General features: G+C 70.8%; 98 protein-coding genes and 1 tRNA gene (2 of these 99 cut by a window edge). 28 read left to right on the forward strand and 71 right to left on the reverse strand.

Annotated elements, in window-relative coordinates; all coding sequences use genetic code 11:
* Both EEY80_RS06045 and EEY80_RS06050 read right to left on the reverse strand, forming a co-directional pair.
* Window positions 1-825: the 5' portion of a methionyl-tRNA formyltransferase gene (locus EEY80_RS06045; protein WP_126975683.1), read on the reverse strand. The gene continues 114 nt to the left of window position 1, outside the view; 825 of the gene's 939 nt are visible here — the first part of the coding sequence; it begins with the start codon at window positions 823-825; its stop codon lies off the left edge, out of view.
* The gene (locus tag EEY80_RS06050; RefSeq protein WP_126975684.1) at window positions 822-1,439 is read right to left on the reverse strand and encodes a sugar transferase; all 618 of its coding nucleotides are present in this window, start codon (window positions 1,437-1,439) and stop codon (window positions 822-824) included. Before EEY80_RS06050 ends, EEY80_RS06045 begins: the two co-directional genes overlap by 4 nt.
* A gap of 358 nt (window positions 1,440-1,797) precedes the next feature.
* Between EEY80_RS06050 and EEY80_RS06055 the strand changes: the two genes are divergently transcribed.
* Window positions 1,798-3,795, forward strand: a complete 1,998-nt coding sequence (locus EEY80_RS06055; RefSeq protein WP_164738163.1) for a polysaccharide biosynthesis tyrosine autokinase — start codon at window positions 1,798-1,800, stop codon at window positions 3,793-3,795.
* A gap of 33 nt (window positions 3,796-3,828) precedes the next feature.
* On the opposite strand, the gene EEY80_RS06060 is transcribed toward EEY80_RS06055, so the two are convergent.
* Window positions 3,829-5,166, reverse strand: a complete 1,338-nt coding sequence (locus tag EEY80_RS06060; protein WP_235829728.1) for an MFS transporter — start codon at window positions 5,164-5,166, stop codon at window positions 3,829-3,831.
* A 246-nt stretch (window positions 5,167-5,412) separates the two neighbouring features.
* Between EEY80_RS06060 and cyoA the strand changes: the two genes are divergently transcribed.
* From cyoA to EEY80_RS06085, 5 genes are read left to right on the forward strand one after another with little or no spacing between them, the layout of a single operon-like run.
* Window positions 5,413-6,663, forward strand: a complete 1,251-nt coding sequence (gene cyoA, locus EEY80_RS06065; protein ID WP_205749039.1) for a ubiquinol oxidase subunit II — start codon at window positions 5,413-5,415, stop codon at window positions 6,661-6,663.
* Between the two features lie 11 nt (window positions 6,664-6,674).
* On the forward strand, window positions 6,675-8,678 hold the full coding sequence (cyoB, locus tag EEY80_RS06070; RefSeq protein WP_126975686.1) for a cytochrome o ubiquinol oxidase subunit I: 2,004 nt from the start codon (window positions 6,675-6,677) through the stop codon (window positions 8,676-8,678).
* Window position 8,679: 1 nt separating this feature from the next.
* Complete coding sequence (gene cyoC, locus EEY80_RS06075) at window positions 8,680-9,297, forward strand: cytochrome o ubiquinol oxidase subunit III (protein WP_126975687.1); 618 nt, start codon at window positions 8,680-8,682, stop codon at window positions 9,295-9,297.
* Window positions 9,297-9,722, forward strand: coding sequence for a cytochrome o ubiquinol oxidase subunit IV (cyoD, locus tag EEY80_RS06080; RefSeq protein WP_126975688.1), 426 nt, complete (start codon window positions 9,297-9,299; stop codon window positions 9,720-9,722). Before cyoC ends, cyoD begins: the two co-directional genes overlap by 1 nt.
* A gap of 11 nt (window positions 9,723-9,733) precedes the next feature.
* Window positions 9,734-10,504 (forward strand): SURF1 family protein, encoded by a 771-nt coding sequence (locus tag EEY80_RS06085; RefSeq protein WP_126975689.1) that lies wholly within the window; start codon window positions 9,734-9,736, stop codon window positions 10,502-10,504.
* A 57-nt stretch (window positions 10,505-10,561) separates the two neighbouring features.
* On the opposite strand, the gene EEY80_RS06090 is transcribed toward EEY80_RS06085, so the two are convergent.
* From EEY80_RS06090 to EEY80_RS06100, 3 genes are all read right to left on the reverse strand, one after another.
* Window positions 10,562-10,637, reverse strand: a tRNA-Thr gene (locus EEY80_RS06090).
* Window positions 10,638-10,696: 59 nt separating this feature from the next.
* Window positions 10,697-11,203 carry a gluconokinase gene (locus tag EEY80_RS06095; protein WP_126975690.1) on the reverse strand — a complete coding sequence of 169 codons (507 nt, stop codon included), beginning with the start codon at window positions 11,201-11,203 and terminating at the stop codon, window positions 10,697-10,699.
* Window positions 11,200-12,879, reverse strand: coding sequence for an ABC transporter permease (locus EEY80_RS06100; RefSeq protein WP_126975691.1), 1,680 nt, complete (start codon window positions 12,877-12,879; stop codon window positions 11,200-11,202). Before EEY80_RS06100 ends, EEY80_RS06095 begins: the two co-directional genes overlap by 4 nt.
* Before the next feature lie 262 nt (window positions 12,880-13,141).
* Between EEY80_RS06100 and EEY80_RS06105 the strand changes: the two genes are divergently transcribed.
* The gene (locus EEY80_RS06105) at window positions 13,142-14,017 is read left to right on the forward strand and encodes a type 1 periplasmic-binding domain-containing protein (protein ID WP_126975692.1); all 876 of its coding nucleotides are present in this window, start codon (window positions 13,142-13,144) and stop codon (window positions 14,015-14,017) included.
* Window positions 14,018-14,107: 90 nt separating this feature from the next.
* Here the strand turns inward: EEY80_RS06105 and EEY80_RS06110 are convergent, their stop codons facing one another.
* From EEY80_RS06110 to EEY80_RS06140, 7 genes are all read right to left on the reverse strand, one after another.
* Window positions 14,108-15,136, reverse strand: a complete 1,029-nt coding sequence (locus EEY80_RS06110) for a molybdopterin-binding protein (RefSeq protein WP_126975693.1) — start codon at window positions 15,134-15,136, stop codon at window positions 14,108-14,110.
* Entirely contained in the window at window positions 15,136-16,158 is a 1,023-nt protein-coding gene (locus EEY80_RS06115; protein WP_126975694.1) for an XdhC family protein, read from the reverse strand. Before EEY80_RS06115 ends, EEY80_RS06110 begins: the two co-directional genes overlap by 1 nt.
* A 169-nt stretch (window positions 16,159-16,327) precedes the next feature.
* Window positions 16,328-16,849, reverse strand: coding sequence for a DUF1203 domain-containing protein (locus tag EEY80_RS06120; protein ID WP_126975695.1), 522 nt, complete (start codon window positions 16,847-16,849; stop codon window positions 16,328-16,330).
* Between the two features lie 90 nt (window positions 16,850-16,939).
* Complete coding sequence (locus tag EEY80_RS06125; protein ID WP_126975696.1) at window positions 16,940-19,171, reverse strand: OmpA family protein; 2,232 nt, start codon at window positions 19,169-19,171, stop codon at window positions 16,940-16,942.
* Window positions 19,172-19,280: 109 nt separating this feature from the next.
* Entirely contained in the window at window positions 19,281-20,579 is a 1,299-nt protein-coding gene (locus EEY80_RS06130) for a vWA domain-containing protein (protein ID WP_126975697.1), read from the reverse strand.
* A gap of 117 nt (window positions 20,580-20,696) precedes the next feature.
* Entirely contained in the window at window positions 20,697-21,608 is a 912-nt protein-coding gene (locus EEY80_RS06135; RefSeq protein ID WP_126975698.1) for an AAA family ATPase, read from the reverse strand.
* Window positions 21,609-21,660: 52 nt separating this feature from the next.
* Window positions 21,661-22,608, reverse strand: coding sequence for a LysR substrate-binding domain-containing protein (locus EEY80_RS06140; RefSeq protein WP_126975699.1), 948 nt, complete (start codon window positions 22,606-22,608; stop codon window positions 21,661-21,663).
* Between the two features lie 115 nt (window positions 22,609-22,723).
* On the opposite strand from EEY80_RS06140, the gene EEY80_RS06145 reads away from it, so the two are divergent.
* Window positions 22,724-23,950: an acyl-CoA dehydrogenase gene (locus EEY80_RS06145; RefSeq protein ID WP_205749047.1), complete on the forward strand. Its 1,227-nt coding sequence runs from the start codon at window positions 22,724-22,726 to the stop codon at window positions 23,948-23,950.
* Between the two features lie 4 nt (window positions 23,951-23,954).
* Here EEY80_RS06145 and EEY80_RS06150 read toward each other — a convergent pair whose 3' ends face one another.
* From EEY80_RS06150 to EEY80_RS06185, 8 genes are all read right to left on the reverse strand, one after another.
* A complete protein-coding gene (locus tag EEY80_RS06150; protein ID WP_126975701.1) occupies window positions 23,955-24,653 on the reverse strand; it encodes a class I SAM-dependent methyltransferase in 699 nt (232 codons plus the stop codon).
* Window positions 24,654-24,657: 4 nt separating this feature from the next.
* Window positions 24,658-25,341 carry an FkbM family methyltransferase gene (locus tag EEY80_RS06155; RefSeq protein WP_126975702.1) on the reverse strand — a complete coding sequence of 228 codons (684 nt, stop codon included), beginning with the start codon at window positions 25,339-25,341 and terminating at the stop codon, window positions 24,658-24,660.
* On the reverse strand, window positions 25,341-26,153 hold the full coding sequence (locus EEY80_RS06160; protein WP_126975703.1) for a glycosyltransferase family 32 protein: 813 nt from the start codon (window positions 26,151-26,153) through the stop codon (window positions 25,341-25,343). Before EEY80_RS06160 ends, EEY80_RS06155 begins: the two co-directional genes overlap by 1 nt.
* 53 nt (window positions 26,154-26,206) lie before the next feature.
* The gene (locus EEY80_RS06165) at window positions 26,207-27,091 is read right to left on the reverse strand and encodes a GSCFA domain-containing protein (protein WP_126975704.1); all 885 of its coding nucleotides are present in this window, start codon (window positions 27,089-27,091) and stop codon (window positions 26,207-26,209) included.
* A 10-nt stretch (window positions 27,092-27,101) separates the two neighbouring features.
* Entirely contained in the window at window positions 27,102-28,061 is a 960-nt protein-coding gene (locus EEY80_RS06170) for a hypothetical protein (RefSeq protein ID WP_126975705.1), read from the reverse strand.
* Between the two features lie 132 nt (window positions 28,062-28,193).
* Window positions 28,194-30,065 carry a glycosyltransferase family 2 protein gene (locus tag EEY80_RS06175; RefSeq protein ID WP_235829729.1) on the reverse strand — a complete coding sequence of 624 codons (1,872 nt, stop codon included), beginning with the start codon at window positions 30,063-30,065 and terminating at the stop codon, window positions 28,194-28,196.
* Window positions 30,066-30,147: 82 nt separating this feature from the next.
* On the reverse strand, window positions 30,148-31,044 hold the full coding sequence (locus EEY80_RS06180; protein WP_126975706.1) for a hypothetical protein: 897 nt from the start codon (window positions 31,042-31,044) through the stop codon (window positions 30,148-30,150).
* Window positions 31,041-33,194 (reverse strand): glycosyltransferase family 61 protein, encoded by a 2,154-nt coding sequence (locus EEY80_RS06185; RefSeq protein ID WP_164738164.1) that lies wholly within the window; start codon window positions 33,192-33,194, stop codon window positions 31,041-31,043. The genes EEY80_RS06180 and EEY80_RS06185 overlap by 4 nt, the downstream gene beginning before the upstream one ends.
* Before the next feature lie 163 nt (window positions 33,195-33,357).
* On the opposite strand from EEY80_RS06185, the gene EEY80_RS06190 reads away from it, so the two are divergent.
* Together EEY80_RS06190 and EEY80_RS20575 are read left to right on the forward strand one after the other, a co-directional pair.
* The gene (locus tag EEY80_RS06190) at window positions 33,358-34,416 is read left to right on the forward strand and encodes a glycosyltransferase family 2 protein (RefSeq protein WP_126975708.1); all 1,059 of its coding nucleotides are present in this window, start codon (window positions 33,358-33,360) and stop codon (window positions 34,414-34,416) included.
* A 122-nt stretch (window positions 34,417-34,538) separates the two neighbouring features.
* A complete protein-coding gene (locus tag EEY80_RS20575) occupies window positions 34,539-35,552 on the forward strand; it encodes a phosphoadenosine phosphosulfate reductase (RefSeq protein WP_126975709.1) in 1,014 nt (337 codons plus the stop codon).
* Between the two features lie 29 nt (window positions 35,553-35,581).
* On the opposite strand, the gene EEY80_RS06200 is transcribed toward EEY80_RS20575, so the two are convergent.
* A complete protein-coding gene (locus EEY80_RS06200) occupies window positions 35,582-37,225 on the reverse strand; it encodes an alpha-amylase family glycosyl hydrolase (protein ID WP_126975710.1) in 1,644 nt (547 codons plus the stop codon).
* 301 nt (window positions 37,226-37,526) lie between these two features.
* Here EEY80_RS06200 and EEY80_RS06205 point away from each other — a divergent pair, with 301 nt between their 5' ends.
* From EEY80_RS06205 to EEY80_RS06240, 8 genes are all read left to right on the forward strand, one after another.
* A complete protein-coding gene (locus tag EEY80_RS06205) occupies window positions 37,527-38,513 on the forward strand; it encodes a glucokinase (RefSeq protein WP_126975711.1) in 987 nt (328 codons plus the stop codon).
* 130 nt (window positions 38,514-38,643) lie between these two features.
* Window positions 38,644-39,036: an STAS domain-containing protein gene (locus EEY80_RS06210; protein ID WP_164738165.1), complete on the forward strand. Its 393-nt coding sequence runs from the start codon at window positions 38,644-38,646 to the stop codon at window positions 39,034-39,036.
* Entirely contained in the window at window positions 39,033-39,398 is a 366-nt protein-coding gene (locus EEY80_RS06215) for a response regulator (protein WP_126975713.1), read from the forward strand. Before EEY80_RS06210 ends, EEY80_RS06215 begins: the two co-directional genes overlap by 4 nt.
* Before the next feature lie 8 nt (window positions 39,399-39,406).
* On the forward strand, window positions 39,407-41,734 hold the full coding sequence (locus EEY80_RS20580) for a chemotaxis protein CheA (protein ID WP_126975714.1): 2,328 nt from the start codon (window positions 39,407-39,409) through the stop codon (window positions 41,732-41,734).
* A 13-nt stretch (window positions 41,735-41,747) separates the two neighbouring features.
* Window positions 41,748-42,209, forward strand: a complete 462-nt coding sequence (locus EEY80_RS06225) for a chemotaxis protein CheW (RefSeq protein WP_126975715.1) — start codon at window positions 41,748-41,750, stop codon at window positions 42,207-42,209.
* On the forward strand, window positions 42,206-43,063 hold the full coding sequence (locus tag EEY80_RS06230; RefSeq protein WP_126975716.1) for a CheR family methyltransferase: 858 nt from the start codon (window positions 42,206-42,208) through the stop codon (window positions 43,061-43,063). Before EEY80_RS06225 ends, EEY80_RS06230 begins: the two co-directional genes overlap by 4 nt.
* Window positions 43,054-43,440, forward strand: coding sequence for a response regulator (locus tag EEY80_RS06235; RefSeq protein ID WP_126975717.1), 387 nt, complete (start codon window positions 43,054-43,056; stop codon window positions 43,438-43,440). Before EEY80_RS06230 ends, EEY80_RS06235 begins: the two co-directional genes overlap by 10 nt.
* 37 nt (window positions 43,441-43,477) lie before the next feature.
* Window positions 43,478-43,822 (forward strand): hypothetical protein, encoded by a 345-nt coding sequence (locus EEY80_RS06240; protein ID WP_126975718.1) that lies wholly within the window; start codon window positions 43,478-43,480, stop codon window positions 43,820-43,822.
* 853 nt (window positions 43,823-44,675) lie between these two features.
* On the opposite strand, the gene EEY80_RS06245 is transcribed toward EEY80_RS06240, so the two are convergent.
* The 3 genes from EEY80_RS06245 to EEY80_RS20655 are packed head-to-tail and all read right to left on the reverse strand — an operon-like array spanning window position 44,676 to window position 49,182.
* Complete coding sequence (locus EEY80_RS06245; protein ID WP_126975719.1) at window positions 44,676-45,197, reverse strand: chemotaxis protein CheD; 522 nt, start codon at window positions 45,195-45,197, stop codon at window positions 44,676-44,678.
* Window positions 45,197-46,309 carry a protein-glutamate methylesterase/protein-glutamine glutaminase gene (locus EEY80_RS06250; RefSeq protein WP_126975720.1) on the reverse strand — a complete coding sequence of 371 codons (1,113 nt, stop codon included), beginning with the start codon at window positions 46,307-46,309 and terminating at the stop codon, window positions 45,197-45,199. The genes EEY80_RS06245 and EEY80_RS06250 overlap by 1 nt, the downstream gene beginning before the upstream one ends.
* Before the next feature lie 8 nt (window positions 46,310-46,317).
* Window positions 46,318-49,182: a methyl-accepting chemotaxis protein gene (locus tag EEY80_RS20655; RefSeq protein ID WP_164738166.1), complete on the reverse strand. Its 2,865-nt coding sequence runs from the start codon at window positions 49,180-49,182 to the stop codon at window positions 46,318-46,320.
* Between the two features lie 271 nt (window positions 49,183-49,453).
* Here EEY80_RS20655 and EEY80_RS06260 point away from each other — a divergent pair, with 271 nt between their 5' ends.
* Together EEY80_RS06260 and EEY80_RS06265 are read left to right on the forward strand one after the other, a co-directional pair.
* A complete protein-coding gene (locus EEY80_RS06260; protein ID WP_164738167.1) occupies window positions 49,454-50,437 on the forward strand; it encodes a response regulator in 984 nt (327 codons plus the stop codon).
* Window positions 50,438-50,459: 22 nt separating this feature from the next.
* Entirely contained in the window at window positions 50,460-50,858 is a 399-nt protein-coding gene (locus tag EEY80_RS06265; RefSeq protein WP_164738168.1) for an Hpt domain-containing protein, read from the forward strand.
* 19 nt (window positions 50,859-50,877) lie between these two features.
* Here the strand turns inward: EEY80_RS06265 and EEY80_RS06270 are convergent, their stop codons facing one another.
* The 12 genes from EEY80_RS06270 to EEY80_RS06325 form a co-directional block, all read right to left on the reverse strand.
* Entirely contained in the window at window positions 50,878-51,264 is a 387-nt protein-coding gene (locus tag EEY80_RS06270; protein ID WP_126975724.1) for a response regulator, read from the reverse strand.
* Window positions 51,265-51,316: 52 nt separating this feature from the next.
* Entirely contained in the window at window positions 51,317-53,014 is a 1,698-nt protein-coding gene (locus tag EEY80_RS06275) for a sensor histidine kinase (protein WP_164738169.1), read from the reverse strand.
* 126 nt (window positions 53,015-53,140) lie between these two features.
* A complete protein-coding gene (locus EEY80_RS06280; protein WP_126975726.1) occupies window positions 53,141-57,055 on the reverse strand; it encodes a CHASE domain-containing protein in 3,915 nt (1,304 codons plus the stop codon).
* Between the two features lie 192 nt (window positions 57,056-57,247).
* On the reverse strand, window positions 57,248-57,937 hold the full coding sequence (gene phoB, locus EEY80_RS06285) for a phosphate regulon transcriptional regulator PhoB (RefSeq protein ID WP_126975727.1): 690 nt from the start codon (window positions 57,935-57,937) through the stop codon (window positions 57,248-57,250).
* A gap of 4 nt (window positions 57,938-57,941) precedes the next feature.
* Window positions 57,942-58,658, reverse strand: coding sequence for a phosphate signaling complex protein PhoU (gene phoU, locus EEY80_RS06290; protein WP_126975728.1), 717 nt, complete (start codon window positions 58,656-58,658; stop codon window positions 57,942-57,944).
* 15 nt (window positions 58,659-58,673) lie between these two features.
* Window positions 58,674-59,471, reverse strand: coding sequence for a phosphate ABC transporter ATP-binding protein PstB (gene pstB, locus EEY80_RS06295; protein WP_126975729.1), 798 nt, complete (start codon window positions 59,469-59,471; stop codon window positions 58,674-58,676).
* 15 nt (window positions 59,472-59,486) lie between these two features.
* Complete coding sequence (gene pstA, locus EEY80_RS06300) at window positions 59,487-60,851, reverse strand: phosphate ABC transporter permease PstA (protein WP_126975730.1); 1,365 nt, start codon at window positions 60,849-60,851, stop codon at window positions 59,487-59,489.
* Window positions 60,848-62,308: a phosphate ABC transporter permease subunit PstC gene (pstC, locus tag EEY80_RS06305; RefSeq protein ID WP_126975731.1), complete on the reverse strand. Its 1,461-nt coding sequence runs from the start codon at window positions 62,306-62,308 to the stop codon at window positions 60,848-60,850. The genes pstA and pstC overlap by 4 nt, the downstream gene beginning before the upstream one ends.
* Before the next feature lie 81 nt (window positions 62,309-62,389).
* Window positions 62,390-63,430 (reverse strand): PstS family phosphate ABC transporter substrate-binding protein, encoded by a 1,041-nt coding sequence (locus EEY80_RS06310; protein ID WP_126975732.1) that lies wholly within the window; start codon window positions 63,428-63,430, stop codon window positions 62,390-62,392.
* Between the two features lie 244 nt (window positions 63,431-63,674).
* Window positions 63,675-65,639: a response regulator gene (locus EEY80_RS06315; RefSeq protein WP_126975733.1), complete on the reverse strand. Its 1,965-nt coding sequence runs from the start codon at window positions 65,637-65,639 to the stop codon at window positions 63,675-63,677.
* Window positions 65,629-66,501: a CheR family methyltransferase gene (locus EEY80_RS06320; RefSeq protein WP_126975734.1), complete on the reverse strand. Its 873-nt coding sequence runs from the start codon at window positions 66,499-66,501 to the stop codon at window positions 65,629-65,631. Before EEY80_RS06320 ends, EEY80_RS06315 begins: the two co-directional genes overlap by 11 nt.
* Complete coding sequence (locus EEY80_RS06325) at window positions 66,498-69,644, reverse strand: response regulator (RefSeq protein ID WP_235829730.1); 3,147 nt, start codon at window positions 69,642-69,644, stop codon at window positions 66,498-66,500. Before EEY80_RS06325 ends, EEY80_RS06320 begins: the two co-directional genes overlap by 4 nt.
* Before the next feature lie 561 nt (window positions 69,645-70,205).
* Here EEY80_RS06325 and deoC point away from each other — a divergent pair.
* Both deoC and EEY80_RS06335 read left to right on the forward strand, forming a co-directional pair.
* Window positions 70,206-71,111 (forward strand): deoxyribose-phosphate aldolase, encoded by a 906-nt coding sequence (deoC, locus tag EEY80_RS06330; RefSeq protein WP_235829735.1) that lies wholly within the window; start codon window positions 70,206-70,208, stop codon window positions 71,109-71,111.
* A gap of 10 nt (window positions 71,112-71,121) precedes the next feature.
* On the forward strand, window positions 71,122-73,500 hold the full coding sequence (locus tag EEY80_RS06335) for an aldehyde dehydrogenase family protein (protein ID WP_126975736.1): 2,379 nt from the start codon (window positions 71,122-71,124) through the stop codon (window positions 73,498-73,500).
* A gap of 125 nt (window positions 73,501-73,625) precedes the next feature.
* Here EEY80_RS06335 and EEY80_RS06340 read toward each other — a convergent pair whose 3' ends face one another.
* The 3 genes from EEY80_RS06340 to EEY80_RS06350 form a co-directional block, all read right to left on the reverse strand.
* Window positions 73,626-74,723, reverse strand: coding sequence for an ABC transporter ATP-binding protein (locus EEY80_RS06340; RefSeq protein WP_205749040.1), 1,098 nt, complete (start codon window positions 74,721-74,723; stop codon window positions 73,626-73,628).
* A 112-nt stretch (window positions 74,724-74,835) separates the two neighbouring features.
* Window positions 74,836-75,408: a histidine phosphatase family protein gene (locus EEY80_RS06345; RefSeq protein ID WP_126975738.1), complete on the reverse strand. Its 573-nt coding sequence runs from the start codon at window positions 75,406-75,408 to the stop codon at window positions 74,836-74,838.
* Window positions 75,409-75,411: 3 nt separating this feature from the next.
* Window positions 75,412-76,188 (reverse strand): SDR family NAD(P)-dependent oxidoreductase, encoded by a 777-nt coding sequence (locus EEY80_RS06350; protein WP_126975739.1) that lies wholly within the window; start codon window positions 76,186-76,188, stop codon window positions 75,412-75,414.
* Window positions 76,189-76,389: 201 nt separating this feature from the next.
* Here EEY80_RS06350 and EEY80_RS06355 point away from each other — a divergent pair, with 201 nt between their 5' ends.
* From EEY80_RS06355 to EEY80_RS06365, 3 genes are all read left to right on the forward strand, one after another.
* Window positions 76,390-77,379 carry a Hint domain-containing protein gene (locus EEY80_RS06355; protein WP_126975740.1) on the forward strand — a complete coding sequence of 330 codons (990 nt, stop codon included), beginning with the start codon at window positions 76,390-76,392 and terminating at the stop codon, window positions 77,377-77,379.
* A gap of 59 nt (window positions 77,380-77,438) precedes the next feature.
* The gene (locus tag EEY80_RS06360; RefSeq protein WP_126975867.1) at window positions 77,439-79,037 is read left to right on the forward strand and encodes a peptide chain release factor 3; all 1,599 of its coding nucleotides are present in this window, start codon (window positions 77,439-77,441) and stop codon (window positions 79,035-79,037) included.
* Window positions 79,038-79,123: 86 nt separating this feature from the next.
* The gene (locus tag EEY80_RS06365) at window positions 79,124-79,750 is read left to right on the forward strand and encodes an exopolysaccharide biosynthesis protein (protein WP_164738171.1); all 627 of its coding nucleotides are present in this window, start codon (window positions 79,124-79,126) and stop codon (window positions 79,748-79,750) included.
* Window positions 79,751-79,793: 43 nt separating this feature from the next.
* On the opposite strand, the gene EEY80_RS06370 is transcribed toward EEY80_RS06365, so the two are convergent.
* Both EEY80_RS06370 and EEY80_RS06375 read right to left on the reverse strand, forming a co-directional pair.
* Window positions 79,794-80,219, reverse strand: a complete 426-nt coding sequence (locus EEY80_RS06370) for an OsmC family protein (protein WP_205749041.1) — start codon at window positions 80,217-80,219, stop codon at window positions 79,794-79,796.
* Between the two features lie 82 nt (window positions 80,220-80,301).
* Window positions 80,302-81,690 (reverse strand): esterase-like activity of phytase family protein, encoded by a 1,389-nt coding sequence (locus tag EEY80_RS06375; protein WP_126975742.1) that lies wholly within the window; start codon window positions 81,688-81,690, stop codon window positions 80,302-80,304.
* A gap of 296 nt (window positions 81,691-81,986) precedes the next feature.
* Here EEY80_RS06375 and EEY80_RS06380 point away from each other — a divergent pair, with 296 nt between their 5' ends.
* Window positions 81,987-83,543, forward strand: coding sequence for a DEAD/DEAH box helicase (locus EEY80_RS06380; protein WP_126975743.1), 1,557 nt, complete (start codon window positions 81,987-81,989; stop codon window positions 83,541-83,543).
* A gap of 135 nt (window positions 83,544-83,678) precedes the next feature.
* Here EEY80_RS06380 and EEY80_RS06385 read toward each other — a convergent pair whose 3' ends face one another.
* The 28 genes from EEY80_RS06385 to EEY80_RS06520 form a co-directional block, all read right to left on the reverse strand.
* Entirely contained in the window at window positions 83,679-85,352 is a 1,674-nt protein-coding gene (locus EEY80_RS06385; protein ID WP_126975744.1) for a ribonuclease J, read from the reverse strand.
* Window positions 85,349-86,134: a type III pantothenate kinase gene (locus tag EEY80_RS06390; protein ID WP_126975745.1), complete on the reverse strand. Its 786-nt coding sequence runs from the start codon at window positions 86,132-86,134 to the stop codon at window positions 85,349-85,351. The genes EEY80_RS06385 and EEY80_RS06390 overlap by 4 nt, the downstream gene beginning before the upstream one ends.
* Window positions 86,135-86,147: 13 nt before the next feature.
* Window positions 86,148-86,921 carry a biotin--[acetyl-CoA-carboxylase] ligase gene (locus tag EEY80_RS06395; protein WP_126975746.1) on the reverse strand — a complete coding sequence of 258 codons (774 nt, stop codon included), beginning with the start codon at window positions 86,919-86,921 and terminating at the stop codon, window positions 86,148-86,150.
* Window positions 86,911-88,353: an NADH-quinone oxidoreductase subunit NuoN gene (nuoN, locus tag EEY80_RS06400; protein ID WP_126975747.1), complete on the reverse strand. Its 1,443-nt coding sequence runs from the start codon at window positions 88,351-88,353 to the stop codon at window positions 86,911-86,913. Before nuoN ends, EEY80_RS06395 begins: the two co-directional genes overlap by 11 nt.
* A 10-nt stretch (window positions 88,354-88,363) precedes the next feature.
* Window positions 88,364-89,911, reverse strand: a complete 1,548-nt coding sequence (locus EEY80_RS06405) for an NADH-quinone oxidoreductase subunit M (RefSeq protein WP_126975748.1) — start codon at window positions 89,909-89,911, stop codon at window positions 88,364-88,366.
* Window positions 89,912-89,926: 15 nt separating this feature from the next.
* Entirely contained in the window at window positions 89,927-92,176 is a 2,250-nt protein-coding gene (nuoL, locus tag EEY80_RS06410) for an NADH-quinone oxidoreductase subunit L (protein ID WP_126975749.1), read from the reverse strand.
* 6 nt (window positions 92,177-92,182) lie between these two features.
* A complete protein-coding gene (nuoK, locus tag EEY80_RS06415) occupies window positions 92,183-92,488 on the reverse strand; it encodes an NADH-quinone oxidoreductase subunit NuoK (RefSeq protein ID WP_126975750.1) in 306 nt (101 codons plus the stop codon).
* Window positions 92,489-92,561: 73 nt separating this feature from the next.
* Window positions 92,562-93,170 (reverse strand): NADH-quinone oxidoreductase subunit J, encoded by a 609-nt coding sequence (locus tag EEY80_RS06420; RefSeq protein ID WP_126975751.1) that lies wholly within the window; start codon window positions 93,168-93,170, stop codon window positions 92,562-92,564.
* 7 nt (window positions 93,171-93,177) lie between these two features.
* Complete coding sequence (locus EEY80_RS06425; protein ID WP_126975752.1) at window positions 93,178-93,588, reverse strand: carboxymuconolactone decarboxylase family protein; 411 nt, start codon at window positions 93,586-93,588, stop codon at window positions 93,178-93,180.
* A complete protein-coding gene (gene nuoI, locus EEY80_RS06430) occupies window positions 93,585-94,079 on the reverse strand; it encodes an NADH-quinone oxidoreductase subunit NuoI (protein WP_126975753.1) in 495 nt (164 codons plus the stop codon). The genes EEY80_RS06425 and nuoI overlap by 4 nt, the downstream gene beginning before the upstream one ends.
* Before the next feature lie 3 nt (window positions 94,080-94,082).
* On the reverse strand, window positions 94,083-95,120 hold the full coding sequence (gene nuoH, locus EEY80_RS06435; protein ID WP_126975754.1) for an NADH-quinone oxidoreductase subunit NuoH: 1,038 nt from the start codon (window positions 95,118-95,120) through the stop codon (window positions 94,083-94,085).
* Between the two features lie 15 nt (window positions 95,121-95,135).
* Window positions 95,136-95,543 carry a hypothetical protein gene (locus EEY80_RS06440; protein WP_126975755.1) on the reverse strand — a complete coding sequence of 136 codons (408 nt, stop codon included), beginning with the start codon at window positions 95,541-95,543 and terminating at the stop codon, window positions 95,136-95,138.
* A gap of 4 nt (window positions 95,544-95,547) precedes the next feature.
* A complete protein-coding gene (gene nuoG / locus EEY80_RS06445; protein WP_126975756.1) occupies window positions 95,548-97,569 on the reverse strand; it encodes an NADH-quinone oxidoreductase subunit NuoG in 2,022 nt (673 codons plus the stop codon).
* Between the two features lie 4 nt (window positions 97,570-97,573).
* A complete protein-coding gene (locus EEY80_RS06450; RefSeq protein WP_126975757.1) occupies window positions 97,574-98,068 on the reverse strand; it encodes a DUF3291 domain-containing protein in 495 nt (164 codons plus the stop codon).
* Window positions 98,065-98,439: a hypothetical protein gene (locus EEY80_RS06455; protein ID WP_126975758.1), complete on the reverse strand. Its 375-nt coding sequence runs from the start codon at window positions 98,437-98,439 to the stop codon at window positions 98,065-98,067. The genes EEY80_RS06450 and EEY80_RS06455 overlap by 4 nt, the downstream gene beginning before the upstream one ends.
* A gap of 4 nt (window positions 98,440-98,443) precedes the next feature.
* Window positions 98,444-99,739: an NADH-quinone oxidoreductase subunit NuoF gene (gene nuoF / locus EEY80_RS06460; protein WP_126975759.1), complete on the reverse strand. Its 1,296-nt coding sequence runs from the start codon at window positions 99,737-99,739 to the stop codon at window positions 98,444-98,446.
* Window positions 99,740-99,767: 28 nt separating this feature from the next.
* On the reverse strand, window positions 99,768-99,995 hold the full coding sequence (locus EEY80_RS06465; protein WP_126975760.1) for a DUF5337 domain-containing protein: 228 nt from the start codon (window positions 99,993-99,995) through the stop codon (window positions 99,768-99,770).
* A gap of 8 nt (window positions 99,996-100,003) precedes the next feature.
* Window positions 100,004-101,401, reverse strand: coding sequence for an NADH-quinone oxidoreductase subunit NuoE (gene nuoE, locus EEY80_RS06470; RefSeq protein WP_126975761.1), 1,398 nt, complete (start codon window positions 101,399-101,401; stop codon window positions 100,004-100,006).
* The gene (locus EEY80_RS06475) at window positions 101,401-102,609 is read right to left on the reverse strand and encodes an NADH-quinone oxidoreductase subunit D (protein ID WP_205749049.1); all 1,209 of its coding nucleotides are present in this window, start codon (window positions 102,607-102,609) and stop codon (window positions 101,401-101,403) included. Before EEY80_RS06475 ends, nuoE begins: the two co-directional genes overlap by 1 nt.
* Before the next feature lie 16 nt (window positions 102,610-102,625).
* Window positions 102,626-103,537: a sulfotransferase gene (locus tag EEY80_RS06480; RefSeq protein ID WP_126975763.1), complete on the reverse strand. Its 912-nt coding sequence runs from the start codon at window positions 103,535-103,537 to the stop codon at window positions 102,626-102,628.
* Complete coding sequence (locus tag EEY80_RS06485; protein WP_126975764.1) at window positions 103,538-104,179, reverse strand: NADH-quinone oxidoreductase subunit C; 642 nt, start codon at window positions 104,177-104,179, stop codon at window positions 103,538-103,540.
* 10 nt (window positions 104,180-104,189) lie between these two features.
* Window positions 104,190-104,723, reverse strand: a complete 534-nt coding sequence (locus EEY80_RS06490; RefSeq protein ID WP_126975765.1) for a NuoB/complex I 20 kDa subunit family protein — start codon at window positions 104,721-104,723, stop codon at window positions 104,190-104,192.
* Window positions 104,714-105,079, reverse strand: coding sequence for an NADH-quinone oxidoreductase subunit A (locus EEY80_RS06495; RefSeq protein ID WP_126975766.1), 366 nt, complete (start codon window positions 105,077-105,079; stop codon window positions 104,714-104,716). The genes EEY80_RS06490 and EEY80_RS06495 overlap by 10 nt, the downstream gene beginning before the upstream one ends.
* A gap of 191 nt (window positions 105,080-105,270) precedes the next feature.
* Window positions 105,271-106,062 carry a crotonase/enoyl-CoA hydratase family protein gene (locus EEY80_RS06500; RefSeq protein ID WP_126975767.1) on the reverse strand — a complete coding sequence of 264 codons (792 nt, stop codon included), beginning with the start codon at window positions 106,060-106,062 and terminating at the stop codon, window positions 105,271-105,273.
* Entirely contained in the window at window positions 106,055-106,918 is an 864-nt protein-coding gene (locus EEY80_RS06505; RefSeq protein WP_126975768.1) for a hydroxymethylglutaryl-CoA lyase, read from the reverse strand. Before EEY80_RS06505 ends, EEY80_RS06500 begins: the two co-directional genes overlap by 8 nt.
* The gene (locus tag EEY80_RS06510) at window positions 106,915-107,565 is read right to left on the reverse strand and encodes a glutathione S-transferase family protein (protein WP_126975769.1); all 651 of its coding nucleotides are present in this window, start codon (window positions 107,563-107,565) and stop codon (window positions 106,915-106,917) included. Before EEY80_RS06510 ends, EEY80_RS06505 begins: the two co-directional genes overlap by 4 nt.
* Complete coding sequence (locus tag EEY80_RS06515) at window positions 107,562-109,517, reverse strand: acetyl/propionyl/methylcrotonyl-CoA carboxylase subunit alpha (RefSeq protein WP_126975770.1); 1,956 nt, start codon at window positions 109,515-109,517, stop codon at window positions 107,562-107,564. The genes EEY80_RS06510 and EEY80_RS06515 overlap by 4 nt, the downstream gene beginning before the upstream one ends.
* Before the next feature lie 124 nt (window positions 109,518-109,641).
* Complete coding sequence (locus EEY80_RS06520; RefSeq protein ID WP_126975771.1) at window positions 109,642-111,246, reverse strand: carboxyl transferase domain-containing protein; 1,605 nt, start codon at window positions 111,244-111,246, stop codon at window positions 109,642-109,644.
* Between the two features lie 140 nt (window positions 111,247-111,386).
* Here EEY80_RS06520 and EEY80_RS06525 point away from each other — a divergent pair, with 140 nt between their 5' ends.
* The gene (locus EEY80_RS06525) at window positions 111,387-112,013 is read left to right on the forward strand and encodes an OmpW/AlkL family protein (RefSeq protein ID WP_126975772.1); all 627 of its coding nucleotides are present in this window, start codon (window positions 111,387-111,389) and stop codon (window positions 112,011-112,013) included.
* A 50-nt stretch (window positions 112,014-112,063) separates the two neighbouring features.
* Here EEY80_RS06525 and EEY80_RS06530 read toward each other — a convergent pair whose 3' ends face one another.
* Entirely contained in the window at window positions 112,064-113,227 is a 1,164-nt protein-coding gene (locus EEY80_RS06530) for an isovaleryl-CoA dehydrogenase (protein WP_126975773.1), read from the reverse strand.
* A gap of 167 nt (window positions 113,228-113,394) precedes the next feature.
* Between EEY80_RS06530 and EEY80_RS06535 the strand changes: the two genes are divergently transcribed.
* Window positions 113,395-113,882, forward strand: the 5' portion of a protein-coding gene (locus EEY80_RS06535) for a hypothetical protein (RefSeq protein WP_126975774.1). The gene runs 388 nt beyond the window's last position; the window shows 488 of its 876 coding nt (coding positions 1-488); the start codon lies at window positions 113,395-113,397; the stop codon falls past the right edge of the window.

A 113,882-nucleotide genomic window follows, 5' to 3' on the forward strand; every position in this document is an offset into this window, starting at 1 on the left:
GGCCACGGTGAAGCCCCGCCCCTCCAGCGCCTGCACCTGCCCGGGGATGCCGATGTAATAGCCGCCGCGCGGGGTCAGCCGCGCCCCGGTCAGCACGATCCGCGCCCCCCCCGGCAGATGGGTGAAGGCGCCGGGATAGGGCGGCCCTGCGGCCCGGATCAGCCGCGCGACCGCGTCCGCCGGGGAATGCCAGTCGATGCGCCCGTCCTCGGGCCCCCGCCGGGCGCAGAGCGTGGCGCGGCTGTCGTCCTGCGGCCGGCGCGGCAATTCGCCCGACGCCAGCCGGGACACGAGGTCGGGCAGCATCGCCGCCAACGCCCCCACCGCCTTGTCATAGAGGCTGCGCGCGGTTTCCGCCGCGGGGTCGAGCGGGAACAGCCGCTGCGCCGCGATGTCGCCGGTATCCGCGCCCTCGCCCAGCCAGAACAGCGTCGCGCCGCCATCGGTCTCGCCCCGCAGGATCGTCCAGGGGATCACCGCCCGGCCCCGCAGCCGCGGCAGCGCCGAGGGGTGGAAGCCGATGCAGCCGAGCCGGGGGATCGCGCGGAAGCGCGGGCCGCAGAGCTGCGACCAGCCGATGACCAGCACCAGGTCGGGCGCCAGCGCGGCAATGGCCTCGCAGGTCTCGTCGGCGTCGCTGCGCCGGGTCAGGTGCAGCGGGATGCCGTGCCGCGCGGCCAGCGGCGCGAGATCGGCATAGTCGGAGTGCCGGTGCGCGAGGTCGGGCGGCAGCGTCACCACCAGCGCCGGCGGCAGCCCCGCCGCGCAGAGCGCGTCCAGCCCCACGCGCGAGCCCTCCACCGCGCCGACGAAGACCGTCCTCATGCCAGCCCCGCCGCGACGGGTGGGCCGCTGCATTCGGCCCACCGCGCCGCCGCCGCGATCCGGTCCGCCCGCCGCCGTTCGCCGAAGGCCGCGACGGCGATGGTCTCGCCGAGGATCCGCAGGTCCAGAGCCAGCGACCGGTGCGCGACATACCACAGGTCGAGGTCCAGCTTTTCCGCATCGGTCAGCGCGGTGTTGCCGCTGACCTGCGCCCAGCCGGTCAGGCCGGGGCGGACGCTGCCGCGCAGCCGGCCCCTGGCCCCGAACCCCTCCACCGTCTGCGGCAGCAGCGGGCGCGGCCCCACCAGCGCCATGTCGCCGCGCAGGATGGCGAAGAGCTGCGGCAATTCGTCCAGCCGCAGTGCCCGCATCGCCCGCCCCGCCCGGGTCAGGCGCAGCGCGTCGGGCAGCAGCCGGCCCCCGGCATCGCGGGCATCGGTCATGCTGCGGAACTTGACGATGCGGAAGGGCCGCCCGCCCCGGCCCGCCCGGACCTGGCCGAAGAAGACCGGAGTCCCCAGCAGCGCCCGCGTCGCCAGCCAGACGACCGGCAGCAGCGCCAGCCAGACCGGCGCCGCGATCAGCACCACAAAGATTTCAAGAAGACGGTTCATGGGCAATTCGGGGGCGGTTCATCGGGTAATTCGGGGGCGGCCATGTCGGAATTCCACCCGGATCGTGAAAACGGCGAATTGAGGGACTCGCCGGTCGGTCCGGCCGGCGAAAGGCAAGGCGCAAAACGGACGAATGGACGGTAGCCCCTGAACGGAAGGGCCGATGGCGAATGGAAGCGTTGACGAATTGTTAATGGCAGCTTGCCCCAAAAACCAATTCAATTCAACATTCATACTCGCGACATGGTGGCGGGCCCGAGTCGGACCGGAGCGCGGAGTCCGGCGGCCGCAGGCGCCGCGGCGATTGGACGAGAGTGATTTCAACCCCTGTTTGCGGGTGGTATTGTCGATGAATGCGATGGATGACGCGGTCCAGCCGGGCAGGCGCGACATGCGGGCCCATGGGCTGGATTACGCGATGACCGGTCTGGCCGAACCGCCCCGGGGCGATCTCGCCCGGCTGGTGCGCTTCCTGCGCGACAACCTGCTGCTGATCGCGGCGATGGTCGTGCTGTCGGTCGCCATCGCCCATGTCGTGGTCAGTCGGCTGCCCAAGAGCTATGCCGCCCGCGCGACCATCGTGCTCGACTATGTCGACACGCGCATCGACCCGGCCAGCGGCGACATCGTCACCACGCCGCTGTCGCCGATGCAGGTCGAGACCGAGATGGACGTCGCCCGCTCGCGCGGCTTCGCCCGCAGCGTGGTGGACCGGCTGGACCTCGGGCAGGATGCCTACCTGAACCCCTTCCTCGCCGATGACGACCCGGCGACGCCCTCGGCCGAGGAGCAGCTGGAGGCGGTGGTGACCCGGCTGCTGCAGAACTACCAGATGTCCCGCCGGGGCGAGAGCCTCGCGCTCGACATCGTGGCGACCCATGCCGACCGCGACCAGGCGGCGCACATCGCCAATGCCGTCGCCGACATCTACATCGAGCGCAAGCTGGAGGAGCGGCGCGAGGATGTCAGCCGCTCGCTGGTCTACCTGCAGGAGCGGGTGCAGGAACTGGCCGCCGCGCTGGTCGACAGCGAAAGCAGCGTCGCGGCCTTCATCCGCGACAACGAGCTGGACCGCAGCGGCTATTCCGAACAGCTGCGCACCGAGATCGAGCGCGCGCGCTCGCTGCTGGCACTGGCGGGGGCCGGGACGGCGGCGGCGACCCCGGCCCCGGCCGAGGGGCAGGCGGGGTCCGTCCTGTCGCCCGAGGCACAGGCGCAGACCGAGGCACAGGCGCAGACCGCCGACCTGGCCGCCGAAGCGGCCGCGCTGGAGACGCAGCTGCGCGAACGCACCCGCAACGAACTGACGCTGGTCAACATGCAGCGCGCGCTGGACGCGGAGACGCTGCGATATCAGGCCTTCGTCGAGCGGCGCAACAGTCTGGAAACGCAGGTGGACATCATCGCGCCGGGGGTGCGGCAGATCACCACCGCCGAACCGCCCCTGGCCCCCTACCGCCCCGACCGCCGGCTGGGGCTGGCGGCGGGGCTGGTGCTGGGACTGGTGGCGGGGCTGCTCGTGGCCTTCCTGCGCGACATGTCCGCCAGCCGCGTCACCGAACCCGGCGAGGCCGAGATCGCCGCCGGCATGCCGATGCTGGCCGGGATTCCGGTGCTGCGGCGGCGCAAGACGGACGGGCCGCGCGGGCTGGTCCGGCATCTGTCGGACAATTCCCGCACACCCTATCACGAGGCGCTGCGGGTGCTGCTGACCGGCATCCTGAACCGGGTGGACGGCGTCGCGCCCGCGCCGGGCAGTTCTGCCCCCGCGCCGATCATCGCCGTGACCTCGGCCCAGTCGGGCGACGGCAAGTCGACGCTGGCGCTGTCGCTGGGAATCGTCGCCGCGCAGGAACATCAGCGCGTGCTGCTGATCGATTTCGACCTGCAGCGGCAGGGGCTGGCGGCGCTGGCCGGAGCCAAGCCCAGCGAGCAGATCCCCGAGATCGTGCTGCGCAACCCGGCGGACCTGACCCGGCATGTGGCGCGGAACTTCGTGGCGCCGGGGGTGGACCTGCTGACCTTCCGCCGGGGCGCGCTGGTGCCGCGCAACATCCGCACCCTGCCGCAATATGTCGAGAGCTTCCAGACGCTGCGCCAGGCCTATGACCTCGTGATCCTCGACACGCCGCCCCTGCTGGCGGCGGACGAGGCGAGCCGGCTGGCGGCGCTGGCGGATGTGGCAGTGCTGGTCGCGCGGTGGCGGCGGACCACCGGCCATGCCCTGCGCGGGGCGGCGACGATCCTGATGGCCAGCAAGGCGAATGTCGCGGGCTGCGTGCTGAACGGGGTCGATCCGGCGCGCGACCGGTCGATGGCGGGACAGGGCTACTACGCCTATTCGGGCGGGGCCTGACGCCCGGCCCCCGCCCGGCCGTTCGGACCTCGTTCAGACTTCCTCGCGCATGCCCTGGCCCTGCCCCCGCACCAGCAGCAGCGCCACCAGCGTCGCCACCGCGCCCGACAGCAGGTACAGGCCCGCCGCCCACAGGCCCAGCCAGTTCGACAGGAACAGCGCCGTCACCGGGGCAAAGCCCGCGCCGAACATCCAGGACAGGGACGATACCAGCGCCGAGGCGGTGTAGCGGTTGCGCTGCGCGAAGATGTCGGCCACCGCCCCCGAGGACACGGCCAGCCCGAAGCCGAGGATGGCGAAGCCCACAAGCATATAGACCAGCTCGCCCTCGCGCCCCGCCGCCAGCAGCACCGGCGCGAGGATGGCGAAGAGCGCGATTGCCGCCGCGCTGATGCCGAGGATGCGCTTGCGGCCCATCCGGTCCGCCAACAGCCCCCCCGCCACCATCGTCGCCAGCAGCAGGACCGAGCCCGCCGCCTCGTTGACCAGGAAGTCTTCCAGCGTCCGGTCGGTATAGAGGAAGACCCAGGACAGCGGGAAGATCGTCACCATGTGGAACATCGCGAAGGTTCCGAGCGGCACGAAAACCGCCAGCACGATCTTGCGCCCGTCCTCGGCCAGCGTCTGCCGCAGGCCCGAGGGCGCGAGTTCGTTGCGGTCGAGCAGTTCGGCGATCTCGGGCGCGGCGACGATGCGCAGCCGCGCGAACAGCGCCACCACGTTCAGCGAGAAGGCGACGAAGAACGGATACCGCCAGCCCCAGTCGAGGAAATCCGCCTCCGAGACATGGGCGAGCAGATAGGCGAAGACCAGCGTGGCGATGGCAAGGCCGATGGGCGCGCCAAGCTGCGGCACCATCGCGTAGAAGCCGCGGCGACGCCGGCCGGCGCTGACCGACAGGAGCGGCGCCAGCCCGTCCCAGGCCCCGCCGACCGCGAGGCCCTGACCGATGCGCAGGACGGCGATCGCCGCCACCGCCCACCAGCCCGCGCTGTCGAATCCGGGCACCAGACCCATGCCGACGGTGCTGACCCCCAGCAGGAACAGCGCCAGCGTCAGCTTCGGCAGCCGGCCGAGGCGGCGGTCCAGCAGGGTGAAGGCGACGGTGCCGAGCGGGCGCACGACGAAGGCCAGCGCCAGCAGCCCGAACGAGGCCAGCACCCCTTCCAGCGGCGAGAGGAAGGGAAACAGCCGCGCCGGGAACACGATCACCGCCGCGATGGCGAAGACGAAGAAATCGAAGAACTCCGACGTGCGACCGATGATCACACCGACGGCGATGTCGGAGGGCGATACCTCGTGGCCCGGCGCCTCCAGCGCATCGCGGCTGGCGGTCGCTTCCGGGCTTTTCTCGTCAAGGCTGCGTTCCATCTGGGCGGGTCCGGCTGTTGTGGGAATGATGCTTTAGTGACGCGACAGATGCATCAACTCCCGCCTCGCATGGCGGGCGGCGCAGCGGACAGAAGACAAGTTGCCGCATGTTTGTCGCGGCGCGGCGGCCTTAACCGGAGTTCCAGACTCGGATTATCGCGGTGGAATCGCGCCCTGGCCCCCCTGGCTGCCCTGGCCGACCCGCCGCGTTCACGACAGCTCGGTGTTCAAGACAGGTTGGTCACGATGCAAGACAAGACCCCCGGTTCCGGCCCGCTGCGCCGCATCCTCTGGCTGCTGCCGGCGATGGCGCTGGCCGGCTGCAAGTTCGAAGTGCTGGCCCCCACCGGCGACGTGGCGGCGCAGCAGCGCGACCTGCTGGTGCAGGCGACGGTGCTGATGTCGCTGATCATCGTGCCGGTGCTGCTGCTGACGGGGTTCTTCGCCTGGCGCTACCGGGCGTCGAACACCAGGGCGACCTACAGCCCGGAATGGGCACATTCCACCAAGCTGGAGCTGGCGATCTGGGCCTTCCCGGTGCTGATCGTCGTGGCGCTCGGCACGCTGACCTGGGTGGGCACCCACCTGACCGATCCCTACCGCCCGCTGGACCGCATCGCGAAGGATACGCCGCTGGAGGCCGACCATACGCCCTTCGAGGTGCAGGTGGTGGCGCTCGACTGGAAATGGCTGTTCATCTATCCCGAACAGGGCGTCGCCTCGGTCAACGAGCTGGCGGTGCCGGTGGACCGGCCGATCCGGTTCCGCCTGACCGCCTCGTCGGTGATGAACGCCTTCTACATCCCCTCGATGGCCGGGATGATCTATGCCATGCCGGGGATGGAGACGACGCTGAACGGCGTCTTCAACGAGGAGGGCGAGTTCCGGGGCCTTGCCTCGCACTATTCCGGCTGGGGTTTTTCGGGGATGAAGTTCACCGCCCACGCGCTGGCCCCCGATGCCTTCGACGACTGGGTGGCGGCGGCGCGCGAGGGCGAGGGCCGGCTGGACCGCGCGGCCTACCTGGACCTCGAGGAGCCGACCGAGAACGTGCCGCCGATGACCTATGCCGCGGTGGAACCGGAACTGTTCGACCGCGCGGTGAACATGTGCGTCGAAGAGGGCAAGATGTGCATGGCCGAGATGATGGCGCTCGACGCAGGGGGCGGCACCGGGCTCAACGGCACGATCAACATGGCGGCGCTGACCCGGGACGAGGCCGCGAAACGCGGGGCCCGCGCACCGGTGCTGGGATGGGAACCGTTCCAGGTCGCGGGCTACTGCACGCCCGAAGAGGAAAGCCGCATGTTCGGCCAGCGCCCGGCCTGGGCCGCGGCGCCCCCCCGTGACGCCTCTCCGCTGCGCGGCGCGGGCCTGCCCCGGCCCGGGACGGCCCCCGGTCTGACATCGCCCGGCTTCTGGTCGCGCCCCGGCCTCGATCTTGCCGCGCTGCTGCCCCCCGCGGGCGACGCCGCCGCCGCTGCCCCCAACCTCTGACGGAACCGGACATGGCCGAATTCGACAACAGCACGACGCTGCTTCTGGGGCGTCTCAACCTCAGCGCCGTTCCGAAGGAACCGATCGTCCTCGTCACCGCGGTGGTGGTGGCCATCGGCGGCCTCGGCCTGCTGGCGCTGCTGACCCGCCGCCGGCTGTGGGGCTATCTCTGGTCCGAGTGGTTCACCAGCGTCGATCACAAGAAGATCGGGATCATGTACATGATCCTCGGCTTCGTCATGCTGCTGCGCGGCTTTGCCGATGCGCTGATGATGCGGCTGCAGCAGGTCTGGGCCTTCGGCGGCAGCGAGGGCTATCTGAATGCCCACCACTATGACCAGATCTTCACCGCCCATGGCGTGATCATGATCTTCTTCGTGGCGATGCCCTTCATCACCGGGCTGATGAACTACGTGGTGCCGCTGCAGATCGGGGCGCGGGACGTGTCCTTCCCCTTCCTGAACAACTTCTCGTTCTGGATGACGACGGGCGGTGCGGTGCTGATCATGGCCTCGCTGTTCGTGGGGGAATTCGCGCAGACGGGATGGCTGGCCTTCCCGCCGCTGTCGGGCGCGGGGTTCAGCCCCTGGGTCGGCGTCGACTATTACATCTGGGGCCTGCAGATCGCCGGCGTCGGCACCACGCTGTCGGGGATCAACCTGCTGGTGACCATCGTCAAGATGCGCGCCCCGGGCATGACGCTGATGCGGATGCCGATCTTCACCTGGACCTCGCTCTGCGCCAACATCCTGATCGTGGCCTCCTTCCCGATCCTGACGATGACGCTGATCCTGCTGACGCTGGACCGCTATGTCGGCACCAACTTCTTCACCAGCGAGCTCGGCGGCAATGCCATGCTCTATGTCAACCTGATCTGGATCTGGGGCCATCCCGAGGTCTATATCCTGATCCTGCCGCTGTTCGGAGTGTTCTCCGAGGTCACCGCCACCTTCTCGGGCAAGCGGCTGTTCGGCTATTCCTCGATGGTCTATGCGACCGTCTGCATCACCATCCTCAGCTATATCGTCTGGCTGCACCACTTCTTCACGATGGGCTCGGGCGCCTCGGTCAACGCCTTCTTCGGCATCACCACGATGATCATCTCGGTCCCGACCGGGGCGAAGATCTTCAACTGGCTCTTCACCATCTATCAGGGCCGGGTGCGCTATGAACTGCCGATGATGTGGACGGTGGCCTTCATGATCACCTTCACGGTCGGGGGCATGACCGGCGTGCTGCTGGCGGTGCCGCCGGCGGATTTCGTGCTGCACAACTCGCTGTTCCTGGTCGCGCATTTCCACAACGTCATCATCGGCGGCGTGGTCTTCGGCACCTTCGCGGGCATCGCCTACTGGTGGCCCAAGGCCTTCGGCTTCACGCTGGACGTGTTCTGGGGCAAGGTCAGCTTCTGGTGCTGGCTCGCCGGCTACTGGCTGGCCTTCACGCCGCTCTACGTGCTGGGGCTGATGGGGGTGACGCGGCGCACGCGGGTCTTCGACGACCCCGACCTGCGGATCTGGTTCGTGCTGGCGGCGCTCGGCGCGGTGCTGGTCGCCCTCGGCATCGCCGCGATGATCGTCCAGTTCGCCGTGTCGATCCGCAACCGGCATCGCAACCGCGACCTGACCGGCGACCCCTGGGACGGGCGGACGCTGGAATGGGCGACCTCCTCGCCCCCCGCGCCCTACAACTTCGCCTTCACGCCGCTGGTGCACGGGCTCGACGCCTGGTCCAGCATGAAGCTGGCCGACCAGCAGCGACCGGACGCGCCCTTCCTGCCGATCCACATGCCGCGGCCGACCGGATCGGGCGTGATCCTCTCGGCCCTCGCCACCCTCTGCGGCTTTGCGATGGTCTGGTGGATCTGGTGGCTGGCGGCGCTGTCCTTCGCGGCGCTGGTGGGCTACGCGATCCGGCACACCTTCGACTATGACCGCGACCATCACATCCCGGTCGAGGAGGTCGCCCGCTGCGAGGCCGCGCGCGACCGGCAACTGGCACTGGCGGAGGCCTGAGATGACCACGGCAACCGAAACCGCCGACCTGCCCCACTGGCAGACCGAGCCGCATCACCACGAAGAGGGCGCCTCGACGACGCTCGGCTTCTGGATCTACCTGATGAGCGACTGCCTGATGTTCGCGGTGCTCTTCGCCTGCTTCGGCGTGCTCGGCGGCAGCTATGCCGCGGGGCCGGGGCCGCAGGATCTGTTCGATCTGGAACTGGTGGCGCTGAACACGGGCTTCCTGCTGCTGTCCTCGATCACCTTCGGCTTCGCCATGCTGTCGGCGCAGGCGGGCCGCAAGGGGCCGGCGCTTGGCTGGCTGGCGGTGACGCTGGCCTTCGGGCTCGCCTTCCTCGCGGTCGAGCTCTACGAGTTCCACCACCTGATCCATCTGGGCGCGGGGCCGCAGCGGTCGGCCTTCCTGTCGTCGTTCTTCGCGCTGGTGGGCACGCACGGGCTGCATGTCGCCTTCGGCTCGATCTGGCTGGTGACGCTGATGGTGCAGATCCGCCAGCACGGGCTCGGCCCCGCCAACCTGCGCCGGATGACCTGCCTCAGCATGTTCTGGCACTTCCTCGACGTCATCTGGATCGGCGTCTTCACCCTCGTCTATCTGCTGGGGACCGTCTGATGAGCGCCTCGCACCACCCCCACCCTCACCCCCGCCCCGGCGATCTCGACCGCGAGCCCGGCCCGGCCGGCGCCCATGCCGGCGGCCATGACCATGGCAGCTATCGCAGCTATGCCACGGGCTTCGGCCTGTCGGTGATCCTGACCGCCATCCCCTTCTGGCTGGTGATGGGCGAGGTGCTGGAGGGCCGCGGCCTGACCATCGCCCTCGTGCTGGCCTGCGCGCTGGCGCAGGTTCTGGTGCACATGGTCTATTTCCTGCATCTCAACACCCGGTCGGACGAGGGCTGGAACTTCGTCGCCACGATCTTCACCATCATCGTGGTGGTGATCATGATGGCGGGCTCGCTGTGGGTCATGCACAACATGAACGCCAACATGATGCCACAGATGGATCACGAGGCCGTCACCGGCTTCGGATCCTGAAAGGCAGGCGGATGACCGCAGCGGAAGGTCCGCGCCGGCCAGGACCGGTGTTCATGGCCGCGGGGGCGCTGGCGGTGCTGGCGCTGGTCGCGCTCGGCATCTGGCAGGTGCAGCGGCTGGCCTGGAAGACCGCGCTGATCGCGCGGGGGGAGGCGGGGCTGGTCGCGCCCCCCGCCGCCGCGCCGGGACCGCAGGACTGGGCCGCGCTGACCGCCGCCGACGAGTACCGGCGGCTGAGCGTCACCGGCCGCTATCTGCCCGGACCGCAGCCTCTGGTCCGGGCGGTCACCCGCCTCGGGTCGGGCTATTGGGTGATGACCCCCCTGCGCGAGGCCGGCGGCTGGACGGTGCTGGTCAATCGCGGCTTCGTGCCCGAGGCGATGCGCGATGCCGTCCCCGCCCCGCCCGAGGGGCCGGTGACGGTGGAGGGGCTGCTGCGCCACAGCCAGCCGGGCGGCGGCTTCCTGCGCGCCAACGACCCCGCGGCGGACCGCTGGTTTTCGCGCGACGCGGCGGCGCTGGCGGCGGCGCTGGACCTGCCCCCGCCGGTCGCACCGTGGTTCCTCGACGCCGGGACGCCGGGGGCTGCGACACAGGGTCCGGGGGCCGAGGTCCCGGCGGGCGAGGTCCGTGCGGGCGACCCCGTGCCCGGGCTGACGGTGGTGCGCTTCGCCAACAGCCACCTGTCCTATGCGCTGACCTGGTTCACGCTGGCGGCGGGCCTGGCAGGGATGCTGGTCTGGCTGCGCCTGCGCCGGCCGCAGGGGGCCGATCCGCGCTGACGCCGGCCTGACCTGTGGTGTCTGGTCTGTGGTGTTTGGCCTGTGGTGTCTGGCCTGTGGTGCCCCCAGACGGACTCGAACCGCCGACCCCCTGATTACAAATCAGACGCTCTACCAGCTGAGCTATGGAGGCATGGGTCCGGGCATAGCTTTCGGGCGGCGGCCATGCAAGCCCCCGCGGCCCGCGGCGCCCTACCCCGCCAGCAGGTCCAGCGCCCGGGCCAGAACCTGCGCCGGGCCGGGGCTGCCGTCGAGAAGATGGCAATCCGCCTCGTCCGGCGCCGGGGGTTCCCAGGTCGCCAGTTGGCTCGCCAGCAGCGCGGGCGGCATGAAATGGCCGCGGCGGGCAGCGATGCGGCGGCGCAGTTCGGCCTCGGGCACCGCGAGGCAGAGGAAGGCCAGCGGCCCCGCCGCCAGCCGCAGCCGGTCGCGATAGCCGCGCTTCAGCGCCGAACAGGCCAGCACCGCATCTGCCCCCGCCTGCCGGTCCCGCGCCAGTTCCGCCCCGAGCGCCGCGAGCCACCCCGCCCGCATCGCATCGTCGAGCGGCCGGCCCGCCGCCATCGCCGCGCGGTTCTCCGGCGGGTGGAAATCGTCGCCCTCGACGAAGCGGGCGCCCAGCCTGTCGGCCAGCGCCCGGCCCAGCAGGGTCTTGCCGCTGGCCGAGACCCCGGCGACCACGATCCGCCGCCCGCTCATGCCCGCGTCTCGCGCAGGTTGGTCCGGGCGAGCAGCGCCACCGCCGCCAGCCCCACCGCGATCACCAGCAGCGCCGCGGGCGAGGCGTCGCCGAGATTCTCGAGGCTCGCCTTCTCATGCGCGCGGGTGGCGAGCGTTTCGTAGTTGAAGGGGCGCAGCAGCATCGTCGCCGGCAGTTCCTTGACGCAATCGACGAAGACCAGCAGCAGCGCGGACCCGACCGTCCCCCGCATCAGCGGCAGATGCACCGCGCGCAGGGCACCCGCCGCGGTCCGGCCCAGCGACCGGGCGGCCATCGGCAGCGAGGGCGGCACCCGGTCGAAGCCCGCATCCGCCGCCCCCTGGCCGATGGCGAAGAAGCGCACCACATAGGCGAGGATCACCGCGAAGGCGGTGCCGGTCAGCATCAGCCCCGGGTCGTCGCCCGTCACCGCCAGCCACAGGTCGGCCAGCCGGTGGTCCAGCGCGGCGAGCGGGATCAGCAGCCCCACCGCCAGCACCGCCCCCGGCGCGGCATAGCCGATCCCGGTCAGCGGCAGCAGCCGGCGCAGCCCGGCATGGCCGCCGATCCGCAGCCCGTAGACCAGCATCAGCGCGGCGCCGACCGTGGCCAGCGCCGCGAGCCCGCCCGTGGTCAGCGTATGCGCCAGCGCCCGGGCCAGACCGGGCGACAGCCAGGCCTCGGGATTGGCCAGCGCCTGCGCCGCCATCACCCCCACCGGCAGCGCGAAACCGGCGAGGAAGGGGATCAGGCACAGCGCCGTCGCGGCCCAGCCCCGCGCCCCGGTCAGCCGCGCCCGCCGCCAGGGCCGCGACTGCCGGGCCGACTGGTGAAAGCGCAGCCGCCGCCGGGCATGGCGTTCCAGCGCCAGCAGCGCCAGCACCATGCCGAGGATCAGGCAGGCGATCTGCGCCGCGCCGCCGGCATTGCCCATCTCCAGCCAGGTGGTGAAGATGCCGGTGGTCAGCGTCTGCACCGCGAAGAAGCTGACGACGCCGTAGTCGGCGACCGTCTCCATCATCACGATGGCGGTGCCGACCGCGATGGCGGGCCGGGCCAGGGGCAGGCCCACGCGCAGGAACAGCGCGACGGGACCGGTGCCGAGCGCGCGCGCCACCTCATAGGCGCCGCCCGGCTGTTCGCGAAACGCCGCCCGCGCCAGCAGGTAGACATAGGGGTACAGCGCCGCCGCCAGCACCACCGCCGCCCCGCCCCGGGTCTTGATCGCCGGGAACCAGTAGTCGCGGGCGCCGGTCCAGCCGAAGGCCTCGCGCAGCGCGCCCTGCACCGGCCCCGAGTATTCGAGGAAATCGACCAGCGCATAGGCCCCGACATAGGCCGGCACCGCCAGCGGCAGCAGCAGCAGCCATTCGATGACGGCAGCGCCCGGAAAGCGGTACATCGCCACCAGCCAGGCCGCGCCCGTCCCTGCCGCCGCGGCCAGCGCCCCGGTGCCGAGCGCGAGGATCGCGGTATTGGCCAGATAGCGGGGCAGCGTGGTGGCCAGCAGATGCGGCCAGATGTTCTCGGTCGGGTTCAGCGCCAGCCAGACCACCGACAGCACCGGCAGCGCCACCAGCGCGGCGACGGCCAGCGCCGCCGCGGACCAGAGCGCCCCGCCCGGCACCCGCGCCTCCTGCCGCCTGAGCGGTGCCGCCCCAGCCCCTGCCCGCATGCGCCCCCCCGCGTTCGCGACCGCTCCGCGCCGGCTTCCGCCTCCGGTCGCGTCCCCGCGCCCCGACCCGTTCCGGGCCCGTTTTGGGGCCCGGTCCGGGACCCGGTCTGGGACCCGGTCTGGGCGCCGCGATACAGGATTGCCGTTTCGCTGTCCATAAATCGCCGTATATAGCCGTCACTGCCCGGGGACGCGGGCGGCCAAAGCGGGCGGCATGGCCTTCCCCGCGGGCAGGACAGGATAACGAGGACCGGAGACTGCGATGCAGGTCGTGTTCCATCTGGGGGCGCATTCCACCGACGAGGAAAGGCTGATCCGCGGCCTCTTGCGCGCGCGCGACGACCTGACGCCGCGCGGCATCATCGTCCCCGGCCCCGGCCGCTATCGCCCCGTCCTGCGCGAGACGCTGGTCAAGCTGCGCGGCCAGCCCGCCAGCCGCGAGGTGCAGGAGGTGATCCTCGACGCGGTGATGGACGAGGACCGGGCCGAGCGGCTGATCTTCGGCCATGAATTCTTCCTCTGCATCCCGCACAAGGTGGTCAGCGACGGCGGCTTCTACCCGATGGCCGGGCGCAAGGCCGCGGCGCTGGCCGGCATCTTCCCCGAGGCGGGGACCGAGTTCTTTCTGGCGCTGCGCGATCCGGCGACGCTGGTCCCCGCGCTGCTGTCGCGGGTCGACGGGCTGGGCTATGACGGCTTCATGGGCGGGGTCGATCCGCGCGCGCTGCGATGGGCGCCGGTCGTGCGCCAGATCCGCGAGGCGGCGCCGGACTGCCCGCTGACCGTCTGGTGCAACGAGGACACGCCGCTGATCTGGCCCGAGGTGCTGCGCGCGGTCGCGGGCGTCGGGCCGGAGGTGGCCCTCGACGCCGATACCGACGTGCTGGCGACGATCATGACCGAGGACGGGATGAACCGGCTGGCCGCCTATCTGGCAAGCCATCCCCCCGCGACCGTGGCGCTGCGGCGCAAGATCGTCTCGGCCTTCCTCGACAAGTTCGCGAGGCCCGAAGAGCTGGAGATGGAGGTGGCTCTGCCCGGCTGGACCGCCGAGCTGGTGGCGGAGATCTCGGCCGGTTACGATGCCGACGTGGCCGAGATCGCGGCGATGCCGGGGGTGCGGTTCCTGTCGCCCTGATCCCGGCGCGGGATGGCGAGCCCCGGGGCGCTGCCCCGGACCCCGGGATATTTGGGTCAGCTGCAGGGGGCGGCGTCAGGGTGCCGGGGGTCAGGGTGCCGGAGGTCGCGGCGCGCGCCGGCCCTCGCGCGGCTGCGGGCGGGCGGGGCTTTCCTTCAGCAGCCCGCCCACGCCCATGGCGGCGATGTCGGCCCCCGTCACCTCCAGCCCGCAGGCCAGCCGTTCCAGCACCCAGTCGGCGCCGTTCAGCGCCGGGCTGCGGGCGCAGCCGGGCAGGCCCAGCACCGGGCGCCCGCCGAGATCGCCGAGAAACAGCAGGTTCCCCGGATCGACCGGCATGCCGAAGCGGGTGACGCGGCCCCCTGCCTGACGCACCGCGCGGGGCGCGTCATCCTCGATATCCGAAGTCGCCGAGCCGGTGAGGATCAACAGCATCTCGCCCGGCAGGCGCGCCAGCGCGGCGGCGATGGCCGGGGCGTCATGCGCGACGGTCTCGCAGCCCGCCAGCCCCATGCCGAGCGCGGCCAGCCGCGCCTCGACCGTGCGGCGGCCCTTGGCATTGAGCTTCGGGTTCTGGCCCGGCACCTCGGTCAGCAGCAGCCCGGCCGAGCCGCGCCGCACCGGCACCAGCCGCGGCCGGGCCCGCCGCGCCAGCGCCTCGGCCGCGGCGACGGCGGTTTCGGGCACGGCATAGGGCATGATCTTCATCGTCGCGACCAGCCCGCCCGCCGCCACCCGGGCGAAGGGCGCCAGCGTCGCGAGCCCGATGCCGGGATCGACCGCGTTCAGCGCATGGACGGCCTCTGCGTCGAGGGTAAACAGACCCGGCCCCGCGGCCTTCAGGTTCACCCGCCCGGTATGGGCCGGGGTGGCGGTCAGCCCCGCCGCGGCGGCATCGGGCAGCAGCGCCGCCGCCAGCCGGGCCGCCGCCGCATCCTCTGCCACATCGCCGGGATCGAGCCGCGCCACCGTCACCGCGGTTTCGCCCGCCCGGGCCAGCGCCGCCAGATCGGCCTCGGTCAGCACATGACCCTTGTCCAGCCGCAGCCCGGGCAGCGCCACCGAATGCGCCAGCACCGCGCCCTGTGCCCGGTCGAGCGGCACCGGACCGAAGCGCATCAGCCCTGCCTCAGCCGCTGCGTCACCTGCGCGAGGATCGACAGCGCGATTTCGGCCGGGGTCTTGGCGCCGATGTCGAGCCCCACCGGCCCATGGATGCGGGCGATCTGCGCCTCGGTCACGCCGGCGAGCGCGAGCCGTTCCACGCGTTTCGCATGGGTGCGGCTGGAGCCGAGGCAGCCGATATAGAAGGCGGCGGTGTCGAGCGCGGCCCGGATCGCCGGATCGTCGAGCTTCGGGTCATGGGTCAGCGTCACCACGGCGGAGCGCGCATCGGGGCGCAGCGCTGTCAGCGCCTCGTCGGGCCAGTCCTCGAGCACGGTCTCGCCCGGGAATCGCTCGGCCGAGGCGAAGGCGCCGCGCGGGTCGATCAGCACCGGGTCCCAGCCCGCCAGCCGCGCCATCGGCAACAGCGCCTGCGCGATATGCACCGCCCCCACCACCATCATCCGCAAGGGCGGGTTCTGCAGCGCGGTGAAGACCTCTGCCCCCGGTTCGCCATCGGTGCCCGAACGGTCGGCGCGAAAGCGGTCGGCGAGCGGGCCGGTCGCGCCCTCGGCCGTGACCAGCCGGGGGGTCAGCGTGTCGAAGGGCACCTGCATCGCCACCGCCCGCCGGGCGGCGCGCGCCTCGGACAGCTGCGCCAGCAGGTCGACGGGCAGGCCGCCGCGGCCCATGCCGCCCACCGGCTGCACCAGCACCCGGATCGTGCCGCCGCAGGCCAGCCCCACCGCGAAGGCATCGTCATCCGAAACGCCATAGGTCAGAAGCCGCGCCGCGCCGTCCTGCAGCGCGGCCATCGCCTCTTCGATCACCGCGCCCTCGACGCAGCCGCCCGAGACGGAGCCCATCATCGCGCCGTCGCCCGCCACCACCAGCCGGCTGCCCGCCTGCCGCGGGGCGGAACCCCAGGTCTCGACCACGGTGGCGAGCGCCGCGCCGCGCCCGGCACGGTGCCAGTCGAGCGCGAGGTCGGGAAGGTCGGCATCTGCGGGGATGGTATCGGGGGAAAGATCGGTCATGGCGGACTCCTCCGCCGCAATATGGGGTGCATGCCGCGCGGGCACAACGGGGGGATCGGGCGGCCGTCAGGACCGCGCCGCGGATGCGCCCGCGGCGCGGTCTGTGCCACGGGGAGACGTGGCCTTGCCCGGGCGAAACGGGAGGAAGCGCCCGGATGTCCCCGCTCTATCAGACAGGGTGGCGCGGGCCTTGACCCAGATCAAGCGCCGCCGCCTCGCCCGGGCGGCAGAGGCGCAGCTGATAGCAATTGTTCCGGGCAGAGCGCACATCGACGAAGGCGATGGCGGGATCTGACAACAGCGTGGCGGCCCGCGCCCGGACCTCTGCCGCCGGCACCACCCCGCCCGTGCCATAGGCGATGCGCCAGTCGGCGCGATAGCCCTTCAGCAGGTAGTCGGGGCTGGCGGTCAGGATCGGCGGCAGGCCCCTGCCCGACCATGGCGCGCAGTCATCGGCACAAAGAAAGATCGGCCCGGTCTCGGCATAGGGTTGCGGCGCGGGAAAGGGCCGCAGCGCGCAGACCAGCATCGGCGCCCCCTCGGGCACGAAGCCGAGGCAGTGGCGGCAGGGATTGCCCGGCCCGTCCGAGACATGGCGTTCGGCGGGCTGGCCGTGGGCATCGGGCCCGCCCGCGCGCAGGGCGCGGACGAGGCCGGTGGGCAGGGGCAGGATGGTAAGGGTTTCGGTCATGGCGGTCCTTCCGGCTGTCGCCCTGACGATGGGCCGCCCGCGCGTGGCGGGCGACCCGGAAGCTGCGCAAGCGGCAGCCATCGGTCCGGTTCAGTTCGAGGCGGTTTCCAGCAGGTCGGTCACCCGCCGCACGCTGACGCGGCGGTTGCGTTCCTCGGCCCCCGAGGTGTCGACGGCCAGATAGGACTCGCCATAGCCCTGCACGATCATGTTTTCCGGCGGCACGTCGAAATACTCCGTCAGCGCCAGCGCCACCGATTCCGCCCGCCGGTCCGACAGGGCGAGGTTCGACGCGGCCGAGCCCACGGCATCGGTGTGCCCCTCGATCAGGAAGATCTCGCTGGGATTCTCGTCCACATAGTCCTGGATCAGCTGGCCCAGCGAGGCCAGCGACTCGGCCTGTTCGGGCCGGATCGCGGCCGATCCGGTCTGGAAGGTGATCGCGTTCACGTCGATCACCGGCACCAGCGAGCGCACCTCGGCGATGTTGCGGACCTGGGCGAGGCTGAAGGTCCGGTTGATATCGGCCGACCGCGACAGGGCATCGCGCAGCGCCTGCTCGTCCTCGGTCAGGGACAGCCGGTCATAGCGCGGCCGCGGCAGCTGCGACACGTCCACCGGCTCGTAGCGACGGGTATCGTCGATCAGCAGGTATTCCGTGCCGTCCGGCCGGATCACGCTGCGGCGCACCACCCGCTGTTCCGGGTCGTAGACGGTGACGATGCGCGCCCCGTCCTCGCGGGTGACGATGGTCCGGGTCGAGCCGTCGCGGAAGGTTTCCGTCCGCACGTCCGAGCCGGGCTGGCGCAGCAGCACGTCGTCATCCTTGATCAGCTGATAGCTGCCATCCGGGCGCTGCACCACGACGCGGTCGCCGGAGTTCAGCTCGACCTGACGGTCGTTCGACAGCATCGAGCCGACGGCGAGCGCGCCCAGACCGAACAGCAGCACCTTCTCGCGATCCGACAGCTCTTCCTCGAAGAAGCCGTCATCATCGTCGTCGTCATCGTCGTCGTTGCTGGCGCGGTTGTTGCGGTCGCGGTTGTCGTTGCGATCCCGGTCGCGGTCCCGATCCCTGTCGCGGTCACGATCGCGGTCGCCGCGCCCGCGCTCGTTCACCGAGTTGCGGAATTCCTCGGACGAGGAGCGGGCCTGACGCTCGGTCACCTCCTCCTCGAAGACGCGCACGCCATCCGGCGCGTCGCCGTCGCCCGCGGCAAGGGCGTTCAGCGCCTCGGCCACCGGCGGTTCGCCGCTTTGCGCGTCGGGCTGGTCGGGCAGGTTCTCGGCCGCCTCGCGCAGCCGTTCCCGGGCATCCTCATCCTGCGCGAGGTCCTGCGCCCGCTCGCGCAGCGTGCCGTCGCCATCGGCGGCCTGATCGTCCTGGCGGTCCTGCAGGGCATCCCGCAGCCGGTCGCGGGCCTGACCCTCGCCGTCGCCGGCATTGTCCTCCTGCGCATCGCCCTGGCGGTTGCGGTCGCCGTCCTGCTGGTCGCCGTCCTGTTGGTCGCCGTCCTGGCGCTGGCGCAGCCGCTCTTCCAGCGTGGCGGCGTCGGGGCGCTCGCGGTCCTCGGCATCCCGCGCTTCGGCGTCCTGCGACTGCTCTGGCGCCGCATCGTCCTGTGCGGCACCGGGCGCGGCGCGGCGCTGCGCGTCATCCCGGTTGTCATCCTGTTCATCGGTCCCGCCCTGCTGTTCGGGCTGGGGGTCCTGGCGTTCGGCCTCGTCCGCCGGCGCCTCGCCGCTGTCGTCGCCGCCCTCCTGACGCTCGCGCAGCGCCTCTTCCAGCGCCGAGGCGTCGGGGCTGGTCTCTGCCGACCCGCCATCGTCCCCGCGCCCTTCGGCGCGGGGCTGGTCGTCCTGGGCCGGCTGGTCCTGCTGCGGCAGTTCCTCGGGCGCCGGGGGCGGCGTCTCGTCCGGGGCGGGCTGGTTCTCGGGCACCGGATCGGGACGGATCTCGGGCTCGGGCGCGGGAGGCGCCTCCTCGGGGGCGGGCTGCGGCGGGATCTCGGGCTCGGCCTCCTGCTGCCGCTCCTGCGGCTGCTCGGCCTGCTCCTCCTCAGCCTGCTCCTGCTGGGCCTCCTCCTGCGCACGGTTCTCGCGGCGCTGCTGCCGGCGTTCCTGCCGGGTCTGGCCCTCGCCCTGCTCTTCGGCGGCCGGCCCGCCATTGCCGCAGGGCGGGCTCGACCCGTCGGCGCAGGTTTCGCGGTTTTCCCCGTCCTGTTCCTGCGCCAAGGCGGGCAGCGGCGCCGCCAGCGTCAGGCTGGCGACGAGTGCGAGCCCGCGGGCCGAGGTGGTGGTGGTCAGTTTGCGGCGGCTCATGTGGCCTCTCCTCCAGCATCATCCATGCGGAAAGAACCGGCCCGCCGCCCCGGCTGTTCCGTCACCGGCCTGAAACATTCCGTAACATGCAGGTCAGGCGGGCAGGCCGTCAGCCCCCTGGCCGCCCCCCTGCCCGCCCCGCCGCCAGCAGCGCGGCCATCCGCGGCTTTTCCCCCGCATCGCCCGCCTCGGTCAGCGCCTGCGCCAGAGCCTGCAGCGAGGCGACGCTGTGCCCGGCGCGGAAGCTGTCGACATGCGGCAGCATCGCCGCGATCCCCGCCGCGCGGGGCGCGAAGCCATCCCATCGCAACAGCGGGTTCACCCAGACCACCCGCCGCGCCGACAGGTGCAGCCGCGTCATCGCCGCCGCCAGCCGCGCCGGGTCGCCCCGGTCCAGCCCGTCGGTGACGATCAGCACCACGGCGCCCCGCGACAGCACCCGCCGCGACCAGTCGCGGTTGAAGGCGGCCAGGCAGTCGCCGATCCGGGTGCCGCCCTGCCAGTCCTGCGCCTCGGCCCCGGCGGCGGCCAGCGCCCGGTCGACATCGCGCGCGGCCAGATGCCGGCCGATGCTGGTCAGCCGCGTGCCGAAGGTGAAGGCATGGACCCGGCCCCAGCCGGTGCCCCCCGACCCGCCGCGATGGCGGGCATTGGCGGCGGCATGCAGGAAATGCAGCACCATCCGGCTGTAGCCCGCCATCGACCCCGAGATGTCGCAGAGCGCCACCAGATCCGGCCGCCGCCGCGTCCGCGACCGCATCTTCAGCACCACCGGGTCGCCGCCGCTGCGCAGCCCGGCCCGCAGCGTGCCGCGCCAGTCCGGCACCCGGCCCGGCCCCGCCACCAGCCGCCGCGCCGGCAGCGGCCGCACCGGCATCGCCATCCGGGCAATGGCACGGCGGGCGATCTCGGCCTCGGCGGCGGACATCTGTTCGAAATCCAGGTGCCGCAGCCGTTCCTCGGCGGAAAAGCTCGCCTCGGCCTCGATCTCGATCCGCTGGCCCTCGTCCGTCTCGGGCAGGTCTGGCGCGTCCCGCGCGGCGCCGTCCACCAGCGCCTCGGCGGCGCGGCGGGCGGCGGCCTCGGCCGCGCGCTCCTCCTGTGTGCCGCGGATCTGCGGCAGCATCAGCGCCATCATCCGTTCCAGATAGCGCGGATCGCGCCAGAACAGCCGGAACACCTGATCGAAGACCGCACGTTCCTCGGGGCGCGAGACGAAGACCGCCTGCAGCGTCCAGTAGAAATCCTCGCGTTCGCCAAAGCCCGCCGCCGCCACCGCCCGCACCGCCTCGATCACCCGGCCGGGGCCGACGGGCAGCCCGGCCTTGCGCAGCGCCCGGCCGAAATGGGCGATGTTCTCGGCCAGCCGGCCCTGTTCGGGGATCGAGAGCGCGGCGAGGTCAGCCATGCCGCTGCCCCTTCTTGTCGGGACAAATATCCTCGGGGGGAGGCGCGGCACGCGCCGCGGGGGGCAGACGGCCCCCCGTCCGGCCCCCCGTCCCCGGCCGGCCGCCCGCACCCCGCATCAGGCGGGGGCGAGGCCCGCGCGGACCTCGTCCAGCAGCTTCTTGGCCGGCGCGCCCTCGATCCGGGCGATGTCGTCCTGATATTTCAGGATCGCCCCCAGCGTGTCGGCGATCACCTCGGGGCTCAGCGCCACCACATCCAGCGCCAGCAGGCATTTCGCCCAGTCGATGGTCTCGGCCACGCCCGGCTTCTTGAACAGATCCTCGCCGCGCAGCCGCTGCACGAAGGCCACCACCTCGCGGCTCAGCGCCTCGGCCGCCTCGGGGACGCGGGCGCGCAGGATCGCCATCTCGCGCGCCGCGTCGGGATAGTCCACCCAGTGATACAGGCAGCGCCGCTTCAGCGCGTCATGCACCTCGCGCGTGCGGTTCGAGGTCAGCACCACCACCGGCGGTTCCGGCGCGCGGATCGTGCCCAGTTCCGGGATCGTCACCTGAAAATCCGACAGCGCCTCCAGCAGGAAGGCCTCGAAGGGTTCGTCGGTGCGGTCGATCTCGTCGATCAGCAGCACCGGCGCGCCGCCCGGCTGCGGCCGCATCGCCTGCAGGAGCGGCCGTTCGATCAGATAGGCTTCGGAAAACAGCTCCGACCGCAGCGCCTCGCGCGAGGTGTCGCCCGCCGCCTCCGCGGTGCGGATCGCGATCATCTGCGCGGCGAAGTTCCATTCCGCCACCGCCTGCGCGGCATCCAGCCCCTCGTAGCATTGCAGCCGGATCAGCCGGCGGCCCAGCCCGGCGGCCAGCGCCTTGGCGATCTCGGTCTTGCCGGTGCCGGCCTCGCCCTCCAGAAACAGCGGCCGGCCGAGACGCAGGCCGAGGAAGGCCACCGTCGCCAGTGACCGGCCGCAGACATAGTCCTGCGCCGCCAGCATCTCCTGCACCGCGCCGATGGATGCCGGCATCCCGGTCATGGCAGCCCCCTCCTGTCCGTCCGGCGATGCTGCGCGTCTTGCAGCGCCGCGGTCAAGAGGCGTCGGCGGCCTTGCCATCGACCTCTGCGGCGGCGGATCCCGGTGCCGCGACCTCGACCATCAGCCAGTCGCGAAAGCGGCGGACGCTGTCGCGCGCGGCGCTGCGCGCCGGCCAGACCAGGGCGTAAGGCAGGGGCCCGGCCATCGTGCGGTCCGAGGCGCGCCGCAGCGCCCCGCGGCGCAGGTCGCCGGCGGCGAGGATGTCGGGCACCAGCGCCACCCCCAGACCTGCGCGCGCCGCCGCCAGCACCATCCCGAACTGCTCGAACCGCGGGCCGCGCAGCGTGGCGATCGGGTCGATTCCCGCATCCCGGAACCAGTGCAGCCACAGGTCCGGGCGGGTCGCCTGCTGCAGCAGCGGCAGCGCCACCAGCGCCGCATCCGCCAGCGGCCTGCCCCCCGGCAGCAGCGCCGGCGCCGCGACCGCGACCAGCCGTTCCTCGCAAAGCCGCAGGCTGCCGCCATCGCCCGCCGCACCCGCGGGCACGTCCGCCCGCAGGATCGCAAGATCGAGCGGCAGCGCGCCAAAATCGACCGCGTCGAGCGTCGCGGACAGGTCCACCGCCACATCCGGGGCGGCAGCGGCAAAGCGCGGCAGGCGCGGCACCAGCCATTCGGTGGCAAAGGTGGGCAGCGCCGCGATGCGCAGCACTTCGGGCCGCCCGCCGAAGGCCATCACCGTCATCGCGGCGGCGTCGAGCCCCGCCAGAATGCGCTGCGCCTCGGGCAGCAGCGCGCGGCCCGCATCCGACAGCAGGAGCCGCTGGCGCACCCGCAGGAACAGCCGCGCGCCAAGGCGTGCCTCGAGCCCCGCCAGCGCCCGGCTGACCGCACTTTGGGTCAGGCCCAGCCGGGTCGCGGCGCGGGTGGCCGATCCGGTTTCGGCGCAGGCGGCGAAGGCCTGCAATTCGGGCAGGGTCGGGGTCCAGGAGCGGCGCATTTCGGCCAAGACTATGCGCGGAAGTCATCAACTGGGGAAGGCTAATCATTTGAACGACGGGGCGCCAGGCCGTAGAACGGACCGGAACCGCAAGCGGAGACCCCAGATGACCCAGATGCAGACAGCCGCGCGCCCGGTACTCAAACCCAAGGACGCGCCCGACCTCGGCCGGTTCGACTGGGCCGATCCGCTGCGGCTGGAGGGCCAGCTGACCGAGGAAGAGCGGATGCTGCGCGACGGCGCCCGGGCCTTTGCGCAGGCGAGCCTCGCCCCCCGCGTCATCGCCGCCTATCGCGACGAGATCACCGATCCCGCGATCTTCGCCGAGATGGGCGAGGCGGGCCTGCTGGGGGTGACGATCCCCGAGGAATATGGCGGGCTCGGCGCGGGCTATGTCTCCTACGGTCTGGTCGCGCGCGAGGTGGAGCGGGTCGATTCCGGCTATCGCAGCATGATGTCGGTGCAGTCGAGCCTCGTCATGTATCCGATCTATGCCTACGGTTCCGAGGCGCAGCGGCGGAAATACCTGCCGAAACTGGCCTCGGGCGAATGGATCGGCTGTTTCGGCCTGACCGAGCCCGATGCCGGGTCGGACCCCGGCGGGATGAAGACCGTCGCGAGGAAGACCGAGGGCGGCTATGTGCTGTCCGGGTCGAAGATGTGGATCTCGAACGCGCCCATCGCCGATGTCTTCGTGGTCTGGGCGAAGTCCGAGGCGCATGGCGGCAAGATCCGCGGCTTCGTGCTGGAAAAGGGCATGAAGGGCCTCAGCGCGCCGAAGATCGGCGGCAAGCTGTCCCTGCGCGCCTCGATCACCGGCGAGGTCGTGATGGATTCGGTCGAGCTGGGCGAAGAGGCGCTGTTGCCGCATGTCGAGGGGCTGAAGGGCCCGTTCGGCTGCCTCAACCGGGCGCGCTATGGCATTTCCTGGGGCGTGCTGGGGGCCGCCGAGTTCTGCCTGCACGCCGCGCGGCAATACGGGCTGGACCGGCGGCAGTTCGGCCGGCCCTTGGCGCAGACGCAGCTCTACCAGAAGAAGCTGGCCGACATGACCACTGAGATCGCGCTCGGCCTGCAGGCCAGCCTGCAGGTGGGCCGGCTGATGGATGCGGCCGAGGCCGCGCCCGAGATGATCAGCCTGGTGAAGCGCAACAACTGCGGCAAGGCACTGGACATCGCCCGGATGGCGCGGGACATGCATGGCGGCAACGGCATTTCCGAGGAATTCCAGGTGATGCGCCACGCCGCCAATCTGGAAACGGTGAACACCTACGAGGGCACGCATGACGTCCATGCGCTGATCCTCGGCCGGGCGGTGACGGGGCTGCAGGCGTTTTTCTGAGGCCCTAGCCCGCGCCCCGCAGCGGGCGTGCCGCGAACGCCACCTGCCCCCGCGGCAGCATCCGGTCGAGCCGGGTCAGGCCCCAGCCGGTCGCGGCGGCGAGGTCGTGCACCTGCGCCGCCGTCAGGTGATAGGGCGGGCGCGCGGGATGCGTCACCACCCCGTCCGGCTGCCGGACCGGGCCGGCCGCCGCCGCCTCGGGCGCGAGGAAGACGGTGAAGAGCAGGCTTTCCAGCGCCGGAAAGCGGGTCAGTCCGGTCAGCGCGCGGGCCAGATGCGCCGCCGGCAGATGCGGGAAGACGGCGAAGGCGATGGCATGGGTGATCCGGTCCGGGATGCCGGGAAAGGCGAAGTCGGCATCCTCGACCAGTTGCGCGGGGTTCAGCCGCGCCGGATCGGCCAGTTCCGCCGCATGGCCCGCCAGCATCAGGCCCCGGTCGGCATCGGTCGCCCAGTAATGCCCGGGGTCGAGATAGGGCACCGCCTTGCAGCCGAGCCTGAGCGCCCCCGCCCCGATATCGAGCAGGTGGTGATGCGGCCGCAGTCCCGCCTCAACCAGCAGGTCCATCTGCGCGCGCCCCGTCTCGTCCCACCGGCCGCCGACGATGGCGCGGTGGCGGCCGCCGGCAATGGCGCTGTCATAGAAGCCGGGGGCGAGATAGGGCGAGGTCAGCCCCTGCCCCCTGGTGGGCCGGTCGGGCATCGGCTCAGATCCAGTCCAGCCGGTGCCGGGCCGCATCGGGCCCCGCGGCGAAACGCGCCTTCAGCGCCGCATAGCGCGGGCGCAGGTGGCGGAACTTGCGCTCATGCGTCTCAGCCACCAGGCAGCGGACCCGCGCGAGGCCGCCCTGCGCCTCCAGCGCCTCCAGCAGGTCCAGTTCCGCGCCCTCGATATCCATCTTGACGAAGGCCACCTCGCCGCGCGCCGCCACCTGCCGGGCCAGCCAGTCGGGGAAGTCCACCACCCGCACCTCGACCGCGTTCGCGACGTCGATCTGCCGCCCGCCCTCGAGGATCGTGCTCTTGACCGAGGCGCCGCCGGGCCGGGCGTCGAACCCGTCCGCCCGCATCAGCCGCGCGGTCCCGGCACCGGTTCCCACCGCCGCCTCGACCAGCGTCACGTTGGGCCGGCCGGCAAAGCGCGCGGCCAGCCGGACGAAGGTCTGCGGGTCGGGTTCGAAGGCCACCACATCGGCGCCGGTCGCGGCCAGCACCGCCGTCACCTCGCCTACATTGGCGCCGCAATCGACCGCCAGATCGCCCGGCCGCAGCATCGCCGCCACCCCGGCCAGAAAGCCCTCGGCCCGCGCCTTGCGCAGGTTGCGGGCATGGCGGCGCAGGATCTTGGCCGCGCGCCGCTCGTCCGGGCTGTCCGCGGCGGCGGCGTCCATCACTCCTCCAGCGCCGCCGCCGGGTCGATCCCCACCTGTTCGCACATCCGCGCCGCATAGCTGCCGGGCAGCGGCGGGTTCTTGCGCCAGTAGGGCTTGGTCCCGTTAGTATAGAGGTGGACCGACAGGGTGCGGTCGGTGAAATGCCCCTCGACCCGGCCATGCGGGTCGTAGAACACGTCGTTCAGCTGGAAGGGCACCGGATACAGCACCTCGCGCGGGCTCGCCTGATCGAAGACGCCCACCTTCTTGGCGAAATGGGTGAAGGCCTGCGGGCCGAAGGCCGTGCGCTCGACCTCGTAGATGCGGACGGCGCGGGGGATGGCGGGGTCCAGCGCGTCCATCTTCTTGCGGAACCGCTTGGGCCACCATTCGGGATAATCCGGCAGGTTGTCGTAATAGTCGAGCAGCGCCTCCATCAGCGCGCAGTCCTGCGGCATGCCGACGACGCCGCAATTCAGCGCGCCCGCCATCCCGTGTTCGCCGAAGACATAGTCCATCTCCTCGGGGAAGGGCCGGTGGCAGAAGGCGTCGCAATCGATCCAGATCGCGCCGGTCTTGCGGATCATCCTGTAGCGGAAGACGTTGGACAGGAACGAGGCCGAGGTGGTCTTCACCACGGCCATGTCGATATCCATGATCTCCGATGCAGGCCGTATTTCAACGCCTTCCGGGGCGTTCTTCACCTGATCCGTGACATAGAGCGTCGTGGGGTGCCCCTGATCCAGATGCGATTTCAGGCAGAGCTGGTTGAGGTAATGCAGCCTCTCGCCGATCCAGAGCGAGGCGACGGGGCGTCGGGTCAGGGTCATCGGGGTCTCCGGGGTCTCGGTCAAGGTCTCGGGCAGGATGTCGGGCGGGCGTCTCAGGCGGCGGGGCGCGCGGCCTCCTCGGCGGCGAAGAACCGGCCCATCACCTCTGCCACGCCTTCGGGCCGGACGGAACGGGCATTCGGCGCGTAGAAGCGTCCGGCGGCGGCGGGATCTGTCACGATCTCCCATGCCGGGAAATAGTCGGTGGCGGGATCGGCCGCGACGATCTCGGCCGCGGCGGCGCGCAGGATCGCCTTCGACCGGCCGGTGGCGACGAGGACATGGTCGCCGCTGGCCGTCGCGGTCAGCGGCACCGGGCTGACGGTCAGCAGCCAGCGCAGCCCGGGGTTGACCTGCCGCGACAGGGCGATCGCCCGGCGCAGAGCCGCCGCCACCTGCGCCGCGTCTTGGTTGACGAAGCGATGCCGGCGCGGGCGGAAACGGCCGGCGAGCGTACCGGGGCAGACGGCATATTCGATGCCGCTGTCGCGGAACTGCCAGCTTTCGGTCAGGCCCAGGGTGAAGACCAGCACATCCGCCGATGCCAGCCCGTCGCGCATCCGCGCCAGCAGCCCGGCCCGGGCGGCCAGCATCGAGGCGCAGTCCGGAAAGGCGCCCACGGCGGGGCGGAACGGATCGACCCAGCCCGCCGCCTCCTCCCAGGCGAAATCCGGGGGCCGGCTGTCGCCCGTGGCCCAGGACAACCACTGCGCCAGCAGGTTGGCGGTGTAGATATTGCCGGTGCGGAAGCTGAAGCTGCCGTAGTGGCCGGCGGCGCGGGCGGCGTCGTCCAGCCCGGGCGGGGCGGGATCGGTCTCCACCCAGCCCCAGCCCCGCGCGGACAGGGCCCGGCCGATATGCTGGGCAAAGCAGGAGCCCGCCGTCAGCACGCGATCCTCGGGCCCGATCGGCCAGCGGGGCTGCCAGTCGGACTGCATCGTCAGGCGGTCATTCGGCGGCCAGACCCTGCGGCGCCCCGGCGCGGTGCCCCCGCGCCGCCGCCGCCTCGGTCAGCGCCCGCCGCCAGGCCCGCACCTCGCGCCGCCGCCGCATCGCCCGACGGAAGCCGGGGCCGAGCCGCCCGGTCTCGGCGAAGGTGGCCAGCGTCTGTTCCAGCGCCCCGGCGCGGGCGATCAGCAGCACCGACTGATGCCCGGCATGGCCCAGCCGTTCCAGCGCCAGCGGCCCGCCCGCCAGCCGTTCGGCATGGCGGCGATCCTCGGGCACGAAGGGATCGTAGACCACCGCACCGCCGGCGATCCGGGGCAGCGCCCCGGCCGCGTCGCGCAGCGGTCCCCGCCCCCAGTCCTGCCCGGCCCGCGCCTCGGCGAAGCGGCCGTCCCAGGGCACCAGCGCCGGGTCCATCGTGCTTTGCGGGCTGAAGGCCAGCACCCGCGCCCCCGGGATCAGCGGGGCGAGCGCGACGGCGGCGAACCCGCCCATCGACACGCCGGTCAGCACCACCCGGTCGAAGCCCGCGAAGAAGCCCGCGGCGGCGAGGTCGGACAGAAGCCCCGGCACCGTGTCCTGCCGATACCAGTCGCGCGCGAAACTTTGCGCCCCCAGCATCGAATAGCCGAGCGCGGCCAGCGGCCGCTGCAGCCAGGGCGCGCGCGGCCAGGGCTGGTCGAGCGACGAGAGATTGTCGAAGGTGACGAACAGCGTGGGTGCGCGGCGTTCGAACCACAGCGCCCCCTGCGCCCCTGACATCAGGAACCGGTCGGCCGTCAGCGCGCGGGTCAGCGGCAGCACCGGCGGCAGGTCGGGCATGCCCCGCGCGGCGACCGGGGCCGGGGCGCGCGCGGGCGTGGCGGGCAGCATCAGCGCCCGTCCCACCGCCGCGCCCTGCCCTTCCCGCGCCGGGAAGCGACCGGTTCCGGCCAAGCCCTCGTTCACGCCCGTTGCCATCAGGCCCCTACCAGTTCCCGCGCCTCCGCATCGGGAATCGGGTCCGGCATGCTGCCGCACCCGTGCCGGAACCCAGCATAGACGCTGAGCCCCATCAGGCCAACAATTGAACGCCGCACCGCCGCATCGGCCTCAATCGGCCGGGGTAACCGGCGACAATTCCACCCCGATGGCGATATTGGCGTCGAATCCGAAACCGGGCGCATAGCCCCGCGCCGCCAGCGCCGCGAGGGCCGGGGCCAGCGCCTCGCCCCCCTGTTCCAGCACCCGCCCCCACAGGAAGACGATGCGCGGCAGCGGCGCGGGCAGCCGCGCCACCAGCGCCGCAATGTCCGCCCCCGTCAGCCGCGGATCGGCCAGCGCGAGGATGTCGGGCCGCTGGTCCGCCACCAGCCCCGCCAAGCGGTCGGGCGTGGCCTCCTCCAGCGGGTCCAGCAGGCGCAGATCCGCCCGCCCGGTCAGGCCGTTGCGCGCCAGCACCCGGCCGATGGTCGTCCGCAGCGCGGGCTCGTCCTCGGCCAGCGCGATCTGCAGCCCGCCCCGCGCCCGCATCAGATGCGCGGCCAGAAAGCCGCTGGCGGCGCCGATCTCCAGCATCCGGCCCTCGCGCGGCAGGATCGCCGGCAGCCGCCGCGCCAGCGCCCGCTCGAACCGGCCCGCCTCGACCAGCGCCAGACCCGGGGGGGTGAAGATCCGCGGATCGGCGGGCAGATCGACGGTATGGTTGGCGATCCAGCGGTCGGGTTCGACATCGACCGGCGGCAGCGGCGCGGCGGCGATCAGCCCGGTCGGCACGATCGGCGCGGCGGCCTCTTTCGGGGCGGCCTTGCGCTCGGCCCTGGACTTGGCGTTGCGGCGGCTTTCGACCTCGGACATCAGCGCCGCGATCTTGTCCTTGTCGCGGGGCTGCGGCGGCTTGGCGGTGATCTGGCTGATCGGGATCTCGCTCGCCGCCGCCAGCTTCTCGCGCAGTTCGCGATAGGCGTCGGTGCGGCGGATCTCCTCCAGCCGCGCCTCGACCCGGTCCAGCGCCGCGTGATGCAGCCGGTGCAGCACCGGGTCCGACAGCAGCGCGGCGATCACCGCATCGCGGCGGGCAGAATAGCGCAGCATCGTGTCGTCGCGCACCTCGTTGCGATCCTGCAGCGCCCAGTAATCGGAATTGTACTTGTCGGCCTTGTTGTTGACATTGCCGCGCAGCCGGCGGATCGCGTAGCTTTCCACCGATTTCACCGCATAGTGGTTCAGCTGCACCCAGTCATAGCCGACGGTGCGGTTGATCGACCGCCAGCCGCGGAACTTGAAATAGTCCTCCATCTCCTTCCCCGAGCCGTTCAGCCAGTGCACCCGGTCGGGAAAGTCGGTGTCGATCACCTTGTTCTTCATCTTCGGGCGGTGGATGCCCAGCTTCCAGCAGTCGGGGTCGAAGCGGAACAGGGTCTTCACGCCCCAGCCCTTGTTCCAGCTTTGCGGCGCGGCCATCAGGTACTGTTCGGTGACCGGCGCGCGCGACCAGTCGATGACCCCGCCCGAACCGAAGATGCGCCATGTCACCACGATGCCGTTGGCGCCGCGATCCTCGGCCGCCGCGATCAGCCCGTCCAGCGTGCCGTCGCCATGGCGGATCGACAGGAATTCGTCGGCGTCGAAGACCATCACCCAGTCGGACTGGCCGACGACCGGTTCCTCCTGCGCGTAGTTCAGCGCCGAGGGCTGGGGGCGCAGGCCCTGGGGGATGCGGTTTTCGCGGTGATGGCAGAGGCCCAGCTCCTCGAGCCGGATCAGCATGTCATCGGTGCCGTCGGAACAGTCGTTGGTGTAGACCACGAGGTCGGTGAAGCCGATGGCAAGGTGATGGGCTACCCATTCGATGACGAAGGGACCTTCGTCCTTCATCATCGACACCGCCGTCACCTGCCCGTGCGGGCTCTGGTGGCGCTTGAACGCGAAGGGGACGCTGCCCCAGCGGGGGCCGGCGCCGCGCGGGGGGGTGGGGGTGGTCACGGACGCGGCCCCCGGCTGGCGCAGAGCATCCGACAGAGGACCGCGCCCGACCGGGGCGGGTGCGGGAAGGGCATCGTGATCCTCACGCCCCCACCCCCGCGCCGCGCTTCGACATCTGCGAGATGCGCCTGACCCCCGCCTGCCGTTCCAGCATGTCCTTGGCCGCGCGCGACAGCCCGGTTTCGCGCAGGATGTCCCATTGCCGGTAGTGGACGGTGAAGATCTCGCGCCCCTCGGGCAGGTCCTCGCCGCGCATCCGGCCGCCGAGGATGTAATGCTGCTCCTCGGGCAGCAGGTGCCAGTCGAGCCCGGCCTTGCGGATCGCCAGCGGCAGGCTGATCTGGTCCAGATAGGGGCGCTTCTTCGGCACCTCGGGATCGGCGTCGATCTTCTGCGCGAGGTCCATCCAGACCTGCGGGAAGCTCTGCCCTTCGGCCGTGCGATGCCGTTCGGGAAAGCAGAACAGGCCGGAGCTGAAATAGGGCAGCTGCGGCCGGCCCTTGCGCTGGCGCATCAGCATCAGCCGCTGGTCGGGCTTCTCCATCCCGCAGGTGGAATAGACCCGGTCCCACATCGCCTGCGGTGCCCAGTTGAGCGAGGCGGCGGGCGTCAGCGCCACGGCGCCGGGGGCGATCAGGTTTTCCACCCGGTTCGGGCGCAGGCACAGCACGTCCGAATCCATGAAGCAGGAATAGTCGGTGTCACGCGGCTCCAGCGTCGCCAGCAGCTTGTTGCCATGCGGATAGGCCGGGTCGAAGCGGCCCTCGGTCGCGAAGGGCCGGATGTCGCAGCCGAGCCGATCCAGCACCGCCCGGCAATCGGTATCCACCTCACCGATCTTGCCCGCCGGGCAATAGCCGACCAGCGCCACCGCCGACCCGAACTGTTCGCGCAGCGAGGCGGCGAGGTAGCAGGCGAGCTTCTGGTATTCCGGCGGCTCGACGATGAAGAAGACCGTCAGGCGGGGGATGTCGGTCATGGGTCCTCGTCCAGATGGCGTTCGCCGGGCTTCAGCGCCCGCATCGGCTGGCCCCGGCGCTCGCCGAACTCGGCCAGCATCTCGGCGATGGCGGCGGCCTCCGGCAGGTCGGGCACGAAGCCGGGCGGCAGATGGCCGAGCGCCGCCAGCCGGTCGAAGAGGCGGACGAAATCCACCTCGCCCACCGAGCGGAAATCGACGCGGGTCGCCTCCTCCGCCACCCAGTCCCGGCGGATCGCGTCGATCACCCGGGGCGTCACCCCGGCGAAGCTGCGGAACTGCAGGTCGTAATCGGCGACATTGGCCTTCGACCGGCGCAGGATCATCGTCACCTGCGCCTCCGGCGCCAGCACATAGGCGGCAAGGTGGAAGGCCGACCCGTCCAGCCCCACGATCTGCCGCGCCGCCTTGTAGCGGGCGATCTGGGTGGCCAGCGGATGCCGTTCGGGGTGGAAGATCTCGAAGCCGGCGCGCGCGAGGTTCTCCTCGATCACCGTCTCGCCGAGGATGCCGCCCCGCTGCGCGTTCAGCCGCGCGCGCGAGATGTAAAGCCGCTCGCCTCCTTCCGCCGGCACCGCCGCCGACAGCCGCTCGCGGAAGACGGCGCGATAGGCGGGCGAGCCGGCATAGCGCTCCTTCCAGCCGAAGCCCAGCTCCGGCACGAACAGCCGTTCCACCCGCAGCGCCCCGGCATGGGTGCGGACGGGCATGTCGATGCCCATCAGCCGGAAGAACTCCTGATGCCCCTCGATCGCGCGTTCGATGGCCCGCGCGTCGCCGCGATAGGGCAGGTAGAGGATGCTGTCGGGCCGCACCGGCAGATGCGGCAGCGCCCACAGGCGGGCGGTCGATTCCACCAGGAAATGCCCGAAATGCCCGCGGAAATGCCCGGCGAACAGATGCGTGCCCGGCAGGTCGGTCACCGGCTCGCCCGGCGAAAGCCGCGGCGCGGGCGTGGATTTCGCGGCGCGGATCCAGGCCTCGGACAGGGCGCACCATTGCCCGTCGGCCTGCAGCACGCCCGAGGCCAGCTTTTCGTCATGGTCGCGTTCCGGCACCACCAGCGCGCCCGGAAGGTCGAGGATCAGCCCGGCGAAGGGCGGCTGCGGGTCGCCGGCCGTCACCCGGATCTCGCCGCCCTGCCCCGGCGCAGCCGCGGCGCGTTCGGCCAGGCGGCGGCTGGCGCGGCGCAGGAAGGGGCTGTCGCCCTCGCGCGCCCGCAGCGCGGCGATGGCCCCGGGCAGCAACCCGGCATGGCCCCGCCGTTCCGCCTCGGCAAAGGCCGCGCGGCGCCAGGACAGGTCGGCGCGGCGGGCATCGCGGAAGGCGCGGGCGAAGGCCGCGGGATCGAACCGCCCCGCCGCCACATCCTCGATCAGCGGGTCGAGCAGGCCCAGACCCTTCAGGTTGCGGATCGCGCGGTGACCCAGATGCGGCACCCGGATCTCGGTCAGGCCCGGCCCCGCCATCCGCCGCAGATGCGCATGATCCTCGGGCACGAAGGGATCGAAGACCACCGTCGCCCGCAGGCCGCCCGCCATCGCCTCGGCCGCGTCGAGGAAGTCCGGGCTGTCCCAGTCCCAGGTCTTCTGCGCATAGCGATAGCGCTTGTCGAACCGCGCCCGCTTCTTCGCCAACGTCGATTGCGGGCTGAAGGCCAGCGCCTCGGCCCCCGGCACCAGCGGCGCATGGACCAGCGCCGCGAAACCGCCCATCGAGGCGCCGATGAAGGTGATCCGCCGGAAGCCCGCGAAGAGGCCCGCGTCGCGCAGCGCCCCGATCAGCCGGGGCGTGTCGGCATTGCGGTACCAGTCCTTGCGGCTGGCGATCAGCCCGAGGATCGACACCCCCGCCTTCGCCGCCCGCGCCTGCAGCCAGGGCTGCGGCGGATCGTAGGCGCCGACCGAGCCGAGATTGTCGAAGGTCACCCACAGCGCGTCGGACCGGCGGTGGAACTGCGCCTCGACCAGCCCCAAGGGCAGCCGGAAATCGCCCTGCGCCACGGCGGCCGTGGCATCGGCGGCCAGGGGCGGCGGCAGGGGCAGCCGTCGTTCCGCCGCCGCGCCGCGGCCATCGGCGGGGGCACGAAGGGCAAGGCGCGCTGCGGCGATGGATCGCTGATGCAACACGTCGAACACCCCTGAGAACACCCTGACCGTCCCGTCCCCGCGGCCCGGCGCGGGCCTGGCCGAACCCTATACCGCAGCCCGGCCCAAGGAAAGGCCGCGCGCGGCGGCGGCCGGGGCTACCACGGCCGCTTTCACCCGGCGCGGCCCGGCCCTAGGATGGCCCACAGCACGAGCGGGGGACGGAATGGACAGGCTGGCGATCCTGACGGTGAAGGACGAGGGCGCCTTCCTGCTGGAATGGGTGGCCTTTCACCGCAGCGCGGGCTTCACGGCGATTCTCGGCTTTTCCAACGATTGCAGCGACGGCACCGATGCGATGCTGGACCGGCTGGCGGAGATGGGGCTGGCGATCCATGAACGGCAGGCCGGACCCTTCGCCAAGGGGCCGCAATGGACGGCGCTGAACGCCGCCGAACGGCACCCGGCGCTGGCTGCGGCGGATTGGGCGATGCCGATCGACATCGACGAGTTCCTGAACATCCATGCGGGGGACGGCACGCTCGACGCGCTCTTCGCCGCCGATCCGCGGGCCACGGCCTTCGCCCTGCCCTGGCGGCTGTTCGGCAATGGCGGGGTGACGGGGTTCGAGGACCGGCCGGTGACGGCGCAGTTCCTGCGCGCCGCGCCGCCCGGCATGGCCTGGCCCTGGCGGGCGGCGATGGTCAAGACCCTGTTCCGCAACGATGGCAGCTATGCCCGGCTCGGCGTCCACCGCCCCCGCCAGCCCCGCCCCGATGCCCTGCCCCGCCAGCGCTGGATCGCGGGCTCCGGCCGGACCCTGCCGCCGCGCTTCGCGCAGACCGGCCTCTTCGTGCCGCCCGCGCCCGACATGTACGGGCTCGCGCAGATCAACCACTACGCGCTCGGCGCGATGGAAAGCTATGTGGTCAAGGCCGCGCGGGGCCGCGCCAACCGCGAGGCGGCCGCCCATGACATGTCCTACTGGGTGGAGCGGAATTTCGATACCGAGGAGGATCGCAGCATCCTGCCCGCCGCCGCCCGGGCCGCGCCGCTGCTGGACGAGCTGCTGGCAGACCGGGTGCTGGGGCCGCTGCACCGGGCGGCGGTGGCCTGGCGGCGCCAGCGCTTTGCCGCGCTGATGGCCGAGGAGCCGTGGCGGGCGCTGTTCGGCCGGCTGCTGCTGGCCCCGGCCAGCCGGCCGCTGCCGCCCGAGCGGATGGCGCTGCTGCTGGCCCATGCACGCCGCGCTGCGGAAACAGTGGCCCCCGATGCCGCGGATTAGCCGGTTCCGCCCCACCCACTCCTTGCAAATGACATGATTTTGCCCGGATCGGCCCCTTGATCCGCCGCGTTGGTGAGGCGAACGTGAACCCGGGCGGCGGCCCGCAGCAGAAGGAGCCCGGGATGGCCGAGAACCACGCCCTCGATGTGGTGGATCAGGACGATCTCGACACGCTGGAGGCGCTCGAGGCGCTTGGCGAAGAGCAGGGCTATTTCGAATCGCTGGGGCCGCGCCATGCCGCCGTCTTCGCCGAGGACGGCCCGGTGCTGATCGTCACCTTCGAAAGCCTCGCCGCCATCCGCGCCCGGCCCGGGCACCGGCCGCTGGGGCTCGACATCGCCGAGGCGAAGGGCTGGTCCTGCCTGTGCCTGATCGCCGTGCGCGAGGGCTGGTATCGCGATCCGGCGGTCTATGGCTTCTTCGACCGGCAGGCGGACGACGCCTTCTTCGAGGATTTCGACCGGGTGGTGTTCTGGGGCGCGGGCCGGGGCGGCTATGCGGCGGGCGCCTTCTCCGTCACCGCGCCGGGGGCGACGGTGGTGATGGCCGCGCCGCAGGCGACGCTCGACCCGCGGGTGGCCGGCTGGGACGAGCGGTTCCGCGGCGAGCGGCGGCAGGCCTTTACCGACCGCTATGGCTTTGCCCCCGAAATGGTCGAGGGCGCGGGGCCGGTCTTCGTGCTGTACGACCCGCGCGAGCGCGAGGATGCGATGCATGCGGCGCTGTTCGCCCGCAACTTCACCACGCTCCTGCCCTGCCGCGGGATCGGCCCCGACCCGGCCGCCGCACTGGCCGAGATGGAGGTTCTGGGGCCGGTGCTGGTGGCCGCGGGCGAAGGGCGGCTGACCCCGGCGCTGTTCTGGCGGCTTTACCGGGCGCGGCGGCGCTACATGCCCTATCTGCGCCGTCTGGGGCAGCGGCTGGAGACCGACAGGCGGATGCGGCTGGTCGGGCTGCTCTACCGCGCGGCGTTCCGCACCACCGGGTCGCGCCGGTTCCGCCGCTGGTCGCAGCAGATCGCCGAGGATCTGGCCGATCGCGGCCAGCCGCTGCCCGATGTGCCGGACTCGGTGACGGCAAGCGATGCGGCAGCGGACGCGGCCGAGGATGCGGGCACCGCGCGGCAGGCCGGCTGACGCACGGCCCCCCGCGCGCCCCGCCCGCCTCAGCCGGCGCGGGGATGGGCGCGGTCGTTCAGCAGGATGCTGGGCTGCCAGGGCCCGAGGTTCAGCTGGAAATCCGGGGCCGGCCGGGTCGAGCCCAGTTCCCCCGCGATGGTCACCCAGTTGCCGTCGGGGACGGTCACATGGGCCGGTTCCTCGGAGAGGTTGAAGAAGCACAGGATCTCTTCCGTGTCGGTCCAGCGGCGGAAGCGGATCACATCGCCCTCGACATGCACGTCGCCCATATGGCCCGCGCGCAGCGCCCGGTGCCCGCGCCGGAAGGACAGCGCCCGGCGGTAATGGTGCAACAGCGCCGCCGGATCGTGCTCTGCCTCGGTCACGGCAAGGTGGTAATGCGAGGACGGCACCGGCAGCCAGGGCTTGGCGCTGGAGAAGCCCGCATTCACCGCCGACCCGTCCCAGGGCATGGGCGTGCGGCAGCCATCGCGGCCCTTGTATTCCGGCCAGAATTCGCGGCCATAGGGGTCCTGCAGATCCTCATAGGCCAGTTCCGCCTCGGGCAGGCCCAGCTCCTCGCCCTGATAGAGGCAGACCGAGCCGCGCATCATAAGCAGCAGCGTCGCATAGATCCGCGCCGCCGCGGGCGACAGGTTCCAGCGGGTGATGTGGCGCACCACGTCATGGTTTGAAAAGGCCCAGCAGACCCAGCCGTCATTGGCCACACGCTCGACCTCGGCGAAGACCTCGGCGACGGTGGCGGCGGTCAGCGCCTCGCCCGACAGGAACTCGAAGGCATAGGACATCTGCATCCGGTCGTCGCCCCGGGTGTATTCGCCGAGGATCTCCAGCCCGCGCTGGCTGTCGCCGACCTCGCCCACGGCGGCGGCGTTGAAGGGCATCATCACCCCCCGGAGCCGCTTCAGGAATTCGACATTGTCGGGGTGGTTCTTGTCATAGATATGCCGCTGGTGGTTGTAGGGGTTTACCGCCGGCGCGGTCTTGACGTTGCGTAGTTCGGGCGCCAGCGGAGGATTGTCGCGCAAGCCCTTGTCATGCATGTAGTAATTGATGGTGTCCAGCCGGAAGCCATCCACCCCGCGATCCAGCCAGAACCGCGCCACGTCCAGCAGCGCCTCCTGCACCTCGGCGCAGTGGAAGTTCAGGTCCGGCTGCGAGGTCAGGAAGTTGTGCAGGTAATACTGTTCGCGCCGGGCATCCCATTGCCACGAGGTGCCGCCGAACTGCGACAGCCAGTTGTTGGGCACGGTGCCGTCGGGTTTGGGATCGGCCCAGACATACCAGTCGGCCTTCGGGTTGTCGCGGCTCGACCGGCTTTCGCGGAACCACGGATGCAGGTCCGAGGTATGCGACAGCACGAGGTCGATCATCACCTTCAGCCCGTAGTGATGCGCGGTGGCGATCACCTGGTCGAAATCGGCCAGCGTGCCGAACATGGGGTCCACGTCGCGGTAGTCGGCGACGTCATAGCCGAAATCCTTCATCGGCGAGGTGAAGAACGGGCTGATCCAAACCGCATCCGCGCCGAGCGCGGCGATATAGGGCAGCCGGTGCACGATACCCAGCAGGTCGCCCACCCCGTCGCCATTGGCATCCTGAAAGCTGCGCGGATAGATCTGGTAGATCACCGCGCCGCGCCACCAGTCGGGGTCCTTGACGAAAGCCATGCCTGTCTCCGTGTCCTGCCAGTCTTCATCTCGACGTCCGCGCCGCGGGCCGGCCCCGCCGGACATGCCGCGCCGGGCCGTTGCGCATCGGGCCGACCGCCCGCGGGGGCCGCGCCTGTCCCCCTTGGCAGGTGCAACGTGTCATCCGGTTCCGCGTTCCGCAACCGCGGGACGGGTGCAGGCGTTAGGACCGCGGGACAAACCGGCGTGACCTTCGCCGCGCCTGCCCATAAGGTGCCGCCGACCCCGGCGCCCCCGCCGGACGCGGCCCCGCAGGCCGGACAAGACAGACGGAGCGACGATGAGCCCTGACCTTCCCCCCGCCGGTCCCTCTGCCTGCGATACCCGCGCTCTGGTGGCCGATGTCGGCGGCACCAACACCCGCGTGGCGCAGGCGGGGGCGGACGGCATCGCCACCGACAGCGTGCGCCGCTATGCCAATGCCGAATTTCCGGACCTGGAGTCGGTGCTGGTCCGCTATCGCGAGGAGACGGGCTGCGCCACCCCGGCCGCCGCCTGCGTCGCGGTGGCGGGTCCGGTGCGCGACGGGGTGGGCCGGCTGACCAATCTCGACTGGACCTTCGGCGGCCCCTCGCTGGCCGAGGCCACGGGCGCGGGCCTGGTCGCAGTGCTGAACGACCTGCAGGCGCAGGGCCACGCGCTCGGCCATCTGCCCGAGGGCGCGCACCGGCTGGTGGTGGAGGGGCATTCCGCCCCCGGCCCGCAGCTGGTGGTGGGCGTGGGCACCGGCTTCAACGCCGCGCCCGTGCATGACGGGCCGCACGGGCGGATCGTCGCGGCCTCGGAATGCGGGCATGTCACGCTGCCGGTGCGGACGGACGAGGATCTGCGGCTGTCGCGCTTCGTCGCGCTGGACCACGGCTATCCGGGGGTGGAGGACGTGCTGTCGGGCCGCGGGCTCGGCGCCATCGACGCCTGGCTGGCCGAAGAGACGGGCCAGCCCGGCCGCCGCAGCTCGTCCGAGATCCTCGCGGCCTTCGCGGCGGGCGAGCCCCGCGCGCGCGAGGCGGTGGCGGTGATGGTGCGGATGCTGGGCCGGGTGGCAGGCGATCTGGCGCTGATCCACCTGCCCTATGGCGGGCTGCACCTGATCGGCGGCATGGCCCGGGCGCTGACGCCCTGGTTCGAGGAGTTCGGCTTTGCCGAGGCCTTCCGCGACAAGGGCCGCTTCGCGCCGCTGATGGCCGAGTTCCGGGTGACGGTCATCGAGGACGATTATGCCGCGCTGATCGGCTGCGCCCGCCACCTGTCGGACCTCGCCGCCTGAGCCGACGCCCCGGGACCTGGTCCCGCATCTGGCCCCGGATGCGGCGCGGTTTCGCGCCGTCGCGCGTCAATGCGATCTTAACCCGCCGGGTCTAGCCCTTGTCCGACGACGATCGGCAAGGGAGCATCCGGTGACCGCCAGTTCCTCCAGACGCGCAAGGCAACATGCCCGGCCCGGCCCCGACCCGGTGCTGACGCTTCCCCCGCGGCTGGACCTGCCCGCGGCCCGCCCGCTGGCAGAACGCATCCGCGCCCATGACGGCCGCCCGCTCGACATCGATGCGGGCGAGGTGTCCCATCTGGGCGGGCTCTGCCTGCAGGTGCTGCTCGCCGCCGCGCAAAGCTGGCGCAAGGCCGGCCAGCCGCTGCGCCTGACCCGCCGCTCGCCCGCCTTCGACGAGGCGCTGGCATTGTGCGGCCTGCGCCCTGAAGCGGTGGAGGCGGGCGCGGTGGAGGCCGCCGCGGTGGAGGCCGTTGCGGTGGAGGCCGCCGGACCCGGCGCGCAGGCGGAGGTGCGGACATGACGCTGACCGTGCTTGCCGTCGATGACAGCCGGACCATCCGCGACATGCTGCGCCTGGCCCTGACCGAGGTGGGGATCGAGGTGCATCTGGCCGAGGATGGCGTCGACGGGCTGGAACGCCTCGCGGAGCTGGAACCCGACGCCATCATCTCCGACATCAACATGCCGCGGCTCGACGGTTTCGGCTTCATCGAGGCGGTGCGCCTTCAGGACCGGCACCGCGCCACGCCGATCCTGGTGCTGACGACGGAAAGCGCGCCGGAACTGAAGGCCCGCGCCCGCGCCGCCGGAGCCACGGGCTGGATCGTGAAGCCCTTCGATCCGCCGAAACTGGTGCAGGCGCTGCGCATGGTCACGGGCTGAGGCAAGACATGACGACCCCGGACCCGATGGCCGAAATCCGCGCCTCGTTCTTCGTCGAATGCGAGGAACTGCTGGAGGCGCTTCAGGACGCGCTCGCGCATCTGGCAGAGGCGGCGGCGGAGGGCGGCGCCGCCGATCCGGAAACCATCAACGTGGCCTTCCGCGCCGTCCATTCGATCAAGGGCGGGGCCGGTGCCTTCGGCCTGACCGCGCTGGTGGCCTTCGCCCATGGCTACGAATCGGCGATGGACGCGCTGCGCGCCGGCCGTCTGACCCTGACCCGCGACGGTGCCGCGCTGTTCTTCCGCGCCGCCGACCTGCTGGCCGACCATGTCCGGCTGGCCCGCGACGGCGTGGCCGAGGCGCCGGCGGCGGCCGCAAACCTGCTGGACGAACTGGGGGCGCTCTGCAGCGGCGACGGTCCGGCGGAGGCGGCGGATGAGGGCGATTTCGTGCCGCTGGCCCTGCCCTTCGACTTCGATGCCGCGGGGGCGGAGGGCGAGGCGACCGCGGAGGGCGAAGCGGAGGACGAAGCGGACCTGCAGGCAAAGGCCGATCCGCCCGCCGGCTGGCTGGTGCGGCTGCGGCCCGGACCGGGCTTCTATGCCTCGGGCAACGAGGTGGTCCACCTGCTGCGCGCCCTCGCGGCACTGGGCCCCGCCGACATCGTCTGCGAACGGCGCGACCTGCCGGACCTCGCCGATCTCGACCCCGAGGCGCCCTGTCTCGGCTGGCGGATCGCTCTCGCCGGCGATGTAGCCGAGGGCGAGTTGCGCGGCCTCTTCGACTTCGTCGAGGATCGGGCCGACATCGAGGTCGCGCCCGCGGCGGCGGACGAAGCGGAGGCGGACGAAGCGGAGGCGGACGAAGCGGAGGCGGAGCCGCCACCCGCGCCGCTTGAGCCGGCGCCCGCGCCCGCCAGCGTCGCGGCCCCCGCACCGCCACCGGCCGAAGCCGCGCCTTCGCTCGCGCCCGACACGCCCGCGCCCGGCACCGCCCCCGCCCCGCCCCTGCCCGCGCAGGGCATCGCGCCCGCCATCCTCCCGACACCGGCCAGCGCCCCCGCGGCGGGCGGGGTCGAGGCCGGGGCCACTGTCCGCGTCGATGTCGACCGGATCGACCGGCTGGTGAACCTCGTGGGGGAACTGGTCATCAACCAGGCGATGCTGGCGCAAAGCGTGGCCGAAGCCGGGCTTCCCGCCAATTCCGCCGTGGCGACGGGACTCGAAGCCTTCATGATGCTGACCCGCGACATCCAGGACAGCGTGATGACCATCCGCGCCCAGCCGGTGAAGCCCCTGTTCCAGCGCATGGCCCGCATCGTGCGCGAGGCGGCGGCCTCGGTCGGCAAGCAGGTCCGGCTGCGCTGCGAGGGCGAGGCGACCGAGGTCGACAAGACGGTGATCGAGCGTCTCGCCGACCCGCTGACCCACATGATCCGCAACGCGGTCGATCACGGGCTGGAACCGCCCACCGCCCGCCGCGCCGCGGGCAAGCCCGAGGAGGGCACGATCACCCTGTCCGCCCGGCATCGCGCCGGCCGCGTGGTCATCGTCGTCGCCGATGACGGCGGCGGCATCGACCGCGCCCGGGTCCGCGCCAAGGCGCTCGAGCGCGGCCTGATCGCCCCCGATGCTGTGCTGACAGAGGCCGAGATCGACAACCTGCTGTTCCTGCCGGGCTTTTCCACCGCCGACAAGGTTTCGGCCCTGTCGGGACGGGGCGTCGGCATGGACGTGGTGCGCCGGGCGATCCAGGCGCTCGGCGGCCGGATCAGCATCGCCTCCGACCGGGGCCGCGGCACCCGCTTCTCCATCAGCCTGCCGCTGACGCTCGCGGTGCTGGACGGGATGGTGGTGCGCGCCGCCGGCGAGACGCTGGTGGTGCCCCTCTCTGCCATCGTCGAGACGGCGGCGCTCGCCCCCGGCTCCGTCAGCCCGCTCGGCCCCGGCATGGGGGTGATCCGCAACCGCGGCAGCTTCGTCCCCCTTGTCGATCTCGGCGCGGAACTGGGCTTTCGCCCGCCGCTCGACGACGCCGCCGGCCGGATCGTGCTGATGACCGCGCAGGAGGATGGCAGCCGCGCGGCGCTGATCGTCGACGAGATCGTCGAGCAGCGCCAGGTGGTGATCAAGGGCCTGCAATCCGGCTATGGCCGCTGCCGCGGGATCGCCGCCGCGACCATCCTCGGCGACGGCCGGATTGCGCTGATCCTCGACCCTGGCGGCCTGATGCCGCAGCCGGGCCAGCGGCTGCCCTCCGGCGCCGCCCCTTTCCCGCCCGTCCCGCCACCCCCCGAATTCCACCCCGAACCGCGTCCCGCCCATGCCGGCTGACGGAGACCGAGAGATGACCGACAACCGCATCGCCGACAGCACCGATCTGGAGCTGCTGTCCTTCCGCCTCGGCGGCGAGGATTACAGCCTCGACATCATGTCGGTGCGCGAAATCCGCGGCTGGACCCGCGCCACCCCGCTGCCGCAGGCGCCGCCCTACATGCGCGGCGTGATCAACCTGCGCGGCACGGTGCTGCCGGTGATCGACCTCGCCGCGCGGCTGGGGATGGACCCGGTGGAGGGCGCCGCCCGCAATGCCGTGGTCGTGGCGCAATCCGGACCCCGCTGCGTCGGCCTGCTCGTCGACGCCGTCTCCGACATCCTCGCCCTGCCGCGGGCCGAACTGCAGCCTCCCCCCGCGCTGGCCGCGGCGAACCACGGCTTCGTCCAGGCCATCGCGCTGGTCGAGGGCCGGATGCTCCGCGTGCTCGACCTCGACGCGATCCTGCCCCCCGCGCCCGCGGAGGCCGCGTGAAACGGTCCGACACGCTCGCGGGCCCGCCGCCCCCCACGCCCGCCGAACTGGCCCAGATCGCCCGCATCGCCCATGACGAGGCGGGGCTGGTGATCGGCCCCTCGAAGACCACTCTCGTGCAGTCGCGGCTGGCCCGTCGGCTGCGCGCGCTCGACCTGCCGGATTACGGCCGCTATCTGGCGCTCGTCACCGCGCCCGAAGGCCAGGACGAGCGGCGGCGGATGATTTCCGCCCTGACGACCAACGTGTCGCAATTCTTCCGCGAGCCGCATCACTTCGCGCTGCTGCGCGACAGGGTGCTGCCGCCCCTCGTCGCCCGCGCCCGGTCCGGCGGGCGGATCCGCATCTGGTCGGCCGGATGCGCCGCGGGGCAGGAAGCCTTCAGCATTGCGGCGACCTTGGCCGGCCTGCTGCCCGACCCCGACCGCCACGACATCCGCATCCTCGCCACCGATATCGACCCGCATGTGCTGGCGCTGGCGCGTGCGGCCTCCTATGACGCCGCGGATCTCGCACCCGTCCCGCCCGACCTGCGCCGCTGGTTCGAAACCACCGATGGCGGCGCCGGCCCCGGCCGCAGCCTGCGCGAGATCGTGTCGTTCCGGGAACTGAACCTGCACGCGCCCTGGCCGATGGCCGGCCGGTTCGACGTGATCTTCTGCCGGAACGTGACCATCTATTTCGACGTCGAGGCCCAACACCGGCTGTGGCAGCGCTTCGCCACGGCGCTGTCGCCCGAGGGCTGGCTGTTCATCGGCCATTCGGAACGCATCCCGGCGGGACTGCCCTTCCACAGCGTGGGCGTCACCGCCTATCGCCTGTCCGGGGCGGCGGGGCAGACGCCATGTCGCTGAAGGACAAGCTGCGCCTCCTTGTCGTCGACGACATGTCCACCAGCCGGGGCCTGATCCTGCAGGCGCTCGACGCGATGGGGCTGCAGCAGGTCGCCCATGCCAGCAGCGGCGCCGAGGCGCTCGCCGCGCTGCAGCGCAGCCCGGCGCATCTGGTGATCTCCGATTTCAACATGCCGGGGATGGACGGGCTGCAGCTGTTGCAGGCGCTGCGGGCGGAGGCGAAGACGCGGACTATCGGCTTCATCCTGATCACCGGCCGCGCCGATCGCGAGATCGTCGATCGCGGCCGCTCGCTCGGGATGAACAACTTTCTGAAGAAGCCCTTCACTCCGGCAGAAATGCGCGCCTGTATCGAGGCGGTGGTGGGCCGGCTGTGACGGACCCCGCGCACCGCATCCACCGCAGGAGGCCGCCATGTCGGAGGCCCTGAATCTCGCGCAGCTGACGCAGCGGATCGGCGCCGAGGCATTGCGCCTCGCCGCGGCCGCAGGCGAGACCCAGCTGGCGCTCTCGCTCCTCGGGCTCGAGGGCCGCGTCGACGAACAGTCGATCGTGGGGCTGCAGGCGCTCGACCGGCTGACCCAGGAGCTGGAGGATCTGGCGCGGCTGCTCGACGGGCTGGGACGGGCCCTGCCCGACGGCATCCGCGGCCCCCGCTCGCTCCTCGCCCTGCTGCGCCTGCGCGATCTCGCGCTGCGCCTCGGGGCCGATCACCCCGCGCCGCCCTCGCCGCCCTCGGGCGAGGTGAACTGGTTCTGACGGCGGAAGCAAGCCCCCCGCGCGGCTCGGCCCGGGTCTGCCGTCGCCTCCGGCCGAAGAGGGCGGGTGGGCGGCCCCGGCACAACCCGCCGCTCGGGCCGCTGCCGCAGACCCGCCTCGCAGTCCACCCGCGCGGAGCCGCCCGTTCTCTCCACATCCGGGAGTGGGGGATCGCCCTGCCCCGCACGCGGCACCTGGTGCCGGACGAGGGGACATCGCAGCGCCCGCAACGGCAGAGATCGCGCCGCCCCGGCGACGGACGGCGGATGTGGTGCCGCATGGACAGCACGGTCCGCGACATACGGCTCCGCAGCCCGCTGGGCCCGGGGATGCCGCGTCCGGGCAACGGGTTCAGGGTCCGCATGCAGAGTTCCGCCGCCTGATCAAGCGCCCCGACTGCCCGCGACGGCCTCCCCGGCCGCCCCGGCCGGGCCGATGCCGGCGGAACGGCTGGCGGGTACGGGCCCGTGGCGGTTTGGACAGCGCCGGCTGCCACGGCGCCGCCACCCGCGTCATTGGCGCATGCAACGCAACGCCCAGGCCGGCGGCGCGGCCGCGCCGGTTCGGGCAGTGACGGTTCGGGTCGTGGCGGTCCAAACCAGAGCCTGCGAGGCGACAGACCGCACGGGCCGAACCGACAGCGGAACGGCGGCGCCGGTGCGTACTTTGCCGGTGCGGGCTGTGGCGGTGCGGGCTGTGGCGATCCGGGCGGGGACGACTGCCACCGCTCCGCCACTCCCGTCATCGGAACATGCAGCGCAACGCCCCAAACCGGCGGAACCGATGCCGGCGCGGGCGGTCCGGTGCCATCGGCGCCGGTCTGGCCGGTGACCGCCGCCATTGACCGCCCCTCTCAATCGAACAGCTCGACCCCGTTGCCGGGCCGCGCCGGCACCGGAATCTCGTCGGGAACGGCCTGGACCAGCCGTTGCCGCGCCCGGCCCTCGCCCGGCCAGAACTCGACCCGCCGTGCCGATGTGCCGCCGAGGCTCTGCCCGAGGCAGGCGATGCCCTCGCGCCGCAGATAACCGGCGATGAAGGCGGCGTTGCGGGCACCGATATCGGTCAGGTCCACCCGGAGGCTGGCGCCGCCGAACACCTTGGCCTGCAGCCGGCCGCGCTCGGCCCCGGCGCGCAGCAGCGCGTTGATCAGCAATTCCATCGCGTTGACCCCGAAGCTCGCGGGCGACGCGGCGCTGCCCGACCCGCCGCCCTCGGGCAACAGGAAATGGTTCATCCCGCCGCGGCGGGCCACCGGATCGTGAAGGCAGGCGGCGACGCAGGAGCCGAGCACCGTGGCGATCGGCGCCGACGTCGCATCGCCGAGCACATACTCGCCCTGGCCGAGAAAGCGGAACCGGGACGCAACCGCCATCAGAGGCTCCGCCGTGGGGCGCAAGACTGGCCGGTCATCGCCAGCAGCTCCGGCCCGATACGGCCGAGGGGCAGCGCGCGTTCCGCCGCGCCGATCTCCATCGCCGCGCGCGGCATCCCCCAGACGACGGAACTGGCCTCGTCCTGCGCGAGGCAGCGGGCCCCGGCCCGGCGCAGCCGGGACAGCGCCTCGGCGCCGTCGCGGCCCATACCGGTCAGCAGGACGGCGATGCAGCGCGACGCAATCGGCAGCGCGCTGTCGAACATCACCTCGACCGAGGGCCGGTGCCCGTTGCACCGGGGCGCGTCCGACAGCTGGCAGAGCGGCGGATGACCCGGCCGCAGCGCCAGGTGATGCGCCCCGCCGGGCGCGAGATGCACGGTGCCTGGCAGGAGGGGGGCACCGTCGGCCCCGAGACGGACCCGGGGCGCGACGATCTGGTCGAGCCGCTGCGCGAAGCTCGCGAGGAAGGCCTCGGGCATGTGCTGGGTGACGAGCGTCGGCGGGCAATCGGCGGGGAAGCTGCCGAGCACGGTTTCCAGCGCGTCGACACCGCCGGTCGAGGCGCCGATCAGCAGGATGCGGCCATCGGAATGATAGCCCGCGGGCGGCGGCACGGCGGTGCGGGTCTCGCCCGGCAGCCGCAGTCGCGCCCGCGCGGCCGCGACCAGCCGGTCGGGCAGGTCGGCAAAGCCGTCCTGGAGGTTGAGCGCCGGCTTGCCGACGCAATCGACCGCCCCGAGCGCCAGCGCCTCGATCGCCGCCGCCGAACCGGGGCCGGTCTCGCTCGAGACCATGACCACCGGCATCGGCCTGAGCCGCATCAGCCGCTCGAGAAAATCGAGCCCGCTCATCCGCGGCATCTCGACATCGAGGGTGATCACGTCGGGCGACAGGGCGCGGATGCCTTCGCGCGCCTCGATCGGATCGCAGGCCTCGCCCACCACCTGCAGCCGGGGATCGGCGGCGAGCCGCAGCCGGATCAGGCGGCGCAGGGTGGGGCTGTCGTCGATCACCAGCACGCGCACCGGTCCGGGACCGGCCGCCCGCGGGCCGCCATCCGGGCGGGCCGGGCGCGCGGGGTCCGGGCCATCGAACTGCGATCGGGTCATGGCGGGCCTCAGACCGAGCGGCGGCGGAAGGTGGGCAGCGCCGCACCGGTATCCGCCGCATTAAGGCCTGCGTCGTGAACGTCGACGCCCTGAGGGTCGGCGGCCGTGCCGGCGATGGCGCCGACCTCGAAGCGGCCGGTCGCCTGGACCAGCGCCTCCGCGCCTTCGGTGAGGCCGCGGCTTGCCGCGGTCGTCTCCTCGAACAGGGCGGCGTTCTGCTGGGTCACCTGGTCGAGATCGTTGACGGCGATGTTGATCTCGGCAAGGCCCGATGCCTGTTCCTCGGCCGAGGCGGCCATTTCGGCCACCCGGCCGGAGATATCGCCCACCGAGCCGAGGATCCCGCGCAGCGCCTCGCCGGCCTGGGCCACGAGATCGACGCCATGGCGCACCTGCTGGCCCGAGGCAGCGATCAGCCCGCCGATCTCGCGCGCGGCCTCGGAGGACCGCTGGGCGAGCGCGCGCACCTCGGAGGCGACGACGGCGAAGCCGCGCCCGGCCTCGCCCGCCCGCGCCGCCTCGACCCCGGCATTGAGCGCGAGCAGGTTGGTCTGGAAGGCGATGTCGTCGATCACCGAGACGATCGAGGAGATGCGGACCGAAGACTCCGCGATGGCGCCCATCGCGCCGACCGCGCCATCCACCACCGCGCCGGACCGTTCGGCGGCGGCGCGCGCCTCGGTCACCACCCGCCGCGCCTCTGCCGCGCCCGAGGCGGTGGAGCGGACGGAGACGGTCAGCTGATCGAGCGCGGCGGCGGTCTGTTCCAGCGTCGCCGCCTGCCGTTCGGTCCGCCGCCCCATATCCTCGGCCGCGCCGGCGATCTCCACCGCCTCGCCCCGAATCGTTTCGGCCGTGGACACCACGGCCCGCATCGCCCGCGCGAGCTGGTCGATCGAGCCGTTGAAATCCCGGCGCAGCCGGTCATAGGCCGGGCCGAAGGGGGTGGCGATGGTGACGGTGAGATCGCCCGCCGCCAGCCGGCGCAGCGCATCGCTGAGCGCGGTCACGACCGCATCCTGGATGCGCGCCTCTTCCTGCCGCGCGGCCTCTGCCGCCGCCTTGTCGCGTTCGGCCGCGGTGACGTCATGGCCGATCAGGAAGATGCGTTCGGGCCGGCCCTGCGCATCGGCGACCACGGTGAAGCTCGCCTCGATCCGCGCGACCGGGGCGCCCTGCCGCAGCAGCGCGGCGCGGCCGGCCGGCTGGTCGCCCGCGGCGATGCGCGCCCAGTCATCGCCGGTCGCGTCGCCGTCGCCGAGGTCCAGCAGGCGGTGCCAGGGCTGCTGCGCGAGGCTGCGGGCATCGGTGCCGGCAAGCGCGCAGAGATTGGCGTTCGCGCTGCGCAGCGTGCCGTCGGGCGCGAATTCGGCCATCAGCCGGTCGCGGTCCAGCGCGCCGATCAGCGCGCGGTTCATGCGCAGTTCCGCCACGTCGCGCCATTCCACCACGAAGCCGAGCCTGTCGCCCGCCGCGCCGCGCACCTCGCTGATCGACAGGGCGAAGCGGGCATTGCCGACGCGGATATCGGTGCTGAAGGGCAGGTTCGCCGGGTCGGCCAGCAACTGGCGCACCCGGGCCGGCATGACGTGGAAGCGGTCCATCGAGGTGCCGACCAGCCGGTCGGGGTCGAGATCGGGCGTGTTGCGCCGCAGTTCCGCGAGGTTGGCGCGCAGCAGCCCGCGGGCGGCGGCGTTGACATGGGTGATGCAGAAGGCCTCGTCCATGGTCATCAGGCCGGCCGAGGTCGCGTCGATCGCGGCCGAGCGGAAGGCGGCGGCGCGCGCGATCCCGGACCCGTCGATCAGCGCCCGGCGCATCCGGTCGAGCGCGCCGGCGATCCCGCCGATTTCGTCCCTGCGCGCCAGGTCGCCCGGTTCCAGCCCGTGTTCGCCCGCCGCGATGCGCAGCGCCGTGTCCGACAGCCGCCCGAGCGGCCGGGCGATGCCGCGGGCGACGCGCCAGATCGCGAGCGCGCCGACGAGCATCATCAGCGCCGTGCCGAGCGCGAGATCGCGGGCGAGCCGTCCCACCGGAGCATAGACCTCGGCCTGCGGCGCGGAGAGCAGCAGGGCGGCCGGCAGGCCCGGCAAGGCCAGGGGACCGTAGGCCACGACGCTGCCCGAACGGCCGCCGGTTCGCGCGATGCCGGACCGGCCCGCCAGCGCCTCTGCGGCAAGGGCGCGCAGGGCGGAGTCGGCGGGCAGCGTCGCCCCGGTCACCAGCAGCGCGCCATCGGGCGCGGGCGCCGCGGCAAGGCCGAAGGGATCGTCGGGCAGGGTCAGCGCGACCACGCCGGCCGGACCGCCCGCGGGCAGGGCCACCGGCAGCGCCAGCGCGAAAGAGGCGGAGGGCAGGCCCGCCGCATCGCCGCCGAAGGCCAGGGTGCCGGAGGCGCGCGCCGCCGCCGCGGCCATCGCGGCGGGGCTGTCGGCGGCGAGGTCGCCGAACAGCGTCCGGCCGGCCGCGTCGAACAGCCGGACGGTCCCGCGGCCATCGCCCGCCGCGCCATCGCCCATCGCCAGCGTCGGCAGGCCCTGCAGCGCCGCCAGCGTCGCCCGGTCCGCGGCCAGCGCCTGCAGATGGGCGAGGAAGCCCGCGGATTGCGCGTCGAGCCGGTTCACCAGCGCATCGTGGCGCGTGTCGAGGCGCCGTTCCGCATCCGCCCGCAGGCCGCGGGCGCCATGCCAGAAGGCGATGCCCGCCGTCCCGGCGAGGCAGAGGAACAGCATCAGGCCCAGCATCAGCGGCAGGCGCAGGGCGAGCGCACGAAGGCCCGGCCGCGGAAGCCCGGGCATCGGCGCGGCGGGTGCCCCGGTCGAAGCGGCGGCGGCGCCCGGGCGGGGCGAGGCGGTCGGGTCTGGGCTGGTCACTGCATTCTCCACTGCTGCCAGGACCCGTGCATGCGTTTCGATCCTGTACCCGGCAAGGCTCGCATGCAGAGCTGAATGGGCGCTTAATGGCGTCCCGGGACATTGCGCCCACCGGAATCGTGCCCCGGAAGCGAAGCGGAAATACCCTGCGCGAGCCACAATCTCGCCCAAATCGCCGCTCAATCTGAAGGTGAAGGCAAGACGGGTCCCCGTCACCCCCGGCGCGCCCCTCACCCGCCGGCAAGGCGGACCCGACGGGAAAGGACCGACGATGCGTATTCTCGCGGTTGACGACGACGAGATGATTCTCGATCTGCTGGCGGCAAGCCTCGGCGCGGCCGGTTTTGCCGACCTCGCCATCGCCGCCTCCGCGCGCGAGGCGCTGGATCTGATCGCCGCCGCGGACCGGCCCTTCGACTGTTTTCTGCTGGATATCCAGATGCCCGAGATGGACGGGATCGAGCTGTGCCGGGCGATCCGCCGCCTGCCCGCCTATCGTTCGGCCCCGGTCGTGATGATCACCGCGATGTCGCAGCGGTCCTTCATCGACCGCGCCTTCGCGGCGGGCGCGACCGACTATGTGACCAAGCCCTTCGATCCGATGGAGCTGGGCACCCGCGTCGGGCTGGCCGCCCGGCTGGTCGAGGGGCAGCGGGCGCTGGCCGAGAAATCGGATGCGGTGACCAGCCTGCAGCTGCAACTGGAACGCGAACGCTTCGTCGATCTGAACGAGCCGATCTCGATCCAGGACGTGGACAGCGTGATCGACCTGCAGGCGCTGGAGAACTACGTGCTGCAGCTGTCGCGCGGCGGGCTGTTCGCCACCTCGATCTTCGCCTTCAAGATCGTGGGGGTCGAGACGATCTATTCCGTCAGCTCACCCATCGACTTCCGCTACCTGCTGACCGACGTGGCGGAAGCCTGCTCTACCGCACTGGCGCAGCACGAACATTTCATTGCCTATGCCGGAAACGGCGTCTACGTTTGCGTCGTGCACGGTCGCGGGGCGCTGGACCTCGAGGTGATCGAGGGCACGGCCAATCTCGTGGTCGAGGAGATGGCCCTGACCAACAGCCGCGGCAAGCCGATGGCGGTGAAGGTCCGGGCAGGGTCGCCGGTGCGCGTGGGGCTGGTTCGTGCCGGTCGCGGGGCGGTGGATGCGCTGCGCGTGGCCATCGCCAATGCCGAGCAGGATGGCCCCCGCGGCGATGGCGGCAAATGGGGCGAAAGCTGGGGCCAGTTCCGTCTGGCCTGAACAGGTCGGAGGCGGGACGGCATTGACGGCGGCGACATGGGCGGATGAAGCTGCACAGAGCGGCGACGGCCCTGCCCGTCTGGCCGTGCGGCTGGCCGAGTTGCGGCTGCGGTTTCTCGACACCATCGAATTGCGGCTGGCCGAACTCGGCGCCTGGTGCGACCTTCTGGGCTCGCCCGAGGCCGATGCCATCGACCGGCGCGCGGGCCTGGACGGCATCCGCTATGGCGCGCACAAGACGCTGGGGCTGGCGGCGACGCTGGGCTACGAGTCGCTCGGCGCGGCGGCGGGGCGGGTGGAACTGGCGCTCGACGGCCATTTGCGCGGCGGGCCGGAGGCCCCGGCCCTGCCGGACCTGCTGACGCTGACGGAACTGATGCTGGACGAGATGGCGCGCGCCCTGACCGAGGCGGGGCGCTGACGGGGCGCGAACCGCGCCCTCAGCCGCCCGTGCTGTCGGTCCACAGCTCGCCGATCCGCGTGGCCAGCATCATCGGATCGAAAGGCTTCACGATCACCCCGATCGCCCCCAGCCGGCGCAGCCCGGCGATATCGGCCTCCTGCGCCTTCGCGGTCATGAAGATCGCAGGCACCGCCGCCTGGCCCGGCAGCTTGCGCAGCTCGGCAAGCGTCTGTTCCCCCCCCAGCCCCGGCATCATCACGTCGAGCAGATAGAGGTCCGGCCGCAGCCCGCCGCGCACCGCCTCGATCGCCGCGGCGCCCGAGGAGACCTGTACGGTGCGGTAGCCGCCGACGCTTTCCAGCGCGATGGCGGCGATTTCCTGGATGTCGGGATCGTCCTCGACGTGAAGGATGCAGATGGCCATGGGCGGGTCGGTCCTTGCGGAAGCGGATCGGCGGATCGGCGGGACGCGGCCGTCAGGCGCGTCGGAGCCGGGGAGCGTCAGGGGTGGTTCCGGCCCCGGCGTGGTCTGCATCGCCGCCGCCGTCAAGGGGGCGGAACGCCGGGCCGGGATCGGGCAGCAGTCCAGCGGCCGGGTCCGCAGACCCGTCCTCTGCCGTCAGCACCGGCAGGTCGAAGAAGAACTCGCTGCCCTCGCCGGGGGTCGAGACGAAGCGGATCTCGCTGCCGTGGCGTTCGAGGATCGCCTTGACGATCGACAGGCCCAGCCCGGTGCCGCCGGTGCGCCGCCGGTCGCCGCCCTCGGCCTGGGTGAAGCGCATCAGGATGCGCGGCTGCGCCTCGACCGGGATCCCCGCCCCGCGGTCGCGGACATGGACGCGGGCGCGGCCGTCCCGAACCTGCACGCCCAGTTCCACCACCTCGCCCGGCGAGGAGAAGCGCGCGGCATTGGACATCAGGTTGGCCATGACCTGCATCAGCCGGGGCGCGCTGCCGTTCACCCGGACCGGCCCGTCCGGGCAGACGGTGACGAACCGCACCCCGAATTCCGCGCCATAGCCGGCATGGGCCTCGGCCGCCTCGGCCACCAGCGCGCAGAGGTCGAGCGGCGCGACGGTGAAATCCATCATCCCTGCGTCGATCTTTTCGAGGTCGAGGATGTCGTTGATCAGCAGCATCAGCCGGTCGGTGTTGCGCAGCGCCACCGACAGCAGCGACCGCCCCCGGTCCGACAGCTGCGCCATGGTCGACATCGCCAGAAGCCCCAGCCCCCCCTTGATCGAGGTCAGCGGCGTCCGCAGTTCATGGCTGACCATCGCCACGAATTGCGACTTCGCCCGGGCCGCCGCCTGCCGTTCGGTGATGTCTCGCAGCACGGCGACGAAGCGGGGCGCGTTGCCCACGGGCGCGATCAGTTGCAGCGTCACCTCGGCCACGCGCTCGGTCCCGTCCGGCCCCTGCCGCTGCACCTCGTAGGTGGCAGAGCGCGCCTCGCCGCGCAGCAGCCGCGCCGTTTCGTGCCGCAGCCGGTCGGGGTCGTCCAGCCCGCCGGCGGCATCGAGCGTGGCGGGCAGCGTGCCGGCGGCCGTGCCGGCGGGGCCCCAGCCATCCGCGGCGGCACGGCGCCGCGCCGGGCCGTTCATGTAGAGGATGCGGTGATCCTCGGGCGTGAACATCCAGACCTCGTCCTGCAGCAGGTCCAGCGTCGCGCGCAGCTGCGCCTCGGACCCGGTCTTCTTCACCTCGCTGATATCGGTGCGGATCGCGAAGCTCTCGACCAGCCGCCCCGCCCGGTCGAGGACCGGCACGATGGTGGAGCGGGTCCAGAAGGCGGTGCCATCGGCGCGGCGCCATTCCGTCTCGCCCCGCCAGGGGCGGCCCGCACGCAGCGCCGCATCGACCTCGGCGATCCGTTTGGGGGTGACCGTGCCGGGGGCCAGGTCGCAGAGGGTGCGGCCCAGCACCGCCGACCGCTCGAACCCCGAGGAGGCGAGGAACCGGTCGTTGACCGCGGTGATCCGCCCCGCCGCATCGCTGACATTGACCATGCAATGTTCATCCACGGCGGCGCGATACAGCTGCAACTGCCGCGACAGGCGCCGGTATTGCCGCCGCGCGCGGATCTGGACGACGACCAGACAGGCCGTCAGCAGGCTGATCCCGAGCAGTCCCGTGACCGCCGACACGCCGAAATCCGACGCGATATAGACCATCAGGCCGCGCATCCTGTCCCCCGGTGCGTTTGGCTCGGACCCTTCTATTTCGCAACCGCGGCAAATCCACGACCGAATGTGGCACGAATGGTGACGTTCCGCGAAAGGATCCTGCCGGAACGGGGGTCAGACGACGGCCGCGAGCATATCCTCGACGATCCGGTCCAGCTGTGCGCGCGACTTGATGATGTTGCGCCGGATGCGCGGGTCGGGCACGGGCGTGTCCTGCGCGCTCAGTCCGAAGACCGCGGCATCGGGCTGCAGTTCGGCCAGCACCGCCAGCAGCGCCTGCCCGCCGCCATCCGGCAGCGACCAGTCCAGCACCACGAGGTCGAAGCGGCGCCGGTTCAGCGCCTCGGTCGCCTCGGCGATGCTCGCCGCGCAGGTGACATCCGCCCGCGCGCCGAAGGCCGAGCGGAACACCTCGGCGAAGTCCGAGTCGTCCTCGACATGCAGGATGGCGGGGCACCGGGCCGGCCGCTCCTGCCCCTCGGGCGCGGGCAGCAGCGCCGTCCGGCCGACCCGTTCCAGCAGCGGCAGCGTGATCCAGAACTCGGCGCCCTCGCCCGGCCGGCTGTCGAAGCCGATCTCGCCGTTCATCCGGTCCATGATCTGGCGCGAGATGTTCAGCCCCAGCCCGGTGCCGCCCTTGGCGCGGGTGGCGGAACTGTCGGCCTGCGAGAACGGCTCGAAGATATGGTCGCGAAACTCCTCGGGCACGCCCTCGCCATGGTCGCGCACGCCGACCCGGACCCGGCGGCCATCGCTTTGCACCGTCACCGCGACCCGGCCCCCGCGGGGCGAGAACTTCGCGGCGTTCGACAGCAGGTTCGCCATCACCTGCTGGAACCGGTCCAGATCGACGCTGGCCATCAGCCGCCCCGCCGGCCGGTCGAGCGCGAAGGCGACCTCGAATTCCTGCCCGTAGGGCTGGTTGGCCGCCACCGCCTGTTCCACCAGCGCGCCGATATCGGCCGCCACCATCGAGAAGTGCGACCGCCCCGAGGCGATCTTTTCCATGTCGAGGATGTCGTTGACGAGGGTGATCAGCCGGTCGCAGTTCTTCTGCCCGATGGACAGCAGCCGCGACGCCTTGGGCGGCAGGTCGGCCCCCATCGCGCCCAGGACCAGCCCGATCGAGCCCTTGATCGAGGTCAGCGGGGTCCGCAATTCGTGGCTGACGGTCGCCACGAAATCGCTTTTCAGCTGCTCGACCTCCTTGCGTTCGGTGATGTCCTGGATCTGGGCGATATAACGGGCGCGGCCATCGCTGCCCGCGCCGCCCCCGATGTCGCCGCCGATGTCGCCGTCGCCGGCCAGCCGCGACACGGACAGCAGCCCCCAGACCGGGCGCCCGTCCTTGCGCAGGTACTGGTCCTCGGACACGATCAGCCGGCGTTCGCCCCGGTCGAGCGCGCGGAAGTCGGAACAGGCGACGCCCTCGCTGCCCGGCGCCAGCAGGTCGCTCAGCCGCATCCCCACCAGTTCCCCGCCGCCGAAACCGGTGAAGCGGCAGAGCGCGGCATTGGCCTGCACCAGCCGCCCGCCCCCGTCCACCAGCGCCATGCCCACCGGCGCGAGGTCCACCACCTCGCGGAACCGGGCCTCGCTGCGGCGCAGGGCCTCCAGCGCCTCCTGCAGTTCGGTCACGTCGATCTGCACGCCCAGCAGACGGATCGGCCGGCCCTCGCCGTCATGTTCCGGCACCGTCGCCTCGGACCGCATCCAGCGCTGATGGCCATCCTCGGTCAGGATGCGGTACTGGGCGATCGAGCGGTCGGTTTCCCCCCGCGCGCAGGCCAGGTCCGCCGCCAGCACCTGCGGCGCATCCTCGGGATGCAGCCGGCGCAGCCAGACGTCGCGGTCGATGACGACGGGGCCGCCGCCCTCGGGCGCGGGCATACCCATCAGGTCGAACCAGTTATGCGACACGATCTGGCGTCGCCGGCGCAGGTCCACGTCGAAGACCGCGATCCGCGCGCCGGTCAGCGCCAGGTTCCAGCGGCGCTCGGCCTCGGCCAGCTGGGTCTCGGCCCGCTGGCGCACGGTGATGTCGCGGATGATCGCCGTATGCCGGGCCTGTCCGTCCTCGGCTTCCCAGCGGTTGAACTGCAATTCGAGATAGGCGCCCTGCCCGTCCGCCCGTTCCACCCGAAGGGCGCGTTCTGGCGCGCTCGCGAGGTTCTCTTCCGGCAGCGGCCAGACCGGGCCGATCGGGACCAGCCCCGACAGCGGCCGGCCCAGCAGTTCCGAGGAGCGGGCCTCGAAGATCGCTTCGGCCGCGCGGTTCAGCGCGATGATCCGGCCCCGGTGGTCCAGAAGCAGGATCCCCACCATCGCGGTGTCGATCACCGACCGCGTGTGCTGTTCCTGGCTGGCCAGTTCGCGGGTCTTGGCATCGACCAGCGCCTGCACCACCTCGGTCCGGTGCTGCAGCAGCGTGAACAGCGTGCCCACCATCGCGGTCAGCATCAGCCCCACGATCAACACCACCCCGGATTGCGCCTCGCTCGTGGTTGCGACGAAGGTGCCGGTGCTCCGGAACGTCAGCGACCAGGACCGGCCGAAGGCGTTGAGCTGCCGCTCGGCCTGATGGGCGGGCGGCGCTTCGGTCACGGCCCGGGCCGAGGCGAAGACGGTCCGGGCATCGGTGCCCTGCTCGGCCGCGTCGGTGACCGTCAGGTCGAAGTTGCGGGGTTCGGACAACATGATGCCGTCGAAGAAGTCCCGCGCGACCAGCGGCGCATAGACCCAGCCCATATGCCGGGCCCGCCGGTCGGCCACGCGCTGCGGCACCTGCCCGCCGCGATAGACCGGCTGGATCAGCAGGAAGGCGGGACCGGAGGCCACATCCTGAACCAGCGCCAGCGGCGGCGTGACCCGTGTCAGGCCGGTGTCGCGCGCGGTTTCCGCCAGCGCGACGCGCACCGGGTCGATCGCGAAATCGAGCCCGAGCGCGGGGCCGTTCTGCTCCAGCGGCTCGATCAGGCGCACGATGAAGCGGGTATCGGCGGCGCTGTCCGGATGCACGCGGAAGGGCGCGCCGATCTCCGCCGCCATCTGCCGCTCGAGCGCGGGCACCCCGGCCGCCGGAACCGGCACGATCAGCCCCAGCCCCACCACCCCGGGCATCGCCTGCTCCAGGTCCTGCGCCGCGACGAAGGCGCGCCACTCCGCCACCTCCAGCCGGTCCGAAGCGGCGACCAGCCCTGCGGCGGCGTCGAGGGTGCGGATGTAGGATTCCAGCCGGTGGGTCAGCAGCGACACGCTGACATCGGCGATCCGGTCGAAGGCGGCGTCGTTGCGCTCGTCGACGATCCGGCCGATCATCGCCCAGGCATAGAGCGTGGCCCCGAGGCACAGCAGCACGATGGCCGCCCCCATCGCGCCGATCCGCGCCGGCACCTGCCCCCGCCACAGCAGCGGCGGCTGCGGCGCCGGGCCGAGCAGCGCCAGCGGCAGGACGATCGCCACGCCCAGCATGTCGCCCAGCCACCAGCCGAACCAGATGTCGGGCGCGACGGCGGCCGGGACGATCCCGCCCCAGGCCAGCGCCAGAACCGCCACCGCCGGGGACAGCAGGCACCCGGCCGGCCCCGCGGCCAGCGCAAGCACCAGCCAGTCGCGCCGCTGGTTCAACGCCAGCGGCGCCCCGAAGAACTGGCGCAGCAGCAGGGTGGCAAGCACGGCCTGCAGCGTCGCCCCGATGCCGATGGCAAGCGCGACGGTCAGCCGCTCCGCCAGCGTCAGCGGCGTGTCGGGACCGAAGGCATGCAGCACCAGCGCCATCGCCCCCAGCGTGATCCCGGGCCAGCAGCGCCGGCCCAGGACCAGCAGCGACGCCAGCGCCACCCCGGCGCCGGGCCAGATCGTCCCGGAATGCACGGGCGCGATGGCCAGTTCCAGCCCGAGGCTGCCAAAGCCGAAATAGGCCAGCGCCACCGCCAGGACCGCCAGCAGCCGGAGGCGCGGGGGGTCTTCCGGCGCTGCGTCCGGCGGCGCGACGATGACGGTCTGGCTGTGACCGGACGAGCTGTCCATGCGCCGGCTGCGGCCCTTTTCGCGGAATTCCCTTGCGCAGGCCTATCCCGGATGGCCGTCCCCGGCAAGGCAACTGGGGGTTGCGGGGCCGCCGCCCCGCATGCCTGCCGCGGGACCGTGGCGCAACTGCCGCAGCAGGCCGCGCGCCCGTGCCGGGGCGGCCCCGTCAGCCCGACGTGTCAGCCGTCAATGTCAGCCGAGGGCGTAACCCGCGCCGCGCACGGTGCGCACCGGATCCGGCCCGCCATGCTGGCACAGCGCCTTGCGCAGCCGGCCGATATGCACATCCACCGTCCGGGTGTCGACATAGATGTCGCGGCCCCAGACCCGGTCCAGCAACTGTTCGCGGCTCCAGACCCGGCCCGGCTTTTCCATAAAGGTGGCCAGCAGGCGGAACTCCGTCGGACCCAGCTTCAGCAGCTTTTCGCCGCGAAAGACCTTGTGGCTTTCGGCGTCGAGGCGGATGTCCTCGAATTCCAGCGTCTCGCCCACGGTGGCGGGCCGCGTGCGGCGCAGCTGCGTGCGCACCCGGGCCATCAGTTCCACCACCGAATAGGGCTTCACCACATAGTCGTCGGCGCCGGTTTCCAGCCCGCGCACGCGGTCCACCTCTTCCGACCGGGCGGACAGCATGATGATCGGCACGCCCCTTGTGTCGCTGCGGCTTTTCAGCCGGCGGCAGACCTCGATCCCCGACACGCTGGGCAGCATCCAGTCCAGCACGATCAGGTCGGGACGATCCTCGGCGACGAGGAGGAGCGCCTCCTCGCCGTTCTCCGCCTGCGCCACGCGAAAGCCTTCGGCCTCGAGGTTGTAGGCGAGGACTTCCCGCTGGGCGGATTCGTCCTCGACGATCAGGACCGAAGGAATATCGGCGGGCATCGGCTCAGTCCTCGCCGTCGCCCAGATCCGCCGGCATCACGCTTTCGGTCTTCGGGCGCGGCTCGTCGGGCATGTTGCCGGTGACCAGATAGATCACCTGCTCGGCCACGGTCGTCGCGTGGTCGCCCATCCGCTCGATGTTCTTGGCGATGAAGTGCAGATGCATGCAGGGCGTGATGTTGCGCGGGTCTTCCATCATGTAGGTCAGGAATTCCCGGAACAGCGCGTTGTACATCTGGTCCACGTCCTGGTCGCGGGACAGCACGTCCTGCGCCAGTTCGACATCGCGCTTGATATAGGCGTCCAGCGCATCCTTCATCATCCCCTCGACGGTCTTGGCCATGCGCCGCAGCGCCATGCCGGAACCGTTGATCGAGGGCATGTTGGCCAGGACATGGCTGCGCTTGGCCATGTTCTTGCAATAGTCGCCGACGCGTTCGAGGCTGGCCGCGATCTTCATCACGGCAAGCACGGTGCGCAGGTCCGAGGCGGTGGGCTGGCGCAGCGCCAGCAGGCGCGCGGCCTCGGCATTCACCCGCTCTTCCAGCTCGTCCACCACCCGGTCGGTGACGCGCACCTTCTCGGCCAGTTCGGCGTCGCGGGATTCCAGCGCCTGCGCGCTGTCGAGGATCTGGGCCTCGACCACGCCGCCCATCTTCATGATCATGGCCTGCACGGCCTCGAGATCCCGGTCGAAGACCGAGGCGATATGCGGTTCCATCTGCGTCATCCTCTCTTACCCGATCCGGCCGGTGATGTAGCTTTCCGTGCGCGGGTCGCTCGGATTGGTGAAGATCTGGCCGGTCTCGCCGTATTCGACAAGATTGCCAAGGTGGAAGAAGGCGGTCCGCTGGCTGACGCGGGCGGCCTGCTGCATCGAGTGGGTGACGATCACCACCGAGAAGTTCTGCTTCAGCTCGTCGATCAGTTCCTCGACCTGCGCGGTGGCGATCGGGTCCAGCGCCGAGCAGGGCTCGTCCATCAGCAGCACTTCCGGGCTGGTCGCCACGGCGCGGGCGATGCACAGGCGCTGCTGCTGGCCGCCGGACAGGCCGGTGCCCGGCTTGTCGAGGCGATCCTTGACCTCGCCCCACAGCGCGGCACGGCGCAGCGACTTTTCAACCACCTCGTCCAGCTCCGCCTTGCTGCGGGTCAGGCCATGGATCTTCGGCCCGTAGGCCACGTTGTCGTAGATCGACTTGGGGAAGGGGTTCGGCTTCTGGAACACCATCCCGACCTTGGCCCGCAGCTGCACCGGGTCCACGCGCTTGTCGTAGATGTCCTCGCCGTCGAGCAGGATCTGGCCCTCGATCCGGGCGATGTCGATCGTGTCGTTCATCCGGTTGAGGCAGCGCAGGAAGGTCGACTTGCCGCAGCCCGACGGCCCGATGAAGGCCGTCACCGTCTTGTCGAGGATGTCCACGTCCACATCCTTGATGGCGTGAGACGCCCCGTAATAGACCTGCACGTTGCGGGCCTTGATCTTGATGTCAGTGGCGTCCACGTCTCTCTCCACCAGTCGCATGTCGTTCATGGCGCTTGTTCCCCGTTACCAGCGGCGCTCGAAGCGGCGGCGCAGGATGATGGCGACGGCATTCATCAGGATCAGGAACACCAGCAGCACGATGATCGCGCCCGATGCCCGTTCGACGAAGGCCGGATCGCCCCGCTGAGTCCAGTTGTAGACCTGCACCGGCAGGGCCGAGGCAGGGTCGAATATCCCCTCGGGCGGGGCCGAGGGATAGTTCCGCACGAAGGCGACCATGCCGATCAGCAGCAGCGGCGCGGTTTCGCCGAGCGCCTGCGCCAGGCCGATGATGGTGCCGGTCAGGATGCCCGGCATCGCCAGCGGCAGCACATGGTGGAAGACCGACTGCATCTTCGAGGCGCCGACGCCGAGGGCCGCGTCGCGGATGGAGGGCGGCACCGCCTTCAGCGCGGCGCGGGTGGCGATGATGATGGTCGGGATCGTCATCAGCGTCAGCACGAGGCCGCCCACCACCGGCGCCGATTGCGGCAGCCCGGCGAAGTTGATGAAGATGGCCAGGCCGAGGATACCGAAGACGATGGAGGGCACCGCGGCGAGGTTGGCGATGTTCACCTCGATCAGGTCGGTGAAGCGGTTCTTCGGCGCGAATTCCTCGAGGTAGATCGAGGCGGCGACGCCGATCGGCACCGACAGCACCAGCACCACCAGCATCATGTAGAGCGACCCGAGGATCGCCACGCCCAGGCCCGCGGCCTCGGGCCGCTGGTCCGATGCGTCGGGCATGGTCAGGAAGGCCCAGTTGATCCGCTTTTCCAGCACGCCGTTCGCCCGCAGCGCATCGGCCAGCCGCAGCTGTTCGGGCGTCACGTTGCTGTCCAGCTCGGCGCTGGCCATCGTCACGCGGCCCTTGAAGTAGCCGTCGATCCGGCCGTTGGTCAGGACCTCGGATTCGACCGTGGTGCCGACGAGGTCGGGATTGGCCAGCACGCGGTTGCGCAGCTGCGCCGCCGCTTCCTGGCTGATGATGTCGGAGGCGTCGTCCTCGGACAGGCCCTCGATGGCGATGCCTTGTTCGGCCATCAGCGCGATCAGCGCCTGGTCCAGCACCCGGGCATAGCCCAGCGTCGTGACCCGCGACATCTCGGCCGGGTTGCGGTTGCCGGCCTCGTCCAGTTCCTCGGCCGGCAGGTAGACCGGCATGGTGATCATCGTCTGGCGGAAGGCGCTGAGCCCGCCCGACATGATCGAGATCAGCAGCCAGACCAGCGCCACCAGCGCGATGCCGACCGCGATCGCGCCATAGAGGCGGAAGCGGGCCTCGGCGGCGTTGCGGGCGCGGGTGCGCTTGTCGAGCGTCAGCAGGGAGCCGGCGGTGTGGCCGGGGCGCGGCGCCGGAGCCGCGGCAGGGGCGGTCGCGTCGGTCATTCGTACTGCTCCCGGTATTTGCGCACGATGTAGAGCGCGAGGATGTTGAGCGCGAGCGTGACCGTGAACAGCGTCAGGCCCAGCGCAAAGGCCACCAGCGTCTCGGGGCTGGCGAATTCGGTGTCGCCGGTCAGCTGGCTGACGATCTTCACAGTCACCGTGGTCATGGCCTCGAAGGGGTTCAGCGACAGCTTCGCCGCGGCCCCCGCCCCCAGCACCACGATCATCGTCTCGCCGATGGCGCGGCTGGCGGCCAGCAGGATGGCGCCGACGACGCCCGGCAGGGCGGCGGGCAGCACCACCTGGCGGATGGTCTCGGACCGGGTGGCGCCCAGGCCGAGCGAGCCGTCACGCAGCGATTGCGGCACCGCGTTGATGATGTCGTCCGACAGCGAGGACACGAAGGGGATGATCATGATCCCCATGACGATGCCCGCGGTCATCACCGAGGACGAGGAGTTGCCGATGCCGAGGGGCTGGGCGAAGTAGTCGCGCAGCAGCGGGCCCACGGTGATCAGCGCGAAGAGGCCGTAGACGATGGTCGGGATGCCGGCCAGAACCTCGATCAGCGGCTTGGCGAAGGCGCGCACCCGCTTGGTCGCGTATTCCGACAGGTAGATCGCCGCCAGCAGCCCGATCGGCACCGCCACCAGCAGCGCGACGATAGAGATGTAGAAGGTGCCCCAGACCAGCGGCAGGATGCCCAGGTCCGACCCGCCGCCGAAGCGCGGGCTCCAGACCGTGCCGAAGAAGAACTCGGTGGCCGGATACATCTGGAAGAAGTGGATGGTCTCGAAGACCAGCGAGCCGATGATGCCGAAGGTCGTCAGCACCGCGACCAGCGAGCAGAGGATCAGCAGCGCCTTGACGAAATGTTCGACGACATTGCGGGCGCGGAACTCGCGTTCGATCCGGCGCAGCGCGAAGGCAAAGCCCGCGCCGGCGACGGCGATGGCCACGATGCTCATCCCGATCCGGCCGACGGAGTTCATGCTGCGATAGGCCTTGGCGGCCTCGAAGACGCTGGGGCGGATGCTGGAGCCGAGCGCGACGCCCACGTTGCCCATCCGGCCGCGCACGTCGGACAGGTCGGCGCGCATCGTGCGCACCGCATCCTCGTCCAGCTGGCCGCTGTCCACGAGCAGGTCGAGCCCGTCGGCCACGCGGCGGACGTCGCTCATCACCAGCCCGCGCGAGCTGCCATCGGGAATGTCGTTGTCGGTGATCAGCGCGGAGGCACGGCCATCCACGATGATCGGCTGCGCCAGCAGCCACACCATGATCAGCAGCAGCGCCGGCACGGCGCTGAACAGGAAGACGGACATCCCGGCATAGCCGGGGCGCGAATGCAGCACCCGCGTGTCACCACCCGAGGCGGACACGGCGCGGCGCCGTCCGATGACATAGCCGGCTGCCGCGATGGCGAGCACGACGAGAAGGAGAAGGCTGAGGCTCATGGGGGGTTCCTGAGGCGAACGATGTCTGGCGCCGGAGGGGAACCGGGCGGCGCCTGCGCGCCGCCCGGTCGATGGCTCAGATCAGTTCAGCGGACCCATCGGGGTGCCGTTGGCGACCATTTCCTGGGTCGCGGCCAGTTCCGGATCGGGAACCAGGCCATAGGCGGCCAGCGGGCCTTCCGGGCCGGCCATGTCGTCCGACACGAAGAAGTCGATGTATTCCTGCAGGCCGGGGATCACGCCGATATGGGCCTTCTTGACGTAGAAGTACAGCGGGCGCGACACCGGGTATTCGCCCGAGGCAACGCTTTCGACCGACGGCTCGACGCCGTTCATGGTCGCGACTTTCAGCTTGTCGGTGTTGTTCTGGTAGAACGACAGGCCGAACACGCCGATGGCGTTCGGGTTCGCGTCGATGCGGGCCAGCGTTTCGGTGTAGTCGCCGTCGATGTCGACCGACACGCCGTCGGTGCGGACGGTCATGCAGGCCTCTTCCGCCGCATCCTCGTCGCCGTTGTTGGCGGCCACGAAGGCTTCGTAGGCGCCCGACTCTTCGCAGCCGGCGACCAGAACCTTGGTGTCGAACACTTCACGGGTGCCGTGCTTGGTGCCCGGGATGAAGGCCAGGATTTCCTGGTCCGGCAGTTCCGCGTTCACGTCCGACCAGTTGCTGTTCGGGTTGGCCACGACCTGACCGTCGACGACGACCTGGGCGGCCAGCGCCTGGAACCAGTCGGCGGGGGTGAAGGCGAAGGACGGGCCGTCGATGTCCGAGGCGAAGACGATGCCGTCATAGCCGAAGCGGACTTCCATGATCTCGGTCACGCCGTTCTGGGCGCAGAGATCGATGTCCGACTGCGAAATGCGCGAGGAGGAGTTGGCGATGTCGATGGTGTTCTCGCCCACGCCTTCGCACAGCTTCTTGCGGCCAGCGCCCGAACCGCCCGATTCGACGACCGGGGTCGGGAAGTCGAAGTTTTCGCCGAAGGCTTCGGCGACGATGGTGGCGTAGGGCAGCACGGTCGAGGAGCCGGCCGACTGGACCTGGTCGCGAGCCGAGGCGGCGGTCGCGGCGACGGCAGCGATCGCCAGCGCCGAAGCGGTGAGTTTCACGGATTTCATTGCAATCTCCTGCATGATCTGCATGGGCAAACCGGGACGGCCCCCGGGCGCCTCGACGCCCGGTCTAGGGATACGAGGCCACGCTTTTGCGACAGAAGAGTAACAGGTTTATGACATACGCCCGGCCGTGCCGGACCCGCGGCGTCAGGGTCCGGCACGGCCCCGGAACGCCCGCAGGCCCACCGGCCGGGGGCCGCGCCGGAAAATGCCGCGCGGACGGGACTTGCGCCGCGATGCTGCGGTGTCAGGCGCTGGCGACGCGTCCGGGCAGGGGCGTTGACTCGGGCTCCGGCGCGGGTTCGGGCCGGGCGGCGGGCGGCAGGGCCGACGACAGCGTCTCGACCGTGCGCAGCAGCGCATCGACGCGGAAGGGCTTTTCCACCACCGGCACACCGGCGAATCCCTGCGGAAGATGTTCGCGGCCATAACCGCTGACGAAGCAGAACGGGATGCCGCGCCGGGCCAGTTCGGCGGCCACGTCATCCACCGTCTGCCCGCCGAGATTGCCGTCCAGCAGCGCCGCATCCGCCGCGATCTCGCGCAGCAGTTCCAGCGCCTCGGGGACGCTGGCCGCCTGCCCCACCACCTCGGCCCCCGCCTCCTCGAGTTCCGCGACCAGATCGAGCGCCACCAGCGCCTCGTCCTCGATCACCAGCAGGCGGCGGCCGTTCAGCGCGCCGTCCGGCGGCGGCAGCGGGATCGGTGTCAGCGTCGTCTCGGCCGCCCGCCGGAGCGGGGCGGGACGGGCCGGTGCCTGCGCGCGCGGCGGGTCGAGCAGCGCATCCGCCGCCACCGGCAGCCGGATCGTCCATATCACGCCGCCCGGCTGCCAGTCGGCCTCGGCCGCGGCGCCGTCGCCCATCGCCCCCGCCCCGATCAGGGTCGAGCCGAAGCCCGTCTGCGCCGGCGGCACCACGGCGGGGCCGCCGCGTTCCTGCCAGCGCACGACCAGATCCAGCGCCTCGACCTCTCCGGTGGAAGGTTCCACCGTCCAGTCCAGCGCGATCCGGCCCGAGGGCACCGACAGCGCCCCATACTTCGCCGCATTGGTCGCCAGTTCGTGCAGCGTCAGCGCCATGCGCAGCGCATGTTCCGGCGACAGCCGCACCCGGGGGCCGCACAGGTCCAGCCGGTCCGCGTCGAGCGTGCCCACCCGCACCTGATCGGCCACCAACTGCGCCAGTTCCGCCCCGTGCCAGGTCGCGTCGCTGAGGATCGAATGCGCGCCCGCCAGCGCCTGCAGCCGCCCCGCAAAGGTGGGGACGAACCGTTCCGGCGCATTGGTGCGGCGCAGCGTCTGCCGGGCGATGGCCTGCACATTGGCCAGCGTGTTCTTCACCCGGTGGTTCAGCTCGCCGATCAGCAGGTTGCGCACCTCTTCGGCGCGGCGCCGTTCGGTCACGTCCAGCATCTGCAGGCTCAGCGACAGGTCGCCCCCCGGCCCGGACAGGCCCTGCCCCGACAGGAACGAGCCGTAGCATTCGCAATCGACCGGCCGCCCCTCGCCGGTCAGCGCGGTCAGCGACAGCGCCTCGCGCAGCGGCTGCGTCCCCGCGGCGGGGGCCACCAGCGCCCGGATGCGGTCCGCCGCCTCGGCGGCGATCCAGCCCGTGGCCTCGGCGCTTTGCCCCAGCATGTCGGCGGCGGCGCGGCCGAACATCCGTTCCGCCCCCTTCGACCAGTCGCGGATCACCAGATCCGCGTTCAGCTCGACGATGGCCAGCGGCGAGTTGTCCTGATGCGCCCGCAGCCGCGACAGCGCGGCGGCGAGGTTCTGCGACACGGCCCGCGTCTCGTCCCGCTGGCGCTGCAACTCCTGCGCCTGCCGGCCGAGCTCGAAGAAGACCTTGGCCTTCGACCGCAGCATGATCGGGTCGATCGGCTTGAAGATGTAGTCCACCGCCCCGGCCTCATAGCCGCGGAACAGCCTGCGGTCGTCATGCGCCGCGGCAGTCACGAAGATGATCGGGATCTTCCGCGTCCGTTCCGTGCCGCGCATCAGCTCGGCCAGCTCATAGCCGTCCATGCCCGGCATCTGCACGTCGAGCAGCGCCAGCGCATAGTCGTTGGCCAGCATCAGTTCCAGCGCCTCGGCCCCCGACCGCGCGCGATGCATCTCCAGCCCGTCGCGCCGCAGCAGCGCCTCCAGCGCCACCAGATTGTCCTCGAGGTCGTCGACCAGCAGGAAACGGATCGGCTCAGGCGACATGGCTGTCGGTCTCCTTTCTCTGACCCAGGGCGTTGCGGCGCCAGATGCGCTGATCCTCGGCGAAGCTGCCGAAGGCCTCGGCATGGGCCGAGAAGCGCAGCGTCTCATGCGCGCCGAGCCCGAGGAAGCCCCCGCGCACCAGCGCGTCGCGGAACAGGCCGAAGGCCCGGTCCTGCAGCATCGGGTCGAAATAGATCAGCACGTTGCGGCACGAGATCAGGTGCATCTCGGAAAACACCTGATCGGTGGCGAGGCTGTGTTCGGCAAAGACCGTGCGCGCCCGCAGCTGCCGGTCGAACACCGCCGCGCCATAGCCCGAGGTGTAGTGATCGGCCAGCGACCCGCGCGCGCCAGCCTTCTGGTGGTTGGCGGTGAACAGCGGCAGCCGGTCGATGTCATAGACCCCGGCCTCGGCCCGGGCCAGCGCGCGGCGGTTGATCTCCGTCGCGTAGAACATCGTGCGGTCCAGCAGCCCTTCCTCCCGGAACAGGATCGCCAGCGAATACAGCTCCTCGCCCTCGCTGCAGCCCGCCACCCAGACCTTCAGCGAGGGGAAGGTGCGCAGATGCGGGATCACCTGCTGGCGCAGGGCGAGGAAATAGGCCGGGTCTCGGAACATCTCGCTGACCTGTACCGTCAGGCAGTCGATCACCGCCGGGATCAGCTCCGGCTCGCGCAGCACCCGCGCCTGCAGCGCCGACAGCGTCTCGCAGCCCAGCCGCTCGCAGGCCAGATGCGCCCGGCGCAGCAGCGACCCGCGCGAATAGGCGCGGAAATCGTAGTGATAGCGGCGGTGCAACGCCTCGACGAACAGGTCGAGTTCGATGGCCTCGGGGCTGCTGGCGGGCAGGCTGTCCTTCATCGCGGCATCCACACCCGCGCCAGCGACAGCAGCTTGTCGACGTCGAGCGGCTTCGCCAGGTAATCGTTCGCCCCGGCGGCAAGACAGGTGGCCTGGTCGTCGGCCATCGCCTTGGCGGTCAGCATGATGATGGGCAGGTTCTTCCACCGCTCCTGCCTGCGGATCTCGCGGGTTGCGGTCAGCCCGTCCATTTCCGGCATCATCACGTCCATCAGCACCAGGTCGATCCCTGGCGAGGCCCCGTCCGCCACGCGGCCCAGCACCTCCAGCGCCTCGCGCCCGTTGCGGGCGATCTGGACGGTGGCGCCATGCGGCTCGAACACCCCGGTCAGGGCATAGATGTTGCGGATGTCGTCCTCGACCGCAAGGATGCGCCGCCCCTCCAGCATCGCGTCGCGGTTCAGCGAGGCGGCCAGCAGCCGCTGCTGCTGTTCCGGCAGGTCGCTGACCATCTGGTGCAGGAACAGCGTCACCTCGTCGATCAGCCGTTCGGGGGATTTCGCGCCCTTGATGATGATCGACTTGGAATAGCGGCGCAGGCGCAGCTCCTCGGCCTCGTCCAGCGCCCGGGCGGTATAGACGATCACCGGCGGGAACGAGATGGTCTCGTCCTCGTCCAGCGCCGACAGCAGGTCGAAGCCCGAGGCGTCGGGCAGCGTCATGTCCAGCACGAGGCAGTCCACCCCGCCCCGGCGCAGCACCGCCAGCCCCTCGCCAGCGGTGGCGGCGCCCACCGTTTCCACGACCTTGCTGCCGAGCAGCGCCTTCAGCCCGTCCAGCTGCGCCGGATCGTCCTCGACGATCAGCACCCGGCGCATCCGCTGGGCCAGCCGGTCCTCCAGCCGTTCCAGCGCCTGCATCAGTTCCTCGCGCTTCACCGGCTTCAGCAGATAGCTGAGCGCGCCCTGTTCCAGCGCCTGCTTGGTGTAATCCTCGGCCGAGACCATGTGCACCGGGATGTGGCGGGTGGACACGTCGCGCTTCAGCCGGTCGAGCACGGTCAGCCCCGAATGGTCGGGCAGGCCCACGTCCAGCACGATCGCATGCGGCAGATGCTGGCGGGCGGCGGCGATGCCACCCTCCGCCGTGCCGCAGACGATGCACTGGAAGCCGAGGTCATGGGTCAGGTCCACCAGCACCCGCGCGAAGGCGGGATCGTCCTCGACCACCAGGATCAGCCGCGCGTCCGGGTTCAGCCTGCCGCGGTCGTCCTCCACGCCCGCCAGACCCGACAGCGCCGCGGGATCGTCCGCGCCCGCCGGCACCGGCGGCAGGGTCCGCTCCTTCGCCTCGGCCGGGATGCGGCGCAGCGGCTGCGGCGGCAGGGTGCGCTGCGGGGCCGGGCGCGACGCGGCCTGCTGCGGCATCTCCATCGGCAGATGCAGCGCTAAGGTGCTGCCCACGCCCTCGGCGCTTTGCAGCGTGATCCGCCCGCCCAGCAGACCCGCCAGCTCGCGCGAGATCGACAGCCCCAGCCCGGTGCCGCCATAGCGGCGGCTGATGGTGCCGTCGGCCTGCCGGAAGGCCTCGAACACCGCGTCCTGTTCCGATTGCGCGATGCCGATGCCGGTGTCGCGGACCGAAAAGACCAGCCCGCCATCGCCGCGCTTCACGCCCAGCACGACCTCGCCGCGTTCGGTGAATTTCAGCGCGTTCGACAGGAAGTTGCGCAGCACCTGTTCCAGCCGCGCCGGATCGGTGACGAAGGGCGGCAGGCCCTCTTCCGCCTCGACCCGCAGCACCAGCCGCTTGGCCTGGGCCTGCGGGGTGAAGGCGCGGACCAGCTTGTCGGCCACCGTTCCCGGCAGCACCCGTTCCGGGCTCATGTCCAGCTTGCCGGCCTCGACCTTGGCCAGATCGAGGATGTCGTTGATCAGCACCAGCAGGTCCTGCCCCGAGCTTTCGATCGTGGCGGTCCATTTCAGCTGTTCCTCGGTCAGGTTGCCGGCGCGGTTGTCGGACAGGAGCCGCGCCATGATCAGCAGCGCGTTCAGGGGCGTGCGCAGCTCGTGGGACATGTTCGCCACGAATTCCGACTTGTAGCGGCTTTCCCGGGCCAGCGCGGCGGCCTGGTCTTCCAGCAGTTTCTGCGACCGGGCCAGTTCGTCGCGCTGGCTTTCCATCTCCTGCGCCTGCGATTCCAGCTGGGCGTTCTGCTCTTCCAGTTCCGCCTGCTGCTGTTCCAGCCGGGCCTGGCTGTCCTGCAGCGCGCGGGTCTGTTCCTCCAGCTCTTCGTTCGAGGCGGCGAGTTCCTCGGTATGGCTGCGCAGTTCCTCGGCCTGGCGGCGGGTTTCCTCCAGCAGTTCGCGCACCCGCGCCCGGTAGACGGCCGAGCGGATCGCCACCCCCGCCGGGTCCGCGATCCGGTCGAGAAGCGGCAGGTGCAGGTCCGGGTCCGGCGCGCCGTCCAGCCCGAATTCCAGCACGCCGTTCACCCGCCCGTCCTCGCGCAGCGGCACAATCACCGTCTGCGCCGCCGCTCCGCGCACCAGCGCCGACCCGTAGGGCAGCGCGGTGTCGGGCAGGCTGTCCATCGCGATCACGCGGTTCTCGGCCACGGCGCGCCACAGATGGCTGCCGCCCGCGGCAAAGCGGTCCGGCACCTGCGCGCCCTCGGCCAGCCCGTAGGTCGCGATCCGGCGATAGCTGTCGCGGTCGCGCGCATAGGCGACGGCGGCCCGCGCCCCCAGCCGGGGCGCCAGCATGGCCAGCATGCGGTCGCCCAGTTCCGGCAGGTCGATCTCGCCCTCGACCGCGCGCGACAGCGCCACCTGCGACTGCTGCAGCCAGTCCGACCGGTCCAGCCGCACCCGGTTCTGCACGAAGAAATAGCCGGCAGTGCCGAGGATGCCGATGATCAGCCCGCCCATGATCCGGTTGCTGAGCGCAACGCGCGGCCCGATCACCGCGACCTCGTCCAGGAAGAAGCCCACGCCGATGCCGAGGATCGCCACCGCCGCCGCCAGGACCGGGACCGAGGGGCGCGGCGACAGATAGGCCGCGACCACCGGCAGCAGGTAGATGATCCACACCGCCGAGCCGAGCGGCATCATCAGGTCGACCGCGAAGACCGCCACCGTCAGGACGGCGATCAGCACATGCAGCAGGAGGGCGCGGGAATCGGCGGCGCGGGACTCGGTCACTTGGGGCTTTCCGCTTTCTGGGTCTTCGGGGGGAACGGGGGACGGGCACCGGATGTTCTGCGCGCAAGGGCGGGCAGCGCGATCCCTGTCCTGCCGCAGGCGGCGGTCCGGCGCAAGCCCGCGCGGCCCGTCCGGCGCGCGGCCCCCCACCCCTGCCATGCCGCCACGGTCGCCGCCCCCGGCAGGGCGGATCGGAGGGTGGCTTGCCCTGTCAGGCCGGCAAAGGGTGACGACAACATCTTGTCCCTGATCGCACCAGGCCCCCAAGGGAAGACATCCGAATGGACAGCCAGTTGGCGCCGAACGCGCGGAAGGGGTTCCGGTTCCCGGGCCACCGGGGATTTTTTGCGCATCACCGTCCGCCCCCTCGCGCGCAGCGTCAGCCGCATCCGGCTGTGGACCTTCGCCCGCCGATCCGTCACCACTGGTACAACCGATCCGGCCGCTCTGGAGCCTGCCATGACCACCGCACCGTCCGATCCGAACGCGCCCGGTTCCGCGACCGCGACGGGCCACGGCACGAACGACCCGCGCAATCCCGGCACCGGCCTGCGCGTCGAGATGTTCGAGGGCCACCGCGTCAACCGGCCCGCCGCCGAACGCCGCGCCGCCAGCCTGACCGCACGGCGCAGCCTGAAGAAGGACCATCAGGCGGCCTGGCTCGTCAACGCGATCCGCTGCATCGACCTGACCACGCTGGCGGGCGACGACACCGCCCAGCGGGTGCGCCGGCTCTGCGCCAAGGCACGCCGCCCCCTCGCGCCGCACCTGTTGCAGGCGCTGGACCTGGCAGAGCTGACCACCGGCGCGGTCTGCGTCTACCCGACGATGGTGCCCCATGCGGTGGCCGCGCTCGAGGGCAGCGGCATCCCCGTCGCCTCGGTCGCCACCGGCTTCCCGGCCGGGCTGATGCCCCTGCCCCTGCGGCTGCAGGAAATCCGCTGGGCCGTGGCCGAGGGTGCGGCGGAAATCGACATCGTCATCACCCGCGAACATGTGCTGACCGCGAACTGGCAGGCCCTGCATGACGAGGTGGCGGCAATGCGCGAGGCCTGCGGACCCGCGCATATGAAGGCGATCCTCGCCACCGGCGAGTTGCAGACGCTCGACAACGTCTATGCGGCCTCGATGGTGGCGATGCAGGCCGGGTCGGATTTCATCAAGACCTCGACCGGCAAGGAGGGGGTAAACGCGACCCTGCCCGTCAGCCTGACCATGCTGCGGGCGCTGCGCGACTATGGCGCGGCCACCGGCCACCGGGTGGGGTTCAAGCCGGCGGGCGGGCTGCGCACGGCAAAGGACGCGCTGAACTGGCAGGTGCTGATGATGGAGGAACTGGGCCGCGACTGGTTGCGCCCCGACCTTTTCCGCATCGGGGCCTCGTCCCTGCTGTCCGACATCGAACGGCAGCTCGACCACCATGTCACCGGACGCTATGCCGCCGCCTCGCGGCAGGCCCTGGCCTGAGGAGGATGCGATGACCCGGATCGCCGAGATTCTGACGACCTTCGACTATGGCCCCTCGCCCGAGGATGCCTCGGTGGCGCGGGGATGGCTCGCCCGCCATGCGCGGGGCTTCGGGCATTTCATCGACGGCGCCTTCCTGCCGCCGGGCGAGACCTTGCCCGTCACCGATCCCGCCACAGGCGCGGAACTGGCGCGGGTCAGCCAGGGGACCGAGGCGGATGTGGAGCGCGCGGTGAAGGCCGCGCGAACGGCGCAGCCGAAATGGGCGGCGCTGGACGGGCATGACCGCGCGCGCCATCTCTATGCGCTGGCCCGGCATCTGCAGCAGCATGCCCGGCTGCTGGCGGTGCTGGAGGTGCTCGACAGCGGGAAGCCGATCCGCGAGGCGCGCGACATCGACCTGCCGCTGGCGATCCGGCATTTCTACCACCATGCCGGCTGGGCCGCGACGCTGGCCGACGATTTCCCCGGCCAGGCGCCGCACGGGGTCTGCGGTCAGGTGATCCCGTGGAACTTCCCGCTGCTGATGCTGGCCTGGAAGGTCGCGCCCGCGTTGGCGGCGGGCAATACCGTGGTGCTGAAACCCGCCGAATGGACGCCGCTTTCCGCCCTCGCCTTCGCCGAGATCGCGCGCGAGGCGGGGCTGCCGAAGGGGGTGCTGAACATCGTCACCGGCGACGGGACGACGGGCGCCGCGCTGACCGGCCATCCCGGCATCGACAAGGTGGCCTTCACCGGCTCGACCGAGGTCGGCCGGCTGATCCGCCGCCAGACCGCCGGCACCGGCAAGGCGCTGACGCTGGAACTGGGCGGCAAGTCGCCCTTCGTGGTGATGGCGGATGCCGATCTCGACGCCGCGGTCGAGGGCGTGGTCGAGTCCATCTGGTTCAACCAGGGCGAGGTCTGCTGCGCCGGATCGCGCATCCTCGTGGCCGAGGCGGTGGCGCCGCGGTTCGAGGCGCTGCTGCGCGCGCGGATGGGCAAGCTGCGCACCGGCGACCCGCTGGACAAGTCCACCGATATCGGCGCCATCGTCCATCCGGTGCAGCTGGACCGGATCCGCGCGCTGGTGGACCGGGGCGAGGCCGAGGGCGCGGTGCTGCACCGGGGCAGCGCGCCGGCCGAGGGCTGCTTCTACCCGCCGACGCTGGCCACGGGGGTGGAGCCGGCCTCGGTGCTGGCGACCGAGGAAATCTTCGGCCCCGTCGTCACGCTGACGCCCTTCCGCACCCCCGAGGATGCGGTGGCGCTGGCCAATGCCACCCGCTACGGGCTCGCCGCCTCGATCTGGTCGGAAAGCCTGACGGTGGCGCTCGACCTTGCGGCGCGGATCCGGGCGGGGGTGGTCTGGGTGAACTGCGCCAATCTCTTCGATGCCGCCGCCCCCTTCGGCGGCATGCGCGACAGCGGCTTCGGCCGCGAGGGCGGGCGCGAGGGGATGGCGGCCTATCTGGCGCCCCCGGCCGCCAGGGCGCGGAAGGGCGAAGCCCTGCCCCCCGCCCCGCAGGCCCTGCCCGCCGCCGAGATAGTGCCCGGCACGCTGGACCGCACCGCCAAGCTCTATATCAGCGGCAAGCAGGCGCGGCCCGATGGCGGGCACAGCTATCCGGTCGCCGCCGAGCAGGGGTCGGGCGGCAAGGGCGCGGCGGGCCTCGCCCCCCTGGGCGGCCGCAAGGACATCCGCAACGCCGTCGAGGCCGCGCGCAAGGCCGAAGGCTGGTCGAACAGCAGCGGCCATGCGCGGGCGCAGGTGCTCTATTACCTCGCCGAAAACCTCTCGGCCCGGGCCGCGGAATTCGCCGACCGCCTGCGCGCCATGGGCGCGAACGCCGGCGCCGCGCGGGCCGAGGTCGACTGCGCGCTGCGCCGCATCGTCTGGTATGCGGCGCAGGCCGACCGGATCGACGGCGCGGCGCGGCAGATCGGGCCGGGCCTGACCGCGATCACCCGGGCCGAGCCGGTGGGCGTCATCGGCATCGCCTGCCCGCTGGCGGCGCCGCTCGCGGGCTTCGTCTCGCTGGTGCTGCCCGCCATCGCCGCCGGCAACCGGGTGGTGGCGATCCCCTCGCAGACGCAGCCCCTGGCCGCGACCGACCTCTATCAGGTGTTCGACACCTCGGACCTGCCGGGCGGCGTCGTCAACATCGTCACCGGCGAGCGCGACGCGTTGGCCCGCGTCTTGGCCGACCATGACGACGTGGACGCGGTCTGGTACGCGGGCACCGCCCAGGGTGCCGCGATGGTCGAGGCGGCGAGCGCCGGCAACCTGAAGCGGACCTGGGTCGAGGACGGGGCGGCGCGCGACTGGACCGGCCCGGCGGGACAGGGCCGCGATTTCCTGACCCGCGCGACCGAGGTCAAGACGGTGTGGCTGCCCTACGGCGCCTGACCCGGGCCTGACCCGAGCCTGACCCGCGCCCGAGCCGGGGCCTGCCCCTGCAGCTGACCCAGATATCCCGGGGGTGAACTGGCCGGCACGGCCAGGAGGGGGCAGCGCCCCCTCCCTTTCCGCCCTCAGCCCTGCGCCGGGAAGACGAGGCAGCGGTCGCGCCGCAGCATCAGCCACATCGGCGTGCCCGGGCGCGGCAGGAACACGTTGGGCACGCTGGCTGTCAGCCGCAGCCCGCCCTGTTCCAGCCGGAACTCCACAAGGCTTTCGCGGCCGAGGAAGCGGGCGCGTTCCACCACGCCGCGCGCGGCGGTGCCGTCCTGCGCCGTGGGGCTGGGACCGTGGCCGTTGCGGTCGAAGTCGATCTTCAGGTGCTGCGGCCGGATAACGATGTCGACATGGGTACCGTCGGGCAGGCCCGGCGTCAGGAACTGGCCGAAGGGCGTGTCGGTCAGCGCGCCCCGCACCCGCCCGCCGATGACGTTGATGTCGGAAAAGAACCCCGCCGCCGCCTTGTCCACCGGCGCGTTGTAGATGTTGTAGGGCGCGCCCTGCTGCACGATCCGGCCGCCGCGCATCAGCGCGATCTCGTCGGCCATGCGCATCGCCTCATGCGGTTCATGGGTGACCAGAACCACGGCGGTGCCTTCCTCCTTCAGCAGCGCCAGCGTCTCGTCGCGGATGCCGTCGCGCAGCCGTTCGTCGAGGCCCGAGAACGGCTCGTCCATCAGCATCACCCGCGGCCGCGGCGCCAGCGCCCGGACCAGCGCCACCCGCTGCTGCTCGCCCCCCGACAATTCGTGCGGGAACATGTCGATATGGCGGGTGAGGCCCACGCGCGCCAGCAGTTCCGCCACCCGCGCCCGGATCGCCGCGCGCGGCCCCGTCAGGCCGAAGCCGACATTGCCCGCCACCGACAGATGCGGGAACAGCGCGAAGTCCTGGAACATCAGCCCGATGCCCCGCGCCTCGGGCGGCAGCACGCCGTCCGGGCCGCAGACCGCGCGCCCGTCCACCCGGATCTCGCCCGCATCGGGCGTGTCCACCCCGGCGATCAGCCGCAGCGTGGTGGACTTGCCGCAGCCCGACTGGCCCAGAAGGCAGGTCACCTGCCCCGCCGCCACCGTCAGCGACACATCCTCGACCACCGCGCGGCCGCCGAAGCGGCGGGTCAGGCCGCTGACCTGAAGCCTCGGGGGCGCGGGATCGGGGCTGGGGGGCACGGGCGGGTCTTCGGGCTGCTGCAGGCGGTTGCCGGCGCTTAGCAGCCGGGGCGCGGCCCGACAAGCGGGCGACCGGCCGCAATGGCGGCCCGCCGGGTCGCGCGGGGCCGCGTCACGTCGCCGCCTCCATCGGATGCCAGGGCTGCCGCGGCGCGCCGCCGGGCAGCGCCGCCGTCCAGACCTGCCCGCCGCCCGGCCCCTGATCCTCGGCCCGGGCGATCGGCCGTCCGGCCAGGTGACACCACAGCAGCGTGCCAACCCCGCCATGCCCGACCAGCAGCACATCGCCCTCCGAGGCCAGCAGCGGTGCCGCCGCCGCGACGATCCGCGCCTGCGCGTCGACCGCCCGCTCCCAGCCCGCGGCGCTGGCCTCGGGCGCGGCGAAGCACAGATCGGCCAGTTCCTCGTGCCGGTCATGGGGGACATAGCCGGTGGCGGACCGGTCGATCTCGCCCATTTCGGGGCAGGTCTCGACCGGCAGGCCGAGCGCGGCGGCCAGGATCGCCGCCGTCTCCTGCGCCTTGCGCTCGGCGCTGGCGAGGATGCGGGCGGTGCCAGCGGGCCATCCCCGCGCCGCCGCCGCAGCGACCCGGGCGCGGCCCGTCTCGCTCAGCCCCCAGTCGGGCACCGGCACCGCCGGGTCGATGGCGACCTGCGGATGGCTGAGATAGCGCAGCACCGCCACGGATCAGATCGTGGCGACGGTCGCGCCGCCGTCGAGCAGGATGTTCTGCCCCACGACGAAGCCCGCATGGACCGAGCAGAGGAAGGCGCACATCGCCCCGAATTCCGCCGGCGTGCCATAGCGCTGCGCCGGGATCGTCGCCTCGCGCTGCGCCCGGGCCCGGGCCATGTCGATGCCTTCCGCCTTCGACACGCCGGTATCGAGCGCGATGGCACGGTCGGTGTCATGGATGCCGGGCAGCATGTTGTTGATGGTGACGCCATGTTTCGCCACCTGCCGCGAGGTGCCCGCGACGAAGCCGGTCAGCCCGGTCCGTGCCGCATTCGACAGGCCCAGCACCGGGATCGGCGCCTTGACCGATTGCGAGGTGATGTTGACGACGCGGCCCCAGCCCCGGTCCGTCATCGCCGGCACCAGCGCCTGCATCAGCGCGATGGGCGTCAGCATGTTGGCGTCGAGCGCGCGGATGAAATCGTCGCGGCTCCAGTCCGTCCAGGTGCCGGGGGGCGGGCCGCCGGCATTGGTCACGAGGATGTCGACGGCGCCCGCCGCCTCCAGCACCTTCGCCCGCGTCCCGGCCTCGGTGATGTCGCCCGCCACTGTCGTCACCTGCACGCCCTTGGCGCGCAGCGCCTCGGCCGTGGCCTCCAGCGCCTCGGCCCCGCGCGCGTTGATGACGAGGTCCACCCCCGCATCGGCCAGCGCCTCGGCGCAGCCGCGGCCAAGTCCCTTCGACGCCGCCGTCACCAGCGCGCGTTTCCCCCGGATGCCCAGATCCATATTGCCTCTCCCGTTGCTGCCGCGCGACTGCGCGGACCCGTCGGCACCAAGCCGCGTTGACCCGCGCGCCGCGCCGGGGTTTGATCCCGGCCGGGGCGCATCGGGCGCATGGGCGGCACAATGCCCGCGCGCCTGCCCCTTCACAAGAGCCCGGGGCGCGCGCGCGCGCGCCGCCGGGCCCGCCCAGACCGGAGCCCGCCCATGACCCCTTCCTCCCCCCTCGCCGCGCTGGCCGGCCTGTCCGCCGAGGTCTTCGCCGCGGGCGACATCCGGGTGGTCGCCGGGGCCAACCAGGGCGACGGGCTGGAGGCGGCGGGCGAGGCGCAGCCGGGCGACATCTACCGCCTGGCCCATGCGGCCAATCCGCGCCGGCTGCTCCTCGCCCCGCCCGGGCCGGCGGGGGGGCCGCCCTGCATCGCCGAAGGCTCGTTCGCCGGCCAGCCGGGCGAGGCGGTGACGCCCCTGTGGCTGGCCACGCTGATGGCGCCCTCGGCCGAGCCGGTGGAGGTGCTGACCCTGCGGCTGGAGGACAGCGGCGAGGTGCTGGCCCTGCCGCTGTCGCCGGTGGCGCGCAGCACCGATTACGAACTGCTGTCGGCACTGCCGCCGCCCGCCGACCTGCGCCTGTCGGACATGGCCTGCGCCAGCTTCGCCGGCGGCACCCGGATCGCGCTGGCCTCGGGCGCGCTGTGCCCTGTCGAGGATCTGGCCCCGGACGACCGGGTGCTGACCCGCGACAGCGGCCCGCAGCCTATCCGCTGGATCGGCCGGGTGACGCAGCGGGCGGCGGGGCGCTATGCGCCCGTGGCCATCGCGCCGGGGACGCTGGGCAACCTGGGCGAATTGCGGGTCAGCCAGCATCACCGGCTGTTCCTGTATCAGCGGCAGGGGCCGCGGCTGGCGGGGACGGCGGAACTGCTGGTGCCGGCGATGCTGCTGGCCGACGGGGCGGCGATCCGGCGGGTCGAGGGCGGCTATGTCGATTACTACACGCTGGTCTTCGACCGGCACGAGATCGTCTATGCCGAGGGCATCCCCTGCGAAAGCCTGCAGGTCAGCGAGGCGACGCTGCCGCATCTGCCGGCCGAGATCGCCGAGGATGTGCGCCGCCGCTTCCCGGGGCTGGAACAGCGGCTGCATTACGGCAGCGAGGCGGGGGCCGAGGCGGCGCGCCTGATCCGGGGCGGCTGAACCGGGAAAGGGCGACGGCGGGCGTGGACGCAGCCGCCGCGCCCGGCTATATCGCCGCCATGCTGGACAACCGCCCCCTCCTTCCGCCCGAAATCGCCCGCCGCCGGACCTTTGCGATCATCTCGCATCCCGACGCCGGCAAGACCACGCTGACCGAGAAGTTCCTGCTGTTCGGCGGCGCGATCCAGATGGCGGGGCAGGTCCGCGCCAAGGGCGAGGCGCGGCGCACCCGGTCCGACTTCATGAAGCTGGAACAGGAGCGGGGGATCTCGGTCTCGGCCTCGGCCATGTCCTTCGAATATCGCGACTGGCGGTTCAACCTTGTCGACACGCCCGGCCACTCGGACTTTTCCGAGGATACCTACCGCACCCTGACGGCGGTGGACGCGGCGATCATGGTCATCGACGGCGCCAAGGGCGTGGAAAGCCAGACCCGCAAGCTGTTCGAGGTGTGCCGGCTGCGCGACCTGCCGATCCTGACCTTCTGCAACAAGATGGACCGGGAAAGCCGCGACACCTTCGAGATCATCGACGAGATCCAGGAAAACCTCGCCATCGACGTGGCGCCCGCCAGCTGGCCCATCGGCATGGGCCGCGATTTCGTCGGCGCCTATGACCTGCTGCACGACCGGCTGGAGATCATGGACCGCGCCGACCGCAACAAGGTGGCGGAATCGATCAAGATCACCGGGCTGGACGATCCGAAGCTGGCCGAGCATGTGCCGGCCGAACTGCTGGAGAAGCTGCGCGAAGAGCTGGAGATGGCGCGCGAGCTGCTGCCGCGCTTCGACCGCAAGTCCTTCCTCGAGGGGCATATGACGCCGATCTGGTTCGGCTCGGCCATCAACTCCTTCGGGGTGAAGGAACTGATGGACGGCATGGGCGAGATGGGGCCGGAACCGCAGCCGCAGCGCGCCGCCGAACGCCAGATCACCGCCGAGGAAAAGCCCGTCACCGGCTTCGTCTTCAAGGTGCAGGCCAACATGGACCCCAAGCACCGCGACCGGGTCGCCTTCGTCCGGCTCGCCTCGGGGCATTTCGAGCGGGGGATGAAGCTGCTGCATGTCCGGTCGAAGAAACCGATGGCGGTGTCGAACCCTGTCCTGTTCCTCGCCGCCGACCGGGAACTGGCCGAAGAGGCCTGGGCCGGCGACATCATCGGCATCCCCAACCACGGCCAGCTGCGCATCGGCGATGCGCTGACCGAGGGCGAGGCGCTGCGCTTCACCGGCATCCCCAGCTTTGCGCCGGAACTGCTGCAGACGGTGCGGGCGGGCGATCCGATGAAGGCCAAGCATCTGGAAAAGGCGCTGATGCAATTCGCCGAGGAAGGCGCGGCCAAGGTGTTCAAGCCCGCCATCGGATCGGGCTTCATCGTCGGGGTAGTGGGCGCGCTGCAATTCGACGTGCTGGCCAGCCGGATCGAGCAGGAATATTCGCTGCCCGTCCGCTTCGAGTCGTCGCAATTTACCTCGGCCCGCTGGGTGTCGGGCGACAAGGCGGCGATCGAGAAGCTGGTGGCGGTGAACAAGCAGCACATCGCCCATGACCATGACGGCGACATCGTCTTCCTGACCCGCCTGCAATGGGACATCGACCGGGTGATCCGCGACTATCCGGGCGTGAAGCTGACCGCGACGAAAGAGATGATGGTCTGACCGGCCGCCCCGGGACGTCATCGGATTGTCACGGAACCGCCCTGCCCCGGGCCGCGTCCCCCTTCCGGGCGCGAAAGGAGCGGGCGATGGATGACGGCCAAGGGAAAGACCGGCAGGCGCAGGACCGGCAGGCGCAGGACGGGGACGAGCTTCAGGGCATCCTGAAGGACCTGTCCGGGCTGGTCGAGGACGGCGACACCACGCTGGGCGAGCTGGTCCATGCGCTGGAATCGCGCGGCTATGGCCCGCTGCTGATGGCACTGTCGGCGCTGATGCTGCTGCCGGTCGGGATGCTGCCCGGCTTTCCGGCGCTGATCGGGGGGCTGATCGGGCTGACGGCGCTGCAGATGCTGCGCGGGCGGCGCGGGGTCTGGATTCCCGGCTGGCTGCAGCGGATCGGCATTCCGAAGAAGCGGCTTGACGGCAGCATCGACAAGGCTTGGCCGGTGGTGCGCTGGCTGCGGCGCGGACTTGGCCGGCGGCTGACGGTGCTGACCCGCTCGCGGGCGGTGCTGACGGCGGTGGCGGTGCTGCTGATGGCGGCGGGGGCGATGATGGTCGCGCTCGGCTTCATCCCCGGCCTGCCCTTCCTGCTGGCGCTGCCGGTGCTGCTGTTCGGTCTGGGCCTGACCAGCGGCGACGGGCTGGTGATGGCGGGCGGCTTCGTGCTGTCGGTGCCGCCGGTGGTGCTGGCGGTGCAGCGGCTGCTCTGACGCGGAAGGCGGGGGCCGCGGCCCCCGCCCGCAGGACGATCCGTCAGCCGACGGTTGCCTCCATCGTGATCTCGGCCCCGGCCAGCACCTTCGACACCGGGCAGTTGGCCTTGGCCTTCTCGGCGCTTTCCATCAGCTTGTCCTCGGGCGCGTCGGCCACGATCTGCGTCACCAGATGGATCTTGGTGATCGCGAAGCCGCCGTCCTTCTGTTCGAGGCTGACCTTCGAGGTGGTCTCGATCCGGTCGGGGGTGATCCCCTCGCCGCCGAGGATGTTCGACAGCGCCATCGAGAAGCAGGCCGCATGGGCCGCGCCGATCAGTTCCTCGGGGTTGGTGCCGGCCTCGTCGCCGAACCGCTTGGCGAAACCGTAGGGCGCCGAGTCCAGCACGCCGCTTTCGGTCGAGATGCTGCCCTTGCCGTCCTTCAGCCCGCCGGTCCATTCGGCCGATCCGCTCTTGGTGATCATCGCTCGTCTCCTGTGCCAGTATGGTCGGGGCCGGCTCGGCCCGCAGCCCAACGCCGCGGACCAGCCCGGGTTGCATCGCGCGTCAGCGGGCCGCCAGCATCTCGGGCACCGACAGCAGGATCATCTCGTTATCCGCCGCCGCGTCCAGCTGCCGGCCCGAGGAGAAGGGCAGGTTGTTGTCATTGGCGACGATGATGTGGCTGTCATCCACCATCATCACATCCTCGATGGTGAAGAAGGGGAAGGTCATCTTGCCGGTCAGGTCGCGGCTGGCCGCGGTGTCGAGCCGGTTCAGCCCCTCGGGGTCGGCGATGTCCATCAGGTCGATATGGCCGATGCGGCGGACAAAGCCCTCGGCATCGCGGGTGGCGGTGTCGACCAGCACGATCCGCTTCAGCATCGCCGGCGCAGGGAAGCAGTCGGCGGCCGGATCGCCCGCGCATTTCAGCGAGGGGTCGCCCTCGCCGTTGTCGCGCTCGATCACCAGCGCGCGGGTCTCGTCGATGAAGTTGAAATCGCCGATCGCGGTCGCGCCCTCGGCCAGCGCGAACTTGAAGCCGTCGCCCGTCCATTCGCCCGCCGCCGGATCGAAGGCCAGCACCGTCAGAAAGTTGCCGGCCGGCGCGCCGTCATCGCCCAGCAGGGGCTTTTCCAGCATCGCCCACAGCAGGTTCGCGCCGGGCTGCAGGCCCATGCCTTCGTAGCCGCCCGAGCGCTGCGCGCGGAAATCCTTGCCGGGCTGCGCCGGGACGCTGACACCGGGGGTGTCGGGGCCCTTCAGCTGCTGGCCGTCGACCATGGTCGGCACCACGCGCAGGATGCGGCCGTCGGTGGTGGCGTTGATCAGGAACGGGCCGAACTCGTCGCCGATCCACAGCGTGCCGTCCTCGACCAGCTGGATCGATTCCGGGTCGAAATCGGCGCCGGTCAGATAGCGCGCCGCGCTGCCCTCATAGGCGATGCGGAAGGGCACCTTGTGGTCGGGGTCGTGCAGGAACACCGTCTCGCGCACCTCGATCGCGCCGCTGTCGAAGTCGGGCATCATGCGCGAGAAGAACAGCAGCGCGTCCGGGCTGTTGCCCTTGGACCCGAAGCCGTTGTCGGTGAGGACATAGATCGAGCCATCCTCGGCCTTCTCGGCGGAAAAGCCCGACATCCCCTGCAGCGGCTGGCCGATGAAGGGCAGCGACAGGCCGGTGGCCCGCTTGCCGTGGCTGGCGCCGGTATCGCCCATCACCGTCATCGGCCGGTCGTTGCGGGCCGGGCCGGTGAACTTGCCCGAGATCCAGGCATCCTGCGGCGCATCGGCAGGCGGCGCGATCAGCGACAGCGCCGGCAGCACGGCATGGCCGGCCAGGGTGGCGGGGAAGGTCGTCTCCTGCGCCTTCGCCGCCGACAGGGCCAGCGGCGAGGCCGCCAGCGTCAGCGCGGCAAGGATCAGGGGGCGGCGGGCGATCGGGGGACGGGTCATGGGACGCTCCTGGCAGGGACCGAAGGGAATGGCGGTCGGGAATGGCGTTTGGCGCGGCCCTCGGCGGGCGCGGCTGCCGGGCACGTTCCCCGAGCCATGCGACAGCCGCGTCACGCCCCCGCATCAGTTTCCTGAACTCTTTGCGACAGCCGGACACGCCGATTTGCCCGTTCACATTGACCTCGGCGCGGAATTCGGCTAACGCGCGGACAGCCCCATCCGGGGGAACCGCTCGCCGGGCGCCGGAGCCATGCGCCCTTCCCTCTCGCGGCCCGATGCCGCGCACAAGGACGCATATGACCAAGTTTTCCGATCTCGCGCTCGATCCACGCGTTTTGCAGGCCATTTCCGAGGCCGGCTACGAGACCCCGACCCCGATCCAGGCGCAGGCCATTCCCCATGCGCTGGAGGGCAAGGACGTGCTGGGCATCGCCCAGACGGGCACCGGCAAGACCGCCAGCTTCACGCTGCCGATGATCACCCTGCTGGGCAAGGGCCGGGCCCGGGCGCGGATGCCGCGCAGCCTCGTCCTCGCGCCGACGCGGGAACTGGCCGCACAGGTGGCCGAGAATTTCGACGTCTATGCCAAGCACACGAAGCTGACCAAGGCGCTGCTGATCGGCGGCGTCAGCTTCGGCGAGCAGGACAAGCTGATCGACCGGGGCGTGGACGTGCTGATCGCCACGCCGGGCCGGCTGCTGGACCATTTCGAGCGCGGCAAGCTCTTGCTGACCGGCGTGCAGATCATGGTGGTGGACGAGGCCGACCGGATGCTCGACATGGGGTTCATCCCCGATATCGAGCGCATCTTCCAGCTGACGCCCTTCACCCGGCAGACGCTGTTCTTCAGCGCCACCATGGCGCCCGAGATCGAGCGCATCACCAACACCTTCCTGCACGCCCCCGCCCGGGTCGAGGTGGCGCGGCAGGCCACGACGGGCGAGAATATCAGCCAGCGGCTGGTGACCTTCACCCCCACCCGCAAGGACATGGCCGCCAAGCAGAAGCGCGAGGTGCTGCGCGCCATCATCGCCGCCGAGGGCGAGGCCTGCACCAACGCCATCCTGTTCTGCAACCGCAAGACCGAGGTGGACATCCTCGCCAAATCGCTGAAGGCGCATGGGCTGAACGCTGCGCCGATCCACGGCGATCTGGAACAGAGCCAGCGGATGCGCACGCTGGACGGGTTCCGCGACGGCAGCATCCGCTTCCTCGTCGCCTCGGACGTGGCGGCGCGGGGGCTGGACATCCCGGCGGTCAGCCATGTGTTCAACTTCGACGTGCCCTCGCATGCCGAGGACTATGTGCACCGCATCGGCCGCACCGGCCGGGCCGGGCGCAAGGGCACGGCCTATACCATCGCCACCCCCGCCGACGAGAAATACCTCGCCGCGATCGAGGCGCTGGTGAAGGCGCCCCTGCCCCGGGTCGAGATGCCCGAGGGCGTGGTGCTGGGTGCGGCGGGCGATGAGGACGAGCCGCGCGCATCGTCGCGCAGCGGGTCGAGCCGGTCCCCGCGCAGCCGCGGCGGCCGCGACAGCGGGCGGGACGACCGCAGAAGCGCCGAGCCGCGGGGCGAGGCGCAGCCCCGCGCCGCCGCCGCCAGCGACGAGGCCCCGGCGCCCGCCCCTGCCCCGCGCACGGAGCCCCGGGCAGAGCCGCGCCGCGACGCGCCCCGGACCGACCAGCGGTCCGAGCCGCGCGGCGAAGGCCGGGGATCGCAGCATCGCGACCGCCGGGACGAACCGGCGGTGGTGGGCATGGGCGACCACGTGCCCGATTTCATCCTGCGCGAATTCCGCATCCCGGCGCGGCCCGGCGCGGCGAGCGAGACCGAGCCCGGCGAGGCCTGATCGTCCCGAGGCTGGCCCCGCCACGCGCGGGACGGCGAACGCGCAGCGGGGGGCCAGCCCCCCGCACCCCCCGGGATATTTGGATCAGCTGCAGGAGGGCCGCGTCAGGTGCGGCCCGTCACTCGGCCAGGCCCGTCACTCGGCCATCAGCCGGCTGATGATCACCGTGACCTCGGGCTTGCGGCCGATCTCGTCCAGCGCCGACTGGCGCAGGATGCGGCGGATCGACTCGTCCAGCTTCTCGTCGCTGCCCACCGTCTTGCGGTCCACGCGTTCGAGGAAGTCGGCCATCTCGTCTTCCAGCACCTCGATCAGGCTGCGGCCGCTGCGGCCGGTTTCCGGCAGGCCCATCACCTCGATCCAGGCATCGCCGAGCGGCAGGTCGTCTTCGTCGATGATGACGGTGGCGATGACATGCCCGTTCAGCGCCATGCGCAGCCGGTCGCGCACCACGCCGTCCATCGCCCCGATCAGCACCGCGCCGTCAAGGTAGGTGCGGCCCGTCTCGACATATTCGACGATCCGGGGGGCTGTGCCGGTCAGGTCCACCATGCTGCCGTTGACGATCACCTCCGAGGCGATGCCCTTGGACATCGCCACCTTGGCATGTTCGCGCAGGTGGCGGTGTTCGCCATGCATCGGGATCAGCATCGCCGGGCGCATCAGGTCGTGCACCGCCTCCAGATCCGGGCGGTTGGCATGGCCCGAGACGTGATAGAGCCCGCCGCGATCGTCCACCACGTCGACGCCCATTTCCGACAGCGCGTTCATGATGCGGATCACGCCACGCTCGTTGCCGGGGATGGTGCGGGACGAGAACAGGAAGGTATCGCCCTCCTTCAGTTCCAGCCCCAGATACTTGCCCCGGCTCAGCTGCGCCGAGGCGGCACGGCGTTCGCCCTGACTGCCGGTGACGATCAGCATCAGGTTCTCGCGCCCGATCTCCACCGCCTGTTCGGGCGGCACCGCATGCGGGAAATCGGTCAGCACCCCGGTTTCCACCGCGGCGGTGATCATCTTCTTCATGGCCCGCCCCAGCAGGCAGACCGAACGGCCCGAGGCCTCGGCGGCCTCGGCCAGCGTCTTCAGCCGCGCGATGTTCGAGGCGAAGGTGGTGGCCACGACCATTCCCGGCGCATCGGCGATCAGCTGGCGCAGCGGCGCGTCAAGCACCGCCTCGGACCGGCCGGGATGCGGGGTGAAGATGTTGGTGGAATCGCACATCATCGCCATCACCGGGCGTTCATGCGCGATGTCGTACCATTGCTGCGGATCGAATGCCTCGCCCACCACCGGGGTGCCGTCCAGCTTGAAATCGCCCGTGTGGACGATCCGCCCCGCCGGCGTGTCGATGACCAGTGCCGAGCTTTCCGGGATCGAATGGCTGACCGGCACGAACTGCACGCGGAACGGGCCGGCCTCCACCGTTTCGGGGCGGGCGGCATGGACATGCAGGATGTCGGTCGGCAGGTTCCGCTCTTCCAGCTTCAGCCGGGCGATGGCGGCGGTGAAGCGGCGGCAATGCACCGGCGCCTTCAGCATCGGCCACAGATGGCCGAGCGCGCCGACGTGATCCTCATGCGCATGGGTGATGAAGATCGCCTCCAGCCGGTCGGCCCGCGCCGCCAGCCAGGACAGGTCCGGCATGATCAGGTCGACGCCGGGCGTCGTATCCATGTCGGGGAAGGTCACCCCCATGTCGACGAGGATCAGCCGTTCCTTCCCCGCGGGGCCGTAGCCATAGACATAGGCGTTCATGCCGATCTCGCCGGCGCCGCCAAGGGGAAGATAGATCAGCCGGTCGGTCATGCGGGTGCGGTCTCCAGTCTGGTGTTGAACCGGTGGATCAGCACCAGCCCGTGCATCGTCAGGTCATCCTCGATCTGGTCGAACAGATCGAAGCCCTGGGCGAAAAGCGGTGCGAGACCGCCGGTGGCGATGACCTTCATCGGCTGTTCGCGCTCGATCCTTATCTGCCGGACGATCCCTTCCACAAGGCCGATATAGCCCCAGTAGACGCCCGACTGCATGCAGGCCACCGTATTCGTGCCGATGGCCGATTGCGGTTTGGTCACATCGACGTGCGGCAGGGCGGCGGCGGCCATGTGCAGCGCCTCGAGGCTGAGATTCACCCCCGGCGCGATCACCCCGCCAATATAGGCGCCGTCGGTATCGACCACGTCGAAGGTGGTGGCGGTGCCGAAATCGACCACGATCAGGTTGCCGCCATGCCGGTCGAAGCCCGCCACCGTGTTCACCAGCCGGTCCGGCCCGACGGTCGTGCCCTGATCGACCCGCGGCGCCACCGGCAGGGCGCAGTCGGGCCGCCCCACCACCAGCGGACGCGTGTCGAAATAGCGGTTGCACAGCACCCGCAGGTTGAAGACCACGCGCGGCACGGTCGAGGAGATGATGACCTCGGTGATGTCCGCCTCGATCTTCTTCAGGCTCATCAGCGTGGACAGCCAGACGAAATATTCGTCCGCCGTGCGCCGGTGATCGGTGGCGATGCGCCATGTGTCGCGGAAGCGGTGGCCATCCCAGATCGAGAAGACGGTGTTGGTGTTGCCGCAGTCGATGCACAGAAGCATGGCGCGCCCCCTCTCAGAAATAGACGTCCGCCGCGGGGATGGTGACGCGGCCCCCCGGCGTCGCCAGCACCAGCGCGCCGGTCTCGTCGATCGTCTCGAAGACGCCGGTGACGCTGTCGCGCATCGTCCGCGCGGTGACGGTCTGCCCCAGCCGCGCGGCGCGCGCCAGCCAGGCGGTGCGCAGCGGCGCGAAGCCCCAGGTGACGAGGCTCGCCTCCCACCGGGCGAAGGCCGGGCCGAGCAGGGACAGGAATTCTTCGGGGGCGACCGCGATGCCGGTCTCGCCGCGCAGCGACACGGGGGGCACGTTCGTCTGCCCCAGATCGGAGGCGGGCGGCGCCTGAGCCAGATTGACCCCGATCCCGACCGCGAGGTGTTGCAGGCCGGCACCCTGGCCCAACCCTTCCAGCAGGACCCCCGCGACCTTGCCGCCGTTCAGCAGCACGTCGTTCGGCCATTTGATCGACAGCCGCGCCGCCGGTCCCGCAGCCAGGGTCAGCGCCTCGTGCACCGCCAGCGCCGCGACGAAGCTGCGCAGCGCCGCCTGCCCCGCCCCGCCTTCGGGCCGCATCACCAGCGTCGCCGCGAAGTTGCCCGGCGGGTCCCGCCACTCGCGCCCGCGCCGCCCGCGCCCGGCGGTCTGGCGCAGGGCGAGGATCCAGGTCGGCCGGGTCAGGTGCGGGGCCAGGCGCGCGGCCTCGGCATTGGTGCTGTCCACCTCACGCAGGACATGCCGCGCGACGCCCTCGGGCCAGTCGTCCGCCGGGGCGGCCGGGTCAGCGGACAAGCGCTTCCGCCGCCAGCGCCGCGGCACCCTCGACACCGAACATGTTGACCACGCCCAGCACCATCACCGCCGCCGATCCCATCAGCAGCGCCCAGCGGACGGCGGGCATCTGGGTGTCCAGCGCATCGCCCTCGGCCCCGAAATACATGAAGTAGACCAGCCGCAGGTAGTAATAGGCACCGATGACCGAGGCGATGGCGCCGAGCACCGCCAGCCAGCCCATGCCCGCGCCCACGGCCGCCATCAGCACCCCGTATTTCGCGAAGAAGCCCAGCATCGGCGGCACGCCCGCAAGGCTGAACATCAGCACCAGCATCGCCAGCGCCTTGGCCGGTTCGCCCTTGGCATACATGTTCAGCGCGCCGATATCGGTCACCGGCTGGCCATCGCGCGACATCGACAGGATGAAGGCGAAGGTGCCGACGTTCATCGCGACATAGACCGCCATGTAGATCAGCATCGCCTGCACGCCCGCCTCGGTCCCCGCGGCAAGGCCCATCAGCGCGAAGCCCATATGGGTGATCGAGGAATAGGCCATCAGCCGCTTGATGTTGCGCTGGCCGATGGCGGCGACCGAGCCGAGGAACATCGAGGCCACCGACAGGAAGGCCACGATCTGCCCCCAGTCCGCGGTGACGGTGCCGAAGGCGTCGAAGACCAGCCGCGCGAACAGCGCCGTGGCCGCCACCTTGGGCGCGGTGGCCAGCAGCGCCGTCACCGGGGTCGGCGCGCCTTCATAGACGTCGGGCGTCCACATGTGGAAGGGCACGGCCGACACCTTGAAGGCGAGGCCCGCGATCAGGAAGACGAGCCCGAACAGCAGACCCACGGGCAGCGTCTCGGCCCCGCCGACGGCAGAGAGGATGCCCGCGAACTGCGTGGTGCCCGAGAAGCCGTAGGTCAGCGACGCGCCATAGAGCAGCAGGCCCGAGCTGAGCGCGCCCAGCACGAAATACTTCATCCCGGCCTCGGTCGATTTCACGCTGTCGCGGCGGATCGAGGCGAGGATGTAGATGGCGAAGGACTGCAGCTCCAGCCCCATGTAGAGCGTCATCAGGTCGCCCGAGGACACCATGATCATCATGCCCGTCACCGACAGGCAAACCAGCACCGGGTATTCGAACCGGCCCATGTCGCGCCGGATCATGTAGTCGCTGCCCATCGCCAGCACCGCCGCCGCGCCGATCAGCAGCGTGACCTTGGCGAAGCGCGAGAAGGCGTCGTCGATGAAGGTGCCGCCGAAGGCCGTGCGCTCGCCCGGGCCGCCGAAGCCCACCATCGCCGCGATCAGCAGCAGCGCCGCGACGGTGGTCCAGGTGATCGGGCCGGTCAGCCTGTCCTTGCCGCCATAGACGCCAAGCAACAGCACCGCCATCGCATAGAGCGCCAGCAGCACCTCGGGCAGGACGGTGGAGAAATCGGCAGAGGTCATGATCCGGTCCTCAGTGCGTGGCAGCGGCGTCGGCGAGTTCCGTCGCCTCGGCGGGAATGGCGTCCTGATAGTCTGCGACCAGCGCGCCGACCGAGGGGCCGATCACATCCGTGACCACCCGCGGATAGACGCCGAGCAGCAGGGTCATCGCCACCAGCGGCGCGAAGATCAGCTTCTCGCGCCGGTCCATGTCGGCGATCGAGCGCAGGCTTTCCTTGATCAGGTCGCCGAAGACGACCCGGCGGTACAGCCACAGCGCATAGGCGGCCGAGAGGATGACCCCGCTCGTCGCCACCGCCGCAACCCAGGTATTGGCCTGGAAGGCGCCCATCAGCGTCAGGAATTCGCCGATGAAGCCGCTGGTGCCCGGCAGGCCCACATTGGCCATGGTGAAGAACATGAAGACCAGCGCATAGGCCGGCATCCGGTTCACCAGCCCGCCATAGGCGTCGATCTCGCGCGTGTGCATCCGGTCGTAGATGACGCCGACACAGAGGAACAGCGCGCCCGAGATGAAGCCGTGGCTGATCATCTGAAAGATGGCGCCGTCGATGCCCTGCTGGTTGGCGGCGAAGATGCCCATGGTCACATAGCCCATATGCGCGACCGAGGAATAGGCGATCAGCTTCTTCATGTCCGACTGCGCCAGCGCCACCAGCGAGGTGTAGACGATGGCAATGGCCGACAGCCACAGCACGAAGGGCGCCAGCATGTCCGAGGCGATGGGGAACATCGGCAGGCTGAAGCGCAGGAAGCCGTAGCCCCCCATCTTCAGCAGGATCGCGGCCAGAACCACCGACCCGGCGGTGGGCGCCTGCACGTGGGCATCGGGCAGCCAGGTATGCACCGGCCACATCGGCATCTTCACCGCGAAGCTGGCGAAGAAGGCGATCCACAGCAGCGTCTGCAGCCCGCCCGCGACCTGGAAGCCCAGCACCACCATCGGCGCCGAGGAAAAGTCGTGCCGCAACAGCGCGACGATGTCGGTGGTGCCCGCATCCACATACATGGCGATCATCGCCACCAGCATCAGAACCGAGCCGAGGAAGGTGTAGAGGAAGAACTTGAACGCGGCATAGATCCGGTCCTTGCCGCCCCAGATGCCGATGATCAGGAACATCGGGATCAGGCCCGCCTCGAAGAACAGGTAGAACAGCACCAGGTCCAGCGCGATGAACACGCCGATCATCAGCCCTTCCAGCAGCAGGAAGGCGATCATGTATTCCTTGACGCGGGTTTCCACCTGCCAGGCCGACCAGATGACCAGCGGCATCAGGAAGGTGGTCAGCAGCACGAACAGCACCGAGATTCCGTCGACGCCGACCTTGTAGCGCAGGCCCATGATCCAGTCGTGATCCTCGACGAACTGGAAGCCGGTATCGGCCCCGTCGAAGCCTGCCAGCAGGAACAGCGACATCAGGAAGGTCACCAGCGTCGCGAACAGCGCCACCCATTTGGCGTTCATCTGCGCCGCCCGGTCCTCGCCGCGCAGGAAGATGGCGAGGATCAGCGCCGCGACGATCGGGGCGAAGGTGATGATGGAGAGGAGGTTTTCCATTGGTCCCGTCGTCCCTTACTCGGCGCCGCCCGTCAGCGCCATCCAGGTGACCAGCAGCGCTATGCCGATCACCATGGCGAATGCATAGTGGAACAGGTAGCCGGACTGCGCCCGCCCCGCGAGCCGGGTGAAGAAGGGCACGATGCCCATCGCCACGCCGTTGATCGACCCGTCGATGACGTTGCCGTCGCCGCGCTTCCACAGGAAGCCGCCGAGGAATTTCGCCGGGCGGACGAAGATCGCGTCATAGACCTCGTCGAAATACCACTTGTTCAGCAGGAAGTTGTAGAGCACCGGCTGCGAGGCCGCGAGCCGGCCGGGGATCGCAGGATCGCGGATGTAGAACACCCAGGCCGTGACCAGCCCGATCAGCATCGCCACGAAGGGCGAGACCTTGACCCAGACCGGGGCATGGTGCGCTTCGTCCATGACGTGGTTGTCGGGGGCCATGTAGATCGCGCCGACGGGGCCGAGCCCGGTGGCATGCGCCTCGTCGGTCGCGTGGCCGGCATCGGCGGCGGGCGCGGCTGTGCCTTGGGCGGTGGTATCGGCGGCGGCGGTCTCCGGAGCGGCGTCGGCCGTGGCCGTTTCGGCGGGGGCCGCTTCGCCTGCAGGGGCCGCCGGCACTTCCGGTGTGGCAGCAGTGTCAGCGGCGGCCGTTTCGGCCGGCGCCGGTTCGGCATGGCCGGTCCCGGCTTCGCCCGCCCCGGCATGTTCGCCCTCGCTCGCCTCGGCATGATGCGGCATGCCGAAGAACTGCGTCACCCGGTCATGGTCGCCGAAGAAGCTGTTGTACCACAGCATCCCCGAGAACACCGCGCCAAGCGCCAGCACCCCGAGCGGCACCAGCATGACCATCGGGCTTTCATGCGCGTGGTCATGGGTGTGGTGGTCGCCGCGCGGCTTGCCGAAGAAGGTCAGGAACATCAGCCGCCAGGAATAGAACGAGGTGAACATCGCGGCGATGACCAGCAGCCAGAAGGCATAGCCCACGCCCGAGGCATAGGCGCTCTCGATGATCGCGTCCTTGGACAGGAAGCCCGCGAAGCCGATATGGGTCAGCGGGATGCCGACGCCGGTGATCGCCAGCGTACCGATCATCATCGCCCAGAAGGTCAGCGGGATCTTGCGGCGCAGCCCGCCATAGTTCCGCATGTCCTGTTCGTGGTGCATCGCGTGGATCACCGACCCGGCGCCGAGGAACAGCATCGCCTTGAAGAAGGCGTGGGTCAGCAGGTGGAACATCGCCGCGCCATAGACGCCCGCCCCCGCCGCCACGAACATGTAGCCGAGCTGCGAGCAGGTCGAATAGGCGATCACGCGCTTGATGTCGTTCTGCACCAGACCGACGGTCGCCGCGAAGAAGGCGGTGGTGGCGCCCAGATAGATGATGAACATCTTCGCCTGGGGGGCGAATTCATAGAGCGGCGACATCCGGCAAACGAGGAACACCCCCGCCGTCACCATCGTCGCGGCATGGATCAGCGCCGACACCGGTGTCGGCCCCTCCATCGCGTCGGGCAGCCAGGTGTGCAGGAACAGCTGCGCCGACTTGCCCATCGCGCCGATGAACAGCAGCACCCCGATCAGGTTCGCCGCGTTCCAGTCGGTCCACAGGAAGGTCAGCTGCGTCTGCGCCAGTTCCGGCGCGGCGTTGAACACGTCGTCCATCGCGATCGAGTCGACGAGGTAGAACAGCGCGAAGATGCCGAGCGCAAAGCCGAAGTCACCCACACGGTTGACGATGAAGGCCTTCATCGCCGCCGCATTGGCGCTGGCCTTGCGATAGTAGAAGCCGATCAGCAGGTAGGAGGCGACGCCCACGCCCTCCCAGCCGAAGAACATCTGCACCAGGTTGTCCGAGGTCACCAGCATCAGCATCGCGAAGGTGAAGAAGGACAGGTAGGCGAAGAAGCGCGCCTTGTAATGGTCGTGATGGCCCCAGTTGTCGTCATGGGCCATGTAGCCCCAGGAATACAGGTGCACCAGCGCCGAGACGGTGGTGACGACGATCAGCATGATCGCGGTCAGCCGGTCCAGCCGGATCGACCATTCGGTGGCAAGGCTGCCGGACTGGATCCAGTCGAGGATGTGGATATGCCGCGTCTCGCCGTCGAAGCCCAGGAACACGATCCAGGACAGCAGGCAGGCCAGGAACAGCAGCCCCGTCGTCACCGCCTGCGCGCCGGTTTCCGAAATCACGCGCCAGCCGAAACCCGCGACGATGGCCCCCACGAGCGGGGCGAAGAGGATGATCGTCTCCACGGGACCTTACCCTTTCATCATGTTGACGTCTTCGACGTCGATCGTGCCGCGGTTGCGGAAGAAGCAGACGAGGATGGCAAGGCCGATCGCCGCCTCGGCCGCCGCGACCGTCAGCACGAACATGGTGAAGACCTGCCCGGCCAGATCCTGCAGATGGGCCGAGAAGGCGACGAAGTTGATGTTCACCGCCAGCAGCATCAGCTCGATGGACATCAGGATGACGATCACGTTCTTCCGGTTCAGGAAGATCCCGAAGATGCCGATCACGAACAGCGCGGCCGCCACGCCCAGGTAATGTGTCAGTCCGATCATTTGCGTCCCTCCGGGTCGTCCCACCCGTTGAAATGTCCAATCGCCGTCGCCCCGGCCGGACCGGGGCGGGCCGTCACAGCCCCTGCCCCGGCTTCACGTCGCGCAGTTCCATCGCCTCTTCCGGGCGGCGGTACATCTGCTTCAGCACGTCCTGCCGCTTGACGCTGGTCCGGTGCCGCAGCGTCAGCACGATGGCGCCGATCATCGCGGTCAGCAGGATCAGACCCGCGGTCTGGAACAGGAAGATGTAACGGTCGTAGATCAGCGCGCCGAGTGCGGCGGTATTGGTCACGCCCTCGGGCACCGGCGACACGCGCAACGCCTCGGCCGCCTCCGAGGTCTGCCAGGCGCCGAAGGCGATGCCGAGCTGCAGCACGATCACCACGCCGATCAGCAGGCCGAGCGGCATGTAGCGCGCCATCTCGCCCTTCAGTTCGGCGAAGTCGATGTCGAGCATCATCACCACGAAGAGGAACAGCACCGCGACCGCGCCGACATAGACGATGATCAGCAGCATCGCCACGAATTCGGCCCCCAGCAGCACGAAGAGCCCGGCGGCGGAGAGGAAGGCGAGGATCAGCCACAGCACCGAATGCACCGGGTTGCGGGCGACGACCACCATCAGCCCCGAGGCCACCGCCACGATGGCGAAGAGGTAGAAGGAAAACTCGAAGACCGTCATGCGCCCCTCACTCCTTGTCGTCGTCTTCGCCGAAGACGCCCTGCGCGATTTCCAGCGCCCGGGTCATGGCGGGCAGCCCGCCGAACATGCTCATCTGGTAGATCACTTCCGCGATCTCCCGCTTCTTCGCGCCGGCCTCCAGCGCGTGCCGGATCGTCAGCTTCAGCTGCGCGTCGGCCTGCGCCCCCAGCACGGTCAGCGCCGCGATGGTGACCAGCAGCCGGGTCTTGGCGTCCAGCCCGTCGCGGTTGAAGGTGCGCCCGAAGGCCATCTCCATGAAGTCGCGCGACATCGTGGGGATCAGATCCTCGAAGCCTTTCACGCGAAAGGTTTCCAAGGCAGGGTTGAAGGAGCGGGCCATCTCGTGGCCCTGCTCCATCATCTGCGCGAAAAGCTTCTGGAACGGATCGGTGCTCATCTGTAGGGCGCATCCAGTTCGAGGTTGCGGGCGATCTCGGCCTCCCACCGCGCGCCGTTCGCCAGCAGCTTGTCCTTGTCGTAGAACAGCTCCTCGCGCGTTTCGGTGGCGAATTCGAAGTTCGGCCCCTCGACGATGGCATCCACCGGGCAGGCTTCCTGGCAGAAGCCGCAATAGATGCATTTCGTCATGTCGATGTCGTAGCGGGTGGTCCGGCGGCTGCCATCCTCGCGCGGTTCGGCGTCGATGGTGATGGCCTGCGCCGGGCAGATCGCCTCGCACAGCTTGCAGGCGATGCAGCGTTCCTCGCCGTTGGGATAGCGGCGCAGCGCGTGTTCGCCGCGGAAGCGGGGGCTGAGCGGCCCCTTCTCATGCGGGTAGTTCAGGGTTTCCTTTGGCGCGAAGAAGTACTTCATCCCCAGGCCGAAGCCCTTGATGAAGTCGAACAGCAGGAAGTATTTCGCCGCGCGGGTATAGTCGAAGGTTGCCATGCGTCAGCCTCCCATCGTCCAGCGGGCCCAGGCACCGCCGAGGATTTCGAATTTCGCGAGGAACGAGACCAGCACCACCCAGCCCAGCGACAGGGGCAGGAACACCTTCCAGCCGATCCGCATCAGCTGGTCATAGCGGTAGCGCGGCACGATGGCCTTCACCATCGCGAACATGAAGAAGAACACCCACATCTTCGCCACCATCCACAGCGCGCCGTCGGGCAGGCCGGGGATGGGCGACAGCCAGCCGCCGAAGAACAGCAGCGAGATCAGCGCGCACATCAGGAAGATGGCGATGTATTCGCCCGCCATGAACAGCAGGTAGGGGGTCGAGGAATATTCGACCATGAAGCCCGCGACGAGTTCCGATTCCGCCTCGGGCAGGTCGAAGGGCGGGCGGTTGGTTTCCGCCAGCGCCGAGATGAAGAACAGCACCACCATCGGCAGATGCGGCAGCCAGTACCAGTTGAACAGGCCGAAGCTGCCGCGCTGCGCCTCGACGATGGCGCCGAAGCTCATCGAGCCGGTCGAGATGATGACGCCGATGATGATCAGCCCGAGGCTGACCTCGTAGGAGATCATCTGCGCGGCCGACCGCAGCGAGCCCAGGAACGGGTATTTGGAGTTCGAGGCCCAGCCCCCCATGATCACCCCGTAGACCTCGAGCGAGGAGGCCGCGAAGACGAAGAGGATGGCCACGTTGATGTCGGCCATCACCCAGCCGTCCGCGAAGGGGATCACCGCCCAGGCGATCACCGCCAGCACGAAGCTGAGCATCGGCGCGAGGAAGAAGACGAACTTGTCGGACCCGGCGGGAACCACCACCTCTTTCACGACGTATTTCAGCGCGTCGGCCACCGATTGCAGCAGGCCGAAGGCGCCCACCACGTTCGGGCCGCGGCGCAGCTGCACGGCGGCCCAGATCTTGCGGTCGCCATAGACGAGGAACAGCAGGGACAGCATCACGAAGGCGATGATCCCCAGCCCCTGAAGCAGGATCAGGATCAGCGTGCCCAGTGGTGTGGAAAGAAACTCAGCCATGTTGCCTTTTGTCCCTCAGACCGTCGGTATTCCCTGTTCGGCGCAGTCGGCCACGACGACTTCGGCGTCGAGCGTGGCGATGCCCCGGGGTAGTGCTGGCGAGATGGTGTAAACAGCATCCGCCCGCCAAACGCCACCCCGTTCATCGACATTCGTCCGCACGTGGCGGGCAAATCCATAGCCCCGGATCAGCGCATATTGCGCCGCGGCGCAGGCGGCATAGGATTCGACATCCTCCAGCCCCTCCGCGCCTTCGACCGCGACGCGGAAGCTGACCAGATCGCCGCTCAGCAGCCGCGTCTCGACCCCCAGATAGGCCGGTTCGGCCCGCCCCTGCGCCGCCTCGGGCGCGGGGTCCGCGCAGCCCGCCAGCCCCGCCAGAAGGCCGGGCCCGATCATGGCGAGGCGGGCGGGGGCGCGCATCGGATCATTCGGCCGCGAGCGGGGCCGCGTCGCGCGCCGCCGCCATCGCCGACAGTTCCGCCATCAGCGCCGAGGCACGGGCGATCGGGTTGGTCAGGTAGAAGTCGCGCACCGCGGTGCGGAAGCCCGCCTGCCCCAGCTCGCCCCGCGGCAGCGCCTCGCCCGCCTTCTCGGCGACATGGTCGATCCGGGCCAGATGCGGGTGATCCGCGACCAGCCGCTGGCGCAGCTGCGCGAGGCTGTCCCAGGGCAGGGTCTGGCCCAGCTGGGCCGACAGCGCCCGCAGGATCGCCCAGTTCTCCTTGGCCTCTCCGGGCGGGAAGCCCGCGCGCAGCGCCAGTTGCGGCCGGCCTTCGGTGTTCACGAACAGGCCGTTTTCCTCGGTATAGGCGGCGGCGGGCAGGATGATGTCGGCCCGGTGCGCGCCGCGGTCGCCATGGCTGCCCTGATAGATCACCGTGGCGCCCGGGGCGATCTCCACCTCGTCGGCGCCGAGGTTGTAGATCACCTCCGCGCCCTCGGTCGCGGCCTTGATCCCGCCCTCGGTCACGCAGCCCACGTCGAGCGCGCCCACCCGGCTCGCCGCCGTGTGCAGGACCAGCAGCCCCGCCCCCGTCGCCGCGCACAGCGCCTGCACCTCGGCCAGCACCGCCGCGCCATCGGCCTCGGTCAGCGCCCCCTGCCCGAGGATCACCAGCCCGGCCTTGCCATCCGCCCCGTCGCGCTCCGCCTCGGCCCGCAGCGCGGACAGGGCGGCGCGGTCGGTGCCGGCATGGCGGTAGTCATAGGTCAGATCCGCGGCCGGCCCGATCAGCGCCACCTCGGCCCCCCGCGCCCAGGCCTTGCGGATGCGGGCGTTCAGCACCGGCGCCTCGGCCCGCGGGTCGGTCCCGACCAGCAGGATCGACTGCGCCATGTCGATATCCTCGATCCGGGCGGTGCCGGCATAGGCGGCGCGGTTGCCCGCGGGCAGCTTCGCGCCATCGGTGCGGCATTCGACAGACCCGCCCAGCCCCTGGACCAGTGTCTTCAGCGACCAGGCCGCCTCCACCGGGGCCAGATCGCCGATCAGGCCCGTGACCTTGCGGCCCTGCATCGCGGTGGCGGCGGCGGCCAGCGCCTCGGCCCACGTCGCCTTCCGCAGCTTGCCGTTCTCGCGGATATAGGGCGTGTCCAGCCGCTGGCGGCGCAGCCCGTCCCAGACGAAGCGGGTCTTGTCGCTGATCCACTCCTCGTTCACGCCGTCATGGTTGCGCGGCAGGATGCGCATGACCTCGCGCCCCTTCACGTCGACCCGGATGTTCGAGCCGAGCGCGTCCATCACGTCGATGGTCTCGGTCTTGGTCAGTTCCCAAGGCCGGGCGGTGAAGGCATAGGGCTTCGACACCAGCGCGCCCACCGGGCACAGGTCGATGATGTTGCCCTGAAGGTTCGAGGCCAGCGTGGTGTTCAGATAGCTGGTGATCTCGGCATCCTCGCCGCGGCCGGTCTGGCCCATCTGGGTGATGCCCGCCACCTCGGTGGTGAAGCGCACGCAGCGGGTGCAGCTGATGCAGCGGGTCATATGCGTCTCGACCAGCGGGCCGAGGTTCAGATCCTCGTTCGCGCGCTTCGGCTCGCGATAGCGGCTGAAATCGACGCCATAGGCCATCGCCTGATCCTGCAGGTCGCATTCGCCGCCCTGGTCGCAGATCGGACAGTCGAGCGGATGGTTGATCAGCAGGAACTCCATCACGCCCTCGCGGGCCTTCTTCACCATCGGCGAGTTGGTCCGGATGACCGAGGGCGCGCCGTCCGGGCCGGGGCGCAGGTCCTTGACCTGCATCGCGCAGCTGGCCGCGGGCTTCGGCGGGCCGCCCACCACCTCGACCAGACACATCCGGCAGTTGCCGGCGATGCTGAGCCGTTCGTGATAGCAGAAGCGCGGGATCTCGATCCCCGCCTGTTCGCAGGCCTGGATCAGCGTCAGGTTCGGATCGACCTCGACCTCGATGTCGTCGATGATGATCTTGCGCGTGTTCGACATCGCGTTACTCCGCTGCCATATGCGCGCAGCCGTGGTCCTGCCACAGGCGCGCCTCTTTCAGATGCGACCAGCCGAAGGCGTGGTCGCTGTTGCCGTGGTCCTGCAGATGGGCCAGCCGCGCCAGACCCTCGTCCAGCGTCGGGCGATGCCCCGCAGGCACCCACCACATCACGAAATGCATCCGGCCCAGGACCTGAAACCACTCCGCCCGGCGTTCGTAGAAGGCGCGGTGGACGGTGTTCCAGACGAAGTGTTCCAGCGTCTCGACGCTTTCCCAGACCGTCAGGTTCGACACGAATTGCGGGTCTCCGCCGATCTTCGTCTCGGTGTTTCCCGTCCCCGGTTCGCCCGAGCCTTCCATCATCCAGACGAAGCCGGGCATCCGCTTGCCCAGGCCGTTCACCCGGTCCAGCGCCGCCATGAATTCGGCCACGCGCGGGTCGCCCGGTTCCGCGACCAGCCGGCCGATGTTCAGTTCCGCCAGATGCATTCCGGTCATGCGCAGGCCCCCGCGAATTGCCAGGCTCCCTGGCCGAAGCGGCCCTGCACCGTGCCGTCGAAGCGCCGCCCCTGCCCCTCGCAGGCCAGACGCGCGGCCTCCTTGGCGACCTTGCCCTCGTCATAGCCGAGCGGCGTGGCGCTGCGCCGGACGGTGACGCCCATCCCCGGCACCGGCACCGCGCCCGCGGCGGTCAGGCGGATGCCCGCGGGGCCGGGGGCGATCTCGGCCAGGAAGGCCTTGCCCTCCACCGCCACGGGCACGCGCGCGGGTCCGGCCGGGGCCATCGCCCCGCCGGTGCCGGAGGGCGCGGCGCAGGCGCTCAGCACCCCCGTCCCCACCAGTCCGATGATCCCCGCCGCGCGCCGCATCGCGTCACTCCGCCGCCATGGCGCCCATGCGCCCGGTCTTCTTCGCCTTGATCCGGTCCTCGATCTCTTCGCGATAGTGCCGGATCAGGCCCTGGATCGGCCAGGCCGCCGCATCGCCGAGCGCGCAGATCGTGTGGCCCTCGACCTGCTTGGTGACCGACAGCAGCATGTCGATTTCCTCGGGTTCCGCATCGCCCGTCACCAGACGGTCCATCACCCGCATCATCCAGCCCGTGCCCTCGCGGCAGGGCGTGCACTGGCCGCAGCTTTCGTGCTTGAAGAATTTCGACAGCCGCCAGACCGCTTTCACCACATCGGTGGACTGGTCCATGACGATCATGCAGGCCGTGCCGAACGAGGATTGCAGCGCGCGCATCCCGTCATAGTCCATGATCGCGTCGTCGCACTGGCTGGCCGGGATGATCGGGCAGGAGGCGCCGCCGGGGATCACCGCCTTCAGGTTCTTCCAGCCGCCCCGGACGCCGCCGCCATGCTTCTCGATCAGCTCCTTCATGCTGATCGACATCGCCTCCTCGATCACACAGGGGGCGTTCACATGGCCCGACATCGCGAAGAGCTTCACGCCCGCGTTGTTCGGGCGGCCGAAGCTGGCGAACCAGTCGCCGCCGCGGCGCAGGATCGTCGGCACCACCGCGATCGACTCGACGTTGTTCACCGTGGTCGGGCAACCATACAGCCCCGCGCCCGCCGGAAACGGCGGCTTCATCCGCGGCATGCCCTTCTTGCCCTCGAGGCTTTCCAGCAGCGCGGTTTCCTCGCCGCAGATATAGGCGCCGGCGCCGTGATGCAGGAACACGTCGAAGTCATAGCCGCTGCCGCCGGCATTCACCCCGATCAGCCCGGCGTCATAGGCCTCGTCGATGGCGGCCTGCAGCGCCTCTTTCTCGCGCACATATTCGCCGCGGATGTAGATATAGGCCGCGACCGCGTTCATCGCGAAACCGGCGATCAGCGCGCCCTCGACCAGCGTATGCGGGTCGTGGCGCATGATCTCGCGGTCCTTGCAGGTCGCGGGTTCGGATTCGTCGGCATTGATCACCAGATAGGCGGGCCGCCCGTCCGACTGCTTGGGCATGAAGGACCATTTGAGCCCGGTGGGGAAGCCCGCGCCGCCCCGGCCGCGCAGGCCGGACTTCTTCATCTCCTCGACGATCCAGTCCCGCCCCTTCGCCAGGATGTCGGCCGTGCCGTCCCAGTGGCCGCGCGCCTGCGCGCCCTTGAGGCTGCGGTCATGCATCCCGTAGAGGTTGGTAAAGATCCGGTCCTGATCCTTCAGCATCCTTGCATCCTCAACTTGCTGGCGCCGCTCATGGGCGCCTGCCCCGCTGCCAGATCCGCCACGTCGCCACCAGCGTCCAGCCGAAGGCCGCCAGTGCCATCAGGTCGAACAGGAAGACATAGCGCGTCTCCAGCCCGACCTTGCCGCCCAGCCATTGCGCCCCCATCCACAGCACCATCGTCAGTGCGATGACCAGCGCGATCCGCCGCACCTCGGCCGCGGCGGCGCGCTCGCCCGGTGGGGTGCGGCCCGGCACCGGCGGCCTCAATAGTCGTTCGTCTTGGCGCGGCGCAGGAATTCCTCCCGCCCCTCGCCGGTGATGATCCGCGCCTGCGCCACCCAGCGGTCGCGCGAGGCACGGCCGCGGAAGCCGGTCAGGTTCTGGTCCACCCAGGCCAGGTCGGCATCGGTCCAGCCCGCGATCTGGTCGAAGTGATAGAAGCCCAGCGAATGCAGCATCGCCTCCATCTTGGGTCCGATGCCCTCGATGATCTGCAGATCGTCCGGCTGCCCGCCGCGCGGCGCATCCAGTCCCGCCGGACGCGTGCCCGCGGCGGTGCCTGCCGCGCCCGCATCGCCGTCCTCGTCATGCAGGCTCGCCGCCCTCTCGCCGGTGCCGGCGGTCGAGATGCCCTCGCCCTGATCCCCGGCCGGCTGATAGGGCGCGGGTTCCGCACCCTCCGGCCGCTCGGCGCCGGCATCTGCGGCATCGGCCACGGTCTCCGTCTCGGTGCCCGCGGTCGCCGGGGCCGTCGCCTGGGCGCCGCTGTCGGGCATCGGCGCCTCTTGCGTGGTCACCGGCGCCTCGGAGGGCGACTTGGGCGAGCCGTTGGTGGGGGGCATCTCGGCGGCGCTGTCGGCCGGAGCCTCCTGCACCGTGATACCGGTGGCATCGGCGGGCTGGCCCGCGCCGGGGGTGGGTTCGGTCTGCGGCGCATCCTCGGGCACCGGGTCCGGCCGGACCCAGGGCGTCAGCAGCGGCACCTCGGTGCCGTCGATGCGCTTCACCGTCTCGCCCAGATCGACCGCGCGCTGCACGCTGGCATTGTACTGGGTGCGGCCGCTCTCATGCTCTTTCAGGCTGGTCAGTCCGGTCAGCGGCTCGCTGGAATAGCGGCCGTTCTGCGGACCCGGCACGGGCACCCGGCCCGCCGCCAGTTCGTCCAGCAGCGCGGCGAAGCCCTCGGCCGTCAGATCCTCGTAATAGTCCTTGCCGATCTGCGCCGCGGGCGCATTGGCGCAGGCGCCGAGGCATTCGACCTCTTCCCAGGTGAACTTGCCGTCCGCCGACAGGGTGTAGGGCTGCGGCGCGATCCGGGCCTTGCAGACCTCGATCAGCTTCTCGGCCCCGCAGATCATGCAGCTGGTGGTGCCGCAGACCTGGATATGCGCAATGCTCCCCGTGGGTTGCAGCTGGAACATGAAGTAGAAGGTCGCCACTTCCAGCGCGCGGATATGCGCCATGTCCAGCATGTCGGCCACATATTCGATGGCCGCGCGGCTGAGCCAGCCTTCCTGTTCCTGCGCCCGGTACAGCAGCGGGATGATCGCCGAGGCCTGGCGCCCGGCGGGATACTTGGTGATCTGCCCCCTCGCCCAGTCCAGGTTCGCGGGCGTGAAGGCGAAGGTTTCCGGCTGAACCGGCGCGAGACGACGCAGCATTAGCGGTCCACCTCTCCAAAGACGATGTCCATCGTGCCGATGATGGCGGATACATCGGCCAGAAGATGACCCGTCGCCATCCAGTCGATGGATTGCAGATGCAGGAAGCCCGGCGCGCGCAGCTTGGCCCGCCACGGCTTGTTGGTGCCGTCGGCCACCAGATAGACGCCGAATTCGCCCTTCGGCGCCTCGACCGCGGCATAGACCTCGCCCGCCGGGACGTGGAAGCCCTCGGTGTAGAGCTTGAAGTGATGGATCAGCGCCTCCATCGAGCGCTTCATGTCGCCGCGCTTGGGGGGCGTGATCTTGCCGCGCGCTAGCACCTCGCCGGGTTCGGCGCGCAGCTTGGCGATGGCCTGCTTGATGATCTTCGTGGACTCGCGCATCTCGGCCATGCGGCACAGGTAGCGGTCATAGCAGTCGCCGCTGGTGCCCACCGGGATCTGGAAGTCGAACTCGTCATAGCATTCGTAGGGCTGGCTGCGCCGCAGGTCCCAGGCAAGGCCCGAGCCGCGCACCATCACGCCCGAATAGCCCCAGGCGAGGATGTCCTCTTCCTTGACGATGCCGATATCGACGTTGCGCTGCTTGAAGATGCGGTTCTCGGTCAGCAGCCCGTCGATGTCGTCCAGCCGCGCCGGGAACTTGTCGGCCCAGGCCTCGATATCGTCGATCAGCTTCTCGGGCAGGTCCTGATGCACCCCGCCCGGACGGAAGAATGCCGAATGCAGCCGCGCGCCGCTGGCCCGTTCGTAGAAGACCATCAGCTCTTCGCGCTCGACGAAGCCCCACAGCGGCGGGGTCAGCGCGCCCACGTCCATCGCCTGCGTGGTCACGTTCAGCAGGTGGTTCAGGATGCGGCCGATCTCGGAATACAGCACCCGGATCAGCGAGGCGCGGCGCGGCACCGCGGTGCCGGTCAGCCGTTCGATCGCCAGGCACCAGGCATGTTCCTGGTTCATCGGCGCCACATAGTCCAGCCGGTCGAAATAGGGCAGGTTCTGCAGGTAGGTCCGGCTTTCCATCAGCTTCTCGGTCCCGCGATGCAGCAGGCCGATATGCGGATCGCAGCGTTCCACGATCTCGCCGTCCAGCTCCAGCACCAGACGCAGAACGCCATGCGCCGCAGGGTGTTGCGGGCCGAAGTTGATGTTGAAGTTGCGGATCTTCTGTTCGCCGGTCAGCGCGTCGTCGAAGTTGCCGTCCATCATGCCTGGACCCCCGTCATGCCTGGACTCCCGTCCTGCCGCCCGCCCAGCCTTGCGGCAGCGGGCCGAAATTCCGTTCCACGAAGTCGTATTGCGGCGCGAGCCATGCCAGCGCCTGATCCCGCTGCGCGGGGTCGAGCGGCAGCGGCCGCCCCTCATGCGCGCGTTCGGTCGTGTCGGCCGGCGCCGGGGCAATGCCGAGGAAGCCGCAGAGCCGCGTCAGCCCCTCGGGCGTCAGCAGCCGTTCGGTGAAGTCGATCAGCAGCTGCGCCGGCGGCACCGCCGCCCACAGCCGCTCCACCGCGCCGCGATAGTCGCTGCGGCTGGCGACATGGGTTTCCAGCCCCCGCCGCACCACCCGGTTCAGCACCCGGCGCGCCTTGACCTCGACCGTCTCGCCCGGGCGCAGCTGCCGCGCCGCCTGCATCCGCACATGGCTCCACAGCCGGTCGAGCGGGTCACGCATCAGATAGAGCACCCGCACCGCCGGCGACAGCGCCGCCATCATCGCCAGCCGCGGCACCGACAGCAGCGCATAGCCGGGGGTGATGTCGCCCACCAGCCGCGTCGCGCCGTCGGCCGTGCCCGCCAGATAGGCGCGATAGGCGGCCAGCGCGGCCGGCTCGTCCCCCGCCTCGGCCAGCCGCAGCGCCGCCACCACCTCGTCCACGTCGTCGATCTGCCGCTGCAGGTTGCGCCGGCGCCAGGCATCCCCGGCCTCGCCCTGCCGCCGCAGCAGATCGTCCCGCAGCCGCGCATAGGTGTCGAACTGATGCGCATAGTCGCGGAAATCGACGGTGTCGAAGAAATGCAGTTCCTTGATAGACCGCAGCCGGCACTCGGCATGCCCGTGCAGATAGCGATACAGCCAGGACGTGCCCGCCTTCGTCGCCCCCACGCAGAACAGCAGTGTCGGCTCGCCCGCCACTTACGCCTTCGCCCCCGCGCTGGCCGGTTTCTCACCGGGCTTGTCGCCCGCCTTGTCATCCCCCGGCAGCACGTATTGCGCGCCTTCCCACGGCGACATGAAGTCGAACATGCGGTATTCCTGAACCAGCTTCACCGGCTCGTAGACCACGCGCTTCTGTTCCTCGTCATAGCGCACCTCGGTATAGCCCGTGGTGGGGAAGTCCTTGCGCAGCGGGTGGCCGCGGAAGCCATAGTCGGTCAGGATCCGGCGCAGGTCCGGGTGGCCCGAGAAGAGGATGCCGAACATGTCGAACACCTCGCGCTCGAACCAGTTGGCCGAGATGTGGATCGGCGTGATCGAGGGCACCATGTCCTCTTCGCGGACCGGCACCTTCACCCGGATGCGGTGGTTCCGGTACATCGATAGGAAGTGGTAGACCATGTCGAACCGTTCGGCCCGGGTCGGGTAGTCCACCGCGGTGATGTCCACCAGCGTCGAGAAGCGGCAGGTCGGGTCGCTGCGCAGGAAGTCGATCAGGCCGGTCAGGCCTGCCAGCGTCGCGGTCACCGTCAGTTCGCCGAAGGCGACCTCGGTGGCGACCACGGCATCGCCGCGCTTGGCCTCGATATGGGCGGCCAGTTCGTTCAGGGCTTCGGTCATGCGCGCCTCCTCAGCGGACGAGGGTGCCGGTGCGGCGGATCTTCCGCTGCAACTGGAGGATACCGTAAAGCAGCGCCTCGGCCGTGGGCGGGCAGCCCGGCACGTAGATGTCGACCGGAACGATCCGGTCGCAGCCGCGCACCACCGAGTAGCTGTAGTGGTAATAGCCGCCGCCATTGGCGCAGCTGCCCATCGAGATCACGTAGCGCGGCTCGGGCATCTGGTCGTAGACCTTGCGCAGCGCCGGCGCCATCTTGTTGGTCAGCGTGCCCGCGACGATCATCAGGTCCGACTGCCGGGGCGAGGCGCGCGGCGCGGTGCCGAAACGTTCCACGTCATAGCGCGGCATCGAGGTCTGCATCATCTCGACCGCGCAGCAGGCCAGACCGAAGGTCATCCAGTGCAGCGATCCGTTGCGCGCCCAGTTGATGACATCCTCGACCGAGGTCAGAAGGAAGCCCTTGTCCTGCAGCTCGCGGTTCAGGGCGGCGGTCGCCACCTCCTTGTCGGGGCCCGCCGTGTTGGCCGAGGTCATCACTCCCATTCCAGCGCCCCCTTCTTCCATTCATAGGCGAAGCCCACCGTCAGCACGCCGAGGAACACCATCATCGACCAGAAGGCCACGTCGGACAGCCCGCCGAAGGCCACGGCCCAGGGGAACAGGAAGGCCACTTCGAGGTCGAAGATGATGAACAGGATCGAGACGAGGTAGAAGCGGACGTCGAACTTCATCCGCGCGTCATCGAAGGCGTTGAAGCCGCATTCGTAGGCCGAAACCTTTTCCGGATCGGGATTGCGCACGGCGACGATCACGGCGGCGAGGATCAGGACCAGCCCCAATCCCACGGCCATCGCAAGGAAGATCAGGATCGGAAGGTATTCTCGCAGCAGCAAGTCCACTGGTGGCTCCCTCGTGTCGCGGGCAGGCCCGCGCAGTTCCGGCTGACGCCCGTTTACGCCCCCGCAGCGGCGCGGTCAACCGAAGCCGGGTCCGGGCGGGCCCGGTTTCGATGCGCGCACAGGGCCTTGTGCAGCACTGCGGCATTGCTGTCGCGGCACTGAGGTATCGGCTGCAAGCCTAGGCAGAATCGTCAGGAATTCCAGCGCGGTTTGCGGCGGTCGAAGAAGGCGGCGATTCCCTCGGCGGCCTCCTCCGTCTCCCAGATGTCGGCCAGCGCGGCGATGCTGTCGGTCACCGCCTGCGCATCCTTGCCTTGGCCGAGCCGCCGGGCCAGCGCCTTGGCCGCGGCCACCGCCCCCGGGGCGCAGGACAGGTAGGGGGCGACCTCGGCCTCGACGGCCTCGTCCAGCGCCTCGGGCGGCACGGCGCGGGCGATCAGTCCCAGTTCCACCGCCTCGGCCGCGTCGAAGGCACGGCCCGACATGAACACCCGGCGCGCCTTCCCCTCGCCCATCCGCGCCAGCACATAGGGGCCGATGGTGGCGGGGATCAGCCCCAGCCGCGTCTCGGTGAGGGCCAGCCGCGCGCCCGCCGCCGCCACCGCCACGTCGCAGACCGCGATCATGCCGACACCGCCGCCATAGGCCGGGCCCTGCACCCGCGCGATCACCGGTTTCGGGCAGGCGTCGAGCGCGCCCAGCATCGCGGCGAGCTTGCCTGCTTCCTCAACCCGCGTGGCGCGGTCCGCCTGCATCTGCGCGCGCATCCAGCCCAGATCGCCGCCCGCGCAAAAGCTGTCGCCCGCGCCTTCCAGCACGACGACGCGCACGGCCGGATCGGCCCCCAGCCGGGCCACGGCCGCCGTCACCTCGGCGATCATCGCGGCGTTCAGCGCATTGTGCCGCTCGGGCCGGTTCAGCCGCAGCCGGGCGACGCCCCGGCCGTCGGCGGACAGGTCCAGCGTCTCGTACCCGTCAGACATGCGCGCCCGCCTTCAGCGCCCGGGCGAGCCGCGCAGCCTCCCCCACCCGCCCGGCATCGAGCCCGGTCGCGAAGCCCATCTCGGCCAGCCGCGCCGCCAGCGCCTCGGTCGCGAGATTGCCCGCCGCGCCCGGTGCATAGGGACAGCCGCCCAGGCCCCCCACCGAGGCGTCGAAGACCCGCAGGCCCAGGTCCAGCGCCACCGCGACATTGTCGAGCGCCCGCCCGCCGGTATCGTGGAAGTGCCCGGCCAGCCGGTCCGCCGGCAGGTCGGACAGCACCGCCTCCAACATGGCGCGAACCCGGTCGGGGGTGCCGCGGCCCAGCGTCTCGCCCAGGCTGATCTCGCCGCAGCCCATCGCCGCCAGCGCCCCGGCCACCCTCGCCACGGCGGCCGGGTCCACCGCGCCCTCGAACGGGCAGTCGGTGACGACCGAGACATAGCCGCGCACCGGCAAGCCGTCGGCCCGCGCCGCCTCCAGCACCGGGGCGAAGCGGTCGAGGCTTTCGGCGATCGAGCAGTTGAGGTTGGCGCGGCTGAAGCCTTCGGTGGCCGAGGCGAAGACCGCGACCCCGTCGGCCTTCGCGGCGCGCGCGGCCTCGTAGCCCTTCAGGTTCGGGGTCAGAACCCAGTAGGCGGTGCCGGGCCGGCGGGCGATGCCCGCCATCACCTCGGCCGCATCGGCCATCTGCGGCACCCATTTCGGGCTGACGAAGCTGGTGGCCTCGATCCGGGCGAAACCGGCCTCGGTCAGGGCGTCGATCAGCGCGATCTTGCCCGAGGCGGGGATCGGGCGGGACTCGTTCTGCAGACCGTCGCGGGGACCTACCTCGAAAATGTCGACGCTGTCGTTCATGGGGCCTCCGGCGGCGGGTAGAAGGGCTTCAGGTAGATCTGCGGCGGCCCGTCCCGGTCGGCGGCACGGGCGAAGGCCGGGCGCGCCGCGCAGCGGGACAGCCAGCCCGCGACGCGGGGCAGCCTGTCCGGATCGACGAAGCGGCGCCCGATCATCGCGCCGTAGCTTACGGCAATGTCCGCCGCCGAAAAGCCCGAACCCAGCAGCCAGTCGCCCGCCAGCCGCCGTTCGACGCCCTCCAGCGTCTTTTCCAGCCGCTTCGCCTCCAGCCGCATGACCGTGGGGCTGCGCATATGGTCCTCGCGCAGCATGATGTGCTGCTGCGTCAGGTTCGCCACATGCGCGGCGACGGTTTCGGCATAGTGCAGCCATTCCAGCCAGTCGGGCCGTTCCTGCGGCGAACCCAGCAGTTGCGGCCCCCGCGTTTCCGCCAGCCATTGCAGGATCGCGCCGGATTCCGCCAGGCAGCGCCCGTCGATTTCCAGCGCCGGAACCCGGCCCGCCGGCGACATCGCCAGATAGGCCGGATCGCGCAGGCCGCGGTCGAAGAAATCGTGCCGCACCAGATCGTAGGGCAGGCCCAGCTCCTCCAGCATCCACAGCACGCGAAAGCTGCGGGTCTGGGCGACATGGTGCAGGCGGATCACGGCGAAACCTCCGGCGCCAGCCGGACCAGCGCCGCCCCGGCCTCGACCTGATCGCCGGCGGCGGCGAGGATCTCGGCCACCTCGCCATCGCGGCCGGCGGTCAGGGTATGTTCCATCTTCATCGCCTCGAGGATCGCCAGCCGGTCGCCCTGCGCCACCGCCTGCCCCGCGGTCACGAAGACCGCCTTGAGCAGCCCCGGCATCGGCGACAGGACCACATCCGCCCCGCGCCCCGCCGCCGCGGCGCGGTCCAGCGGGTCGGGCAGGTCGAAGCGCCATGTGCCCGCGCCGCCGCCGAAGACGGTGACCCGGCCGACATCGACATGCGCCGTCAGGTCCGGCCGCCGGCCGTCGAGCCGCCAGCCGCCATCGACGCGCTCGGCCGCCACCGCCCCGCCCTCGGGCAGGTCCGCCACCACCCGGTCCGGCCCCTCGCAGGCCAGCGTCACCGGCAGCGCCGCGCCGTCCCGCGCCAGCACCACCGTCCGCCGCAGCGGCGCCCAGAGGGTGAAGCCCCGCTGCGGCGCGGGCGGGCCGTCCAGCCCCGCCGCGGCAATGGCGGCCAGCGCCAGCGCCTGTGGCGGGCAGGCGGGTTCGGCCACCAGCGCCGGCAGGTCGCGGGCGATCAGGCCGGTATCCACCTGCCCCGCCGCGAAGCCCGGATGCCGCGCCAGCGCCGCGAGGAAGGCGAGGTTGGTGGTGCTGCCCGTCACCTCGGTCCGGTCCAGCGCCGCCGCCAGCTGCGACAGCGCCGCCGCCCGCGTCGGACCGTGGGTGATGATCTTGGCGATCATCGGATCGTACCACGGGCTGATCGCATCGCCGGGGCGCACCCCGGTGTCGATCCGCGCGCCGTCGGGGAAGGCCAGCCGGTCGAGCCGCCCGGTCGCGGGCAGGAAGCCCGCGGGCACATCCTCGGCATAAAGCCGCGCCTCGAAGGCATGGCCGCGGATCGCCAGGTCCTGCTGCCGCGCCGGCAAGGGCTCGCCCGCTGCCACGCGCAGCTGCCATTCCACCAGATCGACGCCGGTGATCGCCTCGGTTACCGGATGTTCGACCTGCAGGCGGGTGTTCATCTCCATGAACCAGAAGCGGTCGGGCCGCAGCCCGTCGGAGCCGTCGACGATGAATTCCACCGTCCCCGCGCCGGCATAGCCGATGGCCTCGGCCGCGCGCACCGCCGCCTGCCCCATCGCCGCGCGCATCTCGCCGGTCATGCCGGGGGCCGGGGCCTCCTCGATCACCTTCTGGTGGCGGCGCTGCAGCGAGCAGTCGCGTTCGAACAGGTGGACCGCCCGCTGGCCGTCGCCGAAGACCTGCACCTCGATATGGCGGGGGGTGTCGATGTATTTCTCGATCAGCACCGCGGGGTTGCCGAAGGCGCCCTCCGCCTCGCGCCGGGCCGAGGCCAGCGCCTCGGGGAAGTCGCGCGCCGCCTCGACCCGCCGCATCCCCTTGCCGCCGCCGCCCGCCACCGCCTTGATCAGCACGGGATAGCCCACCGCCTCGGCCGCGCCGGCCAGATGTTCGGCGTCCTGATTGTCGCCGTGATAGCCCGGAACCACCGGCACGCCGGCCTCGGCCATCAGCGCCTTGGCCGCGTCCTTCAGCCCCATCGCCCGGATCGCCGCCGCCGAGGGGCCGATGAACACCAGCCCCGCCGCCGTCACCGCCTCGACGAAATCGGGGTTCTCGGACAGGAAGCCATAACCGGGATGGATCGCCCCGGCCCCGGTGGCCAGCGCCGCCTCGATCAGCCGGTCGCCGCGCAGATAGCTGTCGGCGGGCGCGGGGCCGCCGACCGGCACCGCCTGATCCGCCAATGCCACATGCCGCGCGGCGCGGTCGGCCTCGGAAAACACGGCCACGGTGGAAATGCCCATCCGGCGGCAGGTGGCGATGACCCGGCAGGCGATCTCGCCCCGGTTGGCGATCAGGATCTTGCGGAACATGCGTGCCTCCGGTGGCGACGGTCGCGGCGGGGGAGAGCCGAGCGGGGGAGTTCGAGGTGGGGGCCGCCTGCCCCCGCACCCCCGGGAATATAGGCGAACGGAAGATCGGCACCGCGCATCGGCGTCACATCCGGAACAGGCCGAAGCGCGTGTCGGGGATCGGCGCGTTCAGCGCCGCCGACAGCGACAGGGCCAGCACGTCGCGGGTCTTGCGCGGATCGACGATGCCGTCGTCCCACAGCCGGGCCGAGGCATAGAGCGGATGGCTTTGCCGCGCGAACATCTCGACCGTGGGGCGGCGGAACTCGGCCTCCTCCTCGGCGGACCAGTCGCGGCCCGCGCGGTCCAGCGCCTCGCGCCGGACGGTGGCCAGCACCCCCGCCGCCTGTTCGCCGCCCATCACCGCGATGCGGGAATTGGGCCAGGTCCACAGGAAGCGCGGCGAATAGGCGCGGCCGGCCATGCCGTAATTGCCCGCACCGAAGCTGCCGCCGACCAGCAGCGTGATCTTCGGCACGGCGGTGGTGGCGACGGCAGTGACCATCTTCGCACCGTGGCGGGCGATGCCCTCGTTCTCGTATTTCCGGCCCACCATGAAGCCGGTGATGTTCTGCAGGAAGACCAGCGGCACCTTCCGCTGCGAACAGAGCTCGACGAAATGCGCGCCCTTGATCGCGGCCTCGGAAAACAGCACGCCATTGTTGGCGACGATGCCGACCGGCATCCCCTCGACATGGGCGAAGCCGGTCACCAGCGTCTCGCCATAGCGCGGCTTGAACTCGTCCAGCCGCGAGCCGTCGACGATGCGGGCGATGACCTCGCGGATGTCATAGGGCTGGCGCGGATCGGCGGGCACGATGCCGGGGATTTCCTCGGGGTCGTAGGCGGGCGGTTCCGACGCCTGGATCAGCGGCCCGGCCGGGCGCTGGCGGTTCAGCCCCGCCACCGCGCGCCGCGCGAGCGCCAGCGCATGGGCATCGTCCTCGGCCAGGTAGTCGGCGACGCCCGACAGCCTCGTATGCACCTCGCCGCCGCCCAGATCCTCGGCGCTGACCACCTCGCCCGTGGCCGCGCGCACCAGCGGCGGACCGGCGAGGAAGATCGTGCCCTGGTCGCGGACGATGATGGTGACATCCGACATCGCGGGCACATAGGCGCCCCCGGCGGTGCAGGAGCCCATCACCACCGCGATCTGCGCGATGCCCTCGGCGCTCATCCGCGCCTGGTTGAAGAAGATGCGCCCGAAATGGTCGCGGTCGGGAAAGACCTCGTCCTGGTTGGGCAGGTTCGCCCCGCCGGAATCGACCAGATAGAGGCAGGGCAGCCGGTTCTCCTGCGCGATCTCCTGTGCGCGCAGATGCTTCTTCACCGTCATCGGGTAGTAGGTGCCGCCCTTCACCGTGGCGTCGTTGGCCAGCACCATCACCTCTTGCCCCATGACCCGGCCGATGCCGGCGATCAGCCCCGCGCCGGGCGAGGCGCCGTCATAGAGGCCGTGGGCGGCGGTCGCACCGATCTCGAGGAAGGGCGCGCCGGGGTCGAGCAGGTTCGCCACCCGGTCGCGCGGGGCCATCTTGCCCCGCGCCACATGGCGGGCGGTGGCCGTGGCGCCGCCCCCGGCGGCGGCCAGCGCCGCGGCCTCGGCCACCTCGGCCAGCGCGGCCAGGTGATGGGCACGGTTGGCGCGGAACGCGTCGGAACCGGTCAGGATCGCGGATGTCAGTTTCATGCGTCCCCCCGCGCCCCCCGCCCTGCGGCGAAACGTCCCGGCAAGTGTCTGGCCGGCGGACGCTTTTCTTGATCTGCGTCAAGGCCCGGCTGCGCCGGCCGGCCGAGTGTCGCCGGCGTTACAGACCGAAGGGACATCCCATGACGACCAAGATCATCGCCCCCGCCGCCCTTGCCGCCGCAATTGCCGCCGCTCTGGCCGGCGTCCCCGCCCAGGCCCAGCAGGCGGGCGACTTCACCCTCGGCCTCGGGCTGGGCTATGTCGCGCCGAAGGACGGCAACGGCACGCTGGCGGGCCTGTCCGCCGATGTGGACGACGACATCCGCCCGACGATCACCTTCGAATACTTCATCCGCGACAACCTCGGGATCGAGGTTCTTGCCGCCACGCCCTTCGAGCATGACGTGAAGCTGGACGGGCTGGGCCGGGTGGGCAGCGTGCAGCACCTGCCGCCGGTCGTGTCGATCCAGTACCATTTCGACGCGACGCCGGTGCTGAAGCCCTTCGTCGGCGTCGGGCTGAACTACACGATCTTCTTCGAGGAAGAGACGCGCGGCGCGCTGGCGGGGACGAAGCTGAAGCTGGAGGATTCCGTCGGGCTGGCGCTGCATGCGGGCTTCGACGCCAAGGTCAGCGACAGGGGCGCCGTCCGCGCCGACATCCGCTGGATGGACATCGACAGCGAGGTGAAGCTGGACGGCACCAAGATCGGCACCGCGAAGATCGACCCGGTGGTGATGGGCGTCTCCTACGTGCACCGCTTCTGATCCCGGCCGGCCCGGGCGCGCCGCCGCCCAGGCCGCTGCGGCGGGGGCGCTCATGCCGTGGCCGCCATCAGTTCGCGCCCGACCAGCATGCGGCGGATTTCCGAGGTGCCGGCGCCGATCTCCATCAGCTTGGCGTCGCGGAACAGCCGGCTGACCACGCTGTCGTTCAGGAAGCCCGCGCCGCCCATCGCCTGCACCGCCTGATGCGCCTGCACCATCGCCTGTTCGCTGGCATAAAGCACGCAGGCCGCCGCATCGGCCCGCGTCACCCGCCCCCGGTCGCAGGCCTGCGCCACCGCATAGAGATAGGCCCGCGCCGTGTTCATCGCCGTATACATGTCGGCGATCTTGGCCTGCATCAGCTGGAATTCCCCGATCTTCTGCCCGAACTGGCGGCGTTCGTGCATGTAGGGCATCACCTCGTCCAGGCAGGCGGCCATGATGCCGGTGCCGATGCCCGACAGCACCACCCGTTCATAGTCCAGCCCCGACATCAGCACCCGCACGCCCCGGCCTTCCTCGCCCAGGACATTCTCGAAGGGCACCTCGCAATTCTCGAAGATCAGCTCGCCCGTATTCGATCCGCGCATCCCCAGCTTGTCGAAATGCGGGGAGGTGGAGAAGCCGGCAAAGCCGCGCTCGACGATGAAGGCGGTGATGCCCTTCGACCCGGCCTCGGGGTCGGTCTTGGCATAGACTACCAGCGTGTCGGCATCGGGGCCATTGGTGATCCAGTATTTGCTGCCGTTCAGCAGGTAATGGCCGTTGCGGCGTTCGGCCCGCAGCTGCATGCCCACCACGTCGGAGCCTGCGCCCGCCTCGGACATCGCCAGCGCGCCCACATGCTCGCCCGAGACCAGCTTCGGCAGGTAGCGCCGCTTTTGCTCGTCGCTGCCGTTCAGCTTGATCTGGTTCACGCAGAGGTTGGAATGCGCGCCATAGGACAGGCTGACGCTGGCCGAGGCGCGGGCGATCTCCTCCACCGCGATGGAATGGGCCAGATAGCCCGTCCCTGCCCCGCCGTAATCCTCGGACACGGTGATCCCCAGCAGGCCCAGATCGCCCATCTCGCGCCACAGCGCGGCCGGAAAGGCGTTGCCGCGATCGACCTCGGCCGCCAGCGGCTTCACCCGGTCCTGCGCCCAGCGATGGACGGTGTCGCGCAGCGCCTCGATCTCGTCCCCCAGATCGAAAGCCATCGACGCCATGAACATGGGCCCTCCTCCCTGACCGCACATGTTATTGAACACCTGTTCATAAATGAGCCCGCCCGGCGAGTCGCGTCAAGCCCCGCGTTGCGGGGCCGGGCCTGACATCGCGTCACGGGCTTGAACATCGGCCGGTGCCGGCGGAATGTGGCCGGGCGGCAAGCGAGGATCGGATGGGCAAGGACGGCGGCATCGCCTTCGTCACGATGGTGCGGGACGAGGATCTGTTCCTGCGGATTTGGGTCGAATACTACAGCCGCTTCGTCCCGCGCGCGGCGCTGATCGTGCTGCTGGACGGGCTGGACCAGCGCCTGCCCGACTGGGCGGAGGGCGTGCAGGCGCTGCGCCTGCCCCGCGCCGAACCCGGCCCCGGGTGGGACGCGGCGCGCTGGCGCATGATCTCGGCCATCGTCTCGGGGCTGACGGAACGGTATCAGGCCGTGGCCTTCAACGACGTGGACGAGCTGATCGCGCTGGACCCCGTGCGGGGCACGGACCTGCCGGGCGCGATCCGGGCCGAGGTCGCCGCACATGGGGTCGTGTCGCCCTTCGCGCTGGAACTGGTGCATCGCCGCGATCTGGAAGCGCCGCTCGACCCCGCCCGCCCGGTTCTGGACCAGCGCCGCCACGCCCGGATCAACGCGAGCTATTGCAAGCCCTG

Source organism: Frigidibacter oleivorans (assembly GCF_003993775.1).
GTDB lineage: Bacteria > Pseudomonadota > Alphaproteobacteria > Rhodobacterales > Rhodobacteraceae > Frigidibacter > Frigidibacter oleivorans.

Bases quoted from the DNA above. Each gene is read 5' to 3' on its own strand.
- EEY80_RS06235 (WP_126975717.1), top strand. From the start codon at position 43,054: ATGTCGCTGAAGGACAAGCTGCGCCTCCTTGTCGTCGACGACATGTCC.
- nuoN (WP_126975747.1), bottom strand. From the start codon at position 88,353: ATGACCTCTGCCGATTTCTCCACCGTCCTGCCCGAGGTGCTGCTGGCG.
- EEY80_RS06485 (WP_126975764.1), bottom strand. From the start codon at position 104,179: ATGACCGAAGCCCTGAACGAACTGGCCGCCCATATCGAGGCCAAGCGC.
- nuoI (WP_126975753.1), bottom strand. From the start codon at position 94,079: ATGGCAACCTTCGACTATACCCGCGCGGCGAAATACTTCCTGCTGTTC.
- EEY80_RS06490 (WP_126975765.1), bottom strand. From the start codon at position 104,723: ATGGGAGTGATGACCTCGGCCAACACGGCGGGCCCCGACAAGGAGGTG.
- EEY80_RS06385 (WP_126975744.1), bottom strand. From the start codon at position 85,352: ATGACCGACCGGCTGATCTATCTTCCCCTTGGCGGCGCCGGCGAGATC.
- EEY80_RS06170 (WP_126975705.1), bottom strand. From the start codon at position 28,061: ATGGCAACGGGCGTGAACGAGGGCTTGGCCGGAACCGGTCGCTTCCCG.
- nuoH (WP_126975754.1), bottom strand. From the start codon at position 95,120: ATGGCTGAGTTTCTTTCCACACCACTGGGCACGCTGATCCTGATCCTG.
- pstB (WP_126975729.1), bottom strand. From the start codon at position 59,471: ATGAACGACATGCGACTGGTGGAGAGAGACGTGGACGCCACTGACATC.
- EEY80_RS06150 (WP_126975701.1), bottom strand. From the start codon at position 24,653: ATGCCCGACCGGCCCACCAGGGGGCAGGGGCTGACCTCGCCCTATCTC.
- cyoA (WP_205749039.1), top strand. From the start codon at position 5,413: ATGCAAGACAAGACCCCCGGTTCCGGCCCGCTGCGCCGCATCCTCTGG.
- EEY80_RS06280 (WP_126975726.1), bottom strand. From the start codon at position 57,055: ATGGACAGCTCGTCCGGTCACAGCCAGACCGTCATCGTCGCGCCGCCG.
- EEY80_RS06320 (WP_126975734.1), bottom strand. From the start codon at position 66,501: ATGAAGGACAGCCTGCCCGCCAGCAGCCCCGAGGCCATCGAACTCGAC.
- EEY80_RS06275 (WP_164738169.1), bottom strand. From the start codon at position 53,014: ATGGTCTATATCGCGTCGGATTTCGGCGTGTCGGCGGTCACGGGACTG.
- EEY80_RS06250 (WP_126975720.1), bottom strand. From the start codon at position 46,309: ATGACCCGATCGCAGTTCGATGGCCCGGACCCCGCGCGCCCGGCCCGC.
- EEY80_RS06270 (WP_126975724.1), bottom strand. From the start codon at position 51,264: ATGGCCATCTGCATCCTTCACGTCGAGGACGATCCCGACATCCAGGAA.
- EEY80_RS06380 (WP_126975743.1), top strand. From the start codon at position 81,987: ATGACCAAGTTTTCCGATCTCGCGCTCGATCCACGCGTTTTGCAGGCC.
- EEY80_RS06515 (WP_126975770.1), bottom strand. From the start codon at position 109,517: ATGTTCCGCAAGATCCTGATCGCCAACCGGGGCGAGATCGCCTGCCGG.
- EEY80_RS06205 (WP_126975711.1), top strand. From the start codon at position 37,527: ATGAGCCCTGACCTTCCCCCCGCCGGTCCCTCTGCCTGCGATACCCGC.
- EEY80_RS06095 (WP_126975690.1), bottom strand. From the start codon at position 11,203: ATGAGCGGGCGGCGGATCGTGGTCGCCGGGGTCTCGGCCAGCGGCAAG.
- deoC (WP_235829735.1), top strand. From the start codon at position 70,206: ATGTTCGAGGGCCACCGCGTCAACCGGCCCGCCGCCGAACGCCGCGCC.
- EEY80_RS06200 (WP_126975710.1), bottom strand. From the start codon at position 37,225: ATGGCTTTCGTCAAGGACCCCGACTGGTGGCGCGGCGCGGTGATCTAC.
- EEY80_RS06450 (WP_126975757.1), bottom strand. From the start codon at position 98,068: ATGACCGGAATGCATCTGGCGGAACTGAACATCGGCCGGCTGGTCGCG.
- EEY80_RS06135 (WP_126975698.1), bottom strand. From the start codon at position 21,608: ATGACCGGGATGCCGGCATCCATCGGCGCGGTGCAGGAGATGCTGGCG.
- EEY80_RS06055 (WP_164738163.1), top strand. From the start codon at position 1,798: ATGGATGACGCGGTCCAGCCGGGCAGGCGCGACATGCGGGCCCATGGG.
- nuoE (WP_126975761.1), bottom strand. From the start codon at position 101,401: ATGCTGCGTCGTCTCGCGCCGGTTCAGCCGGAAACCTTCGCCTTCACG.
- pstA (WP_126975730.1), bottom strand. From the start codon at position 60,851: ATGACCGACGCGACCGCCCCTGCCGCGGCTCCGGCGCCGCGCCCCGGC.
- nuoF (WP_126975759.1), bottom strand. From the start codon at position 99,739: ATGCTGAAGGATCAGGACCGGATCTTTACCAACCTCTACGGGATGCAT.
- EEY80_RS06530 (WP_126975773.1), bottom strand. From the start codon at position 113,227: ATGTTCATGGCGTCGATGGCTTTCGATCTGGGGGACGAGATCGAGGCG.
- EEY80_RS06420 (WP_126975751.1), bottom strand. From the start codon at position 93,170: ATGACGGTCTTCGAGTTTTCCTTCTACCTCTTCGCCATCGTGGCGGTG.
- EEY80_RS06455 (WP_126975758.1), bottom strand. From the start codon at position 98,439: ATGCGGCGCGCGGCGGGGATCATCGGACTGGTGGGGACGGGGGTGCTG.
- EEY80_RS06370 (WP_205749041.1), bottom strand. From the start codon at position 80,219: ATGATCACCAAGAGCGGATCGGCCGAATGGACCGGCGGGCTGAAGGAC.
- EEY80_RS06105 (WP_126975692.1), top strand. From the start codon at position 13,142: ATGCAGGTCGTGTTCCATCTGGGGGCGCATTCCACCGACGAGGAAAGG.
- EEY80_RS06315 (WP_126975733.1), bottom strand. From the start codon at position 65,639: ATGTCGCCTGAGCCGATCCGTTTCCTGCTGGTCGACGACCTCGAGGAC.
- EEY80_RS06060 (WP_235829728.1), bottom strand. From the start codon at position 5,166: ATGGAACGCAGCCTTGACGAGAAAAGCCCGGAAGCGACCGCCAGCCGC.
- cyoC (WP_126975687.1), top strand. From the start codon at position 8,680: ATGACCACGGCAACCGAAACCGCCGACCTGCCCCACTGGCAGACCGAG.
- EEY80_RS06140 (WP_126975699.1), bottom strand. From the start codon at position 22,608: ATGCGCCGCTCCTGGACCCCGACCCTGCCCGAATTGCAGGCCTTCGCC.
- EEY80_RS06125 (WP_126975696.1), bottom strand. From the start codon at position 19,171: ATGAGCCGCCGCAAACTGACCACCACCACCTCGGCCCGCGGGCTCGCA.
- cyoB (WP_126975686.1), top strand. From the start codon at position 6,675: ATGGCCGAATTCGACAACAGCACGACGCTGCTTCTGGGGCGTCTCAAC.
- EEY80_RS06355 (WP_126975740.1), top strand. From the start codon at position 76,390: ATGACCCCTTCCTCCCCCCTCGCCGCGCTGGCCGGCCTGTCCGCCGAG.
- EEY80_RS06110 (WP_126975693.1), bottom strand. From the start codon at position 15,136: ATGCGCTTCGGTCCGGTGCCGCTCGACCGGGCACAGGGCGCGGTGCTG.
- EEY80_RS06475 (WP_205749049.1), bottom strand. From the start codon at position 102,609: ATGGACGGCAACTTCGACGACGCGCTGACCGGCGAACAGAAGATCCGC.
- EEY80_RS06500 (WP_126975767.1), bottom strand. From the start codon at position 106,062: ATGTCTGACGGGTACGAGACGCTGGACCTGTCCGCCGACGGCCGGGGC.
- EEY80_RS06390 (WP_126975745.1), bottom strand. From the start codon at position 86,134: ATGCTTCTGTGCATCGACTGCGGCAACACCAACACCGTCTTCTCGATC.
- EEY80_RS06310 (WP_126975732.1), bottom strand. From the start codon at position 63,430: ATGAAATCCGTGAAACTCACCGCTTCGGCGCTGGCGATCGCTGCCGTC.
- EEY80_RS06520 (WP_126975771.1), bottom strand. From the start codon at position 111,246: ATGAAACTGACATCCGCGATCCTGACCGGTTCCGACGCGTTCCGCGCC.
- EEY80_RS06505 (WP_126975768.1), bottom strand. From the start codon at position 106,918: ATGAACGACAGCGTCGACATTTTCGAGGTAGGTCCCCGCGACGGTCTG.
- EEY80_RS06115 (WP_126975694.1), bottom strand. From the start codon at position 16,158: ATGACCGATCTTTCCCCCGATACCATCCCCGCAGATGCCGACCTTCCC.
- EEY80_RS06260 (WP_164738167.1), top strand. From the start codon at position 49,454: ATGCGTATTCTCGCGGTTGACGACGACGAGATGATTCTCGATCTGCTG.
- EEY80_RS20580 (WP_126975714.1), top strand. From the start codon at position 39,407: ATGACGACCCCGGACCCGATGGCCGAAATCCGCGCCTCGTTCTTCGTC.
- pstC (WP_126975731.1), bottom strand. From the start codon at position 62,308: ATGAGCCTCAGCCTTCTCCTTCTCGTCGTGCTCGCCATCGCGGCAGCC.
- EEY80_RS06350 (WP_126975739.1), bottom strand. From the start codon at position 76,188: ATGGATCTGGGCATCCGGGGGAAACGCGCGCTGGTGACGGCGGCGTCG.
- EEY80_RS06085 (WP_126975689.1), top strand. From the start codon at position 9,734: ATGACCGCAGCGGAAGGTCCGCGCCGGCCAGGACCGGTGTTCATGGCC.
- EEY80_RS06240 (WP_126975718.1), top strand. From the start codon at position 43,478: ATGTCGGAGGCCCTGAATCTCGCGCAGCTGACGCAGCGGATCGGCGCC.
- EEY80_RS06365 (WP_164738171.1), top strand. From the start codon at position 79,124: ATGGATGACGGCCAAGGGAAAGACCGGCAGGCGCAGGACCGGCAGGCG.
- EEY80_RS06100 (WP_126975691.1), bottom strand. From the start codon at position 12,879: ATGCGGGCAGGGGCTGGGGCGGCACCGCTCAGGCGGCAGGAGGCGCGG.
- EEY80_RS06145 (WP_205749047.1), top strand. From the start codon at position 22,724: ATGCAGACAGCCGCGCGCCCGGTACTCAAACCCAAGGACGCGCCCGAC.
- EEY80_RS06525 (WP_126975772.1), top strand. From the start codon at position 111,387: ATGACGACCAAGATCATCGCCCCCGCCGCCCTTGCCGCCGCAATTGCC.
- EEY80_RS06180 (WP_126975706.1), bottom strand. From the start codon at position 31,044: ATGACCGACATCCCCCGCCTGACGGTCTTCTTCATCGTCGAGCCGCCG.
- EEY80_RS20575 (WP_126975709.1), top strand. From the start codon at position 34,539: ATGGCCGAGAACCACGCCCTCGATGTGGTGGATCAGGACGATCTCGAC.
- EEY80_RS06215 (WP_126975713.1), top strand. From the start codon at position 39,033: ATGACGCTGACCGTGCTTGCCGTCGATGACAGCCGGACCATCCGCGAC.
- EEY80_RS06405 (WP_126975748.1), bottom strand. From the start codon at position 89,911: ATGGAAAACCTCCTCTCCATCATCACCTTCGCCCCGATCGTCGCGGCG.
- EEY80_RS06160 (WP_126975703.1), bottom strand. From the start codon at position 26,153: ATGACCCTGACCCGACGCCCCGTCGCCTCGCTCTGGATCGGCGAGAGG.
- phoU (WP_126975728.1), bottom strand. From the start codon at position 58,658: ATGGAACCGCATATCGCCTCGGTCTTCGACCGGGATCTCGAGGCCGTG.
- EEY80_RS06375 (WP_126975742.1), bottom strand. From the start codon at position 81,690: ATGACCCGTCCCCCGATCGCCCGCCGCCCCCTGATCCTTGCCGCGCTG.
- phoB (WP_126975727.1), bottom strand. From the start codon at position 57,937: ATGCCCGCCGATATTCCTTCGGTCCTGATCGTCGAGGACGAATCCGCC.
- EEY80_RS06155 (WP_126975702.1), bottom strand. From the start codon at position 25,341: ATGGACGCCGCCGCCGCGGACAGCCCGGACGAGCGGCGCGCGGCCAAG.
- EEY80_RS06440 (WP_126975755.1), bottom strand. From the start codon at position 95,543: ATGCGCGCCCCCGCCCGCCTCGCCATGATCGGGCCCGGCCTTCTGGCG.
- EEY80_RS06130 (WP_126975697.1), bottom strand. From the start codon at position 20,579: ATGGCTGACCTCGCCGCGCTCTCGATCCCCGAACAGGGCCGGCTGGCC.
- cyoD (WP_126975688.1), top strand. From the start codon at position 9,297: ATGAGCGCCTCGCACCACCCCCACCCTCACCCCCGCCCCGGCGATCTC.
- EEY80_RS06120 (WP_126975695.1), bottom strand. From the start codon at position 16,849: ATGACCGAAACCCTTACCATCCTGCCCCTGCCCACCGGCCTCGTCCGC.
- EEY80_RS06425 (WP_126975752.1), bottom strand. From the start codon at position 93,588: ATGAGCACCGATCCGTTCCAGAAGCTTTTCGCGCAGATGATGGAGCAG.
- nuoK (WP_126975750.1), bottom strand. From the start codon at position 92,488: ATGATCGGACTGACACATTACCTGGGCGTGGCGGCCGCGCTGTTCGTG.
- EEY80_RS06225 (WP_126975715.1), top strand. From the start codon at position 41,748: ATGACCGACAACCGCATCGCCGACAGCACCGATCTGGAGCTGCTGTCC.
- EEY80_RS06335 (WP_126975736.1), top strand. From the start codon at position 71,122: ATGACCCGGATCGCCGAGATTCTGACGACCTTCGACTATGGCCCCTCG.
- EEY80_RS06165 (WP_126975704.1), bottom strand. From the start codon at position 27,091: ATGCAGTCCGACTGGCAGCCCCGCTGGCCGATCGGGCCCGAGGATCGC.
- EEY80_RS06245 (WP_126975719.1), bottom strand. From the start codon at position 45,197: ATGGCGGTTGCGTCCCGGTTCCGCTTTCTCGGCCAGGGCGAGTATGTG.
- nuoG (WP_126975756.1), bottom strand. From the start codon at position 97,569: ATGTCGAACACGCGCAAGATCATCATCGACGACATCGAGGTCGAGGTC.
- EEY80_RS06360 (WP_126975867.1), top strand. From the start codon at position 77,439: ATGCTGGACAACCGCCCCCTCCTTCCGCCCGAAATCGCCCGCCGCCGG.
- EEY80_RS06050 (WP_126975684.1), bottom strand. From the start codon at position 1,439: ATGAACCGTCTTCTTGAAATCTTTGTGGTGCTGATCGCGGCGCCGGTC.
- EEY80_RS06190 (WP_126975708.1), top strand. From the start codon at position 33,358: ATGGACAGGCTGGCGATCCTGACGGTGAAGGACGAGGGCGCCTTCCTG.